Here is a 115,343-nt window from a genome sequence, read left to right as displayed (position 1 = left end):
TCGCTGATCATGGGGTACTGGCTTGGCTTGCGCTTCTTGCCCAGGGTCAGTCCCTTGATGCCGCAGAGCGCGTCCGACTTTTCCGTGCGGGTGTAGCGGGCGGCCTTCGGCAGGCGTTCGACCGGATCGGCGATCGTGCCGGTGCAGCCCAGGTCCGCGCTGACCTTGTTGACGAGTTTCACGACCATGCGGGCCATCCCGTCCCGCTCCTCGGTATGCGGCTCCATGTCGCTGATCCAGCTGCCCTGTGCGATGTCCACGACGGTCGGCCCGTCGAAGTCGCCAGGGCGGCCCAAGCAGCCGTCCGGGATGGCGAGCCAGGCGCGGTTGTCCGAGGCCATGCCCAGGAGCCCGCCGCCGAGCGGGGTGAGACGGGCGGAGAGGAACTCATCAGCCCACTTGCCGGCGTCGCCGGCCCGGTAGTCCAGCCGGTGCACCCGGGCGGTGAGCGCCCATCCGTCGCCGTCGCTGTTCGTCAACTGGCAACTGCCGGAGGGGCCGTCCAAGGAGCGCTCGCCGTGCAGCACGGGCGCCTCGACCGCCTTGACGCCCTCCGGCTTGCGGAACATCGAGGCGAGGTCATCGCGGGACAGCGCGCCCCAGCACACCTCGTCCGGCGCGAACGGCCCGGCCTGCGTCTGCCAGGCCATGCCGCCGACGCCGAGCAGCACCCCGGCGAGACCTGCAGCCAGCAGCGGCCGGACCCGGCCGCGCAGCAATGTGCGCCAGTGCCAGCGGCGCAGGCGCCGCTCGCTGAGCAAATCCCGCTCGGCGGGCAGGGGCTGCTCGGATCGGTTCGGCTCGTCCGCAGTGCTGCTCACCGGGCGGCTCCCTTGGGGGCGATGGGGGCGCAGCCCAGGCGGGCGGCGGCCGCGTTGGCGAAGGCGGCGAGGTGGCCGGGGTCGGCGGAGGCGCTCATCAGGAAGGTGGCGGGCCGGCCGGCGCAGTCTGCGCGTACGATCGCGTACTTCGCGCCGATGGTGCCCGTGCCACGCCAGCCGAGGGCCGCGGGGCGTTCGCCCGCAATGCCGTCGAACACCGCGGCGAGTCGGGGCTGCGCGACCATCGCCAGTCGCAGGTACGGCACGCCGTCGCGATCGCCACGGACGCTGCATGTCTGCAGGTCGCGGGTGACCGCGCCGATCTGGTCCTTGATGTCCTCCTTGTCGAGGTGCAGGCCACGGATGCCGCAGACGTCGTCAGAGGTGTTGAGGATGCGCTCCTGCTTGCCCGGCAGGTCGTAGACCGGCGAGCTGACCCTCAGCGGCTCGTCCGGCGCGCAACCGGCCGCCTCCATCCCACGGTTGGCCACTGCGATGAGCAGCACCGCGGCCTGATGGGCGCCGCCCAGATCGGGCGGATCGTTCTGGGTGTACGAGGGGCCGCTGGTGTACGTGCCGGACGCGTGCATGGTGACGACGGTTGGCCGGCCGTCTGGCGTATCGCAGGACTTCGGGAGCACCAGCAGGCCACCGCGTCCGTTCACTGTGCCCGGCAGGCCGTCCGGGAGCGGGACCGTGTCGCCGCCCAGGAAACCGTCATGGATCATCGCGAGTCGAGCCTCCGCGGCCTCGGGGACCGGGCCGTACTCGATGGTCACCTGTTGGTCGGTGGAGACCTTGTCGCCGTCGTAACTGCTGTTGTAGTCACTGGCGATGGTGACCTCGCACCTGCCAGTCGGGCGTTTGTGGGTGGGTGCGGTCTCGTTGCTGGTGCGTGACCCGTTGTCATCGTCGCCGAAGGCCTCGTTGCCGAGGAAGTCCGGGCCGCTGTCCCTTGCCCATGCGCCCCAGCAATAACGGTCCTTCGGCCACGGCCAGGTGTCCGTCGCCCACGTGCTGAGCCCGGTGCCACCGACAGCGAGCACCAGCGCAGATATCAGCGTCAACCGGCCGCGTCTGCTGTGCGGCAGAGCTCGGCGCAGCCAGCTGGTTGCTTCAGGCGCCTCGTCTGTCTCACTCACCCCGTGTTCCCTTTCCGGCGCAGGCAGCGACGCGAACAGGTCCCGCGTGCGCCCTTGCCGTAATCACACAGGCACATCGAACAGGCCTGCGGAGCTTGCAGCAGTGTAGTCATTCGTTGACAGCAGCGAAGAGGGGTGCAGGCGCACGCCCCAGAAGAAGCGGCTGTGGCTGGCGCAGTAGCCGTACTGGGCCCATCCGGCCAGGTCGGAGCGTTTCACGGTCTCCCGTGAGCGTCCGCATTCCAGGGGCGTGGAGTCCCGATCCACACGCTGTCGCTCCCAACCGAGGTGCTGGTGGCCAGGATCCGGGTGACCCGGCGCAGCAGATCGGCGGCCTTGCGGAGCCGCTTGTTGTAGCCAGGTTGCTGCGGCAGGTACGGGAAGAGGTGCCGCAGGTGGGCTCGGGCATGCCGCAGCCACCTGGCCTCGGATGTGAAATCGAGCATGGCCTGCATCATCGCGAGGGTGACCAGCTCGGCGTCCGTGATCTGCGGCGCGATGATCCCCACAGCGGCCACCACGGTGCCAAGTCCGGCCGCTCCTTCAGCAGATCGTCGGTCGTCGCATAGAGTGTTGTCGCGAGGGTGTCCAGGTTGTTCGTCACACAACGATCTTGGGCGTCCTCGTTCTCGTTTCCACCGACACCCCTTGAAATTGGTCACCCAGTGGTGAGGAAGTCTGTGAACGACAGCGAGAGGGCGCCGCACAGCGCCGGAGCCTGGGCCGTTGGTTTGATTACCTTCCTGGGATCCGGCTATGCGGCCTCCGTGCTGCTGAGCAACGCCTGGCATGACTGCGACATCGGTATCAATGCCTTAGCCAATCTCGGGGACCTCGTCATGGCATCGACGTCTATGGCCATGGCTTCCACGTTGCTGTGGGGGCTCATGCGCAAGGTCACCGGCCGTCGCCAGTTGCTGCTCCCCCTACTCATGACCGTTGCCGCAGCTGCCACCCTACTGTGGCCCCTAATGGCGTTCTGGCACGCGCCTGACGGTTATCCGGTCAGCTTCTGTGCGCCCGACAACGTGCCACCGTGGTGGCCGGATTGGCTTCCAGTGTGAGGCAGGAGGCACATTTAGAGATCGTCCCAGTTGGTCAATCTCCGATAGCAGATGAGGGTGGCCGCGATGCCGGCGAAGGCGAGGAAGTGTTCGGCCTTGCGTTCGTAGCGACGGTGCAGACGGCGGCACCCGGATAGCCAGGCCACCGTCCGCTCCACGGTCCAACGGTGACGGCCCAGGCGCTGAGAGGACTCGATACCCTTTCGGGCGATGCGGGGTGTGATGTTCCGAGATCGAAGCCATTTCCGCAAGTGGTCGTAGTCGTGGCCCTTGTCTCCGTGCAGCTTGGCGGGGCGGCGTCGACGTGGTCCACGGCGAGATCGGATGGGCGGTATGCCGCGGACGAGGGGTTCGAGACCCTGGCTGTCGTGGGTGTTGGCGGCGGAGATGCCGATGGAGAGGGGCAGACCGGTCTGTTCCGTAATCAAGTGGATCTTCGAGCCCTTCTTGTCGCGATCGACAGGATTCGGGCCTGTCAGCTCCCCCCTTTGAGGGCTCGCATGTTCACGGAGTCGATCGCGCACCGCGACCAGTCCAGATCTCCCCGGGCGCCGAGCTCGTCCAGCACCAGGCGGTGGAGCTTCGCCCATACCCGCGCTGCGGACCACTCGGAGAACCGTCTGTGGACGGTCTGCCACGACGCGCCGAAGACCGGCGGCAACTGCCGCCAGGTGCATCCCGAGGTGGCGACAAAGATGATCGCGGCAAGCACAGCGCGATCACCAACTCGCCGACGGCCACCGCCCTGCGGCCTTGTGGGGATCGGCGGTCTCACAGCCCGGAACAACTCCCACAACCCCTCCGGCACCAGCCCTTCAACGAAGGCCATCGAGTACGGCCCCCTCCGTCGGTGCCGGACTCACCGAATCGTCAGCGACCTTCCCAGGCGCCCCGAAGCGCGCGAGGTAGTGCCACACTTTCTTGATCGCCTGGGGGTCATGGTGGCCGGCACGCGCTGCATCCCCGAGGATGCGCGGATTGAGTACGCCGTCGACGGCGATCTGTGCGCTCAAGTCGAGGTACTCCTGACCGCGGTAGCCGGGATGACGGAGGAGTTCCTCGACCTTGAGTCGGAAGCCGGGGTGCCACTCCACGGGGCAGCCCAGGCGCAGGGCCGCAATCTCGACAGCCGTAGCTCGATAGCAGGGGTCCAGGACCAGCGCCTCCACGTGGCAGTTCGGTCGCACAGGCCCGTGGACCTGCGCCTCGATGTAGTCGTCAAGGTCGTCCTGACGATCGGCGAGGGCGAGCTCGATGAGCCCCATGCGAGCCGCGACACCGAAATCCGAGGGTTCAAGGAAACTGTCCGGATAGCAAAACGTGGTGCGTGCCAGCGTCTCGGCTGTCAGCCGGAAGTGGGCGGAGCCGAACCGCGGCGCCCCGCCGACGGGCTTGCGACGGAAGTTCAACGCCCCGTAGACGGGCCGCTCATGAGCGGGCGCTTCGTCGTACGCCCCGTCGAAGATCCGGCTCTCCCAGCGCCACCGGTCGCCGCCGGGATATGCGGTCAGTCCGCCGTTGCTGGTCCCCGTGACGAACTGTGAGCGGTAGGCACCGTCCTCGGCCATGGCATCCAGGATCGGCTTGCCGTGCAGCAGCCGGTCTGGGTGGAAGTTGAGGGTCACCCGCAGCGTCGGGTCCATGGGAGGGCCCGACGCCAGTTCCGCGACATGCCCAAGGGCTCGTTCCTGTGAGGTCTGGGAGGCTGCGGAGCTCATCCGCACAGTGTTCCTCAAGCTGATCAACTGCTGCACGCGGATTGTCTACCGACAGTCCCGCCGCGCGGGAGACGGAGCTTTGAACACCAATCGAGACGACCTCTTACTGGCCCGCCGCGGCGTCTGCGTCGGCGATGGTGCACGACGACCGCACCGGACAAGCCAACCTCTGCTTGCTCACGCCATACGATCACTGCCCCCTTGGAATTGATGATCTAGGCCTTGATCACGCGAAGTGCTAACAGCTCACTCGAGAGCCGCTGCCGCTGCCGTTGGACGGAAGATGGCCGTCGTAGATCCAGCCGTAGTTGTTCAGGGTGCCGGTCTGCACGCGTACGTAAGTCCACGTGTTTCCGTAGGAGTTGGTGACGTAGCAGTGGTAGTCGATGTTCGGAGCGCTTTCGCTGTAGACACTTGTGATCGTGCCGCAATCGCCGTATGGCCCCGACCGCAGGGGAGCCGAAAACAGCCCGCTCCTGATGTTCACGTACGAGGATGCATCCTTGTCGGCGGGCCTGGACCAGGAACAGTCGGCGGCAGGTGATGCCGAAGCGGCGGTCGCGCCCGGAGCGACCATGATTGCGGTGGCGGACAGGAGCGCGGCCGATCCGAGTGCCACGCCCACTCTGGTGCAGTCCATGGGACTCCTTAGGTACACAGCAGCAGACTTCTCCGCCGCATGGGAAACAACAAATGTTTCTACATGAACTGGTGCCAGCAACCAATCAAATGGCGGAAATATGACTCCGCTTCACCCCACGCGGGAGCACCGGAAGCGCACCGGTCTTGTCCGTTGGCCCTCGTGCGAGTCGGTGCGTGCACCGGCTGGGTGTAATCAACTGGGGCCCATTCGCCAGGCGGTTGCCGCTGTTCCGCTGCTGCAGAGCTTGCTCCGAATTGACCTGACGGAGGTTGGTTTTCTCTAGTTTGCAGAGGCGTCGTGCGCTGTCGCGTCACCCACAAGAGGACTGCTGTCTACGGCGGTTCGCGTCGGAGTTGTCGTTGGGTACACCGAGATTGAACTCCTCACGGCCGTCTTGAGCGGGCTTGTCCAGAACGATATGTGGGCCATGACTGGCACGTTGCCGACAGAGACTGACAGTAATGCCTGTACAGCACATTGACATCCACGACAGCGAAGGGCGGAACGCTTGTCAGCACGTACCCCGTCCGGGCGCGTCTGCGAGCCCTTATGACCGAGCCCGGAGGAACCGGCTGCTCTGCAGGACCGACTCGTACTGCGGCCGAGTAGCCCCGCTGCTGGCCGTGATCACGATGAATCCGAGGTTGTCCCCTGTGGGACCGCAACTCGCTTTGCGTGACTGCGGTTTCCGAATCCACTGCCTGGACCGACACACCGAGAAACGGACTCCGCCCGGGCCGGCCTCTGGCTTCAGGGGGTTTCCGCACTGCTGGCAGATCCTCGCCCCGGCTGGCCGCCGTTCTCGAACACCACGCCAGCGTGGAGCATTGAGCTGCAGGTCATGGCGCGATCGTGAGCAATTACGCATGGCCCTACCGCGCACTGGCGACCATCTCTCATCATGACGTGTTTACGCCAGTCGGATCGATTGCCCATGATCATGGCGACTTATACGTTCCACGCGTGTTCACACGACTCCTTCACACCATTCTCCTAACCGGAGCGCTGGCCATCGTGCCGGTCACGTCTCCGGTCAGCGCGAAGGCCGCGACTACAGCCGCACCCGACCAGGCAGGCTCTGTCACCAAGTCCGATGTGGTCACGCTCGTGACCGGTGACGTCATACGCCTCGACACACTTGGCAACGGCACACAACAGGCCAGTGTGGTGACGACGGCCCCCGGCAGTTCCAACGCCGGCACGCACACGTATCTGCACGACGGTGACGTGTACGTCGAGCCGGCCTCGGCGTTGCCGCTTCTGGCGGTCGGCAAGCTCGACCAGCGTCTGTTCAATGTCAGCGCGCTCGTGCGTCAGGGGTACGGCGACGACGACCGGAGCACGCTGCCTCTCATCGTCGCCTACCGCGACGGAACGAGCCTCAACTCCAAGGCGGCACCGGCCGGGGTCAAGGTCCGCGCTACGTTCAAGGACGTCAGGGCGCTGGCCGTCACGCAGCTGAAGCGCGCCCAAGCGTCGTTCCTGGCCGACGTGCTGAAGCGGTCCGACGTCGAGAAGGTCTGGCTGGACGCACGCACCCGCGCCGTCACACCGGACCTGACTCGCAAACCCGGGAAGCATGCCGCGGACAGGATCAAGGGTCCGAACGACGGAACGGGGTCGACGATCGCCGTCCTCGACACCGGGATCGACGCCTCCCATCCGGACTTCGCCGGGCGGATCGACGCGATGCGGGACTTCACCGGTGCGGGCGACCCCACTGACCGGCTGGGCTGGGGCACCCACTCCGCCTCGGTCGCAGCAGGCAGCGGCGCCGCCTCCGGTGGGCAGTACGCCGGCGTCGCGCCGGGTGCTCACCTCGCGGTGGGGAAGGTGTACGACGACAACGGACTCGGCTACGAGTCGTGGGCCATCGCCGGTATGGAGTGGGCGGCAGCATCGGGCGCCGACGTCATCGAGGTCAATGTGACCGGTGCCGTCACCCGCGGCAACGACCCACTGACCCAGGCGGTCGACACCCTGAGCCAGGGGTCGGACGCGCTGTTCGTCGTACCGACTGGAGAGAATGGTTACGAGGAGCCGGGGACGAGTGACGTCAACGCACCGGGCGCAGCTGCCGCCGCCCTCACCGTCGGCGGCGTCAATGCGCGCACCGGGTTCTGGTGGGATCAGTCGCGGCACGGCGTGATGGCAGACCGCGGCGCGATCAAACCCGAGCTCATCGCCCCGGCTGTCGGCGTCATCGGTGCGGTTCCCGGTGGCGGATATGCGAGTGTTTACAGCACCATCCCTGCCGGAGCATACGCCGCCGGCGCGGCGGCCGTTCTGCACGCGGCGCATCCTGACTGGTCGCCGAGCTTGCTCAAAGCAACGCTGACCTCCACGGCCACGCCCGTCGAGGAGAGCGACACCTTCACCGTGGGCGGAGGAGCCGTCGACCTCGACCGCGCCACTGCTCAACCGGTCACCGTCGACCAGGGCGTGACGAGCTTCGGGCACATGACTCGGCCGTACCGGGCGGATCAGCTGCGGCAGCAGCGCAAACTGACGTACGAGAACCACGGCAAGAAGGCGCTGACGCTCAACCTGTCAACCGACCTGGTCGGCGCCACGGTCCAGCCGTCGACGATCAACCTCGCGCCCGGCGCATCGGCTGAGGCCACGGTCACCCTGAACGCGACGACGCTTGCCGCCGGCGAGTACAGCGGCCGCGTCAAGGCGACAACCCCGAGCGGTGAGTTGGCCACTGCAGTCGGCTTCGTCAAGCAGGGCAACACGGTCGACGTGACGATCCGGATGCTCGACCGAGACGGCCAGCCGGGCAGCGGGCGGGCCCGCGTCACGTCGTATCATGATGACGACGGAACGTACTACCCCGAAGACCTTCTTTTTACCCCTGATCAGCAGGAGTGGACTCTTCGGCTGCCCGAAGGCGACTACAACGTCTTCGGCATGGTCGGTACCCCGGATGCCTCAGGTGACCAGTTCACCGACATGAGCATCGTAGGACTGCCCAAGCTGGCCGTTCATGCCCCCAACTTCACTGTCACCCTCGACGCGCGGACCGCGCGGCCGATGACTCTGTCGACGCCGAAGCCGTCGGCGACGCACAACCTTGCGATCCGCTGGGACCGGGGCGACCCGGGCGATCCAACCGCGATCTTCGAGGAGTGGCAGAGTGACATGACCGCTGGTACGCCGCCGCGGATCTCGATGTCGCCGACCGAGAAGGTCACCGACGCGGGATTCGCTGTCACCTCGATGTGGGATGCTGGCGTGCCACTCCTGCAGGCGAGGTCGAGTCATGGACGGCTCGAGACCTGGTACGCCGGCGGACCGCTCAGCGACGGCAGACACCGGCACCGGCTGGTCGACGCCGACGCCCAACCGAAGCAGGTGGCCGGCGCGGTCGCCCTGGTCCAGCAGCGCAGCGACATCCCGCTCGATGCCCTGGTCCATAACCTCGCGCAAGCCGGCGCGGTCGCGGTAGCCGTGTACCCGGCACGGAACGGAGAGCTGCTCCCGGTGCTCGACGACGCGGGAGTCGTGACGATGTCGATGCCGCGGTCCGAAGGCCTGGCGCTGCGCTCCGCCACCCGGCGGCCGGGGGCCTGGATCGAGCTCACCGGGACGCCGCGTTCGCCGTACGCCTATGACGTCAGCTTCGTCGAGAACCGGCAGGTCGGCCGCGACCTCGGCTACCGGGTGCGCCCCTCGGACGTGGCCACCGTGCCGGCACGCATCTACTCGTCCGGAACGGGCGCGGGCGAGAGCGGCTGGATCGTCAGCCAGCACAGGAACCGGGCCTGCGACTGTACGTCGGCGCCGGTCGCCGACAGGGTCCCGACCCTGGGCTACACCCGGACCCAGTACGTGACCGCCGATCGCGACGTGCAGGCGGCGACGGCGTGGCAGTTCAAGGCCGAACGCGCCTTGGTTCGGCCTCGTGAGTTCCCAACATACCGGCGGGGAGACAACGAGACGCTGGAGTTCCTCAAGGCTCCCTACTCGCCGGGTGTTTCCGGTGGCCACCAGCCGAACAGCCAGAGCGGCACCACGCGGCATGGCGACGTGATCGCCTTCGACTACGCGGCGTTCACCGATGCCGCCGGGAACTGGTCGAGGTGGGCGCCGGGCGCTTCGGTCAGCACCACTCTGTACGCCGGCGACACCGAGCTCTACAGCACCCCGCTCACGTACGGCGACGTGCGCGTCCCGGCAAGCTCCAACCGCTATCGGCTCGTCTCCGACGTGACCAACACCGGTAGCGTTGTCGGACTGATGGCCAGCGCCCACACAGAGTGGACCTTCCGCTCGGCGAACGCCGGAGAGGGCCCCAAGGTCCTTCCATTGCTCGACATCGACTACACCGACATCACCGACGCACGGTCCGGCCGCAGCGCCCTCGACTACACCAACACCGCGAGCCGGGGAGACCGCGTCTCCCTCGACCTCAGTGTCGTCCACCAGCCAGGCTCTTCCGCCGGACCGGTCCGCACAGTGTCGGTGCAGGTCTCCTACGACGACGGCGCGACCTGGCAGAAGGTGTCTGTCGAAAGGCACCACGACGGCCGCTACACGGCGACGTACTCCCACCCCCATAAGGGCGAGTTCGTCTCTTTGAAGGTCCACACCGCCGACACCGACGGCAACACCACCGATCAGACGCTCATTGATGCCTACCGCCTGCACTGACCTCATCTCAGGAGCCGGTGAACAGCTCCTCCAGCAACCTCGCTGACTGAGGTCATTGGATCAGTGCATTTGTCTGCTGTTGTCGCCGCCCATCGGGGATGGTCGGCGACGACTGCCACGGCGGAGGTGTCGTTGTCCTGGGTCAGATCTGTGCCCAGCCTGTAGTGCAATCGATTGACCCCTTTGTGTCGCCTCGGCCGCTGGCACGACGTCTTCCTCAGCACGCGCCGCAGCTCCCTCTCGAAGCAGTACTCCGCAGGCGTCCTGCAAAACGGCTGCGGAGCACTGTCTCGAGGGCGCGGGGCCGGCGTGGCAGCCCTCCCGGTTGGCTACAGCGTGAAGGTCTCGGCGTGCTCCGATCTCAGGGAAGCCGAGAAGGGCCCGTAGCAGTCAGCGTTGGGAGCCGCCTGACGCGGCTGCGGAATTTCTCCGATTACCACGTCGGTGGTGGGGTAGAACGGACGCCGGGTGTCTGCGCAGCGCTGGCGCCCGATGACCAGCCGGATTCATCCGGCGAGAACGAAGGACGGCGGTATGGCCAGAGGCACCGTGAAGTGGTTCAACGCAGAGAAGGGCTTCGGGTTCATCGCCCAGGACGGGGGACCGGACGTCTTCGCGCATTACTCCAACATCACGGGCACGGGGTACCGCGAGCTGGTCGAGGGAGAGCCAGTCACCTTCGAAGTTACCCAGGGCCAGAAGGGGCCTCAGGCGGAGAACATCGTTAGGGGCGGCTGATGTCCTGATCTCTGCCCCTTTCGGACGGCGTGGGTGCTACTGCCGCCGACGCGGGGTGGAGCAGTTCGGCAGCTCGCTGGCCTCATCAGCCAGAGGTCGCAGGTTCAATTCCTGTCCCCCTGTGAGACGGGAAGGGGTCCGGCGCATTAGCCGGGCCCCTTGTCCACAGGAAGCCCGAGGACTCGAACCGCCTGCTTGGCCTTGGCATAACTGAGGAGACCCTCATCTCTTGGGTGGCAGGGCATCGTCCGCTTCTGGGACGCCTGCTGATGGCCCAACTGCGCTTCTCGGGCGTGCCCGCGCTGCGGCTAGCCGCGGTGGTGGCCGCATGAGCCAATCGAACGTGTGCCGCCCTACCAGGCTGACCTGATGAGTGCTGCGCCTGCACCGTGGCGCGCTCGTCATTAGCCTGACGTTCTTCGCCACTTCCGCACTGGGGCTGCTGTGGCTGTCCCACGCGGTTCGCCTCAACGTCGCCGCCACAGCAGTGGCTTGGCTACTGCTCGCCGTCACTGCCTAACCGGGAGCATCCTCATCGGCGGGAACTGGAACGCGCATCTCTCCCAGGCAGCAAGCATGCTGAACTCCCGCCTCGTACACGGCGGTTGGGGCGGTCCGGTTGCCAGCCTACCCCGTGTACCTGGCGGACACCGGCAGACGGGGGCGGACCCTGCCCGCTGGCGGGAAGCCGGGCGATGACGGCACACAGAAGCATCCCGGGGGACTGCGTCACCCCCGGAATCCGTAGCGGAGACCCGCCTACGGCTCCGCCGACCCCGACGCAGCGCACCCGCCAGCCTCACCAGGTGTTACGCGACCTCAGCTACGCCCCTGGTGTACGACTGGGTACGCCAGCTCGCCAACGCAGGATGCCTGGGTCCTACCCGGCGGGCATCGACGTGAACGTGGCCTTCGCCCCGCCTGACCGTTGCCATGCGTGCGGCCGCCGGCTCACCGCTGCCCGCCGGGGCCGGATGAAAGATTGGATAGACCAGCGCGGCCTTGGCGCGGCTGACGGCGACACCCGCCACGGACACCACTCATTGGTCAGGGGACGACCAGCACCACGAGCAAAAGGACCCACCAACCTGACAGACCATCACCGACACCACCCCATTCACAAGCCTGTCTCGCGCCCAGGCGTATAACCGCCACTTCGCGCTTCGATATTTGGGTAGTCACAGCATCATGATCTAATACGACCCGCGGAATAGGCCGCAAAATTTAAAAGGAGCTGCAATCGTGCTGAAGAAGCAACTTTCGCGCGCCGGTATAGCCATAGCAGCCGCCGTCCTCCTAGTAGGAGGCGCTACGGGAACCGCTAATGCGCAAATCGCCGGAGACACGTGGCTCTACCTGTCCGACATCGACGGACATCAGCTTGGCCACATGGTTCACCTAGACCAGGATCCGGATAGGTTTAAGGTGTGCGACGATCAAAGTGATGGTTACGGTGTTACCGGGAAACTGTATGGCATAAGCGGCGAGGACGGAGATTGGGAAGTACTGGACATGGAAGGTGATGGCGGAGATGATCTTTGCGATTACTTCACGCGTGAAATCTATGAGGATCTTGAGTACAAAATGCGACTGTGCTGGAATGGTCAAGGTGAACTTATTTGTGCGGAACGGAAGTTCGAAGAGTAGAGGCTGACGACCGCGTGCACGGTTGGCCGTGGCTCGTCGCTCAGGTAGCTCGTTGAGCTGTGCATGGTGGGGCTGGGGCCCGTGAGTTGATCGTGGTGGAGTACCGGGTCGCTGCGCTGTCGCCAAGTGTGATCGCAGAACTCATCGCTGAGGTAGGGCCGTTGTGGCACGAGCAGCCGCAGGCCCGGCTCACGGCTCGGCCACGACGGCGGGCTGTCGGAGCAAGGGCGAAGCACAGGTTCGTCTTCGTCGACCGGCTGTCGGCCCCACTGGTGAGTCTGCGCCATGGCACCACTCATGACGTGCTGGCCCGATGGTTCGGTGGACCGCTCCACCATCACGCGTGCCATCGGCGGGGTGTGGCCCCTGCTCGCGCAGCGGGCTGCACCGCCGCGCCGGGCATCCGCCTACGTACTCTCGCCGAGGTTATCGAGCACCCGGGTGCCGACGGCCGGACCGGGATCATCGATGGCACGGAGATCCGCGTGCGACGCCCGGCCGCAGGCCGCAAGGACCGGCACAAATTCGTCCCTGGCAAGGCCAAGCAGAACGCTGTGAAGTCCATGATCCTCACGAACGCCGAAGGGCGGCTATTGTGCTGCAGCCCTGTCCGGCCGGGCGGTTGCGCCGACATCACCCAGGCCCGCAGTTCGGATTGGTGAAGCTTCTAGCCGACAGCCCGTTCATGGAGATCCTCGCGGACGGCGGTACCAGGGCACGGGCGCGCAGACCGGCGGACGTGTGGTCACACCACCACACCGCAAGTTCAAGAAGAACGCTGCCGCCTGCTACGAGGAGAGGGGCACGAACTCCAACGCAAAGCGCTTCGAGCACGGCATCGCGTCACGCGTCTTGAAGAGCTGGCGGGCTCTTGCCCGCCATTAGGGCTCGGAACACGATCATGCGCCCAAGTCCCAGTAGTGGTCTCATGGTGGAGCGTGGTCCTGGATCGTGGGCGATGGCCTGTGCGGGAAAGAGGGTCCGGATGAGCGTGGCGTGGGCGGCGTCGTCGCCGGAATCGGGGCCTGTTGCATCCGGTTGAGATGCTTTCAGGGACGAAGGATCGGTCGGGCCGCTTCAACGACCTGCGTTCCCATGGTCAGGGCTACGTCGAGGTTCGGTCGCCAAACAAAGAGTTCCCGGTGCTGACTCTGGCCTTCCGAGATGATCACGCAGTTGTCCATCTGATGAGCGACACCGAGCGGATGTCTCTGCTCGTTGGAGACGCACGGCTCCCTCGGGTGCCGAGGTCGAAGTCCCGATCATGGACGGCCTCGCCGCGTTCTCGGGCGACTTTGTCCTGGATATCGATCGAGCGTGGAACCTGGTGCTCGAGTTTACCGAGACGCAGGCGACCGGCCCTCTGGTTGAGTGGTGTGAGGTGTGGCCAGCAGCCCGTCGCATGATCATGATCGGTGCTCTTTCAGCCGTCTCCAGCAGATGAGGCCGCAGGCCAATGAGACGAAGGCGTCGTGGAGTTCGGTTCGGCGTTCCCAGCGGATGGCGAGGCGTTTGAAGTGGTGGAGCAGGGCGAAGGTCTGCTCGACGACGTAACGGAGTCTGCCCAGGCCCTTGATGTTCGAGGCGCCCTTGCGGGAGATGACCGGCAGGATCCTGCGCTTGCGCAGTTCCTCGCGGTTGGGGTTGGAGTCGTATCCCTTGTCACCGAGCAGCGAGTCGGGGCGGCGGTGTGGCCGGCCGGGCCGTCCGGCCACCGGCGGGATGCCGTCGACCAGGGCGAGGGTTCTGGGTGACGTCGTTGACGTTGACTTCGATGGTGATGAACTTTAGCGGGGTGCTGCGTCCGTCGCAGATCAAGTGATGCTTGCTGCCCGTCTTCCGCCCGTCGATCGGCGACGGACCGGTGTCGGCTCCCCCTTCTCGCACGGATGCGGGAGTCGTCCACACACGCGCGGGACCAGTCAAGTTCGCCCGCCGCATTCAGTTCTGCGAGCAGGATGCGGTGCAACCGGTCGAAGACACCGGCCCGCTGCCACCGCGCTAGACGCCGCCGACAGGTCTGCCCGGAGCTGAACCCCAACTCCAGCAGCCGGAGTTGTCAGGCTACGTTATTGTGGAGCACGTACAGAATGTGTTGCAGACACAGCCGGTCCGCCACCGGCCGCGGACCTGACGACTTCTCCGGCCACGGCGGCAGCAACGGCTCGATGAGCACCCACAAGTCGTTGTGCACGATCCACGGCTGAGTACTCACACATGACGAACGGCCGCATCATCACGCCGGTCACGGCCCACCACGACACCTCAGCAAGATCGTGTTACGAGCTCATAGCCCGCGCTGCGATCAGTCGCAGCAGATCGTGTGCCGAGACTGGCGCGTTCCCGCCAACCGGGTGGAGCATGTTGGACCGAATGGGCTGATGCCGATCGCATACGGTGCAGATCATGACCCGTCACATGCAACACGACTCTTCTCATAGCCTCGAGAACAGGCTGACATGTGTCACGTCATCAGTCGCTCCCGTGACCGCTCGCCACCTCATCGAAACTCTGGAAAAGCTACTCCCCGTGGGCAGGGTCAGTGAAAGGCAGGCCCGCGGCGCCGAAGACTCCATCCCGCAGCTATTCGTGCACGTCGTACACGATGACGGAAACGGCCCGGCAGCGATCAGTGTCAGCCTGGACCGGGTCGAGCCAGGCAGCTACTCCCACTGGATGACTGACTGCCCGGACAAGGCTTTCTGCCCACACGACAGTTGCGTCTCCACCAGGTTGCCCGACGGCGGCCTGCTCAAGCTCTTCCAGGGCTACGTGTATTCCGACCGGCGGGAGGACACCAAGCTTTGGACTGCCGAACTGGTCACCCCATCCGGGCAGCACATCGTGGCCAGCGAGTGTAATGCCGTCGCCGAGAAGGGCACGCCAATCAGTAGAAGTGAACCACCCCTATCCATGGCCCAGTTGGAGAGGCTGGTGACGGCCGGGGTGTGGCGTGGGTTCATCGACTGCATTCCCGATGCCCATCAGAATCCGGCCTATTCCATTGAGCACGAGCGCGCCGAGCCGACCGTCGAAGCCGTCTTGGACACCGTCGCATCGCTTGTTCCCGGGACCGTTGAACTCGTCAGAAAAGGCAGAGACCACTCCTACCTTGTCGTGGACGACGGTGAGGGCATGAGCTTTGTCCAGATCAGCATCCAGCACGGTATGGACAGCATCGCCGACGAGTTGCTCTACGCCCGCGCCGAGTCCCTCGCGGACGGTACCAAGGTCAGTGGCCGGCAGGACGAAGGTGACAAGGATGTTGCGGGAGGTGCCAGGTGGACCGTAGACACGCTGCGTGGTGACGGCTTTCGCGTCGTCGTCAGTGCACTCAACGCCGGGGGGCCGCACGACACCCCGACCCGCCGGACCCCTGCCCTGACCATGGAGCAGCTTCGGGAGATCGCCCTCAACCCCCGGTGGGATCGCTTCCGTTAACGGAACTGCAACGAGGCTGGGCCATGGGTGGTATCGCAGCCGGTCCCCTACCTGGCCAGCAATCGGGCTACGTGCCTGCCCCCACGCATCCTATTACCTGGTCAGCACGGGAGGCTTGGATCGGTACCGCGCCGTACTGGAAGAGGTCACCCGGGAGCTGGGACGAGCAGGCTCCTCCGCACCCTGGGGCGAGGACCTGACCTCATGGAGCTGATCTTCGAAAAGCCGCACAGTGTCCACAGGAAGGACACCGACTGGCGGACCTGGACCTGTATCGCGCCCACAAGAGGCTGAGGGCTCCCACGGTGGACGAGTCGTATCACCGGGCGCTTCGCATGGTGCTCGACAGCGACGACGAGGCGGCCGTGGGCATCGCCCTCGACCACTGGTGGAGTCTCGACAGCGCCCTGAAGCGGGCGGGCAGGAAGCGCGTGCCTCCGAGAGGGCACGCGTCCGATTGCATCCGGGAGGCGCTTCGGCAAGCTCCATCGCCAGTCGAGCTCAGCCGCATGTATGGGTGCAACGCCAAGCACGCAGCGGCACTGTCGGCGCTGACGTGGTGGCAGCGCAAGAGCCGCCGTTACTGGCCGAGGTCGTGGACGCCGCGCGAGCGATCACGCTCGACAGAGGGCTCCCGAGACGGTAGAAGCGGTATTCGGGGACACGGAGAAAGCAGACCAACGGCTGGTCGAATCGCTTGGGAATGTCGCCTGTGACGACAACGTGCTGTGGAACGACCGCGTCAGGACAGTGGAACTGTCGGACGAGTCTCCTGGAGCCAACTTTGTGGTCGCGTTCGGGCGACGCGCTGTCCCGAGTTGGAGATTCACGCCGCTGCGGCGTGGGGTCGACGTGGGAACGGGTCATGGAGGACCATCGCGCCAGGCTTGAGGAGTTGAGTGCGAACTGGCCCGTGGAGGACCCCGTGGGAGGTCACACGAGTGCGGGAAATTCTCAACGCTGCTGAAGAATGAGGCGGGCTGCGACGAGCTGAAAAGGTCCTGGTGTGCTCAGCCACCGCTCGGTGTTGACGAGGTCATCATTGGGCCCGCCGAGTACATGACTGTGGGAGGGGGACGGCGGCCGGAAGTTGTGCGTTCGCGGGCACCACACTGCTGGGGAGGTGCCCGCGGCGCAGGGGTCCAGTGACCAATGGGGCCTTAAGCGCCGAGTGTCAGGGACTCGCCGAGCCATTGCTAGGCAGCCATACCCGTATCTGGGTCCAGGGAGAGCTCGAACGGGGGTCCCGGTTCGAGCAAGTCGTGCGGTAAGTGGAGCCTCCGCAACGAGGGAGCGCAACAGGAGCTTGCCCGCCTCATGCGGGTGGGTACGGGGGGACGGAGTCGGACCGGTGATTGGTTGGGCAGGGGTAGCACCATTCGGCCGCCGGTAAATCGCCAGTCGACATCGCCGTAGGTGAGATGGGCGAGCACGAAGTCAGTGACCGTGCCCGCGAAGCGGAGTTGCACTTTGATCTGCCTGCGGCACTACTTTCGGCTGTCCAGCGTTCTCTTCACCTTTGTTGAAGCTGGTGGACGGGGAGTGCAGGCCCTTCCTCAATGCTCGGCACCCGATGCGATTTCAGGCGGCCAGGCGGTGAGGTCTGTTGTACGGGATCGGCCTTGATCGGCACCGGGGTTAGGGGCGCCGACTCCACACCGTGTCACCCAGTAGCAGGACGGCGCAAACACGACAACAGTGGCCCGAGGATCGTGCGTCTATCGGCGATAGAGTGACTCGTTTGTTCGAATCGACGCACGATTGAGGGAGAGCGGGATGATTGCGCAACTGAGGGAGACCGCCACGGAACTTGCGGCGATCCTGTGGCGCGAGCACACCGTCTATCGCGACCGTGCGGGAGCATTCGTTATCCGGGCAGGCCACGTCCAGCGTTGGATCAGTTTGATGCCCAGCGGTGGCCGCGACGAAATCCTCATCCGCGCCGGCCGCATCCTGGAGGGCGGCACGACCGCACCCGCCCGCATGGAAGCGGTCGCGCATCTCTCCGCCGGTACCAGTGAACTTGCCGCGCTCTGCCGAAGGCTGCTTGCCGAGACGGCCGCCGACGCCACACTGCGTGCATCGAGAGCTATCTCCGGTTCCGCACGGGAGAGGCCCGCGGCGTCCGAGGAACTCAGCGAAGCCACAATGCCCAAGCGGACCAAGAAGCCCATGGGCAAGGGGCGTCACACGAACCTCGCCTCCTGGCTGGTCCTTGCGTCCGTAGCTGCGGTCGTGGTTCTTTGGGCCTACAGCGCGGCAGCGGCGCACCGCTAGTGCCCTGACAGCGCGCTGATCGCGTCCTCAGCACTGGAATTGGACGACTGGGACCCACAACGAATCGACCCCATCCGAAGAGGAGATCAAGTGCATCCGCACCCTGATCCTCCGCGTCGGGTCCGACCTTGAAGGACTCACCGACGACGAACGAGAGCAGATCAAGGAAGCCACCCGGACCTTGGCGTGACACCAGCACGGTCTCCTTCGGTATGCCCGACATCCGCGCCCGAAGCCGAACCTGCTGGGGCGCGACGCATGACCACATTGCCGGACCACCTGGCCAAGGCGGTGGGCAGTTCCTCGGCGGATAGGTGAAGACCGTCGCCTCGAAGTGCCGACACGCGAGTCGCCCGCCCTCGTCCGGTCGACCAAGGCCTTTTGCCAGTTGGCGGGCTGCAGACGGTGACCCGACGCTTCCGACGTGCACTCAGGCAGCTTTAGGCCGCTGTGGATCAGCCAGAGAGGGATGGCGAGGTCGTGCCGGTCACGTGACGCTGCGGTCCGTGCCGATGCTTGCAATGTGGGCGGAGTTGGTGCCGGCCGACCGCGCCCGGCTGCTTGGCTCGTTCATACCGCCTGAGCAATTGAGCGGTCCAGTCGCCATGCTTTTCCTGGCAGGGCGGTGCCGGAGGCCTGAGGACCTTCTTCCGGAGGAGGTACGAGGTAACTACCGTGACGTAGCCGTAGCGAGTTGGTTCAGCTGTGCGGATACGGCAGCCTCCGGCACCGCTCCCTTAGCAGGGTCCTTTATGTTCATCGCCAGGAACTGAGCGATTGTAGAACCGACGGCAACGACCTGGATGTCCATTGGTATCCGCATTTCCCCGCTTTCGAGGGCCATCCGAACCATGATCGACTGAGCGTTGTCGGCCAGGGAGTTGCGCTGAACCACGTTCGAGTAACTGAGCGTCTGACCCTGAGCGTTGCCGGACGTCTTGAAGGCATCACCGCATGCCGAGAGCGCTGAGCGGATCCGTTCGATCGTGTCCCTGGCGCCCTCCTTCTCGAACGATAGAAGCGCAACTGTCAACACATCCCCCTCGCTAGCAGGCGGCTTTGAGCCCGCGAACCCGCGGGCGGCGAAAGCCTTTGCCCGTGGAGAGCGATCAGTGCCGACGGCAGTGAGATCCGCGAGGGGCTGGCATTCACTCCGGTCCGCCCTTGGTCTCAACGGCTCCTGGTGTGAGTCGGAACCAGTGAAGCCGTCGACTGCGTCAGTGGCAAGCAGGAGCCTGTTCAGTTGGTTCTGTGTCAATGCAGGTTTCGTTGTACTAGACCCCGTTTCCTCACTCCCGGTCGCCGATACCCCAGGCGAGGGGGAGTTGCGCTTACTGGTCTCACCGCCACTTGGCGTGCCACACGCCGCAGTTAGCGCCAGCAGGGGAAGGAAGGTCACCGCTACCAGTCTGCAAATGTGAGGGCGCACGTGGTCTCTTTTCGTGTTTGTTGCTGCGGAAATCCGACCCCGATACAAGGGCGAGGGACGGCCGGGCGGTGCTCTGTAGTCAGCACCGTGCGGCGGGAAACCCAGAGGACTTGCCAGGACGACGAGCGTCGTCTTTTGGTGGCCCGCATGACACTACGTGCGCTGGGTAGCCTTATGCGCGTTTGTGGCGTGAATACGTCACATTGGTAGCTTGTTGCCTGGGCTTGCTTGGCCCCAGCACCTTCCAGCTGTGGCTGTTGGGCGGAGGAACCGACACGATGCCACAGACCTGATTCCCGCCAATGGACGTCGGCGCCGCGCAGTCGCATGACGGCTCGCCCGGCCGTCGACGCTGCGCTGGCGTCGACATCACCGCCGTGGTGCAGGGGGTGCGCGGCGTTTTCCGTCATCGGCGCCTGCTCGCTCAAGCCTGATACCACCTCACCCTCGTCATGGGCGGGAGACCCCACGGACCGAGCCTGAACGCAAAGGAGGGTCGTCGACGGCTACAAGCCGTGCTGCGTGCCGAGCCTGGTCGGTGCCCCGCGATAGAGCCGGGCCGCTACGCGGTCGGGCCCTCACTGACTGCGTCCAGGTGGTGCGCCCCAAACGCTGTCTCGCTGCTGACTTCCGCCGCACTTCGTGCCGCGCCTGCTGCCCGCACCGCCGCCGCCCTCACGGCGCAACCGGACCCAGACACCCTCACAAGCGGGTCATTGCCTGAGGAGCTCAGTCCGGAAGGGGAAACAGTCTGCCACTCCACCGCTCGTCGTCAACCTCGGCGGGTTGCGTCAGGTGGATGTCAAAGCGTTCTCCACCAGTGCCAGGACGCTGTGAAAAGGCGCAACCTGGCCAGGGACAAGCCCAAGGGGCTTCATGACGTCATCAAGTCTTGCAGGGTCGTGCCCGGTCGGTTCGATCGTCTGGAGAGTGTGGAAGTCGACGACGATGTCGCCTCCGACCGCGTACTTGAACCAGTGCATCGGTTTATCGTTGTAGTGAAGCACGACGGCCTCAGTCTCCCCGGAGACGATACTCAAGATCCTCACATCGAGTCCGTGCACGCCGCCCTTTTCCCATGCCCAGGACCACGGCCCGTCGATGCCGCTGGTGACGACGGGTTCTTCATCGTCGAAAAGGTCGTCGCCCAAGTCGTCCGACAGGTCTTTGGCGTCGCGAAGCGCCAAGGTCTCCGGATCTACCCTCATGCGGGTGAGTAGCTCTGCAGGGGACAAGTCCCGCGCGAAGGTCAGCGTGTAGATGGGGAAATCCCCTTCTCGAAACAAGTTCAATCCGCGGCCTATCTCTTTACTCGTCATGCCGTGGATCGTGCCACACACCACTGACACCCTCCCAGGCCTTCCCCCCGCACGGATCCTCTGCATCAGAGACGCAGACTGTTTGTTGGCGAGGCTGAGGGCAACAGGCCAGCCCAAGACTCGCCACCTGCAGGCCGCACTAACAATCATTCGACCCCGGTCGAGTCGTGACTTATACGCGAGCACCAGGTCGTCGGGTATGGGCGATATGATGAGGCGTCTGTTCTCTCCTGCATGAACAGCCCTTCCGCATGCGAACTCGCCAGTTTCTGCGAGCTTGCTGTCGCTCGCGGGGCGAGGACCTGGCCGAATACGTCGTGCAGAAGGATTGATGGGGAGGGATATCGTCACCCTCCAGCGTGTCGAGGATATCCGAGCATCCAACTGGCGCAACCCTGGTTGCCCAGCCCAGCTACATGTCGAAGCGCCTGTTGATGACCTGGCTCTGACACCGGTGAAGGAGCTGGCGTTGGGGGTGCCCATTCTCTCTTGTCACACGTGCAGTTCGAATCACTGGCGGATAGCAACTCCGACGCCGCTGTCACCAGGAACCAGTGTTCCATCAGGTGGTTTGCCTGTAAGAATACGGACAGATGCTGCAGGTGCATTACCTATTGGCGTCAATGCGCCATCGGCTTGTGCCTGTGCCGTTCCAAGGAGCAAGGTTCGGCAGAGAGCAACCGACCGATCAGCGTTTGCGAATTCGACAAACGCCGGAGTAATTTCACTCCGATCGGCGTCGGGCGCGACAGGTATCGCCCCACACCACTGTGGGGCGTAGTAGTGCGATGCGGCCATGAACCGGTCGCTTTGATCATCTTGTGACTCCCGGGTGGGGCTTGTGGAGTCGGGGGAGGCATGGGATGAGCGTGTCCATGTGGCGTTGCAGCGTCGGCAGAACGTTCCTGACAACGGTCACGCTGGCGGTCGCGGGCGGCCTGTTGCCGTCCGGCGCCGCGGTAGCCGGTGCCGCCGCACCTACAGCCAATGGCGAGCGGGTGTCAAAAGTCGCTCCCGCGGAAGCCACATCCGCATCCAGCCGCGCTGTCCGGACTAGTGAGCCGGTGGAGGTGCTGTTCGAGCGAACTGAGTACTCCCAAGTGTTCGCCCAGCCTGACGGCAGCTTCGAGCTGACACAGTCCACCACCCCGCAGCGGGTGCGAGCTCCCGACGGGACGTGGAAGCCGGTCGACGTCACATTGGCGAAGCGAGCCGACGGCCGCATCGCGCCGAAGAGCGCTGTTGTGGACCTTTCCTTTTCCGGCAAGGGCACAGGTTCAGACATGATCCGGATCGGGGACGGCGACGGCCACGCGCTCAGCCTTGGATGGGACCGTCTGCTGCCCGAACCGGTGCTGGAAGGCGATACGGCCACCTATCGCGAGGTTGTTCCGGGCGTTGATCTGCGCCTGACCGCCACCGCAGAGTCCTATCGCGAAGTCCTCGTCGTGAAAACGCCGCAGGCAGCAGCCAGCCCCGCATTGGACAGGGTTCTCTTCCACGTTGAGAGCCAGGGCAGCCTGGAGGTCAGGTCCTCAACGAACGGCGGCCTGGTAGCAGCGAACGACGACGGGGTGGAGGTTTTCACCGGACCCCCGGGACGGATGTGGGACTCCGCAGGTGAGGCTCAAGTCCCGGGTGAGCAGCCGATGAGAGGCGCGCCTACGGCTCACGGCGGTGACCAGACCGGCGCTACGGCCGTGCGCGGGGCAGAGGAGCCCGACCCGGCCGCGGGCCCAGGCGACGGAGACGCCTCCGCGGTTATGCCAGTTGAGGTCGCTGAGGACACCATTGCGGTTGTGCCAGACACCGAGGTGCTGGAGGGTGACGAGACGGTCTATCCGGTTTACATCGATCCCGCAGTCGGGCTCGGGCACACCTACCGCACGGTGCTGTCCTCCGACGGCGACGACTACTGGATGTTCGACGGCGCAGGACACGGCATCGGCCGGTGCGGCTACAATTCGCAGGGCGCCTGCACCACCGGTCCCTGGTACACGAATCGGATGTACTTCCAGTTCAACTCCGCCAGCGCCCTGCGCGGCAAGTACGTGCTCGACGCGACCTTCCGGGCGTACGAGACATGGTCGTTCGACTGCAACCCGGCCTGGGTGGACCTGGAGCGCACGGACGGGATCTCGTCCGGCAGCAAGTGGCCGGGTCCGGGCGGGCCCAGGTCGGACAACAGCTGGGACCAGCTGGGCGACCGCTACGTCTCGGCCGGCCGGGGCACCGCATGCTCGCCGGAACAGCCCAACGCGTGGATCGAGTTCAACGACAACCCCGACGAGCCGGACGAGAACCTCAAGTCCACGGTCCGGAACTTTGCGGACGGCAAGATCGACAACCTGACGCTGATGCTGAAGGCGAAGGACGAGTCGGACGTCTCCGCCTGGAAGCGCTTCGACGACAACGCCGAGTTGCAGGTGAACTTTGCGTACCAGCCCGGAGTGCCGACCCGGTACGGCCTGTGGCCGGGAAACCCCGGCGGCGACCCGGATGATGTGCAGTGCGCCACCTCGTCGTCGAATCCTGTCATCGTGACCCGGGCCGAGCCGTTCATGCAGGCGGCCGTACAGACCAAGGTCGAGCACCACGCGGGCGACTCCGAGGGCTTGCTTCAGGCCGAGTGGGTGATGGAGGAGCGACGGTCCGACGGCACCTGGGGGAGCAGTTGGAGCGGTTACCAGCCGCCGAAGGGCAGCTGGGGTCACGACGGCGATGTGGAGACGATGAAGGTCTCCTCACGAACCGACAAGACGCTGTACCGGGTCAAGGTACGCACCCAATCGCACTGGACTTATGGATCCAAGTCCGGGGACCTGTACTCCTCGTACACACCCTGGTGCTACTTCAAGGTCGACGCCGACCGACCGCAACCCCCCGTGGTCACCGCCGTGCCGGACGGGATCTACGACCTGTGCGTCACCGAGGACTGCCCCGGCCAGGGCGGTCCGGGCATTGAGGGCACATTGCACTTCGCGCCGAACGCCGCCGACACCGACGTCGTAAAGTACGAGTGGCGCCTGCCCGGGATGGCCAAGACCAAGTTCGCGGTTGGCGCCGACCTCGATGAACAGATCACCCCCTTGGTGGCCGGCCGTCAAACTCTCCATGTCCGCGCCTGGGACGTCGGCGGCTCAGGCGAATGGGCCTACGTCAAACTGAAGGTGACGTCCGGACAAGGCGCGCTCGGTCGCTGGCGATTCGACGATCAACCCGCCGGCTCACAGGAAAAGGTCGCCCGGGACACCGCGGTCGAAGGCAGCTTGCGGCACAACGCGACGATGTACACCGACGGCACCGGCTTCTCCGCGCTGGCACGCCGCGGCGATGCTGACCAGTCACTGTGGCTCGACAGCACCGACCCGACCGAGCAGCAGGGCTACGCCGCCACGTCCACCGCCCCGATCAACACCAGCGACTCCTTCACCGTCTCGACGTGGGCGTATCTGAGCGACGCCTCCGCCAACAGGATGCTTCTGGCCCAGCCAGGCAGCAGCGCAAACGCGTTCTCCCTGTACTACTCGACCACTTACAACGCCTGGGTGTTCAACCGCACCGACCAGGACAAGAGCAGCCCCGTCTACATCCGCTCCATCGCCGAGCAGAAGCCTCAGCTGAAGGTCTGGACACATCTGACGGGCGTCTTCAAGACCGAAGGCGACGACGGTCTGCCGGACACCGATACGACCAACGACACCATTCAGCTGTTTGTCAACGGCCGGCCCCAGGGCGAGCCGGTCAACCTGGCGAGCGTGGCACCCACCTACCAGCCCTGGTCCGCGATCGGCGGCCTGCAGTGGGGCCGCTCGGTCAAGGCCGGTACCGGCGGGGAGTTCTTCCGCGGACGGCTCGACGAGACGGCCGTGTGGCAGCGGCCGTTGACCGAGCCCGAGATCCGCTCCGAAGGCGAACTGATGGAGAACGAGCTCGCCGCCACCGAGCTGATGGCTGATTGGGACGCCGCCACCTCGACGGGCAGCACGCTGGCGCAGACCTCAGGGTATCCCGCCGCCGGCATGGGCCTGGCCGGAGGCGCGACGCTTGCCGAGGCCCCACAGGTGCTTACGTTGAACGGCACCACAGGCTATGCGTCGAGCAGCGGTCCGGCAGTCGACGAGACCGGCTCGTTCACCGTCAGCGCCCTGGCTCGCGTGGACTCGGCTCAACTGGTCGGCAAGGCGGATGGATACACCGTCACCGTCGCCAAGCACAAGAATGGCGACGAGTCGTCGTGGGCCTTGCAGCTGGTCAAGCTGGCCGACGACGCTGACGGCGACGGCAAGCCCGAGTGCCTGTGGCGCTTCGAACGCACCAGGGTCGACGCAGCAGGCAAGAAGGTATCGACGACACACGTGTCGGCGACGTCAGCAGCAGTGCTGGACGAGATGGTGCACATCACAGGTGTGTATGACGCCTCGGAGCCGATCACCGATGGAGACGCCACCCTGTTCGGCAAGCTCCACCTCTTCGTCGGCGCGGACGAGCAAGCGGACGAGTCCACCAAGCCCGAGTTCGCCGACCCACAGCAGGGCACCGGCGAGCTCGCCATCGGCCGCGGTCACACCAACGGCACACCCGGCCAGTACCTGCCCGGCGCCGTACAGCAACTGCGGGTCTGGACCGGGGCGATGGAAAGCCGCCAGATCAGCGAGCGGGTGCTCGGTGAATCGATGACTTGACCGGACTCCCACGGGCGGCCGCCGAAACCGGCTCGCCGCCCTCTCAGCAGAAGCACAGTGCCGTGGATTCAGATGTGCACCCCGGTGCGGGTCGGACGATGACGATGGGTGGAAGTAGGCCATGAAGGCTGCACAACGAGCCTGGCGGCGACGCTTGATGGGCCGGGCGGCTGCGATCCTGGCGCTCGCCATGGTCCCGAGCCTGCTCGGGACCACCGAGCTCCAGGCCGAGGCCAAGGACAAGGGACTTGGCCGGATGGAGCTGCCCGCGCCCCGGGAGGCCGATCTTCGCCCGCTGACAGCCCAGCCGGACAAGAAGAGCGCAGCGGCGTTGAAGAAGGCGGAAGCTGCCGACAAGGCCGCCACACGACGCGCCCGCGACGAGCAAGCAGCCAAGCCTGTCTGGCCCAACCCTGGATCCATCACTGTGCACGTGCCAGACACTGGCACCGCCCGCGGCAAAGCAGGGTCGCTGCCGGTGACCGTGGCGGCCCCCAAGGCCAAGCGCACCAAGGCGGCCGACGCGGTAACCGTCACAGTCCTGGACCGTAAGAAGGCCAGGGCGGCAGGCGTAGACGGTGTGCTGATAGCCGCTACTGGCGAGGACAAGGGCACCGCCCGACTGGCCGTGGACTACAGCAAGTTCGGTGTCGGCGGTGGGGACTACGCCGGTCGCCTCCGCCTGGTCCAACTGCCGGCCTGTGCCCTAACCACCCCCCGCAAGCGTGAGTGCCGTGTCCAGAAGGAACTGGCCTCCACCAACAATCGCCGTGCGGCCAGAGTGGCCGGGGACATCGCGGTACCCGGGCCTGGGTCCACCACCTCCGCGAGGACTGACCGCCCTGCTGCGGAGGGGGCAGCGAAGGCGCGCGGGACGACCGTCCTGGCCCTCGCCCCGGGCACCAGCTCCGGACTGGGCAATTACAAGGCCACCCCGCTCTCGGCCTCGTCCACCTGGCAGGCCGGCGGCTCCTCCGGCTCGTTCTCCTGGAGCTACCCGCTCACCGCGCCCGCCCCGGCGGCCGGCCCGGAGCCGGATCTGTCCATCTCCTACGACTCGGGCAGCGTCGACGGTCGCACCGCCAACACCAACAACCAGACCTCCATGGTCGGTGAAGGCTTCGACCTCACCTCTTCCTACATCGAGCGCAAGTACCACTCCTGTGACGACGATGGCCAGAGCGGCAAGTACGACCTGTGCTGGAAGTACACCAACGCCTCCCTCGTGCTCAACGGCAAGGCCACCGAGCTGGTCAAGGACGACACCACCGGCGAGTGGCGGCTGAAGAACGACGACGCCTCCAAGGTCGAGCACCTCACCGACACCAGCCTCGGTAACGGCGACAGCAGCGGCGAGTACTGGCGCGTCACGACCGGTGACGGCACCGCGTACACCTTCGGCCTGCACAAACTGGCCGGCGCCCCGACCGGCGAACGCACCAACTCTGTATGGACCGTGCCCGTCTTCGGCGACGACGAGGGAGAGCCCGGCTACGCCGGTGGCACCAGCTTCTCCGGCCGATGGGACATCCAGGCGTGGCGGTGGAACCTCGACATGGTCAAGGACACCCACGGCAACGCCATGACCTACTGGTACGCCCGGGAGATGAACCACTACGCCAAGAACGGCGTCGACACCCCGGGCACCGAATACGTCCGCGGCGGATATCTGAAGGAGGTCCGCTACGGACAGCGCGCCGACAAGCTGTTCACCGCCACCCCAGCCGCCTCGCACAAGGCCGAACTCAAAGTCGCCGAGCGCTGCCTGGCCGGTGAATCCGCCTGCGCCACGCTGAACGAGGAGCACCGCACCAATTGGCCTGACGTGCCCTACGACGCCATCTGCAGGGATGGCGACGCCTGCACCGGCCAGTCCAGTCCCACGTTCTTCACCCGCAAGCGGCTCGAACAGGTCAACACCTACTTCTGGAACACCCAGCTCACCACTGCCGCCTTCGAGCAGGTCGACTCCTACCGGCTCAAGCACCGCTATCTCGACCCCGGTGAGGTCGGTGACTCCTCGGACCAGTCGCTTTGGCTGGACGAGCTCCAGCGCGTCGGCACCCGTGGTACCGACATCGCGCTTCCGGCCGTGAAGTTCAGCCATCAGATGTTCACCAACCGGGTCGACGGCCCGGCAGACAACATCCTGCCGCTGGGCAAGCCTCGCCTTGCCACCATCGTCTCCGAGACCGGCCAGCAGACCACCGTCGACTACGAACCCGCCGAGTGCACCGCCGGCATGACCAAGCCGGCCGAGGACAACAACACCAAGAGCTGCTACCCGGTCTACTGGTCTCCCAACGGCGGTTCTGTTCCCCAGCTCGACTGGTTCCAGAAGTACCCCGTCTCCGCTGTGCGCACCACCTCCGCCTATGGCGGCGCCCTGGCCGTCAACCACCACTACGGCTACTCCGGCGGCGGCGCCTGGCACTACAACGACGACCCCATGACGCCGCAGAAGGAGCGCACCTGGTCCGTCTGGCGCGGCTACGGCAAGGTCACCCACACCGTCGGCGACGACACCGGACCGAAGTCCAAGGACGTCACCATCTACCTGCGCGGCATGCACGGCGACAGGCAGAAGGACGGCTCCAAGCGCACCGTCGAGGTCTCCGGGATCAAGGCCGCCCCGATCACCGACCTCGACCAGTACGCTGGCTTCACCCGGGAGCAGGTCACCTACGACGGCGCCGACGAAGTCTCCGGGAAGATCGACGACCCCTGGTCGAAGAAGACCGCCACCCAGCACAAGTCGTACGCCGACATCGAGGCCTACTACGTCCGCACCGGAGCCAGCCACGCCCGCACCCGGGTGACTTCCGGCTCCGAGTCCACCGACAAGACACGCACCACCAGGACGACGTACGACGACTACGGCATGCCGGTGACGGTGGAGGACTCCGCCACCGAGGCCAGTGGCGACGAGGTCTGCACCCGCACCTGGTACGCCCGCAACACCACGGCCGGACTGACCGCACTCGTCTCCCGGCAGCAGGTCGCCGCCAAGGCGTGCAGCGTCGCGACGGCCCAACTGGACCTGCCGACCGACAACTCCCGTCCCGGCGATGTGATAGCCGACACCGCCACCGCGTACGACTCCACGACGTGGTCGGCGGACCAGATACCGACCAAGGGCGAAGTCCGCTGGATCGGCCGCGCCGAGGGCTACGACACCTCTGACAGCCCGAGCTGGCAGAAGGTCACCCAGACCACGTACGACGACCTCGGGCGCGCGACCGCCGTCTCCAACAGCACGGGTCACACGACCAAGACCGTTTACACGCCGGCTGCCGCCGGACCGCTGACGAGGATGGCAGTCACCAACGCCAAGGGCCACGAGGCCACAACGGGCATGGACGCAGGCCGCGGACTTCCCGTGAAGACCACCGACGCCAACAACAGGATCACCGAACAGAGCTATGACAGCCTCGGCCGGCTGACCGAGGTGTGGCTGGCAAACCGCTCCAGGGCCCTGAACCAGGGCGGCAACTACAAGTTCGGCTACAGCATCTCCAGCACCGCCCCCTCGTGGATCTCCACTTCGGTCCTCGGAAAGACGCAGTACAACACCAGCTACGAGATCTACGACGCGCTCCAGCGGCCGCGCCAGACGCAGGCCCCCACGTCTCGCGGCGGCCGGATCGTCAACGAGACCATCTACGACGACCGCGGCCTGGCCGCGGAAACCAACACCGACCTGTGGGACAGCACTGCCCCCTCAGGCACGCTGGTCGCCACCGCGGGCGGCTCCGCCCCGCTGCACACCGACACCAGCTACGACGGCACCGGACGCCCGACGAAGGTGGTCACCAAGACCGGGACCACCACTCGCTGGACCACCACGACCGGCTACACCGGAGACTCCGTCACCACCACCGCGCCCGCGGGCGGCAGCGCCGTCACCGTGGTGAGCAACCTGCTCGGACAGGTCACCGAACGCCGCGAATACCCCAACCCCACGGCGACCGGCACCCCGGCCACCACCAGCCTCACCTACACCCCGGCTGGCCAGAGCAAGACCATCACCGGCCCGGACGACAAGAAGTGGTCCTATGGCTACGACCTCATGGGCCGCCGCACCACCGTCACCGACCCCGACAGCGGAACCACCAAGCACACCTACAACAGCCTGGACCTGCGGGACACGACCACCGACGCCGAGAACAGAAAGCTGCTCCACGGCTACGACGAACTCGGCCGCAAGACAGGCCTGTGGCAGACCGACAGAACCGACGCCAACAAGCTCGCCGCCTGGACCTTCGACTCGGTTTCCAACGGCAAGGGCTACCTGGACGCCGCCACCCGCTACATAGGCGGCACCACCGGCAAGGCCTACACCCAGAAAATCACCGCGTACAACAGCCTCTACCAGCCCCTGTCCACGCAGCTCCAGCTGCCTGCGGCCGCCGATGAGGCGCTCGTCGCCGCAGGCGTGCCGCAGACCCTGAACTTCACCACGGCCTACAACGTCGACGGGACGGTCCAGTACACCCGAGAGCCCGCCGTCGCGGGCCTGCCCACCACCGGCTCTCAGCCCTACGAACAGATCGACTACACCTACAACACCCTCGGCATGCTCAACACCGCCAAGGGAGCCATCGGTTACCTGCTGGGCACCACCTACACGACCACCGGCCTGCTGGAGGTGCAGACCCTCGGCAGCGACTCCGCCGGCAAGAAGACGTACGTCGCCAACCAGTACGAGGAGGGAACTCGCCGCCTGAAGGAGTCGGACGTCACGACCGAGACGCACGCGTACCGGCTGCAGGACCTCAGGTACACGTACGACGACGCCGGCAACGTCACCGCCATCTCCGACGCCGCCACTTGGCAAGGAACCTCCCAGGCCGACCACCAGTGTTTCGCCTACGACGGACAGCGCCGCCTCACCGAAGCCTGGACCCCGAAGACGGCCGACTGCTCCACCTCCGGCCGCACGACCTCGAACCTGGGCGGCGCCGCCCCGTACTGGTCCAGCTACACGTACAACAGCGCCGGCCAGCGCAAGACCGAGACCCAGCACGGCGCTTCCGGAAACACCGCCGTCACCTACACCTACGGCACCGAATCCGGACAGCCCCATCCGCTGACCAAGACCGAGACGACCGTCCCGGGCAGCCCGAAGCCGACCACCAGCACCTACGCATACGACAAGAGCGGCAACACCACCAGCCGCCCCGGCACGCAGGCCACCCAGACGCTGAACTGGAACAGCGAGGGCAAACTCGCGCAATCCAGCGAGCCCGCCGCTGATTCCAAGCCCGCCACCAAGACGCAGTACGTCTACGACGCGGACGGAGAACTCCTGATCCGCCGCGCCGCCACCACCGACGGCGAGACGGTCCTGTACCTCGGCAGCACGGAGGTCAGGCTCACCGTCTCCGACAACGGCGCGGACAAGTCCCTCTCGGGCACCCGTTACTACGCGGGCGGTGCCGTGCGCACCACCGAGGGAGGGAAGAACACCCTCTCCTTCCAGGCGGGCGACCAGCACGGCACGATGAGCCTGAGCGTCAAGGATGACGCCGCTCAGGCCCCCACCCGCCGTTACCTCAGCCCCTTCGGCGCACCCCGCGGCAGCGAACCGTCTGCTTGGCCCGACGACAAGGCATTCCTCGGCAAGACAGCTGACGACACCACGGGCCTGACCCACATAGGGGCCCGCGAATATGACCCCTCCCTCGGCCAGTTCATCAGCATCGACCCCGTCCTCGACCCCAACAACGCGCTGTCGCTCAACGGCTACGCCTACGCGAACAACAGCCCCGTAACCCACTCCGACCCGACGGGCCTCTTCTGCGACGGCTGCAGCGTGGACAACCCCGACAGCGTCTGGAAGCCGGAGAACGGGCCTGGCTGCACGCATTACAACTGCTACGACAGCGACGGCAACGTCTCTTACCAGATCGACCACCCCTGGAACAGCTCCGGCAGCGGCAAGGGCGCCGGCTCGAAGCGGCTCGAGATCGTCCCCGGCGTGGAGATCCCCAGCGAGGAAAACCTTCGCAACATCGGGTACGACCCATTCGGCAACCAGACGTACAGCCAGCTCCTGGTTCGGTGGGGCAAGAGCGATTGCATGTCGAATCCGACAGGCGATGTCTGCGACGCCGTCCACCAGCTCGGCTGGATCAGCCCCGGACCCGACTTCCTCGAGCTGATCGGCGTACGCGATGCCATCCGCTGCGCCAAGGGAAGCGTCAGTGGCTGCGTATGGACTGCCGTCGGACTGCTGCCCGTAGGCAAGCTCGGCAAGGCGGCCAAGCTCATCAAGAAGGGCGACAACGAGGCCGCCCGAGCGCTCGCCTGCGTCAAGAACAGCTTCCTGCCGGGCACCGAAGTGCTCATGGCCGACGGCACGACGAAGGACATCGAGGACCTGAGGGTCGGCGACGAGATCCTGGCGACCGACCCGGAAACAGGCAGAACCTCACCACAGAAGGTGACCGCCGAAATCCTCGGAGAGGGCTCCAAGAACCTGGTCAAGCTCAGCATCACGGACCAGCAGGGCACCGACCAGACGGTCACCGCAACGGACGAGCATCCCTTCTGGGTCGTCGACCTAAGCCAGTGGGTGCACGCCACCGACCTCAAGCCCGGCCAGTGGCTTCGCACGTCGGCCGGTACCCACGTCCAGATCGAAGCCCTCCTGCGCTGGACACAGACGGCACGAGTCCACAATCTGAGCGTTGCGGGGCCGCATACGTACTATGTACTCGCTGGGCAGACGCCGGTTCTGGTTCATAACAGTGGAGGATGCCTTCCCGCTCTCCGGGACTGGAGTAGTCAGCGGTTCCAGTTCGGGAATCAGTCCTTCTTGCTGGACAAGAAGGGAATGGAGCACATCCTCACTCGTCATCACCCGAAGTATTGGGATGGCTCGGTGAAGAAAACGCAGTCCTTCTTCGATTCGAGCATGAGTGTCGATGACGTCCAAGGCGCTATTGGGCAGGTCATGCGACAGAACCGCGATACGCTCGTTCAGCGAGGCAGTCAGGGAATGTATCAGATTCGCGGCAACGTCAACGGCGTCGATTGCGTGCTCGGCATGAACAGAGGTCGAGTGGGCCAGTTCTATCCGGAATCTCCATAATCGAAGGGCCTGTGGCGTGGTTGAGATTGAGACGTTCCTGAAGGGTGTGGATGGTGGGTTTGTGCAGGTGGAAGCCTGTCGAACTCCACCGCCCGACCTTGACTACATTGAAGGTGCCATTCGGCTGTCCGTTGATGGATTGGAAATCATCGGCACTGAAGAGTGGGACTACGTCGACCAACTCTGGTGTTATATCGCCGAGATGGTGACGAAAGTGCAGTCGTCGGGTTACGCGGAGACGTATTTCCCGGATCAGCCGATCAAGCTCTCTTTTCAGGTCACCGGGTCTCGCGTCTTGGTGACCGCCAAGATTGGCGAAGAAGTTAAGAGGGCAAATGCTTCGTCGGCGGATCTTCTGGAAGCCGTCAAAGCGGCTGGAATGAGCTTCTTCAGGAAGATGTCCGAGCTCGCCCCGGACAATTCGTATTCCGAGGCGCAGCAGGAGCTGTCAGTTTGACCGAACCAGAGGCCCCGCCGGGAATGCTTGAATCCGGCGGGGCCTCTGGGGCTCTTGACGGCAGTAGTTGACGGCAACGTCAGCGGACGGGAGCCGCGCAGAGCGGTGGTTCGTCGCCGTCGTCGGGCTTGCCGGTGATCTCGGCGGGGTTGCGGAGGGCGTGGCCGAGGAGGTCGATGGCGTCGCGTTGGAGTCGGAGCCGGACGTGGGCGTAGACGGTGGCGGTGACGCCGATGTGGGCGTGCCCCAACAGCTCCTTGATCACGATGAGTTCCACTCCTTGCTCCAGTAGGAGGGTGGCCGCTGAGTGGCGGAGGTCGTGGAACCGGATGCGGCGGAGTCTGGCCTGGCGGAGCAGGGTGTTGAAGTGCCGGGTGAGAGTGGACCCTTCGATCGGGGCTCCGTCGGGGCGGGTGAAGACCTAGCCGCTGTCCTCCCAGCCCGCCCCCGCCGCCTCACATTCCTGGAATTGTCGGTCGCGGTGCTGTTCGAGGGAGCGTAGACACGGCGTCGGCAGGGCGATGCGTCGTTCGGAGCTCTTGGTTTTGGTCGGGAGGGGGGTCAGGCCGCCGGAGTTGGTGCGCTGGAGGGTGCGTCGGATGTTTGCGGTTCCGCCGGCGAGGTCGAGGTCTTCCCAGCGCAGGCCGAGGAGTTCGCCCTTGCGGAGCCCGGTGTGCAGGGCGAGTTCGAACAGTGACTGCAACCGGTGGCCGTTGGCGGTGGCCAGGAACTTGCGGGCTTCGTCGGCGGTGAGGGGTGCCCGTGAAATTTGTAATTGCGTCGACTTCCAAGGCAACTGTCGGCGTGTGCCGGGCAGCATTGGCAGGAGTCGCTGGCGTGGATTTCCGTGTTGGTTCTGTGCCCGAAACCCGTCCTGGTTGTGATGCTGCGGTGGTGTGGTGGCCCTTGGCTCACGAGCAATATGGTGGCATACCAGAGCCGGGGGCAGCTCAGGTCTTGCTCAATTCCCTAGATGATGACGTGCCAGAAATCATCTTGGCGACGCCCTCCGGGCCGGGTGGAACGTCTGGAGTTGGCCCGACAGACCGTCAAATTGAGGAATATACTTTCGACTCGTTGGATGCGTGCACTCAGGAATATTTGCGTCTGTTTCCTGAATGCCGTGAGACGGCTGTGATCCTAATTCATCTGGAGGCGGCGGGGATAAATAGGAGAGACATGCAGGCGCCTCTCCGAGGGCTAGAAAGGTTTCTTCGCATAGGCAGGTGAGGTCAGATCTATTAGAGTCCGTCTTCAAACGAATCTTGCCCAGAGCAGGAATGACGCGAGTGTGACCGCCGCTTCGTAGGAGGTGGCGGTCTTTTCGTATCGAGTTGCGATGCCGCGAAAGCCCGCGAGCCGGTTGAAGCAGCGCTCGACGAAGTTGCGTTGGCGGTACATCTGCCGGTCGAGCGCTCGTGGCCGCCCACCGCGGTTGTGCCTGTGCCGCTGCTGGTGTGCGGAGGGTGGAGCCTCTAATCCATCCGGACAGCGATGGACATCGGCCAGGTCGGTCCGCTTTGGGACGCGGTAGGGAAGTGCCGGGAGCGCTGCTGGAAGCGGGACCGGGGGTGGAGTTCGGCATCAGTTCTTCAACAGCGTGCCCTGGGACCTGCCATCGTCCTCGGAGCTGTCGATGCAGCTTTCCTTGACTGCGATGAATCCATGGATACCTCATGACGCCGAGCATGGCAGGCATGCCAGGTCACTGACCAGCAGATATCGCTACTGATGGCAAAGCCTACCTATCGAAATGTGTCCCCGAGGGGCCGCTTCCACCACCTAAAGGCTTCGAAACGGCGTAATTGCGCCTAGGTATTGAAGAGTACATCTGAGGGTTGTATAACCAACTAGCAGTTTGCACTCGCGCCTATTCGGGGCGATTGCACCCCATCCCAAACTGGGCCCACTCGCGGTGACTCCGCTAAGGTGCCATCGCAACGTAAGGAGATCAATGAGGCTACGCGCAATCATCACAGGTATATGTGCCACTGTAGCCGCGGCAGGATCAGTAGTCGCCACTTCAACCCCTGCCGCAGCCGCCTATGCATGCACTTCTGGCATGTATTGCTCGTACTACAACAGCTATTTTGAAGGTGGCGAGTGGGAGTCCGCTTGGGGAGTAAGACAGTACACCCCGAGTATTACTTTCACTAAGGGCGTAGGAGGTCCGGTCAATAACAATATCGCGTCCGTGAAGAATCGGAATCCTGACGCTCACGCGTACCCATGCCAGTACTACGATTACGCCGGCTGGTGCTTCCATGTATGGAACTACGGGGCCCAGGGCGAGGGTGGAGCTGAAGGGTACAGCGACTGGTCGACGTTGCCAGACTCAAGGAAGAACGCTTTTAGCTCGCACCGAATGGGCGATTTTTAGGCAAGAATTCCGACTGATCGCTCGGCAAGTTCAGTAACCAGTCGGCCAGTAGCAAGGCAGCGCAGCCCTGTATCGCACGTCAGAAAACGTAGAGTGCAGGGCTGCGCATCCATGCTGATCATCAAACATTTGAGGGCGTTAGCGAATGCAGCTCCCTCGCGCCTCCATCATCTTGAGAATGAAGCCTGATATGCATAAACGACTCATCGCTGCAGGATCTTTGGTGGCCTGCTCGTTGATCACCGCATGCGGAGGCACGTCTGCTTCTGCTGATTCGGAAGAGCCTCCGGCAAAGATCAGGGAACGATTCGATGCCGATAACGTGTCCTTTCCGTTGGAAGAGTACATGTCATCTCAAGATGACATTCGAGTTCTAAATCGAGCGATCGAAACTCTGACGGCTGAATGCATGAGAGAATTCGGATTCTCGTATGTTCCTCTCAATACAGGAAGCAGTCCAGGTGAAAGGCAGAATCGTCGACTGTACGGCGTCACCTCGGAATACGAGGCGCGACAATACGGCTACCGCGATCCGCTGACACTGAAGGAAGGTGAAGGGGGCCAATCAGCAAGGCGGGAACTTTCACCTGCCGAAGAGTCTGTCCTTCTTGGAAGGGCTGACGGAAGTGGCGAGACATCAGTGCCCAAAGGGGGTTGCCGAGGACAGGCAAGTCGAAAAATCCTAGCCCAAGGTGATCAGGTCAAAGACGTACGTCTGGCCGAAAAACTCATTCTAGAAGCAAACAGTCGAGCACAAGTCGACAGTCGAGTTGAGAAGGCATTCAGTCAGTGGAGCAAATGCCTGAAGAGCTTCGGGTTTAATTACGAAACGCCCTTGGAAATCATTGACGGTGGCGAATCATTCCTTAATGAGGGCAGTCCGAGCGAGAAGGAGAAACGTTTGGCAGTTGCAGATACTCGATGCAAGAGAATGCACAATCTCATTGGTGTCTGGTCTTCTGTCGAAGTAGCTTATCAGAACCGTGCGATCGAGAAGCATTCACTTGAGTTGCGAGAACTGAAAGAAATGATCGGAAGGCAGATGCGCGCTGCGGATAGTGTAATCGGAGTAAGGGGTTGAAGATCGCGCCAATAAGCCATCACTACTTTCCGAGGATTATTAATCCCGCGAGTTGAATCGAATCTTAATTCCTCTAACTTTGACTGCCGTGACTGCCGTGACTGCGGGCCGCGGGGCTGCCGACTTGCACGGGGCACTATCGCTGGACTTTGGAGAGATCATGTCGCAGACGCAGGTGGAATCTGGGCTGTCCCGGCGAAAGCGGACCGTCGTCGCCCTTGCTGTGGGCTCCATCGTGCTCGTCTGCGCCACGCTGTGGAGTTCGGCCTTCGTCAAGTCCCCTGCCCAGGCAGCAGCCGATGCGAGGCCGCCGTCCCCGAACGTTCTCACCGCCTCCGTCGAACGGCGAGTTCTATCAGACACCGTCGTCACGCGGGGCACGGTCACCGCATCGCAGACCGTGGATGTCGCTCCCTCCGGAGCGGCCGTGGAGGGCTCCACTGCACCCGTCGTCACCAAGGTGATGGTACGTTCCGGGCAGACGTTTCCGGCCGGGCGAGTGCTGATGGAAGTGTCCGGGCGGCCCGTCTTTGCGCTGCCGGGCGGGACTCCCGTCTACCGGGACCTGAAACCTGGCACTCACGGTGACGACGTTGAACAATTGCAGGAAGCTCTGAAGAGTCTGGGACATCGCCTAGGGGTCGACGCACCGGGCACCTACGGTGCCGGTACCAAGCGAGCCGTCGCCGCCCTGTACGCGGCCGTCGGCTATGAACCCATCGTTGCCGGAGGCGGAGACGGGCCAGACGGCAATCCGGTCAGCGCCGCCCAACGGCAGGTCAAGGATGCCCAGCGTTACCTCAACAAGTTGCTGGCGGCCGACTCAGACAAGAGCAGCGCGAACGACATCCGTTACGCGCGCGAGGACCTGGCTGACGCTAAGAGGCAGCTCAGCGAGGCCGAGGCTGTCTCGGGCCCGACAGTGCCTGCCTCCGAGGTGGTCTTCCTCGCTGGCTTCCCGGCCCGCGTTGACTCTATGACCGCCAAGGTTGGTGGCGAAGTCAGTGGGAAGCTTGCGACCATCTCCGCGGGTCGGCTCGTGATAAAGGGCCTACTCGGCCCTCACGAGAAGGATCTGGTGCGGCCGGGCCAGAAGGTCACGGTGCTGTCGGAGATCTCCGGAGATCAGGTGGACGGCACGGTCGCCTCTGTGGCCGATGCGCCGTCCGCCCCCGAGAGCGAGGAACAGGAGGCCACATCTAGCGGCCAGGGATATCCCATAGTAGTCAAACCGGATACCCCGCTTTCTGCCCGGCTCGCCGGCCAAGATGTACGCCTGACTGTCGAGGCAGCGACGACGGGCGAGAATGTGCTCGTCGTCCCGGTGTCTGCCCTTTCCGCCAGTGCCGACTCCCGCACCACCGTCACCGTCATGGAGCGGCTCGGCGAGAGACGCCGCGTGGAGGTCCGTCCCGGCACCTCCGGTGACGGCTACACCGAGGTCACCCCAGTCGACGATGGGCGCCTCACCGAGGATGACAAAGTCATTATCGGGGTCTCTCGATGACCGTCGGCACAACCGCACCTCCGGTCATCGAGTTCCGAGGGGTCGGTCTCACCTATGCCGGCCCGCCGCCCGTGGTGGCCCTCAAGGCATGCGAACTCACCGTGCAACGGGGTGAGTACGTTACGGTGGTTGGCCCCTCAGGATCGGGTAAGTCCACCTTCCTCAACATCGCGGGCCTGCTCGACGCCCCCACCGAGGGCGACTACCTGCTCGACGGCGTCGACGCCGCGAGGCTCTCAGACACGCAACGTACCGGGATGCGTGGTCGGCGTATCGGCTTCGTCTTTCAGAGCTTCCATCTGCTGCCGCACCGCTCGGCGTTGGAGAATGTCATCTTGGCCATGGTCTACGACGGTAGTGCGCGCCGTGACCGGGCTCAGCGGGCCCGCGAAGCGCTGGAGCGGGTCGGCCTCGGCCACCGTATCGACGCGTTGCCCACCAGACTGTCGGGTGGTGAACGGCAGCGAGTCGCCATCGCCCGTGCACTAGTCACCCGCCCGTCGCTGCTGCTGTGCGATGAGCCGACCGGCAACCTTGACACCGCGACGACTGAGTCGATTCTTCTTCTGTTGGACGAACTCCACCGTGACGGCATGACACTCGTGGTGATCACACACGACCCGGGCGTCGCGGCCCGTGGCCAGCGCACCGTGACCATAAGGGACGGTGTGCTCAGCGAGCAGGTGACGACCGCATGAAGATTCCAATGTCCGGACTTCGCACTCTTCGCACCGACCGCCCGAGGAGAATTGACCGGTCGCGGCTGAATGCCAGGGATCTGCTCTCCGAGTCCACAGCCGGGATCCTCCAGCGCCCGGCCCGCTCCGCGCTTACCGCGCTGGGCACTGTCCTCGGGGTCGGGACCTTCGTCACGGTCCTGGGGCTCACGGCTACCACGTCTTCCCAGATCGACTCCCGCTTCAACGCGCTGACCGCCACCGAGGTGACCGTAGAGGACACAGGCGGTGATCAGCCCGAATTCCTCGAGAACGCCTTCCCGCCCCAGGCGGACAGCCGTATCCGGAAGCTCAACGGGGTACGGGAAGCCGGCGTGTACTGGACGGTGCGGCTGGGCCCGCAGGAGGTGGTCTCGGCCGCACCCCCTGGCACCGGGAAGGCGGGTGAACCGGCACAGGTCATAGCGGCGTCTTCCGGCGTTCTTGCCGCGGCGGGCCCCGTCTTGACACAGGGTAGAACTTTCGACGCATACCACGATCGCCAGGGTGAGAGCGTGGCTGTGATCGGGGCGGGCCTGGCCGCCCGGCTCGGCATCACAACGCTGGAGACCGCCCCGGCGGTCTTTGTGGGTGACAACGCCTTCACCGTCATTGGCATCGTCGAGGACGTCGAACGCAAGGCGGACCTGCTGCTGTCCATCGTGGTGCCACGGACAGCCGCCGAACGCATCTGGGGCGGACCGGACAGCGGTGAGCGGGCGAAGATGCTCATCTCGACACATTTGGGGGCGGCCCGGCAGATCGCCTCTGACGCCCCGTTGGCGCTCGATCCGGCACACCCGGAGTATTTCAAGGCCATTTCACCTCCAGAACCTAAGAGCCTGCGCGGGAATGTCACCTCTGACCTCAATGACCTCTTTATGGTGCTGGCTGGCATCTGTCTGGCCATTGGAGCCGTTGGCATCGCCAACACCACCCTGGTGGCCGTGCTGGAACGCACCGGGGAGATCGGGCTGCGAAGGGCGCTGGGTGCCCGCGGCCGGCACATCACCCTGCAGTTCCTTGCTGAGTCGGGCGCACTCGGCGCACTCGGCGGTTTGGTCGGGACAAGCCTCGGCACGGTGACGGTGGTCCTTGTGGCCATCCTGCGCGACTGGACGGCTGTCATCCACCCGGCGACGGTCGTCGCCGCCCCGGTGATCGGCCTGGCCGCCGGGCTCCTCGCCGGGCTTTACCCCGCATGGCGCGCCAGCCGCATCCAGCCCGCGGAAGCACTGCGCCACTGACGCCCGCTTACTCCTCCCGCTCGACTCCAGAGTTGGCTTCACAACCTGCCTCAAGCCGTTGTCTTATCGATCATGACGAGGGTTCTGGATCGAACGGGGAAGGGGCTGGGAGTGCAGGGAGGCCCTGTTGTCCCGCTGTTGCGTGTCGGTCCCGGTCCCGTCCAACCCGCGTGTGTCGGCTCGCGATTGTCTCGCACCGGTTCCGGACCGCGGTTGACTGCCGCGACGGGGTGTGGCGGTATCGCCGACATGACGACACGGAGTGGCAGGTGGTGTCCGACGTAAGTGCGTGTTTTCCAACTCTGGTCGTGATGCCGTTCGGCTGTCTGAGGTATGTGACCGTGGGCACCTGGACTGTCAGTGCTGGCAGTTAGGGTGCCCCACATGACTGATGATCGAATGATGCGTCGCTTCTCAGGCCACTCCCACGCCTGCGCACACGAGACCACGCCTGTGCTTGAGCTGGACGGTGCTCTCGTTACGGTCAGCGTTGACGATGACGGAACGCTGTGGACTTGCGACCTGCTCGGTGGTGAATGCGCCAAGCGTGACCTGGAGCTCGACGCGGCCGGCCCGGAGGACGACTGGTACTTCGAGAACGGCTTGTGGGACGAGGACGACCCTGACGAGGACGAGAGGCCAAGGCTCGAAGCGGACGCCTATGAGATCGCCTCTGCCTTGAGGGTGGCGCATCTGGACGGTCGTCCAGTAGTGGTGACCGGCGGTGGCCGGTTCGACCTTTCCCATCCCGACCTTGAAATGATGTCCGGGGCTGTGCGTGTGTGGGATCTGCGTACTGGTCGCAAGGTGGGGACGACGCTGACCGGTCACGCGCTGGGCGTCGCCTCGCTGACCACCGTGGCGTCCGACCAGGGGTTGATCGCTGTCAGCAGCTGCGAAGCAGGTACGCTGCTGGCCTGGGATTTGACCCATGGTGGCGAACGCATCGCGGAGATCGAAGGCGATTACAACGGAGGGATGGGGGCTGCTCTCGTCGACGGCCGGCCGGTCGCTGTCACGGGGGGCGCCAACGATTTCCTTCAGGCCTGGGATCTCCTCACCGGGGAGCAGATCGGCAAGAACCTCACCGGTGGTCCCGAGTCCATGTGGGCTATCACGATCACCGAAGTGAACGGCCGGACGATGGTGGTGGCCGTCGGCGACGACAACGCGCTGCGCAGGTGGGACCTCACCACGCAGGAGCCGATCGGAGCGCCCATGACCGGTCACACCGACGGGATTCAGACTCTGGGAACCGCTACGGTCGCCGGTCGCGCGATCGTCGTGACCGGAAGCGATGACGGCACGACCCGTGTGTGGGACTTGGCCAGTGGCCAGCAGATCGGAGAACCGATCACCGGCCACCGTCTCCAGATGGTCACCGAGACAGCAGGAACTCCCGTCGCCGTCACCGCCTCTGAGGACGGCATCCGCGTGTGGGACCTCACTCTGGCCATCCGTTAGCCCTGGCACTCCGTTCCCGGCGTCTCGGACACCACGACTTGCCGGGCAGTGGTGGAGTGTTCAGGCCGGAATTCAACCTCGTCCGGCGGCCTTCTGGGCTGCCGGGCTTCGGGCGAGGCGCCGAGTAGAAGAAGCGCCGTCAGACGTCGGCTGATGCCGGTTTCCTCGGCCAGCTGGGGTTGGCGCCTTTCCGGGCCAGACGCCTGGTCATGAGGGTGATGGCGGCCCAGGTGATCAGGGTTTCGGAGTGCTGGATGAGCCGTTCGTAGTCCCTTGCGTGGCGGCGTGCGTGCATCATCCACGCAAGGCTGCGTTCAACGACCCACCTGCGGGGAAGGACGACGAAGCCGGAGGCGTCCTTGGGGCGGCTGACCGGCTTGATGGTGAGGTTGAGGTGCTGTTTTGCCCAGTCGACGAGTTTTCCGGCGTAGGCGGAGTCGGCCCAGACGATGGTGATCTCGGGGTGCATCAGGCGGAGCCGGAAGAGGACTTCCTTCGCGGCGGCGGCGTCGTGGAGGTCGGCGGGGGTGACCATGACCATGAGGGGAAGGCCGCGGGTGTCGACGACCAGGTGGCGTTTGCGGCCGTTGATCTTTTTGCCCGCGTCGTAGCCGCGGGTGGCCCTGGAGACGGTCTCGGCGGCTTTCACGCTCTGGGAGTCGATCACGGTGGCGACCGCTCGGGGTCCTTTGCCCATGTCGCGGCGGATCCGGCCGGCGAGATGGTCGCGGATCTGGCCGATGATCCCGGCCGCCGCCCAGCGGGCCATGAACCCCCAGACCGTGCGCCAAGGCGGGTAATCGGCGGGGAGGGCCCGCCACTTGCAGCCGGTATCGACGACGTAGCGGATGGCGTCGACGATCTCGCGGCGGGGGTGCCTGTCCGGCCGGCCGCCGTGGCTGGTCTCGCAGGCCGGGGTCGGCAACAGCGGTTCGAGCAGAGCCCATTCCGCGTTCGTGGTGTCGGAGGGATAGCGACGCTGGCGCATGACGGCTTCGCTTCCCTCCAAGCCGGGTGGGGAGAGGGCGGCCAGCCGGAAGCAGGGCGCCCTCTCGTTGGTGGTCAGGAAGAGACGACGAGGTCGAGGGTGGATTCAATGAAGTTGAGCTGGGCGATGATGTGGCGGATCCACTTGTCTCCCGGGTGGGCGGCGGCGTGCGGGGCGACCGTGCCGGTGATGAACCGGCGGAACTCGGTCAGTTTCTCGGTGAGTACGGCCCGTTCGTATGCCTGAAGCGCGGCACGTTCGGCGCCGAGCTGGTAGCCGTCGGCCCGGGTCCAGATCAGCGGTGGCCAGCCGTTTGCGGCGATGATGTCGCGCAGGGCGGCCAGCCCCGACCTGACCTGGCTGGGAGAAAGTTCGCTGGCGCGGGTCAATTGGGGGAACAGCAGTCCCGCGGGCCGCGCTTCGAACAATACGAACCGCAGGGTGTCCGCATGCCGCTGGGCGGCCTCGCCCCGCCGCCGTGAGGCGCGGGGCACGACTACTCGCCCCGCAGCATGCGGGCGAGCTCGTCGTCCATGTCGACCTTGCCGGTGTCGACCGCGGTCTCGATCCAGTCCAGCGTCGCCCGTACTCTGGCGACGTTCTGGTGCACGATCGTGGCCTCGTCCTCGCTCAGGGTGCGGTCGCGCAGGCCCGGGACGGTCCGGCCGGCCGCGGCGACAAAGGAGTGGCAGGCGGTAACCAGGTCCAGGAACTCCACCGTCCGGTCGATGTTGCGGACCGCTGGGGTGACCGGGCTGGTGTCCTCGAGGTGGTCGCGGGCTTGCCGGGACCGCTCGACCTGGGCATGGTTGACCTGGAAGCGGGCGGTGTCGTCGCTCATCGCCTTGAACGCGACGTCCGGCCTGCGCAGCAGGTTCGTGGCCGCCGTGGTGGCCACCTGCTCGTCGCGGGTGAACTCCTCCACCACCCGGGCCTTGTCCACCGTGGTCACCTTGGCCGTCACCTCCGGCCGTTTCAGGAAGTCGCTGGTCACCGTCGCGGCGACCTGGTCGTCCTGAGCGAGCGTGTGGATCGCGGTGATCTTCTCCTGCGGCGTCACCGGTGTCTCGACCTGGTTGCCGACCCGGCGGCTGGCGTCGTCCGGTGTCCACCGGGCCTTCCCCGAGGGCGGTGTGAGGATCGCGTCGAACCGCTCCTGATCGTTCTCGATGTAGGCCAGGATCCGGTGAACGGTGTAGGAGACGCCCTTCTGCCGTCGACTGACCGGCCAGCGCGAGGACGTCCACCTTGCCGACTTCACTGTGCTGAATTTCAGGCCGATGTCCTCGGCCAGCCGTGTGAAGGTCGTGGTCACCGACCACTCCGGGTCCACCGCGTTGTGACCGCCCGGCTCCCTCATCGGCTCGATCTCCAGGGCGCGGTCCCCGATCGTGAACTGCCCGCGCGTCTGCTGTTCCACCACGTCCCGCAGCTCGGCCACGATCTGCTCGTAACGGGACTGGCTGACGCTTCCGACCTTGTCGATCTCCTCCGGCATGGGTTTCACCACCCATGCGGGCCGCAGCACGGAGCTGACGTCTGTGACGTGGACACGGCCCACTCTCCACCCGAGAGTCAGACCGTAAATCCACAGATCACAACGAACGACCGCAAGTGACTGGTTGCTGAACGAAGTTGGACTCTGAATGCGTTCGCGATGCGGTCACTGTGCCCGTTCGCCGAACGTTTCCTTCCGGTGCCTCCAAGCCCTCACCACACACCGCCGCGAGCAGAAGACGGCGTTCGATCTCCGGTCAACGCCGGCCACCCACCGGGCCCCGCACTCGGGACACTCCACCTCGCCCGCACCGCCCAGCGCGGCAGCCGTGAGCTTGCGCAACCGCCGGTCCGTACGCCACTGCCTGGCACGACACGCCGCAGAACAGAACAAAGCGTCAGGCCGCGAACCCGCCCTCAGCCGATCACCACAAGCCCGACAGTCCCTCTCTCCGGCCCGCCCGATGCCCCTGGACACCACGCCAGCGTAGAACCCAAGGCTACTCAGAACCGGGGATCAGAAACACGCACTAATGCTGGTCCCGGTCTGGCTGGCGGCCTGGGGCTGAGGGCCGAATGGCTTCCGCCACCGGCAAATGTTGGACGCTGTGCGGTACGTCATCGACAACGGAGGGACATGGCGGGAGCTTCCCGCGGGCTCTTCTTGCCTGGGGCCGGCTCTGCGCATTCTTCCGTCGATGACGCACGACGAAGGGCCTGGCTCAGGAGTTCCACGGTCAACTACGGGAGGAAGGCCCGCCAGGCCGCCCACACGACGCCGCCCTGCCTGCACGAGCAAGTTGGCCACGATCATGCTGGTGCGGCCAGCTGGGGGGCGTGATGTCGCCACTTTCCATCGTGACCTACTGTTGTGCAACCACGCTGCCTATCGCCAGACCGGACCAGCGGGTTCCCGCTCCGCACCGCCGATGGCCGTGTAACTGTTGCCGCAACCTGGGTGACCATGCTGCGGCGTTACCGGCGTCGAGTGCCGCGAGGGCCCGCCCACGCCTCGCCCTGCCCATCTCCACCGCACAGACCTGGCACGCCCGACGGCTCGGGCACATGGTGGGGTGATGAGCGAAGGATCACGGTTGCGTCGCTGCGAACATGTCGCGCAATCGTCCCAACCCGTTGGTAAGGGTTTCCCGGTCGGTTGCGAACGACAGCCGGATGTATCCCTCGCCGCCGAACTCGCTTCCCGGGCGAACTGCTACGCCCCACTCGCGGGCGTTCGTAGCCACTTGCACCGACGTCAGCCGTGGCGTGTGGGCGATGAACGTGTAGAACGTGCCGTCGGGACTCCGTAGTCGGGTGCCGGGCACGTCACCGAGTACCTGCGTCACGAGTTCGCGTCGCGCGCGGTATTCGTCCAGCATTCGCTGAACGGGCTCCTGGGGTCCGTTGAGGGCCGCCAACGCGGCGCGTTGCACGGCGGTGTTGAGGGGACCGGCCATGCGGGTGTGGACCACTGCGGCCGCGGTGACCACGTCGGGCGGTGCGATGAGGTACCCGATGCGCCAGCCTGTCATCGCGTAGGTCTTGGAAAACGTCTGGACGTACAGGACCCGCTCGGCGAGGCGGGGGATGTCCAGGACGGAGGTGAACTGAGCGGGGTTGTAGACGATGTGGTCGTAGGCCTCGTCGGCCAGGACCAGCAGACCGTGCTGCTCGGCGATGTCCCTCAGCTGTGTGAGCTCCTGTGCGGAGTAGACGATGCCGGTCGGGTTGCAGGGGTTGCAGATCGCGACCATGCGGGCGCCCGGTGCTGCCTCGGCAACGGCGTCCAGGTCAAGGTGCAGGTTGTCCTGCTGGGGCACGAGGACGGGCTGGCCTCCCGCCATGCGCACCAGGTCGGCGTAGAGGGAGTAGGTCGGGACGGGGATGATGACCCGGTCGCCGGGGTTGACGCAGGCGAGGATCGTCGCGGCGAGGGCGCCGCTGCCGCCGTGGGTGACGAGGACGTGGTCCGCGGTCCGCACGGGCCGAGAGGGCCCGCCGGCGTGTTGGGCGAGGGTTTCCCGGAGTTCGGGGGCACCGTTCCAGGCGGCGTAGTGGGTGGCGCCGGCCTTGAGTGCCTCGGTGTGTGCCGTGCGGATGTGTTCCGGGGTGTCGAAGTCCGGCTCGCCCGACGCGAGGGAGATCATGCCCGCCGGGGGGCGGGTGGAGGGGCGCAGGGAGTGCTGAAGTATGTGCTGTACGCGGTCCGACGGGGCGAAGAGGGTCATCAGTGTGCCTCAGGTTTCGGGCTGCTCGGTCTCGTCTCGGCGAGTGCGGGAGGTGTGAGGTTGCCGTAGACGTCGGGACGGCGCTCGCGGGCGACGTTCACGACGAGGCGGCTGTCGGCCAGGGGCTGGTGGTGCAGGCGGGCGCGGACGACGGGGTCCCGCTCGCCGTGGGTGGCGGTGAGGATTTGTCCGGTGGGTCCTGCGATCACGCTGCGGCCGACGAAGGTGGCGCCGTACTCGCTGCCCAGGCGGTTGGCGAGGACGTAGTACGAGCTGTTCTCCCAGGCTCGTGTCACCGTGCGGTGGGTGAGGATGTCCGGGGGGACTCCCGGGTCGCTGGCGTAGGCGAACACACAGATGAGGATCTCGGCGCCGGCCACGACCTGCTGGCGGGTGGCTTCAGGGAAGCGCGAGTCGTGACAGACGGACAGACCGATGCGTCCCAAGCCACTGTCCAGGACGTCGAACCGGTCCCCGGTGTGGAAGTAGTTGGACTCCTGATCCCACAAGTGGACCTTGCGGTGCGCGCCGATGATCTCGCCTTCCGGGCCGATGAGCAGGAGCGTGTTGAACAACTCGTCGTGGGGGCCGCGTTCGGCGAGGCCGACGGCGATGTGGGTGCCCGTCTCGCGTGCGACGTGGCCAAGGGCCACGGTGGTGCGGCCGGGGATTGTGTCGGCTGCGATCGTCAGTCGGCGTCGGAAGTCGTCGTTGTAGGCCGGCGGCACGTATCCGGTGGTGGCGAGCTCGGGGAAGACGGCGAGGTCCGTGGGGTGCCGGGCTGCCTCCGCCCGCACGGCGCTGGCCATGGCGTGCAGGTTCCCATCCAGGTCGAGGGGGCGGGGTTTGAATTGCATGATCGCGACATCGACGAAGTCCTTCATGCAAGGCCTCCTTTCACAGGATGGTGGAGAGGAACTCGCGCGTTCTCTCATGCTTGGGGTGGGCGATCACGTCGCGGGCGGGGCCGTATTCGAGGACGCGGCCCTGGTCCATGAAGACGAGGCTGTCGCCGGCTTCGCGGGCGAATCCGGTCTCGTGGGTGACGACGATCATCGTCATGCCGGTGTGCGCCAGGTCGCGGATCACCGCGAGGACCTCGCCGACGAGTTCGGGGTCGAGCGCGGAGGTGGGCTCGTCGAACAGCATCACCTTGGGGCCCATGGCGAGAGCGCGCGCGATAGCGACCCGCTGCTGCTGCCCGCCCGAGAGCTGGCGGGGATAACTGTCTGCCTTCGCAGCGAGCCCCACGCTCTTGAGCAGCTTCCTAGCGGTCTGCTCCGCGTCAGTCGGCTTGATCCCTTTCACTCGGATCGGTGCGGCTGTGATGTTGTCCAGCACGGACATGTGGGGGAAGAGGTTGAAGTGCTGGAAGACCATGCCGATCTGGGAGCGCTGACGGCAGATGTCCTTGCCGCTCAACTGCTGGAGGCGCCCGCCCGTTTCGCGGTAGCCGACGAGGTCCCCGTCGAGGCGGATGCGTCCGGCGTCGATCGTCTCCAGATTGTGGATACAGCGTAGGAAGGTGCTCTTTCCGGAGCCGGACGGCCCCATCAAACAGACTGTCTCGCCGCGCTCGACTGTCAGTGTGACTCCGTTGAGGATCGGTGTGTCGCCGTAGGCCTTGTGCACCTGATCGGCGTGCACCATGGGTGGTGGCTGCATGCGGCCCTCCTAGAGTTTCCGCAGAATGGGCATGCGCCGTTTCAGGGCGGCGAAGCGGTCTTGGCCGTCGTCGAGGTGGCCTCGTGAGAAGTAGCGCTCGACGTAGCGCTGGCCGATCGACAGGACGGTCACGAGGACGAGGTACCAGATGGAGGCGACGATGAGCAGGGGGATCGTGCCGAACGTGCGGTTGTAGATCGACTGCGCGGAGTGCAGCAGTTCCGGCACCGCGATGACGCTCGCCAGGGCCGAGTACTTGAGCATGGCGATGATCTGGTTGCCGGTCGGCGGGACGATGGCCCGCATGGCCTGGGGAAGGACGATGCGGCGGATCACCTGGACCGGGGTGAAGCCGAGCGCTCTGGCGGCGACGGTCTGTCCCCGGTCGACGGAGAGAATGCCCGCACGGACGATTTCGGCGTAGTAGGCGGCCTCGTTGAGACTCAGCCCGATCACCGCGGCGGTGAAGGACGTCATCACCCGGTTGCTTTCGACGGATACGAAATCAGGTCCGCCGAAAGGGATTCCCAGTGTGAACTGCGGATACAACGTGGCGATGTTGTACCAGAAGATCAGCTGGACCAGGACTGGCGTCCCGCGGAAGAACCAGACGTAGGCGCTGGAGGCGAGATAGGCGGCCGAATTGTGGGACAGCCGCATCACACCGAGCACGATGCCCAGCACGATGGCGATGAACATCGACAGGGCAACGAGCTGTGCTGTGACAGCAGTTCCGGTGAGGATCTCGGGGGCGAACAGATACTCGCCGACGACATCCCATTCGAAGCCCGGATTGGTGATCAGCGCGTGGGCGATCCAGACCGTAACGAAGACCAGGAGGATCCACGCGATCCACTTGCCCGGCTCGCGGGCGTGGCCGGCCTCGATCGGCTCCGGCCGACGAGAGTCGGTTTCCAGCACGACCTCGTGCGCGCGCGTACGGACCGGCCGGCTTGCCGCGGACCCGGAGTCAGGACCCTGTTTCATTGCGCATCTCGCTTGCCTTGAGGGCCTGGTCGGTCACGTTCCACTTTTCAAGGATCTTCTGGTAGGTGCCGTCGCTCACCAGGGAGAGCAGCGCAGCGCGAACAGCCTTACCGACCTCGGGGTGCTTCTTGGAGTACGCGATGCCCGACACGGTGCGGGAGCCGGGGATCGTTTCCTTTCCCATCACCAGGCCGTCGTCGGAAGTGGATGCCACGTATTCGCCCACAGCGCGGTTGGTGAGAAAGACGCCACGCTTGTTCGCCACGGCGAGGATCGTGGCCGCGCTCTTGTCGAAGACGTGGATGGTCATCTTGGGCTTGTTCTTGGCCGTGCATTCCTTCTCGGAGTACTGACGGGCGAAGTCAAGCGGTCCGGTTCCCTGCGTGCCGACGAACGTATTCCCGCACATGTCCGCCGGAGTGACCTTCGGGGAATAGTCCTTGTGCTGGATAATGCCCAGCGTGTTCTGCACATAGGTGACGAAGTTGACGGCCCGCAGCCGCTCCGGGGTCGTGACGAGCTGGCTGACCGCGATGTCATACCGGCCGTTCTGCACGCTGGGGATGATGGTGTCGGCGCCCAGGCCGGCGATGTTCACCTTCAGACCCAGCTTCCTGCCAAGCGCCTGGACCAGGAGGACGTCGATGCCCGTGGTCTTCCCGCCGGCGTCCTGGTAAGAGAACGGCGGCCAGTCGAGTTCGCTTGCTACGTCCAGGGTCCCGGACTCTCTCATCTCGTCGGGGAGGGCGGCTCGCGCCTTAGCGTCGACTGGTATGGCGCCGATGTTGACGGCGGACCCGCTGCCGGGTCCGGCCTTGTCCTCGGTGGAGGTGACCCCGCAGGCAGCCAGGGCTACCGCGGCTGATACGACCAGGAGCAGCGCGCGGCCGCTTCGCCGGTGGTGCAGAACGGTCATGGCGTTCCTCGTTTCATCTGCTGCAGGGACCGCACCGTCCCCAATACGGAGGTTTCCGTCGTGTCCTTTCGAGCCGCGGGTGTTGCGGCCGTGGGTGCTACGCGGTGTGTGCCTCGCCGGTAGCTTGGGTGTTGTTGCGCTCGCGGCGGCCGTGGTAGGTGGAGACCTCGGGGATCGTCCAGCCATCCAGCAGTTCGGGGTCGAGGTCGAAGACCTCGACGTGCAGGGGGCGGCAGTGTGCGCTGGTGTCTTTGGCGTCGGGTCCCCATCGGGGCTGGGAGAGGTCTCCGCCGCGGCAGTTCGACAGCGCGCACAGCAGGGGGATCTCGGCCATGAACTCGATGTAGTCGCCAGGCTTCGCGGGGGATGCGGCGGTGTAGTACTTGCCGCCGTCGACCAGTCCGGTCAGCTGGAAGACGTTGAGCACGTCGTGGACGTCCGACTCCTGCAGTCCGAACGGTTCGACGGCGTTGACGAGGTTCGAGTGGCAGTGGTCGTCGACCTCTTCGCCCGTCAGCAGCTTCTTCATGTGGGGATCGCAGCGTGAGCCGAGCAGGTCGTGGCAGCCGCCGCCGTACTCATCGACCCCGTAGGCGACGCTGTCGCCGGTGATCGTCAGCATCGGCCGCAGGTACGGCAGACAGGACCACAGGCGATCGCCGGTCGTGACGTGAGTCCCCTGGATCTGGCGTGTGCGGGCCGCCCAGAACCGCTCGCGCGGGTTGTCGGCGTTCCAGAAGTTGAAGTCGCCGACCTGGGGGCCGTCGGGAGTGGAGATCCGGCAGATCTGGCCCGCCTTGAGCTGCCACGCCTTCCCGGTGCGGATGGGGAGGGTGAACTCCCCGACACGGGTGCGGCGGTCGGTCGCGGAGCCGATCGCTTCGTACATCGTTGTGTCGGTGTAAACCTTGGGCAGGATGCCGGTCGGGTAGATCGGCTCCGGCTTCGGGGTGGTGGTCATCGGCCCTCTCCGTCCGGGTTGATGGTCATCACGAGATTGCCCATGTCGTCGACAGACACGGATCCGGCGGGGCCGACGACGACCGTGGACTCCGTTTCTTCGATGAGCGCCGGGCCCTGGATCTTGCCCCGGCCGAGGTGTGCGCGGCTGTAGACCGGCGTGTCCACGTAGTCGCCGATCTCGGCGAAGTAGGCGGGGCGGGTGCCGGTTCGGGCCGGTGACGCCGCGTTGTCACTGCCGACGAGTTCCACCGTGTCCACGACCGGCGACGACAGGGCCCGCAGCCGCCAGGAGATGACCTGGGCGGGCATGCCGTGCAGGACCCGGTCGAAGCGGGTGCGGTACTCGGCCTCGAATGCCTTCACGAGTCCCGAGGTGTCGTGCGCGCGGACGAGGTCGAGCGGCAGCGGCACCGTCAGCTCGTATCCCTGGCCCACGTACCGCATGTCGGCCGCGGCCTCCAGCCGCATGTCCGCAGGGTCGACGTCCGCCTCTTCCAGCTGTGCGCGGGCCTGGCTCTCCAGGTCCTCGATCACCGCGTCCACGGCATCCCAGTCCGGGTCGTCGAGCGGGACCACCAGCGACGTGGTGCATTCGATGGCACGGGGCGCCACCAGCATGCCGATCGCGGACGCGACGCCCGCCCCGCGCGGGAAGACGACCTCGCCGATGTGCAGGAGGCGGGCGACGTCGTAGGCGTGCACCGGGCCTGCTCCACCGAAGGCCACCATGCGGTACCCGCGGGGGTCGCGGCCCTGCTCGGAGATGTAGAGGCGTGCCGCGGTCGCCATGGCGTTGTTGACGACGCCGGCGATGCCGGCCGCGGCGGTTCTACGGTCGGTGTGCAGGTCAGCGGCCAGCGCATCGAGGGCCTGGCGCGCAGCCTCGGTGTCCAGAGTCATGGCGCCGCCGAGGAAGCTTGCGGGCGCCAGGTAGCCGAGTTCGAGGTCGGCGTCGGTGACCGTGGGATCGGTGCCGCCCTTGCCGTAGCAAGCCGGGCCGGGGACGGCGCCGGAGCTGCGGGGGCCGACCTTCAGCAGTCCCAGTTCGTCGACCCAGGCGATGCTGCCGCCGCCGGCACCGATCTCGATCAGGTCGACAGTGGGCACGCGGACGGGGAATCCGCTGCCCCGCTTGAAACGGTGGGCCCGGGCCACTTCCATGGTGTGGGTACGCGCCGGTGACCCGTCATGGACCAGGGAGACCTTCGCGGTCGTGCCGCCCATGTCGAAGGCGACGACATCGCTGAATCCGCACGTCTGCGCCATGTGTGCCGCGGCCATGGCGCCGGCGGCGGGCCCGGACTCGACCAGAGCGATCGGGCGGTCGGAAGCGGCGCGGGCCGTGGTGATGCCGCCGTCTGACAGCATGATCATCGGCGGGGTGCCGAGCCGATCGGCGAGTCGACGCAGGTAGCGGGTGGTCAGAGGCTGCACGGAGGCGTTGGCGGCCGCGGTGGAGAACCGCTCGTACTCGCGGATCTCGGGCGCCACCTCGGCGGAAGCGCAGACCGTGAGCCCGGGGAACGCCTCCCGCAGGATGTCCACTGCGCGCAGCTCGTGTGTCGGGTTGCGGTATGAGTTGATGAACCCGACTGCGACCGCCTCGACGCCTTGATCGACGAGCCGGCGGCCGGCCTCGCGCACCGCGTCCTCGTCGAGCGGCTCGACCACGGAGCCGTCGGCCCCGATCCGCTCTGCCACCGTCAGCCTCAGGTGCCGGGGCACCAGTGGTTCGGCGCGGCGCAGGAAGAGGTCGAAGGTGTCGTAGCGCAGTTCGTTGGCGATCTCCAAGACGTCACGCCACCCGGCGGTGGTGATCAGCCCGGTGGGTGCGCCGCGGCGTTCGATCAGCGCGTTGGTGACGAGGGTGGTGCCGTGCACGACGTGCGGGGATCCGCCGAGGGCGTTCAGCCCGTCGATGATGGCCCGGGTCGGGTCGTCCGGAGTGGTGGGCAGTTTGTGTACCTCCACCACGCCGCGGAGGGGGTTGTAGAGGGCGACGTCGGTGAAGGTGCCGCCGACATCGACACCGGCGATTCTGGGAGCTTGAGCAGCGTTCACAGGCCGTACACCTCTCGGGCCGCGGACTCCGAGACGAGCCCGGCATGGACATCGGCCCGGACGGCGTCGCGAGCGCGTTCGAACGGGTCGCCGTAGCCGCCCCCGCCGGGATAGTCGATGGTGATCACGTCGCCGGGTCGGATCCTGCTGCGTCCCTTGAGTGGGAAGCCATCGCTTCGGCCGTTCACCAGGACCCGGGACGCCGCACCCACGTGGCCGCCAAGGATGCCCTGGGGGGCGTTGACTACGTGTTCGACGAAAAGGGACAGTGTGCACTCGCCGGGGGCCAGCAGTTCGATCTCGACGTTCTGTCCGAGCCCGCCGCGGTACTTCCCCGCTCCGCCGGAGTCGGGCAGGAGCTCTTTGCGTCGAATCCGCAGTGGAGCGGTGACCTCGAGGACTTCCATGGAGCCGGCCTCGATATTCGAGGGGAAGCACGTCGCTGACAGGCCGTCAGCGACCGGGCGGGCACCCATGCCACCGTTGAGGAAGGGGATGGCGGTGAACTGGCTGCCTTGCTCGTCACGAGGGCCGGAGATGACGGCTCGCAGCGAAGGTGCGCTGCCTGATTCGGCGATGACCCGGTCGGGGATGACCGGCGCGAGGGCTTTGTAGAGAGTGATGGCCAGGCAGTGGCCGACGAGTTGGCGGGCGTTGACGGGCGCGGGATAGCGGGGATTGAGGATCGAGCCCTCGGGGGCTGCCACGGTGATACATCGGTATGAGCCCTCGGCGCGCGGGGTGGCGGGGTCCAGCACGCATTTGAGTGGGTAGCAGGTGTAAGCGTCGGTGTAGGGCTTGACCACGTTGAGTGCCCGGGTGACCTCGGGAGACGTGCCGGCGTAGTCCACCGTCATGGCGTCTCCATGGACGGTGATGGCGACTTCCAGGTGAACCGGTTCCCCGTCCATCGTGCCGTCGAGGTCGTGGCTGGCGCGGTAGGTCCCGTCGGGGATTGCGGAGACAGCTCGGCGCATCGAACGCTCGGAAAGACGGCAGATCTCGGCGGAGATCGCGTCGAGGGAGTCGATGCCCGTCTCGTTGGCGAACTCGACCAGGCGTTGGGCCGCCGTGCGGCCGGCGGTGACCTGCGCCATGAGGTCACCCACCACCTCCACGGGCATGCGGAGGTTGGCCTTCAGTAGGCGCAGCAACGTTTCGTTCATCTCGCCACGCTCAATGAGCAGCATGGGCGGGATGAACATGCCTTCCTCGAAGACGGAGCGGGTGTCGGCGGACCAGAGGGCGCCGCTGATGTCCGCCATGTGGGCGATGCTGCCTGTCCAGCCGAGGAGGCGGCCCTCCCGGAACACCGGGGCAATGACCGTTACGTCCGGGAGGTGGCCGGACGTGATCCACGGGTTGTTCGTACAGGCGACGTCGCCGGGCTGCCATTCGTGGGCGGGGCGCCATCGGAGCATCTCCGCGAGGGTGACGCCCATCGTCATGTTGAAGCTCGGAATACCGATGGTGTTCTCGGCGATCGCATTGCCACGGGCATCGAAGACGACGCAGGCGAAGTCGTTGGATTCCGTGACGATGGGCGAGAAAGCGGTGCGCTTCAGGGTTGTGGCGGCCTCGTTGGCGATTGCGATCAGCCGGCTCCACAGGATCTCGAGAGTGATCGGGTCGATTGGTACAGAGGGCGCCAGGTCCTCATCGGCGACGCCGCTGTCGACTGTTGCCATTAGCCCTCCTCCCTCCGTTGAACTGGGGTACAGGTGCTCTGGTCGCCATGGTTGACGTGCCCGCACGACGCTGTCAACCCGATCCTCACCATTAATTCGACCGAAATTGTTGACAAAGTGGGGGAGGGGTTCCACATTTTGAGGACCGTCACCGCGGCAGCACCGCCTCCTTCTTGAGAGGCCACCACCGCATCACTTGCATCGTCCTCCCGGGCCGGTGACGGGGCGAACAACCACGCCAGAAATGAGGGAGACCATGTCCACACAGTCACCGAAAAGCTCGGCATCACTGCTGGTCGTCAGCGCCCACGCGGGCGACTTCGTCTGGCGCGCGGGCGGCGCCATCGCGCTGGCCGCGGAAAGAGGCGAGAAGGCCACCGTGGTCTGCCTGAGCTACGGCGAACGCGGGGAATCCGCCCGGGCCTGGCGCGATGGCAAGAGCCTGACCGAGATCAAGGAAATGCGCCGCACCGAGGCCGAGAACGCCGCGAAGGCACTCGGCGCGGAGATCACCTTCCTCGACGCCGGCGACTATCCCCTGCAGGAGACGCCGGAACTCGTCGACCGCCTCGTCCGCGTCTACCGCGATGTGGATCCGACCGTCGTGCTGACCCACACGCAGGCGGACCCCTACAACGGCGATCACCCAGCCGCAGCCCGCATGGCCCTGCAGGCACGCGTGCTGGCACAGGCGATCGGGTACGACGCCCCGGGCGAACCTCTCGGCGCGCCACCGGTGTTCTCGTTCGAACCGCACCAGCCAGAGATGTGCGAGTTCCATCCCGATGTCCTGCTCGACATCACACCAGTGTTCGCGCGCAAGCGCGCCGCGATGGAATGCCTGCCCGCGCAGCAACACATGTGGGACTACTACACCGATCTGGCCACGCGGCGCGGCGTACAGCTGAAACGGAACGCGGGACCGAATCTCGGACTGCCGCACACCACCATGGGCGAGGCCTATATGCGGCTCTACCCGCAGGTCACGGGAGCGCTGGCATGACAGACGGACAGACCAGGAGGGAACCTCGATGGACAAGGTAATCGTCACCGACCCGCCTCGCGCACCGCTGTACCAGGTCGACGTGCTGGCCGAGTACGGCGTGGCCACCGTGCATGAAGCACTGGGCCGCACCGGATTCCTCGGCCCCACAATCCGGCCCGCGTCTCTCAATTCGCGGATCGGGGGCACGGCCGTCACTGCGCTTTGCTGGCCGGGCGACAACCTGATGATCCACGCAGCGGTCGAGCAGTGCCGTCCAGGCGACATTCTGGTTGTCACGACGACCTCACCCTGCACGGACGGTCTTTTCGGTGAACTGTTCGCCACCGCGCTGATGGAGCGCGGGGTCCGCGGACTTGTCACAACAACCGGTGTTCGAGACATCGCTGATCTGCACCAGCTCGGCTTCCCCGTGTGGTCCACCGCAGTCAGCGCCCAGGGGAGTGTCAAAGCCACCGCTGGATCCGTCAATACCCCCATCGTGGTCGGCGGCCAGCCGATCCACCCGGGGGACGCAATCGTTGCGGACACCGATGGCGTGGTGTGTGTCCCCCGAGCACAGGTCAACCAGGCCCTGGTCGCCTCCCGCGCCCGCACGGCGAAAGAGAAGGCCACGCGCGCTGCCTTCCGGGCAGGCGAACTCGGCCTGGACCGGTACGGACTGCGGGCCACGCTCGACCAGCTCGGCGTGCGCTATGTCACCGCTCAGGAGTACGCCGAGGAACGTGTGACCGCCGAGGGCGGAACAGGGACGGCACCGTGACGGCGACCGGTGTGCCGTGCGTGCTGATGCGGGGCGGGACGTCGAAGGGCCTTTACCTGCTCGCCGAGGACCTGCCGGACGCTGCCCCCGCCCGTGATGACTTGTTGATGCGGTTGCTGGGCACACCTGATGCCCGGCAGATCGACGGGCTGGGCGGGGCGGCCCCCTTGACGAGCAAGGTCGCGGTCGTCTCGCGCTCCGCCCACCCCGGCGCCGACATCGACTACCTCTTCCTCCAGGTGGGTGTCGACGAGGCCGTGGTCAGCGACCGCCAGAACTGCGGCAACCTCCTTGCGGGAGTGGGCCAGTTCGCTGTGGAACGAGGGCTCGTCCCCGCCGGCGACCCGGAGACCGAGGTCCGCATCCGCATGGTCAACTCCGGCAGCGTGGCCCTCACGCGGTTCCCCACCCCGGCAGGTGTTGTTCAGTACGCCGGCGACACCGCGATCGCCGGCGTCCCCGGGACGGCGGCGCCGGTCGTGCTGGAGTTTGCCGACACCGTCGGGTCGGCGACCGGCCGGCTTCTCCCCACCGGCAGTGTGCAGGACGTGATCGACGGGGCACCCGTCACGTGCGTCGACAACGGCATGCCCGTCGTCGTCGCCTCCGCCGAGTCCTTCGGCCTCAGCGGCCACGAGTCCCACAGCGAACTGGCCGCCAACCAGCAGCTGCTGGCGCGCATCGACCGGCTGCGCATCCAAGCCGGTGCCCTGATGGGCCTCGGCGACGTCACCACACAGTCCGTACCGAAAACTACGCTCGTGGCCGCGCCTCGAGACGGCGGCATGCTCGCCACCCGGACCTTCATCCCCGTCCGCCCGCACACCGCAATCGGCGTGCTGGGCGCCATCTCCGCCGCGACCGCGGTACGCCTTCCCGGCGCCGTCGGACACGACCTCACCACGTCCTGGCCGGCCGACGGCATCCGCGTGGACATCGAACACCCCACCGGACACCTGGTCATCGAGGTGGACGTCGACCCAGCCGCCGAGCCACCGACGGTACGGCGCAGCGGCGTCGTACGCACGGCGCGCAAGCTGTTCGACGGGATGGCTTTCCCACGCGGCTGAGGCCGGCCACCGGCAGCGCGTGACCAACAGATACGTGTCGCTCAGCCGCCGACCTGTCCCAGCTCTGGCTCCTCGGTCTCACCGAGGAGCCTGATCACGTCGAGGACGTGCTCACGCATGGCCGCCTCCGCGGCGTCAGGGTCCCCCTTGGTAACAGCCCTGATGATCGCCAGATGCTGGGGCAGGGACTCTGCGGGTCGCCCGGGGCGCAGGGCCAGGCGGAAGCGGTGCCGGACCAGTTGCGCGTGCAGGCCTTCGAGCATGGCCTTCGCGACCGGCTGGGCCGCGAACTCCCTGACCCGGGTGTGCAGTTGCTCGTTCAACTGCGAGTACTGCAGCGGGTCCCCGTTCCGGACAGCTGCCTCCATGCTCCTGCCGATCGCGCCCAACTGCTCGGCCTCGGACTTGGTGATGTTCTCCGCAGCCTTGCGCGCACACAGGCCCTCCAGCACCATGCGGCACTCGTACACCGCGATCGCTTCAGCGACGGTGACCACGCGGACCCGTGCGCCGCGGTTCCTGATCCGCTCGACGAGCCGTTCAGAGGTGAGCTGCACCAGCGCCGTGCGCACCGCAGAACGTTTCACCTGGAGGAGTTCGGCGAGATCGGCCTCCACGAGTCGCTGACCCGGGGCCATCTCTCCCTTGAGGATCAGCGTGCGCAGGCGGTCTGCCGGGTCCTGTTTGTCGGCGGTTTGGCCGCTTGCTTGAGACACCACCGGGGACTCTCCCTCCAGATGCCGCCGGATTTCGACGGGCGCCTATATCTGCAACAATATTAGCGACAGATGTCCTCGGCAGGCACATGCAGGGGCTGATGCGGCTGAGCGCGATCCCCGGGAGATGCCCATTCCGGCGCCGTGGCTCCAGGCCAGCCGGCCTCTGGCCGTCCCGGGCCCTTGGAGAAGGCACGGCGCCAGCCTCCGCCCTAGCAGAATGCGGTGGACGGTTGCCACGGCCCTAGAGTCGTCTCTCGATCCCGCTTCAGCGCGCTGCGCCGGGCCGCGGCTGCCTTGGTGAGCAATTGAGGTTTCCTGGAACCAGGCGATTTGGGCCGAGCCCGTGACTTCGCCCGGCGCCTGTAGTTCACGTGGGGCCGGCACGCCGAGCGCGGTCACCTGCAGCCGTCGTCCCGCCCCCAAGTACGCGCCTACCATGGCCAAACACAGCGAGCGCGTGCAGCGGCACTTCTCCGACTTCCCTTGGAGCCTTCCGGTAGCTGGCCCCGTCCAGGTGGGCGGCTCCCATGTCTTGGAGACGCCCCGAACGCCTCGCTGACCCAATTCCGTTTGCGGCGCGGAGGGTCAGCGTGGGATCAGCGTGCCCTGGTGACCGTCAGGCTCACCTGGGAGCCGTCCGGCGAGCAGTGGCGGCCGTTGGAATAGGTGGGCTGCGGGGTGGTGGTACTGATCTGTCGGTCGAGCACGGTAGAGCCCCGCTGGGTTCTGAATACCAGCGTGATCTGTATCGGCTTACTTGATGGGAGGTCACGTATGACCACGAAGACGGGGCAGGGGAGAGAAGGCTCTGGGTTGCGGAACGTGGCTGGACAAGGGGAAGTGATTGCCCTGTGTGGCGGGTTGCATGAACACGGGTGGCCACAGCGCGGCCGCCTGGCTCCCGGCGTGAGCAGGGTGCGTCAACATGCGGGCGGATGTTGCATGCGGAGGCTGAGTACGTAGCCCGTGTACCTGCCTGAGTGCCTGTGCCAGATCCGCTGATCTGTAACGCTGCGTATCCGCTGTGTTGGCCGGTAGTTGGATGAGTGGTGCCCTTCCACTCCGGGTGCCTGCCAGGCTCGCGCGTGGGCGCCTATCGACTGTCCGGGGTCTGGCAGGCTGGGCGGCTAAACGATGATTCTCCGGCCCGGGAGCCGGATGCGCCCTTCTCGACTCTCCTGGTCGCAGCGGCCTGGTTCAAGCGATGAGCATCACCCCGCTCATCGCTCGCAGTGGATGATCCCTACAGGTTCGGCGTGGGGACCGACCATTTTTGAGCGTTCTTATCCGGCCGTTTCCCTGACGGCCTCCTGCAGTGCTTTGGTGTCCGGTGACGTGGTCCGGAGGTGGGCGACCGCGGTTGCCGCGTCCGGCCAGATGTCGAACCGGCCCCAGTGGAGTGGCCAGGCGAAGCGTCGGTCGACAATCCAGGCCAGCTGCGTTTCGATGTCGGCGCGGCGCTCGGGTGGCGCGATGGCCGTGTCCGGTTCGATGGGCAAACACCAGGTGTGCTCGTCGAGCGCGAGGATTCTGCCGTCGAATTCGTCGTAGACGTAGTCTGGGTGGATCGGCAGCTCAGCGTCCGCTTTCCGTAGAAACGTATAGTCGCCCACGATTTCGTCGCTGTCGGCCCGCAGGAACCGCAGGACCTTCTCGCCCGCCGCGACGATCATGTTGTCAGCGCCCCACAGCACGCCTTGCGTACCGGCCGGGGCGGCCAAAGTGCGCAGGCGCCTGGGCTCGCCGTCGCCCAGTGACCAGATCTCGATGTCTCCCGCTGCTGTGAGGACGGCTCCCTGGTCTCCGGACGGTGCCCAGGCCCATACCGCGAAGTCCTTGTTCTCACGGGCCAGGGCTGCTTCTGCAGGGGTGACGGCCAGTCGGTGGCTGAGCCGTCCGTCGTCGTAGACCTGCACGCCGGGCTCGGCCGCCTTCTCGTTCAGCACGGCGGCGAGCCGGGCGGTGTCACCGCGCATGCCCCAGTGCAGCGACAGATTCCAGCGTGACCCGGCGGTCGGTGCGGGGTCGGCGGCCGGGCGGCCGGTGGCCGCGTCACGGAAGTGCAGCAGCCCCTTATGGATATGAGCGAGAAAGCGGCCGTCCGGACTCCACTCGGCAAGCCAGTCGACCTTGTGGGTGAGCCAGAGCGGGGCGCCCGTAGGAACATCGACGACGAAAGCTTCGGAGCGGTTGGCGACGTACAGCCGGTTCCCGTCGGGGGACCAGATGGGCGAACGGTCGACATCCAGCCCCTCCCCGCAGGGTTCACAGATGTCCGCCGGCACGGGTCCCTTGGCCAGAATGTGCTCATGCGGCATCTCGGCGTCCTCGGCCAGCCAGAACAGCTTGCCGTGCTCCAGCGGGGCCAGGCAGCCCTGCACACCGACCTGGTCCTTGTTCCACGTCGCGACGTAGGCGCTGCGGCCGTCGGGGTGCAGCGCCCAGGCCGGCGGACGGGAAGCGCCGTTGGTCACCTGGGCCTCCGCGCGTGACTCGGAAGACTCGCCGAACGGGTCCCACACGCCTATCGCGTTGGTGCGGAAGGCCATGCCCAGATGCAGGCCGTCGGCCGACCACTGCATGGTGCGCGCATGGCCATCCCAGCCGATGCCGCCGTCGATCCGCTTCAGGACGTTGACGCACCGCCCGGTCGCGACCTCCCAGACCTGCGCGGTGCCACTCTCGCCCTCGCCCCAGTCGCCCGTGGCCAGATGGGTGCCGGACGGGCTGAGCGCCAACGCGGTGAAATTCGACCGGTGTCCATACGGGCGGCTCACCATTGTGCCCCGCAGACGGATCATGTTCGTGGCCAACCGGTGCGCGGCAGTGACACCGTGCTCGCCTTCGAGCTCCATGAGCCGGGCCCGCAGCAGCGGAAAGTCGCGGGCCGGCACAAAAGTTGCCCAATCGGCCCCCCTCAGCATCTCTTCCAGTTCCGCCGGGCCGGCCGCAGCAAGCGCTGCGAAGTCGACGAAAGAGCCCGGCGGCTCAGCGGTCCTGCTCACCGGCTCCTCAAGTTCGGCGAGCGCCGCGAGGAGGGCCGCCTCGTCGTAGCTCGGTATGCCCTGGACGTACGCCCTGTTGCCCCTGTCCCTCGATGCCTCCCGCCCTACGAAGATCGCAGCTGTCGAGGGCGTGAGCTCATCCGTCACGTGCACGCCCGCAGCTTCCAGACGTCGCTCGGCCTCACCCGGTCCGAGGGCGTCGAACCTACCGGAGAGCGCGATTGCACGGCCTTTTAGATTCATGCGGCGAGACTACTGACCGGTACTGACATCACCGCGACCCCCATCCGGGAACGGGCTGGCTCTGAATGGTCAGCGTGGGGTGGTGGGTGCGAGTCGGATGGTGTCCGGCTGCTGTGTCCGGATGCGGATGGGCTTGGGCTTGTCGGTTGTTGTGGCTGGTTCGACGGGGTGGGGCTGGCTGCGTGGTGGTCTGGGTGGCCGGGTGAGGCGGCGGGTCATGAGGGTGATGAAGGTCCAGGTGAGGTGGGCTTCGCTGTGGGAGATCAGTCGCTCGTAGTCCCGGACGTTGCGGCGGGCTCTCATGATCCATGAGATGGTCCGCTCTACCCTCCAGCGTTTCGCCAGGACGGCGAAGCCGTCCTGGTCTTTGCGGCGGGGCACTGTTTTGAGGGTGAGGCCGAGGACGGTGTCGGCCCAGGTGGTGAGGGTTCCGCCGTATGCGGAGTCGGCCCAGGCGACGGTGATTTCGGGGTGGGTCAGGGACAGGCGGAAGAGCTGGTCGCGGGCGGGGATGCTGTCGTGCGGGGAAGCGGGAGTGACCATCACGCTCAGTGGCATGCCCCGCATGTCGACGATCAGGTGCCGCTTGCGGCCGTTGATCAGTTTCCCGCCGTCGAAGCCCCGGGTGTCGGCTCCCACCGTCTCGGCTCCCTTGACCGACTGCGAGTCCAAAATCACCGCCACGGTCCGCGGGTTGAGACCGTCGTGGAGACGGACCTGCTCGTGCAGCTCAGCATGCATGCGGGCCAGAGCTCCGCTCGCCCGCCAGCGCTGGAAGAACCCGTAGACCGTGCGCCAGGGAATTCCGAAGTCGACCGGAACGGCCCGCCACTTCACCCCGTTGTCGTTGACATAGCGGATCGCATCGACGACGTTGCGCCGCGGATGCTTCTCCGGACGCCCTCCCCACGGCAGCCGGCAGGCCGGCACCGGCAGCAGCGGCTCGAGGACGGCCCACTCCGCATCGCTCGTGTCGCTGGGATAGTTCCGCTTCCTTGCGGTTGGCGCTTCGTCGCCTTCTTTGGTGGTGCGGGTCATGGGCGTTCCATGCGGGTGAGGACTTCCAGGGTGGCTCTGATGCCGCCGAGCTGTTCGAGGACCAGGCGGGCCCATTCGTCCTCGGGTGTGCGTTTGGCGTGCGGGGCGACGATCCCGGCGATGAAGTTGGTCATCCGGTGCAGCTCGGCCGCGAAAATCGCCCGTTCGTAAGCGATCCACACCTCGGGCTCCTCAGACAGCTGGAAACCGTCCCGGCGGTTGAACGTCACCGGCGGCAGTCCTTGACTGACGGCGACCTTCCGCAGGAACCGGATCCCTGTCCAGACCTGGGAGGGAGACCGCTTCGTTGCCTTGACCAGCTGTTTCGCATGCAAACCTGCCGGGCGGGCTTCCTGCAGAGCCTTGCGTACCGCTTCACCATGAACGTGAGCGGGCAGTCCCGCCCGCCGTTTCATCGCTACTGGCCCCGCAGCAGCTCGGCCAGGGCCTCATCCAGATCAACCTTCCCGGTGGCCACCGCGGTCTCGATCCAGTCCGCCGTCGCCCTGATCTTCTCCAACTGCCGTGTCACGGTGGCCAGCTGCGATTCGGAGAAGTCCCTGCCGCGCAGCTTGGGCACCAGCCGGCTCGCCCCGGCAACAAATCCCTGACACACCCCGATCAAATCGGTGAACTCCATCGCGCGATGGAAACCCCGCGCGATCCGCACCGGATCAACGATTCCGCCGCCCTCCTCGCCCTCGGCAGCATCCGGGTCCCACCAGCTGCCCTCCTCGTCGTCCACGGCGGATTCGGCCTGTTCGAACTGGGCCTCATTGACGAGCTCACGGGCCTGGCGGTCCCGCATCGCTTTGAAGGCCACCTCGGGACGGTGCAGCAACTCACACGCCGCAAGCGCCGCCACCTGCTCGTCCTGCGCGAGGCCGCGGATGGCCTCGACCTTCTCCGTCACCGTCACCGGCGTGGCACTCGACCAGCCCGCCGCCCGTTTCGCCGCGTCCCCGCTCCACCGCACCTCGCCCGTCCGGTCGTCCGCCGGCGGGTGCCGGATCAACTCGTACGCGTCCGGCGCGGATGCAAGGATCCGGTGCACCTCGAAGGACACACCCTCCTGCCGCTGGTCCTTCGGCCAGCGCGCGGCCACCCACCGATACGTCCGCACCGTATGGAAGGACAGTCCTATCGCCTCGGCGAAAACCCGTAAGGAGCCCTCTACTCCGAGTTCGTCGTCCTGGCCGAGTGCCATGTTCCCGCCGTGCGTCCGCAGCGGGGCTATCTCCAAGGCAATGTCACCCAGCATGAACTGGCACCCCGTCATCACCCGGACCAGCTCGACCGACTGGTCCACCAGATCATCGAAACGCTCACACGGCACACTGCCGATCGCCTCGTCCACGGCAATCCACTCCCGAGGCGGACCTGGAGGGCCGGCCCTCACCGGCCGCGATAATTCCGGCCCGCATATGCCCGACAGGCTCCGCCGCCCGCCTCAAGGTCACCAGATACGACCGGAAATACACCGCTTCTCGCACGAACCGTCCCGCTCGTGCCCGAACAAAGCCCCACCCCGACACCCCGCTGAACGACCCTGCCACCCATCACCCAGCGTTACAGATCGCCGGTTCTGACACAGCTTCTGAGTGCGCGTGGGTTTACGCCGGCAGGCGGCTCCACCGCGCAGATCCGCGTTCAGCGGGCTCCGGTTTGTTGGGAAGGGCCATGGTTGTGCTGTTGCCGCCCGGCTTCAGGAAGGCTGGAAGACTGGCTCTTCTGGAGAGTCTCCCTGGTCAGGAAGTGGCGGGCGGGTCAGTTCGCCCATGTCGTCCCGCAGGCCGGCGATCGCTCCGAGAGAGTGTTCCACCCAGCCGATCATGAATTTCGCGATAGCGATTTCTCCCCGGATTGCCAGGGACTTCGCGAGTCTGTCGACCCGGGCTGTCAGCGCCTCAGGATCGCGGTTCTGATGCGGGAGCAGGAGGGGCGAGCGTCCCGTCGCGATGTCGTCAAGCACCTGCTCCTCTCCGGCGAGGACATCAAGCCACGCAGCGCGGTGGTTCAGCAGCACTCGTTCGACGGAAGCCCAGCCACGGGCGTATTCGAAGTAGGCGCATGCGACAAAGATGGGAAAGCGAACCGCTGGCTCGGGCCGGGCATGTGACACAGTCTCACTCAGAGCCTTGATGCCTGCACCGGTGATACAGAACCGTGCAGGATGGCGGTCCCCCCTGTCGTGGAGATATGCATGTTCGGAGAGACGGGCGGCGACAGGGTACAGGCCGTGATCTTCGGAGGGCCAAAGCCTGGCGCTCGTGGCCCGGTAATGCCGTTTCAGGTCTGAGCCGCTCATCCCCATCGGCTGGGCGCCGATCAGGCCGAGAACGGCAATCTGGATGGGAGAGAGTCGCACCGCAGGTTTTGCCATTTGCGCTTCGAGAGTTTCATCCGGACCAGGCGGGCGTGACGGCAGTTCACCGTGCACGCGGAGCTCGGCGATGCGATGAAGAGACTCTGCAGCCCAGTCGATCATGTTGCTGGCGATGCCGACCTGCCCTTGAAGCGCAAGCTTCTTCACCAGCTGGCTCGCCCGGCCGGATTGCGGACTCCGGTCGATCCGTGCTCGTACGAGCGGCGAGCGCGCCGTCACGATGTTGTCGAGTACCTCGTGCTCCGTGGCCAGGACGTTCTCCCAGGCCGCCTTGTGCGCTCTCAACACCTCCTCGACGGTATCCCAGTCACGCGCATATTCGAGATAAGCGCAGATGACAAAGATCGGGAAACGGACGGCTGGCTTGGGATTCGCGGTGGAGACTGCGTAGCTGAGGGCGTCGACGCCCAGTTCGGTGATGCTCCATCGCTGAGGGTGGCGATCGCCACGGTCGATCAGGTAGTTCAGATCCGCCAACCGGGCAGCAACCTCCCAAAGGCCGCTGCGCCGTGAAGGCCAGACAACGTGGTTGGTCACCTGGTAGATGGCCTGAAGCTCCGACCCTCCCATCGTCTTACCACTGATCAGTCCGAGTACGGCGATCTCGATGGACGACAACGGCTTGACCATGGAAAATCTCCTGACCCTGAATCGCTTTTCACGTTACTCCAAGCTTGACTCAAGGTCGACCTAGGCTGCTCAGCGATTCACCGCCGCCCGGCCCTGCGCCCGAAAAGCAGGCGCTCAGGTCTGCGAATCGACAAGATCGCTCCCTGAAAGTGAGACGAGAAGCGAGTCTCGGTGATGCTTCGCATCCGCGGCAGCATCTCAATGCGACTTTCGTTACTTTCCGTGGATCGTCATTGCGGAAAGTTGCCGCCCGTATGGCCTTGACACGGCTTAGATCGAGTCAATGATGGTTCTTAGTCGGGCTTGACTCAAGGCCGACCTGGACCAGCAGGACGTGACGGCCCTCCCGCGAGGCCGCGGGCCACTCGATCGATCACGATCGCTCCCTCAACGCCCGCATCGAAAGCCCGAGACCATGACCACCGCCCACCCTCCCCCGCCACCGCACACTGACTTCTGCACACAGCTCCCCGAAGTCCAGGTACTGGAGTACCCCTCGGGAGCAGCGCACGTTCAGGAGGCACGTCACGCGACCGTGGCGATGATTACCGGCTCCCCGAGCGTTCCCGATGAGATCGCCGACACCGCTGCCTTGGTCGTCTCCGAGCTCGCCACCAACGCCGTGCAGCATGGCAGCGGTGCGCTGCGCGTCCACTTGATCATCGACCCCGGCTCTCACAGCAGGGCGGCCACGCTCCGCATCGAAGTACCCGACGAGAACGCGGCCCCGCCCGTCCTACAGCGCACGACATCGACCCCGGACCCGGACGATCTGCTGGAGTCGGGTCGTGGCTGGGGGCTCGTCCTGGCGATGGCCGACTCCTGCGGAATCGAACCGCGCGCCCGTGGCGGCAAAATCGTGTGGGCCCAGTGGCAATGGGCGGCATAGGTCACTGACGGATCAAGGCCTGGCCGCTGACGAACAGAGCCTGGCGAGGAAGAGACTCCAGAACCTCGAGAGCGCATCCCGCAAGCTCTCGCGCCACAACGCGGCCAGTGTTTCTTCTTTCGACGCTCATAGCCACAGCAGGGCTGGCGTGGGTTGGGTTGTTGGCCCCTGTCATCTCCGTGCTCCAGGGCGGCGTACTCATCCCTGCCAGGGCCGAGTTGTCAAACTGATGCGGGACCAAACGGCGTGGACTAGAGCGTGTCTCTTTGATGGGTTGATCAGTTGGTCGGATGTGTCCGTCCGATTTGTGATCACCGATGCGATGTGGGACCGGATCGGGCCGTTGATGCCGGCGGATCCGGTCCGCGGGTGGCGATGGGCCGACCGCCGCCGCACCCTCGAGGCCATCGCGTGGTAGTACCGCACCAACTCCCCCTGGCGGGACCTCCCCGACGAGCTCGGCTCATTCCAGACCGCTCACAAGCGGCTGGTCAGGTGGGCCGTGGACGGCACCTGGGAGATGATCCTCACTGCCCTGCTGATGGCAGCGGACGCCGACGACGACATCGACTGGACAGTGTCGGTGGACTCCACGGTCGTCCGGGCCCGCCAGCTCGCTGCGGGAGCATTCAAAGGGGACGGCCCACCCCAGGTGAGCCCGCCGATCACGCGCTCGGCCGCTCCCGCGGCGGACTGAGCACCAAAGTCCACCTGGCCGCAGACGGTCGCGCACGGCCCCTCGTCTTCACCGTCACCACAGGCCAGGCAGGTGACGCACCCGCCTTCGAGACGGTGATGTCCCGCATCCGCGTGCCCCGCACTGGCCCCGGCAGGCCCCGGACCCGGCCCCTGGCCGTTCTGGCCGACCGCGCGTATGCCTCACGCGCCATCCGCAGCCACCTGCGGCGCCGGGGCATCCGTGCGGTCATCCCCCAGCCGTCCCACCAAGTCGGCACCGCCTGCGGCGAGGCCCGCTCGGCGGTCGTCCGCCCGGCTTCGACAGCGAGGTCTACAAGCAGCGGAACGGCCAGGAGTGCAAGTGCCGCACTTGTGACGACGTTGGAGTAGCCGGCATCGGCCCCCTGCCCGGCTCGGGAGGCGCTCAGCGCACCAGCAGCCCGGCGCTGCCGAAGAGGCCGATCTGGGCCGTGCTCAGGTGCCATGGCTCGGCTGTGAGCGGCAGAGCAAGGCCGCTCCACAGCACGGCGAAGGAAGCGAACAGGAAGAAGGCAATCAGTCCGCGCGAGACGAATTGGTGCTCACGGAGCAGGCGGCCGGGCGAGATCAGCACCGCGCCATAAGTGGCCCGGACTTCGCGCGGGTCGGAGGGCAGGAGCTGCAGAACGAAGCAGGTGAGCGCGATGAGGAGCACGGCGAGTACTCCATCCCCAGAGTGCGGCGAGACTGCCTGCGAGCACGCGCGCTCCGAGAATGCCGATGATGACACCAGAGGTACCGGTGCCGAGTGTGCGGCCGCGTTCCGCCGCTGTGGACAAGTCGGCGGCGAAGGCGACGGTGGTCTGAACGACGGCCAGCGAACAAGCTTGCGAGAGCCAGCCCGGCAAGCAGGAGCCATAGCTGTGCAGCAACTGCGGCCAAGGCCATGCCGACAGCGGCGAGGAGAAGGTGCCCGGCAATGAGCTTGCGCCTGTCGAAGATGTCCCCAAGCGGGGCAAGAGAGGCCAAGCCGATCAGGTAGCCGAGCTGCCCGGTGGCGACGATCCATCCCAGCTTCTGGCAGGCCCAGGCAGGCCCAGGCCCCGCACCGACCGTCTACGACGCTTGGTCGAACGAGGAGTCCTCGATCAGCAGACCGCCCCGACCGGGCGGCGACAGAACTACGTCCTCACTGAGGTGGGCCGAGACCTGTTCGCCGTCATCGTGGCAGTGCGTCAGTGGGGCGAATGGCACGCCTTCGTGCCAGATGAAACCCACTCAGTTCTCGTTGATGAAAGCGTTCTCCCGCTCCCAGAGTTGCGCCCTACCACAGGCGGCAGGCACGTGGATGTCGATACGACCTCCGTGCTGCACACGAGCGCTGACCACGAGGGAAGCCACCGGACACTCCCTGCGGCCGACAACAAGAGGACGTTGACCAGCAAGTCCCGTAGTGGTGTGCCGTCCCGACTGTCATGGCGGCACACCACTACGGGCGAAAGTTACCCGGCCTGTTCCTGCAGGTCCGTTGCGGGAGCGGGCGCGGCCATGCGCCAGGCCACGACCGCGCCGGTCACGAGCCCCATGGCGGCCAACAGGGTGGCGACCAGGAACGGATCGAGGGAGTGCAGGGACGGGGCGAACCCGATCCCGACGCAGAGTGCCACCCCGGTCGCACCGCCCAGTTGGTCAGCTGCGCGCTGGACGCCCGAGGCAGTCCCGGCGTCATCCTCGGTCACGCCGCTGACCGCGAGGTACTGGAGTCCCACAAGGCCGAACACCATCCCGGCCGCGATCAGGAGCATGGCCGGGATCATCGCCACGCCGTCTGCCCGCAGTGCCGCCATGAACCCGATCGCGGCCATCGCGGCCCCGGTGAACCCGATGCCAGCGAGCACACAAGCGCGTGCTCCCCAGCGGCCCAGCAGGCGGGGCACGAGCATGGAGAACACGATCAGTGAGAGGGCCAGAGGCAGCATCGTCAGGCCCGCGCCGAGCGGGCCGATGCCCAGCCGGTCCTGCAGATAGAAGGTGAACAGCAGGAACGAGGTCGACAGGGCCCCGCTCAGCAGCATCGTGGCCAGATTGGCCGCCACACGCGTGCGGTTGGCGAAGAAGCGCAGCGGCAGCAGCGGGTTGCGCGAGCGTGCCTCGATCCGCACGAACCCGGCTCCGGTGGCCACAGCCACGGCCAATGCTCCCAGGACCACCCATGCGGGCGTTCCGGGTTCACCGGCCTCGACCACGCCGAAGATGAACAGCAGCGGGCAGGCGGTCAGCAGCAGCGCGCCGGGAACATCCAGCGGAGTAGCGTCCTTGGCCACAGGGCGTTCCCCCTCGACCAGGAAGGCGGCCGCCAGCAGCACGATCAGGATGAACGGGACCGAGACCAGGAAGATCCACCGCCACCCCAGGTGGGCGGTGATGACTCCGGACAGGACGAATCCGACCACGAGACCGCAGCTGGCTACTGCCGCCCACATGCTCAGGGCCCGCGACCGGCGCGGACCTTCGGGGAACATCAGGACGATGGTGGCCATCGCGGCAGGCAGCGCGATGGCCTCACCGGCGCCCTGCAGCAGGCGCGCGACCACCAGCAGCGCGAAGGTGGGAGCCAGGCCCGCCAGCAGGGACGCGGCGCCGAACAGGCCGGTGCCGAGCAGCAGGACACGCCGCCGCCCGAGCAGGTCGCCCAGCCGGCCACCGAGCATCAGCAGCCCGCCACCGGTGACCGTGTACCCGACCACGACCCAGGTCAGTGTGTGCCCGTCGACGTCGAAGTCGGCGCCGATCGAGGGTAGGGCGATGTTGACCACGGTCACGTCGACCGCGATGAAGAACTGCAGCATGGACATCGCGCACAGCACCAGCCATGCGCGCGCCGGGGACGGGCTGTGCCCGCGTGAAGAATGGATGCCTGGAAGCATCAGGTGCTCCGTCGCTCAGAAGAAGTTCTGAGCAGCACAAACGTGCCGCTCCGGTCTGATCACGAAGCGGCTGGACGACGTCCCGGAAGAGTGTGTGGTCGAACGTCCCGCCGCTAGCGGGACGACCTGGTCACTGCGGCGCAAGCGGCCGCACACGAAGCAGCAGACATGCCGTCAACGCTACCAGGACGGAGACACCTGGCCCAGGGCCCTCCCGACGTCCCGTCTCTTCACTCGTAGCCCGTTCGCCAGAGCTTCCTGGGCACCGGGAAGCTCGTCGCCGCGGAGCACCTATCCGCCCGACTTCTAACTAATTGGTGGCGAGAGTCAGATCCCACACGCGGATATCGTCGGAGCTCTGGGTGACGGCGACCGGCGTGCCTGCAATCTTGGTGACCATCTGGAGATGGTGGCCGGTGAACGGGGTGCCGATCTGTTGGCCACTGGCCATGTCCATAGGCGGGTGGTGCCGTCATTACTGCCGGTCACAGCGATCGTGCGGCCTGTAACAGTCGCGGTGCCCAATGTCACGATGGCCTCGGCGTGGCCGGTCATGGGCGATCCGATCGGCTCCTGACTTGCGAGGTCCCACCTGTGCAGCGCTTGTCGTCGCCTCCTGCCACCACCGTCCGGCCGTTCACTTCGGTGATCGCGATGCTCCTCACAGCGGGCTCGGTACCGGTGAGGTTCTTCCCTATTTGTTCACCACTGACGAGGTTCCAGGTCTGAAGGAAGTCGTCGTGGAACAGGGTCTTGCCGACCTTGCGGCCGGTACGCAGATCCCAGACGCGCACGCCCCCTCCCATCGTTTCCAGGTCGGGATGGGAAAGGTCGAACCGGCCGCCGCCAGTGACGACCACGGGACGCCCGTCGAGATGTGCCACCGTCAACTCGGACAATTTCATCGGCTTCCGCTTCGATCTCCGGCCTTTCCGCCTCGTCCTCGTCGGTGTCGCCCTCGTCCCACGCACCGTTCTCGTAGTACCAGTCGTCTTCCGGGCCAGCCGCGTCGAGCTCCAGATCACACTTGCCACATCTGCCACCAACGAGGTCGCAGGTCCATAAGGTCCCATCATCGTCAACGCTGACCGCAACGAGGACACCGTCCAGCTGCATCACAGGCCTGGTCTCGTGGGCGTAGGCGTGGGAGTGGCCGGAGAAGCGACTTATCATTCGATCATCAGTCATGGGGGAGACCTTAACCACCAGCACTGACAGTTCAGTTGTCCGCGATCACATGTACCTCAGACAGTTGAACAGGCCTCACGCGCAGAGTTCGAAAAAGGCTTCTCAGGTACAGAGCTGGCCAACATTCCGTACGGCTCTGAAGAGCCGATGCCGACACTGCCTGCGGACCTCAGGCCCTTGGCCTCGGAGCTCTCGACCGAGTCCTCGCAGACGAATCCGAGCTCCCGAGTTTTGGGAGGAGTCGGAGGACGGCAGAGCTTGGCAAGCAAGTATTGGCCGACTGCGTCATTCAGGGACCGCCCGGGAGTTCGGCCCAGCTCTCACGGTGGCGTGAATGCGGCGCGAAGTAGTGCCCTTGGCCTGGTTGCTGTAGTTTTTGCATCAGGCCGAAACGTCGGAGTGATTGAGCTAGCCACGTGGTGAGGCAGCCCGACGAGAGCAGTTGCAGATGGCGGAGCGTCGCTGAGGGACCATCTCGTGGTTCGACGGCTCAACACATCCTCGTGAGAGGAGACGGCATTCTGGAACTGGACGCCGTCGTGCTCTCCGCGTCGGCGCCTCAAAGGCCGCCGCGTCCCACCCGACACGGGTGGCGCTGAATACGGTCCGAGTGCCATCACGCTGAGGGGAACATGACCGTCACCAAGCTTCTGAGACCCGCCCTCGCCGCCACGCTCCTGGCCTCGATCACCGCCTGCGGCGCGTCGTCCGTGCCCGACGTCTCGGCGGACACCACGATCGGCTCGGGGCCCGCCGAGATACACCGCTCGGCAAACCCCAAGCCGGTCACTGCGAGCATGCCCGACGTCATCGGCGGCAACGCCGGGGGTGCACACGAGCAGATGAGCTCCAAACTCGACATGATCTTCGAAGACGCGAGCGGACAGGGCCGTCCGGTGGACGACCCGGCTGCATGGAAGATCTGCAACTCCCAGCCGGGCCCGAACCAGCAGATCACCGATTATCCGGTGGTCTTCGGCGTGGTGAGAGTTTCGGAGAGCTGTGAGGACACAACGTCAGAGTGACGTGCGCGAGGAATCCGGCGTCCACCGCGCCTCGGGCGAGGCCGGCGAGGTCCATGACGACCAGGGTGATCATGCGGCGGTGTAGGCTCCTTAGACCGTGTCCTACGTGGTGAGGCGGACGAGGCGCTTGTAGCAGCACAGGGCGGCGGCCAGGCCGAGAAATGCGAGGTAGTTGCGGGGATTTCGTTCGTAGCGGGGACTGAGGCGCCGGTAGCCGGACAGCCATGACATGGTGCGCTCGATGACCCAACGGCGGCGCCCTAATCGTTCACTGGACTCGACTCCTTTGCGGGCGATGCGCACGCCGATGTGCTTCCCTCACAGCCATTTCCGCAGGTGGGGGACGTCGTACGCCTTGTCCGCATGGAGCCGCTGAGGCTTGAAGTACCGGCCGCGGTGGGGGTCGTGTTGCGTTTGGTGCCCCTCGACCATGGGCTTCAGCCCTTCGCTGTCGTGGACGTTGCCAGCCGAGACGCCGACGAGAAGGGGCAGTCCGTTCGCGTCCGACAGGATGTGCATCTTGGAGCCGTTCGGCTGCCTCGACGGCGGTCCGCGCCAGCGTGGCGGCGCTGCGAACCCTTTCGGTTGCGTAGCCAGGTCTCCAGACGGCTGGCACCCATGCGGCGGATCGCGGCCGGGGTCTGGTAGCCGGTCAGCAACACCAAAGGGCCCGAATTGGTCAGATCCAGCACCCTTTCAAGAGCGGGAAAAATGCCGGTCAGGGCCCCGCGCAGACGGTTGATGACGCGGGTGCGGTCGCAGACCAGATCGGTGCGCCGGACGGTGAACAGCTTCAGCTCCACCGTTGCTTCGTCACCGGGACGCAGCGGGTTGAGGTCGCGGCGCATGCGGGCCTGGTCAGCTATGACGAGGGCGTCGCGGGCATCGGTGTTGCCCTCACCGCGGTAACCACCGGAGGCCCGGTTGACGACCCGACCGGGGATGTAGAGGAGGCGCTGGCTGTGGTTGACGAGCAAGGCGATCAGTAAGGCTGCACCACCGTCGGCCAGATCCACGGCCCAGGTCGCCTCGTCTCCCAAAGCCATTACATCGGGGAGGAGTTGGAGGAGTTCTGGCTCGTCGTTGGCCACCCGGCGGGAAAGCAGCTTGGTACCTTCGCCGTCCAGGACGACGCAGTGATGGTGGGTCTTGCCGGCGTCGACCCCGGCCCATATCCGGCTCATCGTTCTCCCGAGCGTCGTCGTGACAGCGCAGTCCTGCAGACGACCTCGCCGGCGTTGTCCTACTCAGCGATCTACTCGCACATCCCAATCAGCGGCCGAGTCGTCGCGGGGTGTCGAGCGGCCAAGTGTCCCAAGCCATCGGGGGCAACGGTCTTAAAGCCACACTCGGCACCCCTGGGTGAGCCAACCCTACGAATGGCTCGCTCTGCCCAGTCAAGAAGGTAGGACGGTCTTAGTGAGGCCAGCGACGAGGATGGTGCCGGCGATGGCGGTGCCGGGGGGGCAGGCCGAGTTCGACACTCTGCAGGAGCGGCCCCGGTTGTCGTTCAAGGTCTGTGCCCGGCTGTCCCCTGGCGCGGCATCCGGTCACCGCTCGCCACGACGGTGGTGCGCGCTGCACATCTTCGTGGTCTGGCACAATTTCCGCTTCGGCAGGCGTCCTGCACCAACGCCAGGGCGGTCTCTGCCACCGTCACGGCATGCCCCCCGTACAGCCTGCCGCCCTTCCGGACCGACCCCAGCCTCGGTTGTCGCCAGTCCCGCAACTGCGGCGACTGCGCAGCGACTTCCACCCCACTGGGGTGGCGAGCTACACCCAGGTACTGCCGCCCTGCGGCAGCTTTACACGATCGACCATCCCCCCGCCGCGCAGCTTCACCAACCGCCGCCTGGTTTGCTGGCCCCGCACATTCAACGCGATCATCAAACGGAGACACTGACAACGTGCCAGCACATCAACACCCGGAGTACCCAAGGAAGTAGTGGACGACTGGCCAGGCCAAAAAGGACGCGCGGCTTTGCCCTTTATCCCCAGGCGCGCGTAGGACACGCTGGTTCGTTCCCGAGAACGGAAAGGCACTACGCCGCGGGTCCGGGACACGAGCCCTTTCAGGTGAGAGGGTTGCGGTTGCCGAATCTTGCCAGACCAGGCACGGGGGACTGGTAGTCCCGAAAATTCTCTCAAACGTTGGCGAGGTCGTCCGGGGCGCTCTCGTCAAGCTCCTCTTCGTTGGTTGCGGCGGCGAGATTCACTTGGTGTCAGCCCCTTCGCCGGGTGCGACTTGGGAGTCGGGGGAAGCTTCGGAATCTGCGGCGTCGTCGGCGGCGTCGGGCGCGCCCGGCGCCTGCTCGTACAGGATCTGGGCGAGGTCGCCGAGTTCCTCGGGCACCTTGGTGGACTCGCTGCGGCCGAGGCCGGCCATCTCGACGACGGTGACTCCGTCGGGGCCGCGGGCTGCCCGCACCCAGACACGGCGGCGTTGGATGAAGAGGGACGCGGTGAGACCGAAGATCACGGCGACGGAACTAGCGAGCGCCCAGCCACTGCCCGGCTGCTGGGCGATCTGGAAGTTTGCCCATTCTTCGGTGCCCTCGTAGGTGATCGAGCCGGCGCCGTCCGGGAGCTTCATGGTCTGGCCGGGACGCAAGGTCTCCCGGACTTGTTTGCCCTTGGAGTCCTTGAACCCCTTCAGGTTCTTCTTGTTCAGCTGGTACACGCTCTGCGGGAGGCCCGCGTTGACACCGAGGTCGCCGTGGTAGGCCTCCAGGTTCAGCACCGGGTTCAACAGGGCCGGGAACTGCGAGGCGATCTCGTTGCCCCTGACGTAGGAGGGGAGGAAGAAGGCCTGGAAGCCGAGCTGGTCCCACTTGCCTTTGGCGTCGCGGTAGCCGTCCTTGATCTTGATCGCACCAGTGGAGGTGACATTGCCGTCGAGGGGGAGCAGAGGCACGGCGTCGCGGTAGACCACCTCGCCCCGGCCATCGCGCACGGCAATGACGGGGGCGTAGCCGTGGGCCGTGAGGTAGACCTTCGAGCTGCCGATCTCCAGCGGCTCGTTGACCTTGACCGTAGTCGTCTGTTCCTTGCCGCTGGCGCCCACGCTGTAGATGAGGTCTGCCTTGTAAGTGCGCGGGGTCCCACGGTTGGGTCCGGTTGTCTCGTACGTGCCCTTGAAGTTCTTCAGGGTGAAGGTGAACGGGTCCAGGTCGTCGGTGGAGTACAGGTTGCCGGACTTGAAGTCGTCGTATGAAAGCAGCGTGTTGGCAAATTCGTTTCCCTCGACGAGGAGTTCATTTCCCTCGGACTTGAACAACTGGCCCCAGGCGAAGGCGATCAACATGACGATCAGCGCGGTGTGGAAGGCGAGGTTGCCGATCTCGCGCAGATGGCCCTTCTCGGCGGCGACGGCGTCACCGGAGAGATGGGCGCGGAAGCAGCGCTTCTTCAGCAGCGCAAGCGCGGCTTCGCGGACCTGCTCGGGCTCGGCCTCGGTGCGCCAGGTGGTGTAGGCGGGCAGCCGGGTCAGGCGCCTCGGGGCGGCAGGCGGACGGCCGCGCAGCTGGCCGACGAACTGCCAGGTGCGCGGGACGATGCAGCCGATGAGGGAGACGAACAGCAGGATGTAGATCGCGGAGAACCACACCGAGCTGTAGACGTTGAAGAGGCCGAGCTTGTCGTAGATCAGCGCGAGGGTCTCGTGTGCCTTGCGGAACTCGGCGACCTTCGTCTCGTCGATGCCGGTCTGCGGGATGAGCGAGCCGGGGATCGCGCCGAGCGACAGCAGCAGAAGCAGCAGAAGCGCGACCCGCATCGAGGTGAGCTGCCGCCAGAACCAGCGGGCCCAGCCGATGACACCGAGGGAGGGAAGGTTGGAGATCTCCTCGGCGGGGGCGGTGGAGAGCTGGGCGCCCGCGGTGCCAAGGTCCTGGTCGTTGGCGGGCGGCGTCGTGTCGGTTGTCGTCTTGCTCATCGATCAGATCCCCACAGTGAAGCCGTTGGACCAGACCTGCATCTCCTGCACGATGCGGTCCCACGCGCCGGTCAGCAGCAGCACACCGGTCACGATCATCATGGTGCCGCCGATGCGCATCACCCAGACATAGTGGCGCTTGACCCAGGCGAAGGCGCCGAGGGCCTTGCGCAGGGCTACGGCAGCGAGCACGAAGGGGAGGCCGAGGCAGTAGGCGACGGTCAGTCCGGCACCGCGCCAGGCGCTGGCTTGCTCGAAGGAGAGCGCCTGTACGGAGGCCAGGGTCGGGCCGAGGCACGGCGTCCAGCCGACGCCGAACAGCGCGCCCAGCAGAGGTGCCCCAACCAGACCGGACGCCGGCCGTATGGAGAGGCGGAACTCCCGCTGAGTCAGCCATGGCATCTGGCCCATAAGGAGGACGCCCATCAGGATCATGAGGACGCCGAGGACCTTCGCCATGAAACCTTTGTTCTCCTGCAACGTCTGACCGAAGTAGCCGAACAGCGCTCCGCCGGAGACGAACACGACGGTGAAGCCGCGCACGAACAGGGAGGCCCCGGCGATCATGCGTCCGCGGCGGGCCTCCACCAGGTCGTTGCCACTGACTCCGGTGACGTACGACAGATAGCTGGGGACGAGAGGCAGGACGCACGGGGAGAAGAAGGAGACGAGCCCGCCGAGCATCGCGATCGGCAGCGCCAGCGGCAGGGCACCGTGCAGCACGGTGCCGTTGTACTCCGCGGCGAGGGTGAGCGCTCCAGCCACGTCACTTCTCCGCGAGGATCGGCTCGATCATGCCCCGCAGCGATTTTTCGCTGAGCGCGGCCAGGGAACGAGCTGCGATCTTCCCGTCCCGGTCTATGACGAGGGTGGAGGGGATCGCCTGCGGGTTGAGCGTGCCTTTCTCGAAGCGGAGCATCAGTTTCCCGCTCGGGTCGTACAGGCTCGGGTAGGTGATCCCGAACTCCTTCTCGAACGCATGGGCGTTGTCGACCCGCGCGTCGGAGACGTTGATACCGACGAACCGTACGCCCTGGTCCTTGACGTCCTCGTATACGGTCTGGAAGTTCTTCGCCTCGGCCCGGCACGGCGGGCACCACGATCCCCACACGTTGACCACCACGACCTCGCCCCGGAAGGAAGAGACGGAGAGTTTCTTGTCGTCGACGGTCTTGCCGGACAGGTCGGGGGCCTGATGGCGCTTGCCCCTCTCGACCCTGGAGACGCCGTCCTTGCCAATGATGGAATTGGTGTCACCGCCACCGCCGGAGACACCGCCGGAGCCACATGCGGACAGGAACATCGCGGCGATGGCCGTACCGGCGACCAGGAGGCCACGTCCGGCCCCTGCACCCGAGTGGAGGTCTCGCTGCCCAACGGGCGTGTCGTGGTAGCCCGGTATCCGGTCGGCACGCGACTCAGCAACATTGGTCATGCTGCCCATCATGCCGCTCGGTATTCCAACGATGGGGCCAGGGCCACTGTGCGAAGAAATCTCAGCTCGTGGCGGAGTGCCGGGTCACGGGAGTGTCGCCGGATGTGATCGCTGAACTCACCCCTACGGTGGGGCCGTTGTGGCATGAGCAGCATCAGACACGCTTCGCGCTTCGACCAGGATGGCGGGCTGTAGGGCCGGGGCGAAGCGCAAGTTCGTCTTCGTCGACCGGCTGCTGGACACACTGGTGAGATCGCGTCCTGGCGCCACACATGACGTGTTGGCCTGCTTGAAGGACTATCGGGCCACACCACTGTCCAGCCGGGCGATTTCACTCAGGCACGTGCCTTGGGTCACTCCTGAGGCTTCTTCTGTGATGGCCCTACCGTTCCTTGGGATGGGCGGGGTTCTGCCGGACGCCGCTGGTGTGGACTGTGCCGGTAACGGCGACTCGACCGATGCCTCCGGTGAGTTGGCGTGCTCGTCGGTCCCATTCTTGGGCCCGCTCGAAGTCCCTTCGCAGGCCAGCTGGGATCAGACGCAGCTGTTCGTTGGGGAGAGGTTTGCTGTTGGCTGCCGCCCACGTACAGATCACACGTCAAAGTCGGGATCCGGTGAGCTTATGATCGCGTACAGGGAAGAGGGGCTTCGGTAAGTACAGTGCGGGGCAGGGAAAGACCGAAGCGTTCCTCGAAGATGGCCAGGCCGCGGCGCTTGCGATCGTCATAGTCATCGATGCCGCGACGGCAGTGGGTCTTTCCGTCGGAGTGCAGGATGCCGGCGGCGACGAGGTCGGGGAGGAGCAGGTCTGGCTCCTGGCCATAGCGGCGGTGCTCCTCGCACAGCCCGAATCCGCAGACGGTACGGCCGGTACGTGCGTACTGGACGGTGGTGGGGGGGTGCTCCGAGTTGTAGTGGTAGTACACGGCTTCCACACCGTCGCGCGAGACCTCCGCCAGTCGGTCGAGGTAGGGGCCGTATGTGATGGCGAACGCCCAGCCGGCGTGCTCGCCGACGCGATTGCGGCATTGTTCGGCCCACGGTCGCGGTAAGCGTCTACATCAAGGTCGGCTATCTCGGCGTCGGTCATCGGATCCGCCTTGGCCACTCGCGGCGCTCCCATGCGACGCGCCAGTTCCACTGCCTCGATGCCGCGGGCGAAGTGCACATCCAACATCCACCCGGAACTCGTCGTCGCGCCGACCATCCACATCACTCACGATGCCCTGCCCCTCGATACAAACAAGCTCTCCGCCCGTCCGTGATGACCGTAGGGCACCTCACTGACATCCCTGCCACCTGCCGATGGAAGGCAGTTCGGCTTCAGTGGTCGGCTCAGGCGCCTCCTGAAAGGGTGCACCTCTGCTGTCCGTTCTCAGGCTCAGGTTCACTTCTTGTGATATCGGCACCGTTAGTGATCTATGGGTGGTGCGAGGGCTTCCATGATCTGTCGGGCGTGGCGCCATTGAGCGGCGTTGGTATGGTCCGATGTGCTCGAGCGGGCACTCCATCAAGCCACGGACTCTGGAGCACGCGTGTATGGCGGAGACGGCGTCGAAGCAGTAGCCGCTGCGGCTCTCGTCGCCAGAACTACAGGGCCTTGAGCTGGAGCCGGTCGTTTTCGTTCAGGGCGTTGGGACGGGAGGATCCAACGCGTGACCAGCGAGGCCTGAGAGCGGCCGGGTCCCACCGGTTGGGCTTGCCTCGCAGATTCCTGCGGACGTTGCCGTAGCTGTCCGGGTACTCCTGTTCCTTGATCTCTTCCCCCAGTCTCCAGGCGTTTGCAGCCTTGCTGCCAGGGCTGGCCGAGGTAGGGCTTGTAGGCGTCGAGTTTGGTCACACGGCTTTGCCACTGGCCGGTGAATAACTCCTGCGGGGTGGTGGCCCGGGAGAAGCGCAGAATGGTGTTGAGGGTCATGCCGAGTTGCCGGGTGACGGACCGCTTGCTGTGGTCAGCGTCAAGGAGCGCGTGGAGGTGGCGTGGGCCGCTCCGTGAGCCGGGCCGCGAGGTCCGTCTCCCGGTCCGGCGGGAGGTCGATAAGGGCGGCGTGTTTCGACGTCGACGAGCACAGTTCTGTAGATGCGGTCCGTGCGCTGGGTGTACTCGTGGACGCCGACCACGCGGGGCGTGGCGGTGGCCGATTCGGCAGCGAGGTGATCAGCCTCAGCAGGGTGTTCCGGCTGACCGGCGCCCCGAACGCGTCCGCTATCCGGGCGCCGGCCCGCGAGCGCGAGACCGAACCGAGGCAAGAGTTGATCACAGCCAGTCGGTCCGCCGACCGGACTGGCGGGGAGAGTTCGGACGCCTGGTCGGCAAGTCTGCGTGGCAGGAGCCCTACCCACGCAGACGAAACGCCGCTCCCGTAACAGCACCTCGACGAACTTGCCGATCGCTGGCAGATCACGGGGAAACCGCAGATGGTAGCCATGTATTCGAGCTGACCAGCACCCACACCTCGGGCAGGCGGCCCGCCCGGCCGTCGCCTGGCCTCGACCCTGACGACAGGGTCGGTCCCCTCACGGACTGCACGGACACACCGTCGATCGAGGAGAACATCAGCTCGTCCAGGTCGGTAGAAGTCGACCAGAGCTGCCTCTCACCCCAGAGCCACTGACGTCCCCATGGCGCATCAACATGCACCTAGCCAGGGGCTACAGCTCGCCTCGTTTCCACAGCTCGAACTCGGCGTCCAGTGCCTCTTCGTCGGTGGTGTGCTGCCGCACCGACTGGATCCAGGCCGCAACAAGCCCGCCAAAGACGTCCATGTTCACTGGGCCTATCCGGTCGTGGGTAGCGAACAGTGCGAGTAGTTCGGCCGCAGGCGGCTCCCTTTGATCGCAGCCTGGACACAGTACGTTTTCCCTGCGGCCTGAGACGTCCTCTCCACGGCCGTTCGCCCAGGTGTGCGGGAATTGAGCGAGCAGCAGAGTGGAGCCGGCACACTGCGGGCACAGCGGAGTGTCTTCGATCTTGACGAGGATTGTGGCTGCGTCGTTTCCGTCATCGCTCATGCCACGCCGTGCCATGCGTCCGGTCCGAAGGAACCCTTGATGTCGGACGCGATCGTGGCCGCGTTCACTGTCGAGTGAAGCTGATACACGGTGGTCTTCTGTACTCCTCGCACGGCGAGCCGGACTGGGTTGTCCCCTGGGTGAGCGCCCACGATCCGCTTGAGCTCCTTGATCGTGGGCTCGTTGATGCGGTGGTAGGGGAGGATGAGTTGAACGGGTGTGGCACCGTTTCGTTCTGCTGCGGTGATGTCGAGTACGTGGAGTTCCTGCCCGAAGATGGAGAGTGTGCCGTCGCGGTCGTTGAGGCGGCCGTGGACCGAGACCACGCTGTCTTCGACGAGCGCGCCCACGACGAGCTGGTACGTGGCTGGGAAGAACAGGACCTCGATGGTGCCGTCACGGTCGGCCAGGTTGACGATGGCCCACGCGTTGCCCTGCTTGGTCATCTTCTGCTGAACGCCGGTGATCAGTCCGGACAGCCGCACCATGCCTTCGGTGCGGCCAGAGGCCACCAGGTCGGGAATGGTGGTGTCCCGGTTCGCCGAAAGGATGTGCTCGGTGCCGTCCAGTGGGTGAGCCGAGACGTACATCCCGAGCATCTCCCGCTCGGTGGACAAGAGGTGTTTGCGCGGCCATTCAGCTTCGTCGATGGGCACTTCGAGTCCGAACCCGGCCTCCTCGCCGCCGCTGTCGGCGCTCATTCCAGCGAACAGGTCGTCCTGCCCGTATGCGGCGGCTTTCTTCAGGGGCACGACGGCATCGATGGCCGTTTCGTGGGCGGCGGTCAGGCCCTTGCGGGTGTGGCCGAGGGAGTCGAAGGCGCCGGCCTTGATGAGCGATTCGACTGCACGCTTGTTCAGGGCGGGCAGGTCGACCTTGTCCAGGAAGTCGGCGAACGAGGTGAACTTCCCCTTGGACTTGCGGGCTTCGATGATCGCTTCGATGACGTTGTCGCCGACGTTGCGCACCGACCGCAGACCGAAGCGCACATCGTCGCCGATGGCAGCGAACTCCGCGACGGACTCGTTGACGTCGGGCGGTAGAACGGTCACGCCGAGCTTGCGGGCGTCGGCCAGGTAGATGCCGGCCTTGTCCTTGTCGTCTCCGACGGATGTCAGCAGCGCGGCCATGTACTCGGCCGGGTAGTTGGCCTTGAGGTAGGCGGTCCAGTAGGAGACCAGGCCGTATCCGGCGGTGTGGGACTTGTTGAATGCGTATCCGGAGAACGGGAGCATGACGTCCCAGATGGCCTTGATGGCCTCTTCTGAGTAGTCATTGGCCTTCATGCCGTCGTGGAATTTCTCCCACTCCGCGGCCAGCACCTCGGGCTTTTTCTTGCCCATGGCGCGGCGCAGCATGTCGGCGCCGCCGAGGGTGTACCCGGCAAGGGTCCGGGCGATGGCCATGATCTGCTCTTGGAAGATGAGCAGGTGGTGAGTGGACCCGAGGATCGGGTCGAGGGCCTGCTTGAGTTCGGGGTGGATCGGGTCGGGGTTCTGTTTGCCGTTCTGCCGTAGCGCGTAGTTGGTGTGCGCGTTGGCGGCCATCGGGCCGGGCCGGTACAGGGCGAGGGCGGCTGCGATGTCCTCGAATCGGGTCGGCTCCATGAGCTTGAGCAGGGCGCGCATGCCGCCGCCGTCGAGCTGGAACACGCCGAAGGTGTCGCCCCGGCCGAGAAGGTCGAACGTCGTCTTGTCGTCGAGGGGGATGACGACCGTGTCCGGGTCGCCGTCCATCGGGTCGACGCAGGCGAGTCTTACACCGCGGTTCTCGCGGATGTTCTGGATGGCGTGGTCGATGACGCCCAGGTTCCGCAGGCCCAGGAAGTCCATCTTGACCAGCCCCATGTTTTCGCAACTGGGGTAGTCGAAGCCGGTGATCTTCACGCCGTCGGAAGCGCGCATGTGCAGCGGGATGCGGTCGGTCAGCCGGGTCTTGGACAGGATGACCGCGGCCGCGTGGACGCCGGTGCCTCGGGTCAGGCCCTCGACACCCTTGGCGGTGTCGATGACCTTCTTGACGTCCGGCTCGTTCTCGTACATCGTCCGGATCTCGGCGGCCTCGCCGTACCGGGGGTGCTCGGGGTCGAAGATGCCGTCCAGCGGGATGGACTTGCCCATGATGTCCGGCGGCAGTGCCTTGGTGATCCGCTCGCCGTGGCTGAAGGGGTAGCCGAGGATGCGCGAGCTGTCCTTGATCGCGTTCTTGGCCTTGATCTTGCCGAACGTGTTCACCATGGCCGTGTACGCGTCGCCGTATTTCTCGGTGACGTAGCGGACCATCTTGTCGCGCTGGCGGTCGTCGAAGTCGAGGTCGACGTCCGGGGGGTTGATGCGCTCGGGGTTCAAGAAGCGTTCGAACAGCAGGCCGTGCTCGAGCGGGCAGAGCTCGGTGATGCGGGTCGCGTAGGCGACGATCGAGCCGGTAGCCGAACCACGGCCGGGGCCGACCGGAACGCCGTTGTCGCGCGCGTACTTGCAGATGTCCGCGACCACGAGGAAGTACGAACTGAAGCCCATGGGGCCGATGACCGACATCTCGGTCTCGAACCGCTCCATCACCTCAGCAGGAATAGGCGCGCCATAGCGCATGGCGAGGCCCTTCAGGCACTCGTTGCGCAGCCAGGACTCCTGCGTCTCCCCCTCCGGCACATCGGGGAACTGCGGCATCTCATCGACGTTCTCGAAGACGGAGTCGTACGACTCGATTCGTTCCGCGATCAGCAGCGTGTTGTCGCACGCCTCCGGCAGTTCGGAGAACAGGCTGCGCATCTCCTGCGCGGTCTTGAGGTAGTAGCCGCTGCCCTGGAAGCGGAATCGCTTCTCGTCGGCCTTGTTCTTGCCCACGCCGATGCACAGAAGGTTGTCGTGCGCGTCCGCCTGGCCCTCGTGGATGTAGTGCGCGTCGTTGGTGGCCAAGAGCGGGATGTTCAGATCCTTGGCCAGGCGCAGCAGTCCGTCCCGGACGTCCCGCTCGATGGACAGGCCGTGGTCCATCAGTTCCAGGAAGTAGTTTTCCCGGTCGAAGATGTCCTGGTAGGCGGCGGCGACCTTGCGTGCCTCGTCGTACTGGTTCAGCCGCAGGCGAGTCTGGATCGCGCCGGAGGGGCAACCAGTTGTCGCGATGATGCCCTCGGCGTTCTCGCTGATCAGTTCCATGTCCATGCGCGGCTTGCCGGACGGGAACTGCCCGGTATAGCTGGCCTCGGTGGACATCGAGAAGAGGTTGCGCAAGCCCTGGACGCTCCGAGCCCACATGGTCATGTGGGTGAAACGGCCTCCGCCGGAGACGTCCTTCGAGCCCTCGCCGTCGTCCGACATGGCCCGCTGCCCGCCGGGCCCCCAGAACTCCTGCCGGCGGTTGCGGCGCGAGGACGGGGCGACGTACGCCTCGATCCCGATAATCGGCTTGACGTTGTCGAAGCCCTTGGACACCTGATGGAACTCGTACGCACCGAACATGTTGCCGTGGTCGGACATCGCCACCGCGGGCATGGTTTGACGGTCGACTTCGGCGAACATCGGCTTCAGCTTCTGCGCGCCGTCGAGCATCGAGTATTCAGTGTGATTGTGCAGGTGAACAAAGCTGTCAGCCACCGGGCAGGCACCTCCGAGGCGATCGCGGGAAGCCCACACCCTATCCTTCAGACGGAGACCAGACTCGGCACCTCGGCCCTTCTGCCAGCCTCGAAATGAGGAAACACCGATGGCCTTGCCGTAGGGCGCAATGAGGTCGCGTCACGACCCTGCGAGTACCAAACGATGTGCGTTGCCTGTTGGAACCACGCCCCGGCCATCAGGCTTTAGGGCGTACCCAGCGAGGATGAAGCCCGGCGGGCTGCATGTGACGGAAGCTGGGCTCCCGGTGTGGCGGGTTTACGCCCGCAGTACACCTACGGGTGGCCTGCGGATGAGCTCATGAGTCCAATCTATGGGCTAGAAACGGGAACTCGAACGGGGCATCGGCCAACAGCAGTCGACCATGCCCGCGACCCTGAGGAAAGCCGTGACCGCGAAAGGTGGTCATTGACCGCCGTACCGCGCATCGGAGCTCTCCCCGCCGTCAGCGCGTGGGACGACTCCGCTTCCGACGCCTCGGCCATCGAGTGGTCCTGGAACGAGCCCGACGCGTTCGGGGTCCTCTTCGACCGCTGTGCCGACGGCATCCACCGGTACGTGGCCCGACGGCTAGGCACCTGAGCTGTCGACGACCTGATGGCCGAGACCTTCGTGATCGCCTTTCAGCAGCGACGGCGTGATGACCTGTTCGCGACCGCAGGCGCGTCCCTGGCTGTACGGGATCGTCACAAACTTCGTCGGCGCGCACCGACGTGTCGAGGCTCGTCGTCTCAAACCTTTGCCGGGGTCGCCACCGCCGCCCCGGCGGAGGGCGCTCCGCTGGCGGATCGAGTGCCGGCCAGTTCGGCGCGGAGACTCCCGCGCCGAACTGGCCGGCGCCCTCCCTGCGTTGTCGCCCGGCATCGGGATGTGCTGCTGCTGATCGCGTGGGGCGACCTCGACTATATGGAGGTCGCCGAGGCACTGGGCGTCCCCGTCGGATCAGTGCGCTCACGCCTGCACCGGGCGCGGACGAAGGCGCGTGCGGCGCTGGACGGGTCGGACCCCACTGCCCTTCACGAGGAGACCGAGGAGACTGCTCGTGGATGACCTCACCATCATGCGTGAACTGCAGGCTGATGTGCCCCCGCTCACCGACGATGCCCGCTCCACCACCCGCGCCCGCCTGCAGAGCGCCATCGTCCGGGAGCGCCGTCCGCGTGGGCTGTCCCGGCGGCTCATGTTCAGGGTCGCCGTCGCCGGCGTCGGAACGGCCGCGGTTGGGGTGGCGGGAAGCGTCGTCGCCACCCAGCGCGACAGGGGAGCGGATGCCCCACGGATGACCACGCTGAGCGCCGCGCAGCTGCTGCACCGCGCCGCGGACAGGTCCCCGGCCGACGGCGCCCGGTTGCCGGTTCCGCGCAACGACCACTACGTGTACGCCCGGACCTTTGTGAAGGACGGCCGGGTCAAGACCTGACGAACGAAAGCTGGCTCTCCGTGGACGGGTTCCAAGCCGTCCAGACGCCAGGCGTACGGCAAGGTTCGCAACGATCCCCCGCTCGGCAAACACCAGGTGATGTCGCCGCCGACCGAGTACGCCGAGCTATCGAAGTGGCCGACGGACCCGGACAAGCTCCTTCAGTGGCTCGGAACGAGCTCACCCTTCGTAACCGCCTGTCAGGCCTTCGTGGTTCCTCGGTCATGCCGCCGGGGTTGGAGGCCGCCCTGTTCGAGGCCGTCGCGAGGATTCCGGGCATCAGATTCGACAGTCGGGCAGTCGATGGTCTCGGCCGCCGTGGCATCGCGGTGACCAACCCGGAGCTCACGTTCGCGTTCATCTTCGATCCGACGACCTACGCCTTTTTGGGAATGCGGTCCACGGGCGGCACCGCCGACTACGTCGACGGCAAGTTCGCGCCCCGCGACCGATATGACGAGATGCGCAGCCGGGAGCAGATGGGCGTCGTGGACCGCATCGGGCAACGGCCCTGACTCTCCGAGCCCTTCGGGCCGCCGGTCGCCGTAACGCCTCGCGCGCCACGGCGACCCGCGGCCGGGTCGGCCGATGTGGGAGCTGTAGCCGTACACGTTCCACAAAGGGCCTGCTGGGCCGCGTCGGCCAGCAGGTGCCGCTTCACCTGCGGCGGCTCGAAGGGCGATTCACGAGGAGTTGCAGGTTGTGGAGAGATGCGTCCCGTCTCTCGCGATGTTCTCGCTGTCTGACATGACCTTGTTGGATTCGCGGCTCGTCTCACGTGACACTGTCGCAGTTGGCCGGGGCGGAGACTGATTCTCACGCGATGTTGTCGCTCAGTCGGGTTCGCCCCAGCTCTGCGCTCGCGGAGGCTCCCTCTACTGGCCGTCGAGTTGAGCGAACGCTTCCGCGAACCCCTTCGCATCCGACTTGTTCGTCGTGTAGGCGCCGGTCCCCGGCGGAAGACCCGGCAGATCCACCTCCTGATCTTGTGAACCATCGCCGCATTTCAGAGGCACACCGCGGTGTTCTGCCAACGGCAGAACACCGGCCCGACCGGGCTCGACAATCGCTACAGTCCAGTCTCATGACGATTACGACGCGCACGGTCGAGTACCCGGCCGACGGCCTTACGATGATCGGACACCTCGCGCTCCCGGGCGGCGTTGACCGCCGGCCCGCGGTGCTACTCGGACCAGAGGGTATGGGGCTCAGCGACGTCGAGCGCCGCCGGGCCGATGCGCTTGCCGAGCTGGGTTATGTAGCGCTGGCCTTCGATCTTCACGGCGGGCGCTATTTGGGTGACCCCGAGGAGATGCTGGCCCGTTGCCTGCCGCTGCTCGCCGACCCCGATCGGATGCGGGACATCGGCCACGCGGCGCTCGACGTGTTGCGCGCCGAACCGCGGACCGACCCCGACCGGATCGCCGCCATCGGCTACGGCACGGGGGGCGCCATCGGGCTGGAACTCGGGCGCGACGGAGTCAACCTGCGCGCGATCGGGACAGTCAACGCGACCACCACGGGCCGACCGGGCGAGGCGGCACGCATCCACTGCCCGGTGTGGGCCGGGGTCGGGTCGGAAGACCCGATCATGCCGCCCGCGCAACGGAACGCGTTCACCTCCGAGATGCAGGACGCGGGCGTCGACTGGCGCCTCACGGTCTACGGCGGTGCCTTGCACGCCTTCCACCACCCGCCAGTCGACCACCCCACAGTCCCTGGCGTCGGCTATCACCCACGACACGCGCAGCGCGCCTGGCGCGACGTCATCGACCTGCTCACCGAGTGCATGCCCGTTACGGAGTGATCTGGTCAGCAACCGCGATTCTGGGCTGCGAACCAGGCCGGTCGACCGCCCCCGGCTCCGGTTTGAGGGACATCACCGCAGCTCAGAGGAATTGTGACGAGGTGCTCTGCGAGGGCGTTCCCACTCGGCGGCGGGAACGGCTCCGCCCGGCGCCCCCCAGCGCCCTGGCTCGTCCAAGGCCATCACGTTCCTGACCTGGGCAGACCCGGACCGCCGTCTCAGCTGGAGTTGCCGCTGACCATGCTCCGTCTCAGGCGCTGATCCCTCTCGCGGGTGGTTTGAGGCCGCATCGCTGGCGGAGGTGTCTGCTGGCGACTTCGCTTGGATCGATTCCGTGTGATCGATCCGAGGGCTGGGCGATGGATGTCGAAAGGCTGGGGCAGGGCCGCGTTCGAGGTGGAGTATGTCGATGAGGACTGCGTACGCCGCCGCGAGCCGTTGTCGGCCTGCTGGACACTGAGATTCGAGCGGCTGTCGCCGGTGCGTACGGTCAAGTCCTACCAGGGGCAGAAGTCCGCGACCCGTGACTACTGGGCGGCCATGACGGCCGGGCCGTTGTCCTGCGAGTCGCACCTGGAACGGCACCACGCGATGCTGCTGGACTTCGATCCGCAGGTCACGGCTCTGGCTGGCCAGTCGATGCGGTTGTTCTGGCCCGGCCGGCGGGGCCGTCGCGGGCACGTCCCGGCTTTCTTCGCCCGACTCGATGACGGCGGCGGCCTGGTGGTGGATGTCCGTCCGGACGATCGGATCGAGCCGGACGATGCGGAGGCGTTCGCAGCCACCGCACGGGCCTGCGAACTCGCCGGTTGAGCCTTTCGCCGGGTGGGAGCGATCGATCCGGTGCTGTTGGCGAACGTCAAAGTGGCTGGCTGGCTACCGGGCACCCGCGCAACCACCGGGAAGCTGTCGCCTTGCACTTGGCGGCGGCCTTCACTGAGCCGGAGGCCCGATTGGCCGGGGCCGACCAGGTCCGTGACCGTCTGGCTGTGCTGACGGTTCTCTATCGCTTGCTCTGGCGCCGAGTTCTGGAAGTTGACCTGGAATCCTATCCGTTGGGGCCGCGAATCATGGTCCAGCTGGGGGTGCCGGCCTGATGAGACCTCCGCTGGTGGTTAGGCCCGGTGACCGGGTGAGGTTCGACGGCAAGTGCACACCGTGGTCGGTCTCTCCGGCATCCTGGTGCGGCTGGCCGACGAACACGGGCAGCGGCTACTGGATCAACAACAACGAACGGGAGGACTCCCCCGTCCTATTCGCTTCCGCCGCCGACGTCCGCACGCACCTGGCCTGTTCTCGACCCTCACCCCGACAACTCCCACCCCGACTGCCTGACTGGTGAAGAGCGAGACGATGAGGGCGGAGTTGACCTTGCACAGTCACCGCCCCCACCGTCCCATTGACACGTATGACCTGGACGCCCGTCGCAATGAGAACACCGAGCCCACATCTGTCGACTGGACCGACGCACAGGTGGACGAGTCGCTGGAACCGCTTCTCCCACCGGGCCGCCGCCCGTCGCTTTTCACTCCAGAGTCTGATCCCCCACAGGCCGTATCCGAAGAAGCGCCGCTAGGTGCCAGCCGGCGCCGGTTGCCTGGATCCGCTGGGTGTGGCCCCTGCTGACTTCGTGCCTTGGCGACGGTCCTGCCCCATGGACCTAAAAGCACGCGGTGCTGAGTGCGGGGCCGCACAAAGCCCGGTACGGCCTCGGCTGTCTGTCTAGTAGCTCTGCAGGCGGTTTCATCCTGGGCCATCGGTCGCGCGCCGACGTCATGGCCTCATGGGCAATGAGCGCAGCTCGGCCACCGACTTGCCGTAGGTACAGGAGTTGCCCGGGGCGCCCTACTGAGCTGAGCCTCAGCCTCCGGCTGACCAGGACACGATGTGGTCTGGGACGATCGTGACGATGGTGCGTAGGTCCGACCAGCGGGCCACGTAGTCCTCAACTTCCTCGGAAGGAAGATAACGGCGGGAGATCGCCCGGGCCTGCTCGACCGTGGGGACATCATTTGCCGTAGCGACGGTTGCGCTTCCTCGCATCATGACTGCCGGGTAAGGCTCCTCGAAGGTCTGGACAGAGAAAGCGATCCTCGGATCGCGTAGCAGGTTGCGCACCCAGACGCGTGTTTCAGTCGTCCAGATTTTCACAGTGCCTGAGTCCCACAGAAACCATACAGGGATGACGTGTGGTGATCCGTCACGACGCAAGGTTGCAACGACTCCGAGTGGAGTGGGGAAGGTCTGGGTGAGGAATGCATCCATTTCCGACTCGCTCATGCTCATGCTCTCGTGCCTCTCTTTGCTTGTGGGAGCTTGTGGGAGAAGTCGGCTCGGCTGTCGCCGACCTGGTCGCACCCGCAAGCGTCCCATCCAGCGGGACGTAGTCCGGATCTGCCTCGCGCAGAGCGCGCAGCAGGCCGGGCGCGCGGTCGGCCGGCAGGTCGACGACAACTGCCACGTGAGCGTGCGCGGTGCCGACGGACATGCCGAACTCGGCAACGCCCTGGGCGACGTAGTCGCGCCGGCGCCAGCCCGACCAGGCCGACCAACGGACGCTGGTGCGGCGGGAGCTGGCAACGGCGGTCACCCTCGCAGGTGATGATGAGCATGGTGACCCACTCGACCAGGGCATGGCGCACATCGAACGGCAGAATACAGAACCAACGCGGCTCCTATGCCTGCAGCTTAGACTTCGAACACCTCCCCCAACGGCACGGGAGCCTCGTGCGTTGCGCACATCGCCAGTGTCACCCGATCAGTGGCCACGCTGAAACAGCTCAGTGACTCGCGCGCTTTTGTGACCTCAATCCCGTCTTTCGCCTGCCGGCCGAGCGTATCTACCTCACGGATTCAGCATTTCTTAATGGTCCGCCAGAAGGGATATTTCCTCCATAAATCCAGCCCATTTCAATGGACGGTGTGCCCGGAGGGATGAAGCCCGCATGCGTCCACACCTTCCCGGAGGAATTGATGACGAAGCAGTGGTAATCAATCTTCCATCCGTCCTCATGCTGCAGTCCTCCTTTCTCGCGGCACTTTTCGTACGGACCGTAGCGATAGACCGCCTGGCTGACGCTGATCTTCACATACGAAGAAGAATCCTTGTCGGCGTAGTTGACCCGATCGCGGTCATTCATAATTTTTGCCCTGTCCGCAGAGGCGACGGGAGCGAAATTTATGACCATGATTGATGTGAGGGCGGTCAGAGTCGCCGCGGCCTTTCCAAGGTGGTTTCCCGTCATCGAAGGGGTTGTGGGACGATCGGGAATTTACTCCACACCGCGATCAGAGGGGTCGGTATACGCCGCGACGGCGTATTTGCGCCCTTCTTCGCCTCGATTCATCAGATCGGGTTCGGTCGCTGTCGGATCGGTGCCTAGTCCCGCTTGCCCCGTCTGGCCAAGGGTGCGGCCGTTGCGCGGGCCCTGTCGCCTTGGCTGAGCGGGTGGCATAATCTTGCGTTTGATCGCGATGGCGCGGGATCGCTCGCGGCGATGCGTCACCCTCGTACAAGGAACACGTGTATCGGGCCCCAGGTGATCTCGCACTGCGGTGGGCTGTACCTCTGCTTCTCGCTCAGTTTCCGTGAGGTCGAGGAGCGGATGCTCGAGGGTGAGGCTCGGGTCGTGATGTCGCTGAGGTTTTCGCAAATGCAAGGCTCGACGGGATTGCGTGTACTCTGCCGCGGTGCGCTCGCGCAGGGAGGTTGCGCATGAGGTTTTGACGATGCAGGTGTTCACGCGGAGAATGGCGTCGTGAATGATCTCTATGAGTGCGGGTGCGTGGCGTCAACCCACCGCACCGCGCATACAATTGCGGGTAACCACCATCGACCTGGACGTATGGCGCTGGCCGCTGCCCGACAAGAGCTTCTTTTTTGAGTGGCCTAAAGATGATGAGAACATACTGGGCATTTTTCTTGACGCGGACGACGGGGTGGGTGACGACTTCTTCGAGAGCGTGGAGCGGCCTGCGACGCGTAATTACCCCTTCACGGCGGCGGCCGAAGAAGGGCCGTCTGCGAGTGGCAGCGGAGGCGCAGTCGGCCAGGGAGCCGAGTAGGCGGTCGCTTTCTCATTGAGCCTTGATCGGCTCGCTCACTCAAACGCCCAGCCGCTCCCTGACGACGATCACCGTCCCCGGAGGTTCACCGTGAACGGCAGGCATCCGGCACCCGGCCGCCTCGTCTTGATCGAGGCCCTGATCAACACAGTCGACCTGGCCACCGGCACAGACGCGTTGGACACCCCGCAGGGCCGCGCTCCCTTCGGTATCACCGAGTGCGACCTGGACACCACCCGTGAACTGCGCGAGTCCCTGCGTGTCGCGTGCCTCGCCCACGCCGGGCACCCCCCGCACCGCACTGTGCATCCACTGTCGAGCCTGCTCGCCCAAGCGCCACTGCTCATCACCGTCGACGGGGCCGGCGAGGCCGTCCTACGTGCCCTGGAACCGACGGCACTCCATTCCCGCGTCGCCGTCGCCATCGCTGCCGCGGCCGCAGACGGCACCTGGACCCGCTTGAAGGCCTGCCAGCGCACCAACTGCCACCGGGTATACTACGACCGCAGCCCTGCCGGTCGCGGTCGCTGGTGTTCCATGCAACTCTGCGGGAGCCGCGAGAAGATGCGGGCGTATCGCTCGCGAAAGCAGACCTAATACTCCAGCTGTAGATCGTGATCTTCATGTCTGGGATGCGGCTTGTCGCCGGTATTGGCTGGTGCGGGACCGGGCTTGGTGGCGGCGGCGTCAGGCGGACCAGCTGAGCCGGTGGGCCGGGCCGTGGTCGAGTCGAACAGCGACTGCGATGAACAGGCGCTGGATCTCGTTGCAGGTCAGCGGGATCAAGTCGTCTGGCGTGGGTCGGTGTGCGTGTTCGTCGGCGCGGACGACGGCGAGGAAGGCGTGGGCGAGCATGGCGAGGGTGACCCAGTGGGCCCAGGGGGGAGCGGCGGACCTGGTGCTCATCCAGTCCGGCCAGCCCTTTCTCGCTTTGGAAGGTCTCCTCCACCCGCCATCTGGAACCTGCGACCTTGACCAGGGTGGGCAAGGCTGCCGGCGTGGTGGAGTGACAGCGGTAGTAGGCGAGTTCGCCGGTGGTGCTGTTGCGGCGGATCAGCAGCTGATGGCCGCCCGGTGCCGGGTCGGTGAGGTCGATGACGGCCCAGTCGTAGAAGCGCTGTCCCTTCGCACCGCGTCCGGCCGAGAGCTTCTGCCAGGCCCGCTTGGGCACCTTCCTCGCCAGGGCATCCGCGCGGAACGTGCTTGCGCCGGTGGGGACTTCGGCCGAGCAGGCCACCGTGAGGACCTCACCAATGCCGCGTCTTCCAACGCCGCCCGCAGTTTCGGGTTGCCGCCGTAGACCTCGTCACCCGTGCCCCAGCCCACATGGTGTCCGGCGTCCAGGAACCGTTCGATCATCACCCGGGCCAGTTCCAGCTTGGTCGCGAAGACGGTGTCCTCGCCGAGCCCTGCCGCCCGACAGGGGTCCGGGTCGCACGTCCACGAGCGCGGGATGTACAACTCCCGGTCCACCGCCGCGTGCCCGCGTAGACGAGGTAGACCGCGACCTGGGAGTTCTCGATCCTGCCGGCCGTGCCCGTGTACTGGCGCTGGACACCGATGGTGCGGGTGCCCTTCTTCACGTCCCCGGTCTCGTCCACGACCAGCACCGCGGCCTCGTCGTGGAGGTGCTCGACGACGTATTCGCGCACGTCGTTACGGACGGCATTGACGTCCCAGACGCCCGGGACAGCAGATGCTGCATGCCGTGCGGGCTGGTCTCCCCGGCCCACTCCGCGATGGTCCAGCAATTCTTGCGCGGCAGGTCCGACAGCAGGCCCAGTACCAACCGTCCCGCCCGCAGGCGGGGTTCGTACCGCGCGAAGCGGCCCGTGATCCGTCCCATGGCCAGCTCGAACGCCTCCCACCAACGGACGGGATCTATGCTGTGACCTGCGGCCACCGTCTCTTCGTAAGTCCACACAACTCCCGATGATCAACGGTGGCCGCACCCCTGCGGTGTCTCCTGTCAGTGCCGGACGAGACAGAACGGGTGACCTGCTGGATCCGCGAAGATGCGCCAACTCCGCGTTCCGGCCCCCTCATCGAGCAGTGAGGCGCCCAGATTGAGGACGTCGTCCTGAGCTTGGTCCAGGTCCTTGACCCCCAGGTCGAGGTGGAACTGCTGAGGCCGTGCGGGATCCGGCCACCGTGGGGGCTGATGCTCTTCCACCCGCTGGAAGGCCAGCACGAGCCCGTCCGTGTGGAGCGTCGCCCAGCCGTCGCCGAGCGACCACCGCGGATCCGGCTGGTTCACCACGCCACCGAGAAGCGACTGATAGAACCGGGACAACTCAACGACATCGGCACAGTCCAACACCACACACTGCAGCTTGGCGATCATGCAGGGCAGCGTAGAGCGGCACCGTGCGCCGGGCTCTCACGAGCCTGATCACGATGTCTACAGCTGGAGTACTAACGGTGGTGCAGTCGCGGTACGAGTACCCCCGGCTGCGCGTTCTCATGCTCACCGCCCGGAACGCACTGGAATTCCGTGTCGCCAGCCCCTCCGCGGGAGCGAACGACTACGTGACGAAGCCGTTCGCGGGGAGGAGTTGGTGCTGCAATCGCGCGGGCTGTTGCGCAGGAACGGCATCGATGACGCGAACGCGGACGAGTCAGTCCTCGCTGTCGGGGAACTGGTGCTCGTCGAGAAGGCCCGAGCGGCGCGCTGCGACGGGACTCCCATCGAACTGACCGCCAATGCGTTCGACCTGCTGTGGCGGCTGATGAGTGACCCACGCCTGGTGTTGAGCAAGACCCATCGGACCGGCCGAGGAGACAGATGAGTCCCAGGACGCCTGGACGCTCGCCATCCGGGAATCAAGCAGCCTGCGGCCGTCCGGCTTACCGGCCCACCGATGTCCGAGCCCGAGGTCTGTCCCCGCCCCTCACGTTGGCTGCATCCATCGGCCTCGCCGGGCGCTGGAGCGTTCCTGTGCCGAGTACCCCGGCCGAGCCGCTCTTGCGGTTAGCTCTCCTGCTCCGGCCGCGCCGTGGGGCCCGCCCGGTTCGCCTCGCGGCTGATTGCCCATGCGTCTGCGACCGGGCCGATGTGCGCGAGTTTCTCGGGATTGGTCACTGAACGGATCGTCTGAATCTGCCCGTCGAGTACGTCGAGGACCATGGCGGTGAGGACCTTGCCGTCCCGGTCGCGGAAGATCGCGCCCGGCTGGCCGTTCAGTTCGTGCGGCTGCCACGTCACGTCGATGCGCACGAGCCGGGGGAAGTACGTGGCGAACAGCCGGGCCACGTTGTCGGCGCCCACGATGGCCCTGGCCAGCTGCGGGCTCTTGCCGCCGCTGTCGCCGACCAAGGACACATCCGCGGCAAGCAGATCACGCAGGCGGTCGACGTCGCCTTCGCGGAGCGCGTCGAAGAACCGCTGTGCGAGTTCATCGCGCTCGTGTCGGTCGGCGTCGAAACGCGGCCGCCCCGCGGCCATGTGGCGCCGAGCGCGTACGGCGAGCTGTCGGCACGCCGCCTCCGAGCGGCCCACCGTCACAGCGATCTCCTCGAAGTCGAACGCGAAGACGTCGCGCAGCACGAACACCGCCCGCTCCAGCGGACTGAGGCGTTCGAGGAGCAGCAGCGCCGCCATCGACAACGAGTCGGCCAACTCGGCCGAGCGCGCCGGGTCCTGGTACGGATCGTTCAGGAGCGGCTCGGGGAACCATGGCCCCTCGTATGCCTCCCGCCGCACCCGAGCCGACTGCAGGACGTCGATCGCGATCCGGATCACCACCGTGGACAGGTACGCCTTCGGCGCCTCGGGGGCGGGTCCCGGACGCCTCCCAGCGCAGCCAGGTCTCCTGGACGGCGTCCTCGGCCTCGGTCACCCTGCCGAGGATCCGGTAGGCGATCGAGAACAGCAGCGGCCGCAACTCCTCGAATTCCTCTGCTCGGGTCACGACCGTCCTTCCTTTCATCCAGCCTTCGTCCTGATGCCGACGCGGCCAACGACGTTGATGACGCCGGCACTGCGCCTGCATCCCGACGCAGCAGCGACGTCTCCTCCCGGTCTGTTTACGACGGCCGGCGCGAGCGTCGGCCCGCCGCTGTATCAATGGTTACCAGCCGACGGGGCCGAGACGATCGGTGAACGTCCCGGTCGGCGCGTCCGGGCCGAGTGTCGCCAGGCGAACGATCGCGTCGGTGCCCTCGGTGACCGTGAGCGCGCCGGTGTGGTTGTTCATGTCGGTCGCGGCGAACTTGCGGTTCGTGACTTCTGCTGCGCCGCGCCACCTGTGCTACGAAGCGCCGTCTGCACAACGGCAATGCGGCCCCTCGCCGGGCGCTGTGGTCGCGCAACGAACCCGTGAGCGTGCTGGGGGCGTGGCGCAACGCCTACGGCCAGCAGGAGCTCGACAGTCTCTTCACCGCCCTCGAGGCCAGCTTCTCCGACTGCACGTCCTACGTGTTCGAGGCCTTCGACGTCTCGGGAGACATGGCCTATACGGCCGGTCTTGAACACACCTCTGCCTCCGTCGACGGAGAACCACACACGTACACCTTGCGGGCCACCCAGGTGTACCGCCGAGAAGAGGTCGAATGGAGGGTGGCCCATCGTCACGGCGACGCAGTGACTGCATGACGCAGTCGCGCCTCCTCGCAATCCGCCCCGAGCCGCAAGGTGGCATACGGCTGGTGAGCTGACCCGCGACGGGGTGACGGCGGTCTGTGCAGGTGGCCGCGAGGTGGGAGTGGCCAGGTCACTTGGGGCCCTTGACGCGGCCAAGTGGGTGACGACACCGATGCGGCCCCCTCTCCGCGGCCGTTCTCCCAGGCGGGCTGGAACTGAGCCAGGAGCAGCCTGTAGCCAGCGCACTGAATAAGGATCGCGAGTTCACACCAGTCCCTGGACAACGTGTGAAGTGCTGCGGCGCGTGTATCCAACGCTCCTCCTGCGGCCCACGCCGGAGAGCGTCATCGAAGTCAGCCAGCAGCGTGACGAGCCCTGCGACAGCCCAGCGGTGCTCGTCTTTTGATGACGACTCGGCCCCCGGTTTGGTGCCCAGTTCGAGGTCTCGCCACGCATATGGTGCGTCGGTCATGTCCCAGCGTGTAATCCACGCACTCGAGCCACTGTTGTGAGCGTTCCAGAGGCGGGACGGGTGACGGCGTCTGCCAATTGAGTGGCCTCTACGGACTGGGTGCCCGTAGTTTGCACTGATCACTTAAGCCGCCCACACACCCGCCTGATCCTGGGGGACCCGTGCCACTCGCCGCCGTGAGACGAGCCACCCGGGAAACCGTCTCCGGTCTGCCCCGGGAGTTCTGGTGGCTGTGGACCAGCACCCTCGTGAACCGGCTCGGCGCCTTCGTCGCCACGTTCATGGCTCTCTACCTCACGGTCGATCGCGGGTATTCGGCCTCGTACGCCGGTCTGGTCGCCTCCCTGCACGGGCTCGGCGGGGTTGCGTCCGCATTGGGGAGCGGGGTGATGGCCGACCGGCTCGGCAGGCGGCCGACCCTGCTCATAGCGCAGTCCGTCACCGCCGGCTCCATCGGGCTGCTTGGCTTCATGCGCAGCCCCGTGGCCATCGCTGCCGTCGCCTTCTTGGTCGGGATGGCCTCCAATGCCTCCCGGCCCGCAACGCAGGCGATGGTGGCCGACATCGTCAGGCCCCAGGACCGGGTGCGGGCCTTCTCGCTGCACTATTGGGCCGTCAACCTCGGTTTCGCTGTCGCCTCCCTGGTCGCCGGGTTCATCGCCGAGTTCAGCTATCTCGCCGGGTTCCTCATCGAAGCGGGGATGACACTGGCGTGTGCGGTCGTTGTCTTCCTCAAGGTGCCTGAGTCCCGGCCCATGTCCAAGGCCGAACAGACAGAGGACGGAGTAAGCCTCGGGACCGTGCTGGGTGACCGGCGGTACATGGCCGTCGTCGGACTGTCCTGCCTCGTCGCCGTCCTCTTCCAGCAGGGCAACGTCGGACTCCCTGTCGCCATGGGCCTCGCCGGGTTCACGCCCGCCGACTACGGCCTGGCCATCGCCGCCAACGGCTTCCTGATCGTCGCCCTGCAGATCCCGATAACGCGCTTTCTCGAGCACCGCGATCCGCGCGCATTGATGATCGTCTGCTCGCTCCTCGCGGGGTACGGCTTCGGCCTCACTGCCTTCGCCGGGTCGGTCGGCTTCTTCGCGTTGACTGTGTGCGTGTGGACGCTCGCCGAGATCTGCTACACGCCGACGCAGACGGGGCTCGTAGTGCAACTCTCACCAGCTCGGGGGCGCGGACGCTACCAAGGCATGAACACGCTGGCGTGGTCGGCCGCTGCCCTGATCGCCCCGCTCATGTCCGGCACCGTCATCGACCACTTCGGCCCGGAGTGGCTGTGGGGGTTGTGCGCGGTCGTGGGGACCCTGGCGGGGATCGGGTTCGCTGTTCTCATGCGGCGACTGCCCGGGGAACGCACCCGGGCCGCGGCGGTTCCGGGCGAGGCCGAGCCAGAGGCCCGTACGGCCTGACAGCCGGACTCGACGCCCGTCTGAGACTCTCACAGATGCGCCCGATTCCGCGTCTACGTCGTTGAAGCAGAAGAGGTTGATGCCCTCGCCCGCCGCCAGGTGTGCCAGGCGCCGCCGCATGTCCGCAGCGCCCAGTTCCACGTGACGGGAGCGGTAGCCAGTTGAGGCGCCGCGCTCGGTCGCCGATTGGTGGTGAAGCGTGATCGCCCGAGTGTCGTCAGAGATGGAGCGGAACCGCGAGTAGGAGGCCTGCTCGAGCTCCTCGATCCCTTGACTCTCCATCTCCTGCATGGTCGACAGCAGTTGGGGATGCGGGTGTGCGGCGACTGTGGGTGATGTGCCTGATCTGCTGGACCGGACCATGACGGCGGACCGGAGGGTCCGGACGCTCTTTCTCGGGTCGATCGACCTGATCAGGAGGCTGGATGCGAAACTCAGCGGCGGCCGGTCGGGAGATGAAGGACCACCAGGCCTTGGTGATCGGCACCAGTCACGTGGATGCAGGGCCGCCTCGGTGTGGCTACCGCCGCTGCGCTTGCTCGCCGATGCCCCGACCTACGGCCCTGCCGTTCAGATCACGAAAGGCGCTTCCTAGCGCGACGCTGTCCTGCTGCACCGGTGAGGACGCGGCCGTCGTCATGACAACGAGAATCGTGGGGCAGGCGTATTACCGCCGTGATCGTTCCAGGGCGTGTCGGTAGTGATGACCTCATGTAAGACTGCAGCCGTCAGCAGGCTCGTGTTCTCCGTGGCGCAGGCCCGATCGCCAGAATGCATCATGTCTGATGGGTCTTTGGCGCGCGATTTCAATCTGACGTCTGAGTCGCGGACTTGTGCTCCGCGTTTGTACACCGCGGAGGCGAGACGCACGCACGTGTGCGCTGCGTCCCCTTTGGTGGCTCAATCGTCGGCTGGTGAACGAGAGCATCAACGAGATGAGGAACCCGTGTGCTAGGTGGTGACCCCCCGAAGCGCGAAGCCGACGAAACTTGGGTGCTCGCTCCGGATTCCGAGTCGTCAGTTGTGACGTATCAGCCGACTCTGCGTGGTGCAGTCCACGGAATGGACACGTGGGTCACGGGCTTGGAACCCCCGCGATGGGCGCTCCTTTCGCTTGTTGGCGTCTTGTTTGTGCCAATTCTTGTGGTGCTGTCGATTAGCGGCGAGGTAGAGCTTACCTGGTTGCCCATCGCGATGGCGCTGCCGATGGGGCAGATGGTGCCACGTCAAGGTGAGTATCGCGTCACGGTCGACGCGGCAGATGTCCACATGACGAATGAACTCGGGACCGTGTACTTCGTTCGGCGGCCGATGTCCCTATACCTAGGGACATCGCGCATCTTCGTGTTGTTGGCTAACTTGTTCGGCATCTTTAGCAGCGTGCTTCCGAAGTCGATTTCGCCACTGAGAAGCGATCTGGACCAGCGTCAGCGAGGAATTTAATGTCTGTTTGCTTGGTGGTCTGAATACTTCGCGACTGCCCCTCTCTTGGGATCCAGTCGGCAAGTCATCTGATTTCCGAACGCGAAATATCCAAAATTGGGGGCCCGGAGTGAAGACTGCCTTTTTTATCGAGAGCAACATGTCGGACTACGGCCCTGAAGGCATGCGGCTCACCAAGGAAAAGGGTTATCGAACTCATTTCGTCGCCCGGGACCCGTCGGAGTACGAAAAGTTCTTTCCGAACCCGATCAGACTCGCCGACAACCACAGCGTGGTCGACACCTATGACCTGGTGAAGCTCATGCATTTCTTCACCGACCACGCGCCGGATGCTGTGATCGCGTTCGATGACTACCGGCTGGTGCAGGCAGCTGTGATCGCGGAGCGGCTCGGCCTGCCGCATGCCCCGGTGGAGGGCTTGCTCAACTGCCACTTCAAGGACCGTACCCGCAGCTTGACGAAGGGCATCGGACACTCGGTGGCGGCCGCACGCGTGCCGCTGGACGCTCCGGGCGACACGTCTCCACTCGACTACCCATGTGTGGTGAAACCCGTGGACGACAGCGGCAGTGCCGGGGTCCGGGTCTGTTCGTCCGACGAAGAGTACCGCGCGGCAATGCGTACCATCGCCGCCCACCCGGTCAACCTCCGTGGCTACCGCGGCGCACGGTATGCCCTGGTGGAAGAGTTCATCGACGGACCGGAGTTCACGGCCGAGCTGATGTGGGACGACCGCACGGGCGGCTGGCGGTTCCTCGGATTCACCAAGAAGTTGATGGCCGAACTCCCCTTCCGGGTCGAGCTCGGGGCCATGTTTCCGTATCGTTTCGCGACGGCCGAGGAGGAGGCTCGCATAGCGCAGGTGGTCGTCGACTGGCTCGCTGCGGTGGGGCACCGCCGGGGAGCCGCCCATGTCGAGTTCAAGATCGTCGATGGTGTGCCGGCGCTGATCGAGATCAATCCGCGGCTCGGCGGCGATCAGATCCGTGAGCTGATGAGGCTCACCATCGGACATGATTCCGTCGATCTGTATACGCGTCTGTATTTGGGCCTTCCCCCTGGTGAACCGGCCGGCGACGCCGGCGGTTACGCGACGAGTCTCTACCTGACGCCCCGGCGCACCGGACTGATCACGTCCGTGACGGCCCCGTCCGAACTGCCTGCCGGAATCGTCCGCAGCACCTTTACCTCGAGGCCCATGCAAATCAACGGGGTGGTCGACAACGGTGACCGCCTCGGCCATGCCATCTCCTGGGCCGATGAATTCGATACGTCACTGATCGTCGCAGAGGCATACCTTTCTCGGGTAGGAATAAATTACGCCTGACTCGAGGTAAATGAGAAATTGCCCGAAAAATTTGTTCGGAAGCAAGCATCTGAGAGGCATTCTTGCTGCATGACTCTATTGTGGACTGTATCGGCGGCACCCCGATGGTCCGGTTGAGGCGTCTTTTCCCGACGGGGCCGCAGGTATTCGCCAAACTCGAAATGCTTAATCCGGCGGGAAGTGTCAAGGACCGTACCGCGCGGCACATCATCGAGACCGGCATGCGTGAGGGACTTTTTCGCCCGGGGACGCATATCGTCGAGAGCACTTCTGGAAATTTCGGTGTCGCACTGGCCATGATGTCCCGGATTCATGGTATGCGCCTCACCCTCGTGGTCGATCCGCACATCACATCCAGCAACCATGCGATTCTAAAAAGCTACGGTGCGCAGGTCGAGATGGTTGACGGCGCGGTAACCGAAGGCAGCTACCTACCCGCACGTATCGCGCGTGTGAAGGAAATAATGGCCGCCGATCCCACGGCAGTCTGGATCAACCAGTACGCCAACTCCCTGGGGCCTGAAGCGCATTACCGGAATACCGCGGAGGAAATAGCCAAGGACCTGCCCACTCACGCTGACTATCTAGTGGTTGCGGTAAGCACAACTGGCACTTTGAACGGCCTGGCACGCCGGCTGAAGGAGTACTCCGAAGGGCTCCAGGTGATCGCCGTGGACGCCGTTGGATCTGTTCTGTTCGGCAACCCTCCCGGACCGCGCCGACTTCCCGGGATCGGCTCGAGCCGGGTGCCGGAACTGCTCGACGAGAGCCTCGTTGACCATGTGGTCGAGGTGACGGACGAGGAATCGATAGAGGCCTGCCATGACTTGTTGTCCAAAGAGGCGATTTTCGCCGGCGGGTCCTCCGGATCGGTCATCGCGGCCATCCGGAAAATCATCCCTTCCATATGCCCCGCATCCTCCCTCGTCACCGTCTTCCCTGACCGCGGAGACCGGTACATCGATCTGGTCTACGGCGCGCCAGCCCCCGAGGGCCTGCTTGCTGGAGCGTCGGTCGAAGACAGTGAGGCCTTGATCGGCGCGAGGGCGGGTTCGTGACCGCTCCGACGCTGCCCGGGGCCGACGACTACTGTGCCGTCCATTCGGAGCGAGCCCCTTCGCAGCCGAGCCACCCCCCTTGGCATGTCGCACGTCCTGGTGTGGGCCCCGGCCAAGGACGCGACGCCTCCAGCCGAGCAGGTTCTGGCGCTCCACCGGGCGGCCTACCGCACCGACCCGCACGTCGCACAGGCGATCCCCAGGTTGGCTGGCGTCCGTGCTGTCGTCTTGTTCACGGAGCTCGGCCAGTTGCCAGCCGTGGAACGCAGCCGGAAGCGATTCTGATCTCCTCATGAACGAGGCGGCTGCGCCTGCTGCGAGGGGCTGCCGACTCGGCGGAGTGCATCGGCACAGGCTGGCTTCCGCCAGGACAGAGCGGTGGTCGACCGAAGTCCATTGAACAACGAAAGCACGACCGGCCGACCTTCCTGAGCGCGGTTCTCGAACAGCCGGACATCGTAGGCGCACCGCGGCTCTCGACGAACTACCTAGGAGAAGGGCTCAAGTGAAGCCAGACCGAATCAGGATTCTCGACCGCGCCACCGTGATGCGCTGCCTGGCCGAGATCGATCCCGTCAGTGTGGTCGAGTCCGCGGTGCGCGAGCACACCCTGGGCCGCTCCGACCTGCCCGCGGAGGGCTACATGGCCTGGGAGAACTCCGCTGGCGCGTACACCCGCTCGGTGGCGATGCTCGGATGTGTCCAGCAAGGCCGAAGCATGGCTTACGGCATTAAGTTGATCAACGCCTCAGTGACCAACCCCGCCTTTGGCATCGAGCGCGCCGGCGGCTTCACGGTGCTTTTCGATCCGGAGACCGCCCGCCCGGTCACCCTGATCGAAGCCGGACACGTCAGTGCTCTGCGCACTGCCGCCTATACGATGTCCAGCCTGCGCACACTCGGCCCCACGGCCTTCGACGCCGTGAGCATCGTAGGGTGCGGCACCCTTGCGGCCATGCACGCGAAGCTGCTCGTCCAGTATTTCCCGGCAGTTCGCGAGCTCCACCTGTACGACATCGACCCGGCCCGGACGGCCGCGCTTGCCCGGGATCTCGCAACACACTGCCCCGATGCGAAGATCACCGAGCACCCGGACGTCGAGTCGTGCGTGAAGGCGAGCCGCGTGGTTGTCACACTGACAGTGTCGTCCGAACCGTACCTTCCACCCGGCTGGTTCGCCCCGGGGACCTTCATCGCACACGTGTCGCTCGACGACGTGATGCAGTCCGTTTTCCTCGAGGCTGAGGCGATCTACGTCGACGACATCGACCTTGTACGGGACAACCCTCGTCGCGTCCTCGGCTCGATGATGCAGGCCGGCGACGTGGTGGCCGACACAAAGTCCTCGGCCCGGCGCGGGCACGCTCTGGCAAGACGGTACGGAGAGGTTCTGCTCGGCCGCGAAGAAGCGATTCGCCCGCAGGACGGCCTTGTCGTGAGCAACCCCTTCGGCATGGCGATTCTCGACGTGGCCGTCTGCCATGAGGTAGCCGCTAGGGCGGAGGCAGAAGGTCTGGGAACAGTCGTCGATCTCATAGGTGATGGAGAACGAGCAGAGGCATGAACCAGCCGGAGTCAGACATGAAAGAAATCGGAGGCGAAGCGATGACAGACCAGGCGGCCGTTCGGGCTCACGGACCGTGCCCTCCGCGCAGTCTCATCTCGCTGCACGACCTGACACCTGAGGAGTTGCAGACACTCGTCCGTCGCTCCTGCGCCTGGTACGAGAACGGGCGCCCCAAGGAGCGCCCCCTGAAAGATCTTGTGGTGGGCACACTTTTCACCCACACCTCGACGCGTACCCGGACAGCTTTCACCAGCGGTGCGATACGGCTGGGCGCGACCGTGATCGCCTACGGGCCGAACGACCTCCAACTCGCCACGGGAGAGTTGCTGTCAGACACCGGCCGCATCCTGGGGGGAGTGCTCGACGCCCTGGTCGTGAGGAGTTCTGTCGGTGAAAATGATCTGCGCGAACTCGCCGACACAGCCTCGATACCCGTCATCAACGCGATGGTGCGCGAAGAGCACCCGACCCAGGGCCTCACGGACATTGCCCTCCTCTCCCATCGCTTCGGTTCGCTGCGGGGGCTCCATCTCGCCTATCTCGGCGAGGGAAACAACACGGCCGCAGCCCTTGCTCATGGCCTTGCACTGGTCCCGGGAGCCGTCCTGACACTGGCGACGCCTGCCGGGTACGGGCTCGACCCCGCGGTCCTCTCTCGAGCCCAGCAGACGGCGAAGGAGTGGGGCAGCAAGGTCGTCGAGGTGCACCGGGTCGACGACATCGACAGCGACGTGGACGTCGTCTACACGACTCAATGGCAGACCACCGGGACCAGCAAGAGTGATCCGGACTGGCGGACGGCCTTCACGCCGTTCGCCGTCGACGAGCGTCTGATGGCGCGGTGGCCGGATGCCTTCTTCATGCACGACCTCCCGGCCCGCCGCGGCGAGGAGGTCACGAGTGGCGTACTCGACGGGCCCCGGTCGCTGGCCTGGGACCAGGCGCAGATGAAGCCGGCCAGCGCGATGGCCGCACTCGATTGGTGCCTGACCTAGATCACGCGGTTGCAACTCGCGCCCCGCCGGCGTCGCTTCACCCTGATGTTCCTCCTCTCAGAGCTGAGGTTGCAGGTCGAGGCGGCGTGCTGGGGCGGGGCGCGGGCCACCCACCATGCACGGATCGTGTGCGGGGGAGTGGGTCGTAGAGGTGCGTACGCAGTGGTATTTGATGTGAACCGGCCCGCAGAGGAGGTCGGTTACGAATGTTGTGCCGACGGCACCACCAGCGCCGGATGACGAATACAGCGGTGTTGTCACCGGGCCGTTGAGTTCAACACAAGTCCGTTTACGGGGCGGTGAGGGTCTGCTCCAACAGGGCGTACGGAGGGTTGTCGATGAGGTAGAAGTGGTTCCCGGATACGCCGGCCTCCTGGAAGGGGGCCGTGCTCACCGCGCTCCACGGGCGGAGGTCTGTGTCCTCGTCCTGGTCGCCAACAATGGTGGTGACTGGGCAGCTGAGCAGCGGGCCGGGAGCCATGGCGTAACTGTGGAACATTCGGCCGTCGGCGATCAGATACGGCATGACCATCTCCTGGAAGATCGGGTCAGCCGCCATCTCTGCGTCGGTGCCCCCCATCCTGACCAGGTCCACAAGCAGTTGCTCGGGATCTTCCTCGGGCCCGGGGAGGACGGGCAGCGGGGCGTCACGGGAGCCGGAGGCGAAGAGGTGCTCGATGCGGATGCCCCGGTGTTGCAGCGCCCGCGCCGTCTCCAGGGCCACGGCGGCGCCCAAACTGTGCCCGAAGAAGGCCAACGGGAGATCCGCCAGCGGTTCCAGTGCGCCGGCGATATCAGTGGCGAGCTGGACGAGGTCGGTCGAGGGCTCCTCGTCCAAGCGTTCGGCTCGCCCCGGGTACTGGACGGCGTGCACCTCCATTGTGGTGAGCGTCTGGCCCCAGGGCCGGTAGAAGGAAGCGGACCCCCCGGCGTGTGGGAAGCACACCAGACGGATACGCGCGCTGGGCCGGGCAGTGTCGCACACGAGCCAGCCCGAGGTGTACGTGGTCACTGTCCGGCTCCCTTGCGTGCGCGCTGCTGGCGAAGTCTGGCCGTGCGGGCTCTGCGGGCGGCGTCGACTGAGCCGGACGGCCCCGTGCTCTCCTTGCGCTCGCGCAGCTGGCGTATCAGTGTGACCTGCGCCGACACTGTGGTGTCCTGGAACAGCGAGACGATCGTCGGGCGCAGCCCGCAGTGCCGCTCCAGCGCGTCCTGCAACTTGAACATGGTCAACGAATGCCCTCCGAGGTCGAAGAAATTGACGTCCAACGGCACCGTGGCCACGCCGAGTACTTCCGACCAGGCGGCCGTCACCTGCCGGGTGAGCGGGTCGCCAGTGACGGGCGAGGCCGTCTCCACGGGCGGGGCGGCGGGGGGCTCCGCGGCGAGTTGCCGCAGCAGTGCGCGGTCGACTTTGCCGTTGAGGTTCCGCGGCAGCTTTGACAGCACCCGCAGTTCGCCCGGGACCATCGCCGGGGGCAGCTTTTCCAGAAGGGCGCGACGCAGCGCGACTGGGTCCGCACCTTCCGCCGAGGCTACGAAGCCGATGAGGCCGTTTCCCGTTTCGGCGGGCAGGACGACCGCTTCCTGGACGCCGGTGAGCACACGCAGCGTCGCTTCGACCGCACCGAGCTCAACACGGTGGCCGCGGACCTTTACCTGGTCGTCCTTCCGGCCGACGAAGTCCAGCCGGTCCTCCGTGTTCCAGCGCACGATGTCACCGGTCCGGTACATGCGCGCGCCGGGTTCGGGGGCGAAGGGGTCGTCGAGGAAGGCCGCCGCCGTGGCCTCGGGACGACCGAAGTAGCCGCGAGTCACGCCTGCCCCACCGATGAACAACTCGCCTTCCGCGCCCGGTGGTACGGCTTTCAGGTCGCCGTCGAGCACGTAGATCCGAGTACCTGGGACTGGACCGCCGATGCTGACCGGTCCGGCGCTGGTGAGGCGGTGGAAAGTGGCCCACACTGTCGCCTCGGTCGGGCCGTACTCGTTGACCAGGTCCACCCCGCAGGAGTGCACCGCGAAGTGCCGGTCGGCCAGGGTCTGCGGCAGGACTTCGCCCGCTACGATCACCTGCCGCAGGGAGGCCAACGGCGCTGTCCCGGCGCGTTCGGCGGCATCGAGCAGCAACCCGTACAGCGTAGGCACGCACAGGATGCGGTCCACGCGGTGGCGGCTGACGAGGGAGACCAACCGTTGGGTGTCGCGCAGTTCGTCCGCGGACGCCACGACCAGGCAGCCCCCTGCGAGGAGCGTCCCCCATATGCCTGCGACCGATGAATCGAAGGCCAGGGGGGACAGCAGGAGGAACGACGGGGTGCCCGGGTACACCATGAGGCGGGCCCGCGTCGACGAGGCGAGATTGCGATGCTCGACGATGACGCCCTTGGGCTCGCCCGTACTGCCCGAGGTGTAGGTGAGATACGCCGGATCTGTAGGGCTGACGGCGACGGCAAAGGCGTCGGACTGGTCGGGGGATGTGGCCTCGGGTGGGTTTGCGACCGTCACAACGGGCATCGGGAAGCCGGCCACCCGAGGCTGAGTGTGCGCCGTGACCACAATGGCCTTTACCTGCGCGTCGTGGATGATCGTGGCGAGGCGGTCAGGTGGCTGGGCCAGATCGATGGGCACATAGGCTGCACCCGCGCCGAGGATGCCCAGCACGGAGGCGATCATCGCGGTGGACGGCTCGGCCAGGAGGGCGACCCTGTCCTGGCTGCCGACCCCGGCCTCCGCGAGGCGGTGGGACAACTCCCGAGCCCACGACACCAGTGCGCCATAGGTGACGGCAACGTCGCCGCTGCGCAGGGCGATTGCCGCAGGGCGGTCGGCGGCCACCTGGGCCACCGCTTCGTGCACGGGAAGGAAAGGGTCTTCTGGTAGGGCCGCACCGATGGTCAAGGCGGTCGCCTTCGGTGTCTCTATGGCTACGCCGCTGTCCTTCGGCATGGACGGAGTGCAATCCATGCGTATTGAGGCCGACATAACTAACTCCCCATGCTTATCAGCGGTCTGCAGATTGTTCGCAGTTCTTAGGGGCCTGACCCAGGCGCGCCACCACAGCGCAAGTGAACTGCGTGGCGTAATTCCGCCAATTTGCCCATTGCTCGGTCAGTATTCGATGAGGGATGCGCGGACTCTGGAGTCGCGACTGATCTCGCCACAATGGAGTGATCCTAGGAGGACCGATTGTTCGATGCAACGGGCCTACATGAGCGTGGGTAACTGGCCGAAGCCAGTTGGATATTCCGTATCATGTGGCCTGGAACGTAGCAACCTCAAGAGCGGTCGGCGTTTGCCGTATCCACTTCATCACAGATCCGGCGGACCACTGCGACATGCCCGCTCACCGTCCGTTGGGACAGCATCTCGCGCACAGGGACGCGGATCCCGAACTCGGTATTCACTTGGCGGATGAGTCGGGTGAGCAGCAGGGAGTCGCCGCCCTGGGCAAAGAAGTCGGCGTCTGCCAGAACGTCGTCCCGGCCGAGTAGTTCCGACCATATCCGGGTCACTCTCTCAGCCGGGTCGATCGGGGCCACAGGCGCGGGCGCTGGCTGCTCGGGCGACTGGGGAGCTGGGGAGCGTTGTGGCTCCGGCGCGGGCGAGGCGACCGCTTCTGTGGCCATCAGAGCCTCCGGGGCCACGACGGAGGGTCCCGCGAAGGGGTAGCCGGGCAACCTGATCCTGCGGCCACTGCCAGTCAAGTCAGCCAGAGCGACCGGCTGTCCCAAGGCCCACAGGGCGCCGACGCCACTGAGGGCAGTTGATCCTGGCGCTTTCTTGACCTGGTCCAAGGCGATTGCGGGGATTCCGGCCGCCTCTGCCATCGGTGAGAGGGGACGCCCGGGACCGATCTCCACGGCCAGGGCGCCCGGCAGGTGGGCGGCGAGCGCGTTGAGCGCGTCTCCGAACAACACAGATTGCCGAACCTGCGTCACGAACATCTCACGCGGGAGTTCGGTACCGGCCGCGACGACCCGGCCGGAGACATTGAGTGCAATCGGGAGGGTCGAGGGCCGGAGGTCGATCCGGGCCATCGTCTCGGTGAGTTCGGGCAGCGCGGGCTCGATCAGTCGGGAGTGGCCCGCGTGGCTGTAGCGCAAGCGTCGCACGAACAACCTGTCGCCGATGCGCCTCTGGTACTCATCGATCTCATCGGCCGGACCGCCCAGCACGCAGGAGTCCGGGCCGTTGACCGCGGCCACGTCGAGCTTGAGACCCCACTCCTCAGAGAGCGACACGGCCGACCTCACGTCGGTACCGATGGCCAGCATCGCGCCCTCCGGGCAAGCCTGCATGGACCGACCACGCGCCGTGATGAACGCGGCTGCGTCCTCCAGGCCGAAGACACCGGCGAAAGCGGCCGCGGTGATCTCGCCGGAGCTGTGCCCGCAGACTGCGGCTGGCTGGACGCCCACATTCTGAAGGGCTGTTGCTGCCGCGTAGCCGACTGCGAAGAGAGCTGGTTGGGCCAGCGCGGGCTGGTTCAGCTGCGCGGCGGGGAAGCCCGGGTCGTACAGTGCCTGCCGGAGCCGATCCGCCTGTGGGGCGGCGAAGGCCGCGAGGCACCGGTCGAGCGCTGTGCCGAACCCGGGGAGAGCCGTGAAGGGCTCGGCCATGCCGGGGCGTTGGGTGCCCCCGCCGGGGAACAGAAAGATCACAGGGGCCTCGCCCGTCGCGGGCGCGGTGCCCCGGAACACCCCGGACTGCGCGGCAAGACGTTCCGCGACCTCTGCACTCGTCCGGCCGGTGACCGCGAGGCGTTCGCCCAGGGCCAGGCGGCCGTTGGCCAGAGTGGCGCAGACGTCACCGAGATCCGGGTCGTGTGCCTGAAGATGGGCCGCCAGATCGTCGATCATGCGTTCGAGTGCTTCAGAATCCGCCGCGGACAGCAACACCAGGCGCTCTCGCGGTGTCTGTGCCGCCTGGGCCGGCCTCAGGAGGACTCGGGTCCGCTGCGGCGCCTGCTCGATCAGAACGTGTGCGTTGGTCCCGCCGATACCGAAGGCGCTCACTCCGGCGCGCCGCGGAACCTGTTGGGTCCATGGGACGGCTTCGGTAGGTATGTACAGCGGGCAGTTCTCGGTCTCAAGCAGGGGATTGCGCTCGGTGTATCCCGCGACGGGTGGAATCATGCCGTTGCGCACCACGAGCAGTGCCCTGATCAGTGCGGCGACTCCCGCGGCGGCGTCGAGATGGCCGATGCTGGCCTTCAGGGCACCCACCGCCACGCTGCGCGTCCCGGCTCCGGACCGGCGCAGCGCGGCGGTGGCAGCCGCCCACTCGATCGGATCGCCGATGCGGGTGCCGGTGCCGTGGGCCTCCAGATAGCCGATGGACTCACCGTCGACCTCGGCCGCGTCCAGTGCGGCGCCGATGACACGTTCCTGTCCGGCGGCAGAGGGCGCGTAGTAACCAGCTTTCGCATTGCCGTCGTTGTTGATCGCGGAGCCCAGGATGACTCCGTACGGTTCGGGATCGTCTGCGGTGATGTCCGAGAGCCGGCGCAGCAGTACGGCACCGGCGCCGGAACCGGGCACAACGCCGTCCGCATCCCGGTCGAACGTCCGGCACATACCCGCGGCGGACAGCACCCCGCCCGGCGTGTGCAGATAACCCGCCTGGGGGTAGTCAAACCCAGCCGCCACCACCAGGGCCTGGTCGCAGTCGCCGCTGAGCAGAGCCTGAACTGCCAGATGGACGGCCACCAGCGAGGAGGAACACGCCGTCTGCACCGCGAAGGCAGGCCCTTTCAGCCCCAGTTTGTACGCAATGCGGCTCGCCATGAAGTCCGGCTCGCTGCCGTGGATCAGATCATCCAGCAGGCCAGGATCGGAGTTGGACCCGCGGAGCATCGCGCGCAGATAGCCGCTGCCCGTCATGGATGCGTAGACACTGGTGACCGTCGCGTCGTCGTGGGGCGCAATCCCAGCGTCCGCAAGCGCGTTCCAGGCCAGCTCCAGCATCCAGCGGTGCTGCGGGTCCATGAGCTCGGCCTCGCGCTTGCGGATCTGGAAGAAGTCGTGGTCGAAGCGATCCCAGTCCTCGAGATGGCCACGTACGGGTACATAGTCCGGGTCGGTGGCCAACTTGACGGGAACTCTGGCAGCGAGTAGTTCCTCCCGCGTGTACTGCTTGCTGTGCCGGCTCCCGTCGAGCTGGGAGTCCCACCAGGCGTGGAGGTCGCGGGGGCCGGGGAAGCGCGCTGCCATGCCAGTGACCGCGATGTCCAAGGAGCGATCCCGGCTCGTCATTACGTCTCCCACTCATTCCGTCGAAATCGGACATGTCATCTGATGGCGCGGTTCGATTTTGACGGTATGTCAGCCATAGATGTTTCTCGGTCCGCCCTGTGATCATTGCATAGTTGGGCGTCTCTAAGGAGATACCGCCCGCCGTATCATTCGTTAGGAAAAGTAGGTCCGCGAACGGGGCCGAAGGAATTCCATGAGGCCGGGAGATGTCTCGTTGTTGCAACTGGCGTATATGCGCCAACATGCAAGGACGGCCTAAAGGATCTTGTGCGCGAAGGGTCCCCTTGCGTATGGGGAGACTGGTGCTCAGCTGCTCGTGGGTGACGACGTCATAGACTCTTGATGTTGTCTTCACCCCTTCCTTATGTTCTCCGTATCCGAAGGGAGTCGACGTGCTGCCGTCCAATGACGCGTGGCCCACAAAAGCTGCTGAGGGCGCATCAGGGGAAGGACTGCATGACGTCTTTGCCGCGCATGCCCGTGCTCGGCCCTGGCATATGGCCTTGCTGGGCCCGGATGAACAGGTCTCTTACGGCGAATTGGATGCGCGTGCCGAGGAATTGGCATGTCGACTCGCCGCCGCAGGCGTCCAGCAGCGGCATGTGGTCCCGATTCTGCTGCCGCGCTCTGTAGACCTGGTAGTCACACTCCTGGCCGTTCTCAAGCTCGGTGCCGCCTACGCGCTGCTCGATGCAAGCTGGCCGGCCACCCGGCTCAGAGCGGTGATCGATCAGCTCCGGCCGCCGCTCGTAGTCGCCCGGCCGGGCCTGGCTGCCGGGCTGTCCGCGCCGCTGTGGAGGCCGGCCGAGTGCGCTACGGGGGAAGGCCGGGCCCGTCCGGAAGTGACGGTACGGGGCTCCGACGCGTGCTGTGTGTTCTTCACTTCGGGCACAACCGGCGAGCCCAAAGGGGTCATTTCTCCGCACCGGGCGACGGCACGGTTGTTCCGGGAGGGCACCTTCGCGCGGTTCGACCAGAATACGGTCATCCCTCTTGCGGCAGCGCTGCCTTGGGACGCGTTCTCCCTCGAACTCTGGTCCGCCCTGTACAACGGCGGCACCTGCGTCCTGATTCATGAGCCGTTCCTGACGGCAGAGACCTTGCGTGCGATGGTCTCCGGACACGGAGTGAACACGGCGTGGATGACCAGCACCCTCTTCAACCTCATCGTCGATGAGGACCTGACGGCGCTGAGCGGCCTGTCTCACGTCATGATCGGCGGTGAACGCCTGTCCGAGCGGCACGTGGACCGCTTCCTCGACCGGTTCCCCGCCACGGCCCTCATCAACGGCTACGGTCCGGTCGAGAGCACCGTGTTCGCCACCACACACAGTGTCACCCCCGCGGACTGCGCCAGGGACGGCGGCATTCCGCTAGGCCGGCCGGTGCCCGGCACCTCCGTCTTCGTCCTGCAGGGCAACCGTCCTTGCGTGGCCGGCGAGCCGGGGGAAATCTGTGTCGCGGGCGACGGCCTGGCCCTCGGCTACCTCGGAGAACCGGCCCTGACTGCGGAGAAGTTCACAGACATAGACGTCAACGGCGAGAAGGTCCGCGTCTACCGCACCGGAGACCTGGGCATGTGGGACGAGGACGACATCCTTGAGTACCGCGGACGGATCGACCGCCAGGTGAAGATCCGGGGCCACCGCGTTGAACCGGCTGAAGTGGAACGGCAGATCGAGCGTCTGATCCCGTACGTCGCCGAATGCCGCGTGGTCCCGCGCCGCGCGGAACTCGATGGCATGCTCGAACTGGTGGCCTTCTGCCTGGTGAGCCGGTCCGGCAGTGCACCTCCGGACGTACTGGCGATCCTCGCCGAGCACCTGCCCGCCTACCAACGCCCAATCGCCGTTGTCTTCATAGACTCCTTCCCGCTGACCGGCACCGGCAAGCTGGACGACCGCGCCCTGCTGGCACGCGTGCCCGAGGCACCCGACGAGCACGGTTACGGCCCCGTCGACGACTCCCTGGTCAGGCTGGTCATCGAGGAGTTCGCCGTAGTACTGGGCAGCCGCACCCTGCCACCGCATACGTCATTCTTCGATTTGGGAGGGTCGTCGCTGCACGCCGCCCGTGCCTGCACCCGCATCGGCAAGCGAGCGGGGCGGCCTGTACCCCTGTCGGTCCTCTATGAACGGTCCTCCGCCGAAGAGCTGGCTGCCTGGCTCCGGTCGGTGCCGAACACGGATGCCGAGCCGATGTTCACCGGCAGCATCCCCCTCACGGCCATGGAATTGGTCTTCCTCACCCACCATTTGACGGCGCCGCAGGATCGCTCCGGATACTGCTTGATGACGTGGCACCTGGACGGCCGACTCGACCAGGACGCCCTGGAGGCAGCCATAGCCAGTGTCCACGAGCGGCACGACGTGCTGCGTACGGCTTTCCAAATGGATCCTCGCCCCCACGCCGAGGTCACCGACGTCCCCGCCCCGCCTCTGGAGGTCCTGGTCGCCCAACCGAGCGTGGACGATGCGGTCGGCGCGTTGCGGCAGCTCTTCGACGAGTCCCTCGAACCTCAAGACGCCGATCTGTGGCGTACCGCGCTGGTGCCGGTTACCGAGACGGGAGGCTGGCTGTTCGGACTACTGGTCCACCACATCGCCTTCGACGGCCGGTCCGAATCGGTTGTGGCCCGCGACCTTTCCGATGCTTATGCCGGACGTGAGTCACACCCTGCCCCGCCCACCCTGGCCGAGCGAGCCCGGTTGGTGACGGCGGCTACGACCGGGAGGGACGCAGCGGAGCGGACGCAGCGGACGGAGCGAATACGGGCGGAGTTCCAGGACGTCCCCCCGATCCGCTGGCCGGGACAGCCCGGCCCAGGAGAGAGGGGAACCGAACACCACCTTGCCACCGTCCCCCCTGCGGTGACAGCCCGTCTCAACGCGCAGGGCGCGGAACTCGGCGGGAGCCTGTTCGTGGTGCTCCTCTCCGCATGGGCGGACACGATGGCCGATGTCTGCGGGCAGCGGGATTTCGCGGTGGGTGTGCCTGTCGCAGCGCGCACCGTTCCGGAGTTGGACTATGCCATCGCCTGTCTCATCGACATGGTGCCCGTGCGCCTACGCGGCGATGCGGTGGGCGGCGGCATCAACGGCATCCGGGAGACCGGCCGACTGGTTCACCAGGCCTTCAGCCGCAGCGATGTCCCCTTCGCCGACCTCGCACGGAGCCTGAGCCCGGCAACACCTGGCCGGCCACCGGTGTTTCAGTCCCTTTTTGCCCTACAGGACAACCCACCGCCCCAGCTCGATTTGCCCGGCGTCGCCGCCACTCATCTGCGGCAGCCGTACGTCGCCCTTCCCCTGGAGCTGCACCTCGAGGTGTGGCCGGGCGAGGACGGTGCGCTCGACGCGGTGCTCTCCTTCCGGCGCGAGGCCGTCGTCGAGGCCACCGCACAGGAACTGCTCAAGGGATTCCATGACCGCCTTGCCCTGATCGCCGCGGGAGCTGTGTCGTGACTGTGTCCGCCTACACCCCCGCCGACCTAACCGACCCGGAACTGCACGCTTCTGGGGAGGTGCACCAACTCTGGCGCTGGATGCGACAGCACTCCCCGGTGCACTGGCACGAGCCAGGCGACCTACCGGGCTTCTGGTCTCTCACCCGGTACGACCACATCCGGTACGCCTACCAGCATCCGGAGCTCTACAGCTCGGCGCATGGCGTTCTGCTGCGGCCGACCGCTCTGGGGGAGGACCCCGGCAGCGGTCTGACCATGGCCCTCACCGATCCACCTAGGCACCGTGCCCTGCGCGGGCAAGTAGCCGACCGGTTCACCGAACGGTGCGCCCGCTCTCAGGCGGACGAGATGCGCACCGAGATCCGCTCGGTCGTGACCCACGCCATCGAGAAGGGCACGTGCGACGTGGTTCAGGACGTCGGGGCCCGTCTCTCCAGCTACAGCATTGCCAGGCTGCTCGGCGTCGAGCCCGCGGACCGTGAGCAGCTACTGCAGTGGAGCACGGAGGCGTTTGAGTCCGGCAAACCCCTCACTAGCCACGTCCCGCTGATGCGCTATTTCATCGACATGATGTACGCGCGGATGGCGACCCCCGCGGACGACGCGATGGGCATGTTCGTCAACAACGACGTGCAGGGGGACCTGCTCGACGAGACCGAGATCCTCCTCGGCGTCGAGAACCTCGTCGGAGCGTCGGAAAACGCCGGCCTGGCGATGGCCGCCGGGGTCGTCGCTCTGGGCACGCATCCGCAACAGTGGCAGCGGCTGGTGCGAGAGCGTGACGACGAGCTCGTCAGGACCGCGGTGGAGGAGGTGTTGCGGTGGACGAGCAGCGCCACGCACAGCATGCGGACGGCCACGGTGGATACGGTCGTCCAAGGCCAGCCCATCGAAGCAGGGGACCGCGTCGTGCTGTGGATCCCCTCGGCCAACCGCGACGAGTCGGTGTTCGCGGAACCCGACCGCTTTGACCTTGGCCGACAGCCCAATCGTCATCTGGCTCTCGGCGCGGGCGAGCACGTCTGCATTGGGAGCACCATGGCCCGTCATCAGATGCGGATGCTCTTGGAGACACTCGCGGAGCTGGTCGCCAGCATCGAACCGGTCGGAAACATGGTGCCGCTGCGCTCGATCACAGTGAACGGACCGGCATCCGCCACTGTGCGCCTCGTCGCGCCATGACGCTGGTGGTCAGGGTGGCCGCTATTTCTCTCGACCGGTCCGGGGGTGCCGCCCGACCCAGCGGGCGGCGTAAGGGTGCCCCAAGGTCTGGCAGAGGGCCGGCGGGGATATCTCGGAAACGGTGCCACTTAGCTTGTTCTTTTTCTTCCGGCCTCGAACGGTGTCTCGTACTGAGTCGCTCACCTGAGGGTTTGCCGGACGTGGGGGCGGCCTTCGTCTGATCTT

79 protein-coding genes, 1 tRNA gene and 14 pseudogenes (1 of these 94 running past the window's edge) are annotated in these 115,343 nt (G+C 65.9%); 42 read left to right on the top strand and 52 right to left on the bottom strand.

Features of this window, described 5'->3' with window-relative positions:
* The 3 genes and pseudogenes from ACZ7L5_RS42095 to ACZ7L5_RS42085 all read right to left on the bottom strand — a co-directional run.
* Positions 1-821: the 5' portion of a hypothetical protein gene (locus ACZ7L5_RS42095; RefSeq protein ID WP_471524012.1), read on the bottom strand. 349 nt of this gene lie to the left of the window's left edge; only the first 821 of its 1,170 coding nucleotides appear in the window; it begins with the start codon at positions 819-821; the stop codon falls past the left edge of the window.
* A complete protein-coding gene (locus tag ACZ7L5_RS42090; protein WP_471524010.1) occupies positions 818-1,963 on the bottom strand; it encodes a hypothetical protein in 1,146 nt (381 codons plus the stop codon). Before ACZ7L5_RS42090 ends, ACZ7L5_RS42095 begins: the two co-directional genes overlap by 4 nt.
* A 135-nt stretch (positions 1,964-2,098) precedes the next feature.
* A pseudogene (locus tag ACZ7L5_RS42085) lies at positions 2,099-2,567 on the bottom strand (transposase family protein); the annotation flags it as partial.
* A gap of 76 nt (positions 2,568-2,643) precedes the next feature.
* Here ACZ7L5_RS42085 and ACZ7L5_RS42080 point away from each other — a divergent pair.
* A complete protein-coding gene (locus ACZ7L5_RS42080) occupies positions 2,644-3,027 on the top strand; it encodes a hypothetical protein (RefSeq protein WP_471524009.1) in 384 nt (127 codons plus the stop codon).
* Positions 3,028-3,041: 14 nt separating this feature from the next.
* Here ACZ7L5_RS42080 and ACZ7L5_RS42075 read toward each other — a convergent pair.
* The 3 genes from ACZ7L5_RS42075 to ACZ7L5_RS42065 all read right to left on the bottom strand — a co-directional run bounded on the left by ACZ7L5_RS42075 (position 3,042) and on the right by ACZ7L5_RS42065 (position 5,385).
* A protein-coding gene (locus tag ACZ7L5_RS42075; RefSeq protein WP_471524007.1) for an IS5 family transposase occupies positions 3,042-3,856 on the bottom strand; the annotation gives its coding sequence in 2 pieces (ribosomal slippage) (positions 3,042-3,512 and positions 3,515-3,856; 813 coding nt in all).
* Entirely contained in the window at positions 3,843-4,745 is a 903-nt protein-coding gene (locus ACZ7L5_RS42070; RefSeq protein WP_471524006.1) for a DUF3626 domain-containing protein, read from the bottom strand. Before ACZ7L5_RS42070 ends, ACZ7L5_RS42075 begins: the two co-directional genes overlap by 14 nt.
* Positions 4,746-4,983: 238 nt before the next feature.
* On the bottom strand, positions 4,984-5,385 hold the full coding sequence (locus ACZ7L5_RS42065) for an SH3 domain-containing protein (RefSeq protein WP_471524005.1): 402 nt from the start codon (positions 5,383-5,385) through the stop codon (positions 4,984-4,986).
* A 966-nt stretch (positions 5,386-6,351) separates the two neighbouring features.
* Here ACZ7L5_RS42065 and ACZ7L5_RS42060 point away from each other — a divergent pair.
* The 5 genes from ACZ7L5_RS42060 (at position 6,352) to ACZ7L5_RS42040 (ending at position 13,091) form a co-directional block, all read left to right on the top strand.
* Positions 6,352-10,044, top strand: a complete 3,693-nt coding sequence (locus ACZ7L5_RS42060; RefSeq protein WP_471524003.1) for a S8 family serine peptidase — start codon at positions 6,352-6,354, stop codon at positions 10,042-10,044.
* 534 nt (positions 10,045-10,578) lie between these two features.
* The gene (locus ACZ7L5_RS42055; RefSeq protein ID WP_471524001.1) at positions 10,579-10,782 is read left to right on the top strand and encodes a cold-shock protein; all 204 of its coding nucleotides are present in this window, start codon (positions 10,579-10,581) and stop codon (positions 10,780-10,782) included.
* A 48-nt stretch (positions 10,783-10,830) separates the two neighbouring features.
* Positions 10,831-10,906: transfer RNA gene (locus ACZ7L5_RS42050), tRNA-Met, on the top strand.
* 1,118 nt (positions 10,907-12,024) lie between these two features.
* Positions 12,025-12,429 (top strand): hypothetical protein, encoded by a 405-nt coding sequence (locus ACZ7L5_RS42045; protein WP_471523999.1) that lies wholly within the window; start codon positions 12,025-12,027, stop codon positions 12,427-12,429.
* Between the two features lie 92 nt (positions 12,430-12,521).
* On the top strand, positions 12,522-13,091 hold the full coding sequence (locus tag ACZ7L5_RS42040; RefSeq protein ID WP_471524030.1) for a transposase family protein: 570 nt from the start codon (positions 12,522-12,524) through the stop codon (positions 13,089-13,091).
* A 744-nt stretch (positions 13,092-13,835) separates the two neighbouring features.
* Here the strand turns inward: ACZ7L5_RS42040 and ACZ7L5_RS42035 are convergent.
* Positions 13,836-14,644: pseudogene (locus ACZ7L5_RS42035) on the bottom strand (IS5 family transposase).
* Between the two features lie 191 nt (positions 14,645-14,835).
* On the opposite strand from ACZ7L5_RS42035, the gene ACZ7L5_RS42030 reads away from it, so the two are divergent.
* Positions 14,836-15,870, top strand: coding sequence for a hypothetical protein (locus tag ACZ7L5_RS42030; RefSeq protein ID WP_471523997.1), 1,035 nt, complete (start codon positions 14,836-14,838; stop codon positions 15,868-15,870).
* A 1,776-nt stretch (positions 15,871-17,646) separates the two neighbouring features.
* Positions 17,647-18,147 carry a hypothetical protein gene (locus ACZ7L5_RS42025; protein ID WP_471523995.1) on the top strand — a complete coding sequence of 167 codons (501 nt, stop codon included), beginning with the start codon at positions 17,647-17,649 and terminating at the stop codon, positions 18,145-18,147.
* A 670-nt stretch (positions 18,148-18,817) separates the two neighbouring features.
* On the opposite strand, the gene ACZ7L5_RS42020 is transcribed toward ACZ7L5_RS42025, so the two are convergent.
* Positions 18,818-19,405: a hypothetical protein gene (locus ACZ7L5_RS42020; RefSeq protein ID WP_471523993.1), complete on the bottom strand. Its 588-nt coding sequence runs from the start codon at positions 19,403-19,405 to the stop codon at positions 18,818-18,820.
* Between the two features lie 962 nt (positions 19,406-20,367).
* Positions 20,368-20,895, bottom strand: a complete 528-nt coding sequence (locus ACZ7L5_RS42015) for a DUF6461 domain-containing protein (protein WP_471523992.1) — start codon at positions 20,893-20,895, stop codon at positions 20,368-20,370.
* A 941-nt stretch (positions 20,896-21,836) separates the two neighbouring features.
* On the opposite strand from ACZ7L5_RS42015, the gene ACZ7L5_RS42010 reads away from it, so the two are divergent.
* The 3 genes from ACZ7L5_RS42010 (at position 21,837) to ACZ7L5_RS42000 (ending at position 33,133) form a co-directional block, all read left to right on the top strand.
* The gene (locus tag ACZ7L5_RS42010; RefSeq protein WP_471523990.1) at positions 21,837-25,580 is read left to right on the top strand and encodes a LamG-like jellyroll fold domain-containing protein; all 3,744 of its coding nucleotides are present in this window, start codon (positions 21,837-21,839) and stop codon (positions 25,578-25,580) included.
* A gap of 121 nt (positions 25,581-25,701) precedes the next feature.
* Complete coding sequence (locus tag ACZ7L5_RS42005; RefSeq protein WP_471523988.1) at positions 25,702-32,676, top strand: polymorphic toxin-type HINT domain-containing protein; 6,975 nt, start codon at positions 25,702-25,704, stop codon at positions 32,674-32,676.
* Between the two features lie 16 nt (positions 32,677-32,692).
* A complete protein-coding gene (locus ACZ7L5_RS42000; protein ID WP_467919327.1) occupies positions 32,693-33,133 on the top strand; it encodes a hypothetical protein in 441 nt (146 codons plus the stop codon).
* Between the two features lie 79 nt (positions 33,134-33,212).
* On the opposite strand, the pseudogene ACZ7L5_RS41995 reads toward ACZ7L5_RS42000, so the two are convergent.
* Positions 33,213-33,890: pseudogene (locus ACZ7L5_RS41995) on the bottom strand (site-specific integrase); the annotation flags it as partial.
* A gap of 1,197 nt (positions 33,891-35,087) precedes the next feature.
* On the opposite strand from ACZ7L5_RS41995, the gene ACZ7L5_RS41990 reads away from it, so the two are divergent.
* The 6 genes from ACZ7L5_RS41990 (at position 35,088) to ACZ7L5_RS41965 (ending at position 41,528) form a co-directional block, all read left to right on the top strand.
* Positions 35,088-35,513 (top strand): peptidase inhibitor family I36 protein, encoded by a 426-nt coding sequence (locus ACZ7L5_RS41990; RefSeq protein WP_471523986.1) that lies wholly within the window; start codon positions 35,088-35,090, stop codon positions 35,511-35,513.
* A gap of 178 nt (positions 35,514-35,691) precedes the next feature.
* On the top strand, positions 35,692-36,594 hold the full coding sequence (locus ACZ7L5_RS41985; RefSeq protein ID WP_471523984.1) for a hypothetical protein: 903 nt from the start codon (positions 35,692-35,694) through the stop codon (positions 36,592-36,594).
* A gap of 160 nt (positions 36,595-36,754) precedes the next feature.
* A complete protein-coding gene (locus tag ACZ7L5_RS41980) occupies positions 36,755-38,101 on the top strand; it encodes an efflux RND transporter periplasmic adaptor subunit (RefSeq protein ID WP_471523982.1) in 1,347 nt (448 codons plus the stop codon).
* Positions 38,098-38,799 (top strand): ABC transporter ATP-binding protein, encoded by a 702-nt coding sequence (locus tag ACZ7L5_RS41975; RefSeq protein WP_471523981.1) that lies wholly within the window; start codon positions 38,098-38,100, stop codon positions 38,797-38,799. Before ACZ7L5_RS41980 ends, ACZ7L5_RS41975 begins: the two co-directional genes overlap by 4 nt.
* Positions 38,800-38,807: 8 nt before the next feature.
* The gene (locus ACZ7L5_RS41970) at positions 38,808-40,064 is read left to right on the top strand and encodes an ABC transporter permease (RefSeq protein ID WP_471524028.1); all 1,257 of its coding nucleotides are present in this window, start codon (positions 38,808-38,810) and stop codon (positions 40,062-40,064) included.
* A 384-nt stretch (positions 40,065-40,448) separates the two neighbouring features.
* A complete protein-coding gene (locus ACZ7L5_RS41965) occupies positions 40,449-41,528 on the top strand; it encodes a WD40 repeat domain-containing protein (protein WP_471523979.1) in 1,080 nt (359 codons plus the stop codon).
* 139 nt (positions 41,529-41,667) lie between these two features.
* On the opposite strand, the gene ACZ7L5_RS41960 is transcribed toward ACZ7L5_RS41965, so the two are convergent.
* From ACZ7L5_RS41960 to ACZ7L5_RS41910, 11 genes are all read right to left on the bottom strand, one after another.
* Entirely contained in the window at positions 41,668-42,516 is an 849-nt protein-coding gene (locus tag ACZ7L5_RS41960; protein WP_471523977.1) for an IS5 family transposase, read from the bottom strand.
* A 74-nt stretch (positions 42,517-42,590) separates the two neighbouring features.
* Entirely contained in the window at positions 42,591-43,010 is a 420-nt protein-coding gene (locus ACZ7L5_RS41955; RefSeq protein WP_471523975.1) for a RacP protein, read from the bottom strand.
* Between the two features lie 2 nt (positions 43,011-43,012).
* A complete protein-coding gene (locus ACZ7L5_RS41950) occupies positions 43,013-44,014 on the bottom strand; it encodes a DUF6192 family protein (RefSeq protein ID WP_471523973.1) in 1,002 nt (333 codons plus the stop codon).
* 1,087 nt (positions 44,015-45,101) lie between these two features.
* Entirely contained in the window at positions 45,102-46,241 is a 1,140-nt protein-coding gene (locus ACZ7L5_RS41945; protein ID WP_471523971.1) for a pyridoxal phosphate-dependent aminotransferase, read from the bottom strand.
* The gene (locus ACZ7L5_RS41940; protein ID WP_471523969.1) at positions 46,241-47,125 is read right to left on the bottom strand and encodes a carbon-nitrogen hydrolase family protein; all 885 of its coding nucleotides are present in this window, start codon (positions 47,123-47,125) and stop codon (positions 46,241-46,243) included. Before ACZ7L5_RS41940 ends, ACZ7L5_RS41945 begins: the two co-directional genes overlap by 1 nt.
* A 13-nt stretch (positions 47,126-47,138) precedes the next feature.
* Positions 47,139-47,906, bottom strand: a complete 768-nt coding sequence (locus tag ACZ7L5_RS41935) for an amino acid ABC transporter ATP-binding protein (RefSeq protein WP_471523967.1) — start codon at positions 47,904-47,906, stop codon at positions 47,139-47,141.
* Positions 47,907-47,915: 9 nt separating this feature from the next.
* Positions 47,916-48,893 (bottom strand): amino acid ABC transporter permease, encoded by a 978-nt coding sequence (locus ACZ7L5_RS41930; RefSeq protein WP_471523965.1) that lies wholly within the window; start codon positions 48,891-48,893, stop codon positions 47,916-47,918.
* Positions 48,877-49,809 carry a transporter substrate-binding domain-containing protein gene (locus tag ACZ7L5_RS41925; RefSeq protein ID WP_471523963.1) on the bottom strand — a complete coding sequence of 311 codons (933 nt, stop codon included), beginning with the start codon at positions 49,807-49,809 and terminating at the stop codon, positions 48,877-48,879. The genes ACZ7L5_RS41930 and ACZ7L5_RS41925 overlap by 17 nt, the downstream gene beginning before the upstream one ends.
* A 97-nt stretch (positions 49,810-49,906) precedes the next feature.
* On the bottom strand, positions 49,907-50,770 hold the full coding sequence (locus ACZ7L5_RS41920) for an urea carboxylase-associated family protein (protein ID WP_471523961.1): 864 nt from the start codon (positions 50,768-50,770) through the stop codon (positions 49,907-49,909).
* Complete coding sequence (locus ACZ7L5_RS41915; RefSeq protein ID WP_471523959.1) at positions 50,767-52,833, bottom strand: hydantoinase/oxoprolinase family protein; 2,067 nt, start codon at positions 52,831-52,833, stop codon at positions 50,767-50,769. The genes ACZ7L5_RS41920 and ACZ7L5_RS41915 overlap by 4 nt, the downstream gene beginning before the upstream one ends.
* Complete coding sequence (locus ACZ7L5_RS41910; RefSeq protein WP_471523957.1) at positions 52,830-54,521, bottom strand: hydantoinase B/oxoprolinase family protein; 1,692 nt, start codon at positions 54,519-54,521, stop codon at positions 52,830-52,832. Before ACZ7L5_RS41910 ends, ACZ7L5_RS41915 begins: the two co-directional genes overlap by 4 nt.
* A 256-nt stretch (positions 54,522-54,777) precedes the next feature.
* Here ACZ7L5_RS41910 and ACZ7L5_RS41905 point away from each other — a divergent pair, with 256 nt between their 5' ends.
* Genes ACZ7L5_RS41905 through ACZ7L5_RS41895 form a run of 3 tightly spaced genes read left to right on the top strand, consistent with a single transcriptional unit; the run spans position 54,778 to position 57,357 of the window.
* Entirely contained in the window at positions 54,778-55,524 is a 747-nt protein-coding gene (locus ACZ7L5_RS41905; protein WP_471523955.1) for a PIG-L deacetylase family protein, read from the top strand.
* Positions 55,525-55,552: 28 nt separating this feature from the next.
* Entirely contained in the window at positions 55,553-56,287 is a 735-nt protein-coding gene (locus ACZ7L5_RS41900; protein WP_471523953.1) for a 4-carboxy-4-hydroxy-2-oxoadipate aldolase/oxaloacetate decarboxylase, read from the top strand.
* Positions 56,284-57,357 (top strand): 4-oxalomesaconate tautomerase, encoded by a 1,074-nt coding sequence (locus tag ACZ7L5_RS41895; protein ID WP_471523951.1) that lies wholly within the window; start codon positions 56,284-56,286, stop codon positions 57,355-57,357. Before ACZ7L5_RS41900 ends, ACZ7L5_RS41895 begins: the two co-directional genes overlap by 4 nt.
* Before the next feature lie 41 nt (positions 57,358-57,398).
* Here the strand turns inward: ACZ7L5_RS41895 and ACZ7L5_RS41890 are convergent, their stop codons facing one another.
* From ACZ7L5_RS41890 to ACZ7L5_RS41865, 6 genes are all read right to left on the bottom strand, one after another.
* Positions 57,399-58,076 carry a GntR family transcriptional regulator gene (locus ACZ7L5_RS41890; RefSeq protein ID WP_471523949.1) on the bottom strand — a complete coding sequence of 226 codons (678 nt, stop codon included), beginning with the start codon at positions 58,074-58,076 and terminating at the stop codon, positions 57,399-57,401.
* 1,283 nt (positions 58,077-59,359) lie between these two features.
* Positions 59,360-61,234, bottom strand: coding sequence for a WD40 repeat domain-containing protein (locus ACZ7L5_RS41885; RefSeq protein ID WP_471523947.1), 1,875 nt, complete (start codon positions 61,232-61,234; stop codon positions 59,360-59,362).
* A 159-nt stretch (positions 61,235-61,393) separates the two neighbouring features.
* A complete protein-coding gene (locus tag ACZ7L5_RS41880; RefSeq protein ID WP_471523945.1) occupies positions 61,394-62,362 on the bottom strand; it encodes an IS5 family transposase in 969 nt (322 codons plus the stop codon).
* A complete protein-coding gene (locus tag ACZ7L5_RS41875) occupies positions 62,359-62,592 on the bottom strand; it encodes a hypothetical protein (RefSeq protein ID WP_450236678.1) in 234 nt (77 codons plus the stop codon). The genes ACZ7L5_RS41880 and ACZ7L5_RS41875 overlap by 4 nt, the downstream gene beginning before the upstream one ends.
* 188 nt (positions 62,593-62,780) lie before the next feature.
* On the bottom strand, positions 62,781-63,719 hold the full coding sequence (locus tag ACZ7L5_RS41870) for a DUF6192 family protein (RefSeq protein WP_471523943.1): 939 nt from the start codon (positions 63,717-63,719) through the stop codon (positions 62,781-62,783).
* Positions 63,720-64,067: 348 nt separating this feature from the next.
* Complete coding sequence (locus ACZ7L5_RS41865) at positions 64,068-65,378, bottom strand: hypothetical protein (RefSeq protein WP_471523941.1); 1,311 nt, start codon at positions 65,376-65,378, stop codon at positions 64,068-64,070.
* A 415-nt stretch (positions 65,379-65,793) separates the two neighbouring features.
* Between ACZ7L5_RS41865 and ACZ7L5_RS41860 the strand changes: the two genes are divergently transcribed.
* Both ACZ7L5_RS41860 and ACZ7L5_RS41855 read left to right on the top strand, forming a co-directional pair.
* Positions 65,794-66,267: an ATP-binding protein gene (locus ACZ7L5_RS41860; RefSeq protein WP_471523939.1), complete on the top strand. Its 474-nt coding sequence runs from the start codon at positions 65,794-65,796 to the stop codon at positions 66,265-66,267.
* A gap of 292 nt (positions 66,268-66,559) precedes the next feature.
* Positions 66,560-67,301: pseudogene (locus ACZ7L5_RS41855) on the top strand (IS5 family transposase); the annotation flags it as partial.
* 68 nt (positions 67,302-67,369) lie between these two features.
* Here the strand turns inward: ACZ7L5_RS41855 and ACZ7L5_RS41850 are convergent.
* Positions 67,370-67,639: a hypothetical protein gene (locus ACZ7L5_RS41850; protein WP_471524033.1), complete on the bottom strand. Its 270-nt coding sequence runs from the start codon at positions 67,637-67,639 to the stop codon at positions 67,370-67,372.
* A complete protein-coding gene (locus tag ACZ7L5_RS41845) occupies positions 67,552-67,953 on the bottom strand; it encodes a hypothetical protein (RefSeq protein ID WP_471523937.1) in 402 nt (133 codons plus the stop codon). The genes ACZ7L5_RS41850 and ACZ7L5_RS41845 overlap by 88 nt, the downstream gene beginning before the upstream one ends.
* On the opposite strand from ACZ7L5_RS41845, the pseudogene ACZ7L5_RS41840 reads away from it, so the two are divergent.
* A pseudogene (locus tag ACZ7L5_RS41840) lies at positions 67,894-68,163 on the top strand (winged helix-turn-helix transcriptional regulator); the annotation flags it as partial. The gene ACZ7L5_RS41845 and the pseudogene ACZ7L5_RS41840 sit on opposite strands and share 60 nt — an antisense overlap.
* A gap of 263 nt (positions 68,164-68,426) precedes the next feature.
* Here ACZ7L5_RS41840 and ACZ7L5_RS41835 read toward each other — a convergent pair.
* From ACZ7L5_RS41835 to ACZ7L5_RS41825, 3 genes are all read right to left on the bottom strand, one after another.
* Positions 68,427-69,779, bottom strand: a complete 1,353-nt coding sequence (locus ACZ7L5_RS41835) for an MFS transporter (protein WP_471524026.1) — start codon at positions 69,777-69,779, stop codon at positions 68,427-68,429.
* Between the two features lie 382 nt (positions 69,780-70,161).
* Complete coding sequence (locus ACZ7L5_RS41830; RefSeq protein WP_471523935.1) at positions 70,162-70,302, bottom strand: hypothetical protein; 141 nt, start codon at positions 70,300-70,302, stop codon at positions 70,162-70,164.
* A 100-nt stretch (positions 70,303-70,402) separates the two neighbouring features.
* Complete coding sequence (locus ACZ7L5_RS41825) at positions 70,403-70,756, bottom strand: hypothetical protein (protein ID WP_471523934.1); 354 nt, start codon at positions 70,754-70,756, stop codon at positions 70,403-70,405.
* Between the two features lie 915 nt (positions 70,757-71,671).
* Between ACZ7L5_RS41825 and ACZ7L5_RS41820 the strand changes: the two genes are divergently transcribed.
* Entirely contained in the window at positions 71,672-72,064 is a 393-nt protein-coding gene (locus ACZ7L5_RS41820; RefSeq protein ID WP_471523932.1) for a hypothetical protein, read from the top strand.
* Between the two features lie 102 nt (positions 72,065-72,166).
* Here the strand turns inward: ACZ7L5_RS41820 and ACZ7L5_RS41815 are convergent.
* The 9 genes and pseudogenes from ACZ7L5_RS41815 to dnaE all read right to left on the bottom strand — a co-directional run.
* Positions 72,167-72,598: pseudogene (locus tag ACZ7L5_RS41815) on the bottom strand (IS5 family transposase); the annotation flags it as partial.
* A pseudogene (locus ACZ7L5_RS41810) lies at positions 72,573-73,248 on the bottom strand (IS110 family transposase); the annotation flags it as partial. The pseudogenes ACZ7L5_RS41810 and ACZ7L5_RS41815, both read right to left, overlap by 26 nt.
* 1,028 nt (positions 73,249-74,276) lie before the next feature.
* Positions 74,277-75,998 carry a cytochrome c biogenesis protein ResB gene (resB, locus tag ACZ7L5_RS41805; protein WP_471523930.1) on the bottom strand — a complete coding sequence of 574 codons (1,722 nt, stop codon included), beginning with the start codon at positions 75,996-75,998 and terminating at the stop codon, positions 74,277-74,279.
* 3 nt (positions 75,999-76,001) lie between these two features.
* Complete coding sequence (locus ACZ7L5_RS41800) at positions 76,002-76,763, bottom strand: cytochrome c biogenesis CcdA family protein (RefSeq protein WP_471523928.1); 762 nt, start codon at positions 76,761-76,763, stop codon at positions 76,002-76,004.
* Position 76,764: 1 nt separating this feature from the next.
* A complete protein-coding gene (locus ACZ7L5_RS41795; RefSeq protein WP_471523926.1) occupies positions 76,765-77,433 on the bottom strand; it encodes a TlpA family protein disulfide reductase in 669 nt (222 codons plus the stop codon).
* A gap of 620 nt (positions 77,434-78,053) precedes the next feature.
* Positions 78,054-78,392 carry a DUF6461 domain-containing protein gene (locus ACZ7L5_RS41790; RefSeq protein WP_471524024.1) on the bottom strand — a complete coding sequence of 113 codons (339 nt, stop codon included), beginning with the start codon at positions 78,390-78,392 and terminating at the stop codon, positions 78,054-78,056.
* A 955-nt stretch (positions 78,393-79,347) separates the two neighbouring features.
* Positions 79,348-79,890: pseudogene (locus ACZ7L5_RS41785) on the bottom strand (hypothetical protein); the annotation flags it as partial.
* Positions 79,891-80,085: 195 nt separating this feature from the next.
* Positions 80,086-80,445 carry a DUF6300 family protein gene (locus ACZ7L5_RS41780; protein WP_471523924.1) on the bottom strand — a complete coding sequence of 120 codons (360 nt, stop codon included), beginning with the start codon at positions 80,443-80,445 and terminating at the stop codon, positions 80,086-80,088.
* Positions 80,442-84,041, bottom strand: coding sequence for a DNA polymerase III subunit alpha (gene dnaE, locus ACZ7L5_RS41775; protein WP_471523922.1), 3,600 nt, complete (start codon positions 84,039-84,041; stop codon positions 80,442-80,444). Before dnaE ends, ACZ7L5_RS41780 begins: the two co-directional genes overlap by 4 nt.
* 447 nt (positions 84,042-84,488) lie before the next feature.
* On the opposite strand from dnaE, the pseudogene ACZ7L5_RS41770 reads away from it, so the two are divergent.
* The 5 genes and pseudogenes from ACZ7L5_RS41770 to ACZ7L5_RS41750 all read left to right on the top strand — a co-directional run bounded on the left by ACZ7L5_RS41770 (position 84,489) and on the right by ACZ7L5_RS41750 (position 88,102).
* Positions 84,489-85,112, top strand: a pseudogene (locus ACZ7L5_RS41770) (RNA polymerase sigma factor).
* A complete protein-coding gene (locus ACZ7L5_RS41765; RefSeq protein WP_471523920.1) occupies positions 85,105-85,482 on the top strand; it encodes a hypothetical protein in 378 nt (125 codons plus the stop codon). Before ACZ7L5_RS41770 ends, ACZ7L5_RS41765 begins: the two are co-directional and overlap by 8 nt.
* 224 nt (positions 85,483-85,706) lie before the next feature.
* On the top strand, positions 85,707-85,997 hold the full coding sequence (locus ACZ7L5_RS41760) for a hypothetical protein (RefSeq protein WP_471523918.1): 291 nt from the start codon (positions 85,707-85,709) through the stop codon (positions 85,995-85,997).
* A gap of 569 nt (positions 85,998-86,566) precedes the next feature.
* Positions 86,567-87,289 carry a dienelactone hydrolase family protein gene (locus ACZ7L5_RS41755; protein ID WP_471523916.1) on the top strand — a complete coding sequence of 241 codons (723 nt, stop codon included), beginning with the start codon at positions 86,567-86,569 and terminating at the stop codon, positions 87,287-87,289.
* Between the two features lie 363 nt (positions 87,290-87,652).
* Complete coding sequence (locus tag ACZ7L5_RS41750; RefSeq protein WP_471523914.1) at positions 87,653-88,102, top strand: TnsA-like heteromeric transposase endonuclease subunit; 450 nt, start codon at positions 87,653-87,655, stop codon at positions 88,100-88,102.
* Positions 88,103-89,149: 1,047 nt separating this feature from the next.
* Here ACZ7L5_RS41750 and ACZ7L5_RS41745 read toward each other — a convergent pair.
* The 3 genes and pseudogenes from ACZ7L5_RS41745 to ACZ7L5_RS41735 form a co-directional block, all read right to left on the bottom strand.
* On the bottom strand, positions 89,150-89,575 hold the full coding sequence (locus ACZ7L5_RS41745) for a TIGR03618 family F420-dependent PPOX class oxidoreductase (protein ID WP_471523912.1): 426 nt from the start codon (positions 89,573-89,575) through the stop codon (positions 89,150-89,152).
* Positions 89,576-89,604: 29 nt separating this feature from the next.
* Positions 89,605-89,901: pseudogene (locus ACZ7L5_RS41740) on the bottom strand (helix-turn-helix domain-containing protein); the annotation flags it as partial.
* A gap of 228 nt (positions 89,902-90,129) precedes the next feature.
* The gene (locus tag ACZ7L5_RS41735; protein ID WP_471523910.1) at positions 90,130-90,534 is read right to left on the bottom strand and encodes a hypothetical protein; all 405 of its coding nucleotides are present in this window, start codon (positions 90,532-90,534) and stop codon (positions 90,130-90,132) included.
* 526 nt (positions 90,535-91,060) lie between these two features.
* On the opposite strand from ACZ7L5_RS41735, the gene ACZ7L5_RS41730 reads away from it, so the two are divergent.
* Positions 91,061-91,354: a hypothetical protein gene (locus tag ACZ7L5_RS41730; RefSeq protein WP_471523908.1), complete on the top strand. Its 294-nt coding sequence runs from the start codon at positions 91,061-91,063 to the stop codon at positions 91,352-91,354.
* 90 nt (positions 91,355-91,444) lie between these two features.
* Positions 91,445-91,951, top strand: coding sequence for a CGNR zinc finger domain-containing protein (locus tag ACZ7L5_RS41725; RefSeq protein ID WP_471523906.1), 507 nt, complete (start codon positions 91,445-91,447; stop codon positions 91,949-91,951).
* 90 nt (positions 91,952-92,041) lie between these two features.
* Here ACZ7L5_RS41725 and ACZ7L5_RS41720 read toward each other — a convergent pair whose 3' ends face one another.
* The 3 genes and pseudogenes from ACZ7L5_RS41720 to ACZ7L5_RS41710 form a co-directional block, all read right to left on the bottom strand.
* Positions 92,042-92,260, bottom strand: a complete 219-nt coding sequence (locus ACZ7L5_RS41720) for a hypothetical protein (protein ID WP_471523904.1) — start codon at positions 92,258-92,260, stop codon at positions 92,042-92,044.
* A gap of 147 nt (positions 92,261-92,407) precedes the next feature.
* Positions 92,408-93,006 (bottom strand): annotated as a pseudogene (locus ACZ7L5_RS41715) (transposase).
* A 317-nt stretch (positions 93,007-93,323) separates the two neighbouring features.
* Positions 93,324-93,698, bottom strand: coding sequence for a VOC family protein (locus tag ACZ7L5_RS41710; protein ID WP_471523902.1), 375 nt, complete (start codon positions 93,696-93,698; stop codon positions 93,324-93,326).
* A gap of 214 nt (positions 93,699-93,912) precedes the next feature.
* Here ACZ7L5_RS41710 and ACZ7L5_RS41705 point away from each other — a divergent pair, with 214 nt between their 5' ends.
* Positions 93,913-94,143, top strand: a complete 231-nt coding sequence (locus tag ACZ7L5_RS41705) for a hypothetical protein (protein WP_471523900.1) — start codon at positions 93,913-93,915, stop codon at positions 94,141-94,143.
* A 182-nt stretch (positions 94,144-94,325) separates the two neighbouring features.
* Here ACZ7L5_RS41705 and ACZ7L5_RS41700 read toward each other — a convergent pair.
* Positions 94,326-95,265, bottom strand: a pseudogene (locus tag ACZ7L5_RS41700) (RNA polymerase sigma-70 factor).
* A 159-nt stretch (positions 95,266-95,424) separates the two neighbouring features.
* A pseudogene (locus ACZ7L5_RS41695) lies at positions 95,425-95,583 on the bottom strand (short-chain dehydrogenase); the annotation flags it as partial.
* On the opposite strand from ACZ7L5_RS41695, the gene ACZ7L5_RS41690 reads away from it, so the two are divergent.
* The 8 genes and pseudogenes from ACZ7L5_RS41690 to ACZ7L5_RS41655 form a co-directional block, all read left to right on the top strand.
* Positions 95,583-95,948: a nuclear transport factor 2 family protein gene (locus ACZ7L5_RS41690; protein WP_471524022.1), complete on the top strand. Its 366-nt coding sequence runs from the start codon at positions 95,583-95,585 to the stop codon at positions 95,946-95,948. The pseudogene ACZ7L5_RS41695 and the gene ACZ7L5_RS41690 overlap by 1 nt on opposite strands.
* Positions 95,949-96,584: 636 nt before the next feature.
* Positions 96,585-97,823 (top strand): MDR family MFS transporter, encoded by a 1,239-nt coding sequence (locus ACZ7L5_RS41685; protein WP_471523898.1) that lies wholly within the window; start codon positions 96,585-96,587, stop codon positions 97,821-97,823.
* Positions 97,824-98,885: 1,062 nt separating this feature from the next.
* Positions 98,886-99,266 (top strand): hypothetical protein, encoded by a 381-nt coding sequence (locus tag ACZ7L5_RS41680; RefSeq protein WP_471523896.1) that lies wholly within the window; start codon positions 98,886-98,888, stop codon positions 99,264-99,266.
* Between the two features lie 139 nt (positions 99,267-99,405).
* Entirely contained in the window at positions 99,406-100,593 is a 1,188-nt protein-coding gene (locus ACZ7L5_RS41675) for an ATP-grasp domain-containing protein (RefSeq protein WP_471523894.1), read from the top strand.
* 62 nt (positions 100,594-100,655) lie between these two features.
* Positions 100,656-101,651, top strand: coding sequence for a 2,3-diaminopropionate biosynthesis protein SbnA (sbnA, locus tag ACZ7L5_RS41670; RefSeq protein ID WP_471523892.1), 996 nt, complete (start codon positions 100,656-100,658; stop codon positions 101,649-101,651).
* A 505-nt stretch (positions 101,652-102,156) separates the two neighbouring features.
* Positions 102,157-103,215, top strand: coding sequence for an ornithine cyclodeaminase family protein (locus tag ACZ7L5_RS41665; RefSeq protein ID WP_471523890.1), 1,059 nt, complete (start codon positions 102,157-102,159; stop codon positions 103,213-103,215).
* A gap of 41 nt (positions 103,216-103,256) precedes the next feature.
* Complete coding sequence (locus ACZ7L5_RS41660) at positions 103,257-104,213, top strand: ornithine carbamoyltransferase (RefSeq protein ID WP_471523888.1); 957 nt, start codon at positions 103,257-103,259, stop codon at positions 104,211-104,213.
* A gap of 69 nt (positions 104,214-104,282) precedes the next feature.
* A pseudogene (locus ACZ7L5_RS41655) lies at positions 104,283-104,485 on the top strand (thymidine kinase); the annotation flags it as partial.
* A 17-nt stretch (positions 104,486-104,502) separates the two neighbouring features.
* Here the strand turns inward: ACZ7L5_RS41655 and ACZ7L5_RS41650 are convergent.
* The 3 genes from ACZ7L5_RS41650 to ACZ7L5_RS41640 form a co-directional block, all read right to left on the bottom strand.
* Positions 104,503-105,225, bottom strand: a complete 723-nt coding sequence (locus tag ACZ7L5_RS41650; protein WP_471523886.1) for a thioesterase II family protein — start codon at positions 105,223-105,225, stop codon at positions 104,503-104,505.
* A complete protein-coding gene (locus ACZ7L5_RS41645; RefSeq protein WP_471523884.1) occupies positions 105,222-107,162 on the bottom strand; it encodes a non-ribosomal peptide synthetase in 1,941 nt (646 codons plus the stop codon). Before ACZ7L5_RS41645 ends, ACZ7L5_RS41650 begins: the two co-directional genes overlap by 4 nt.
* 329 nt (positions 107,163-107,491) lie before the next feature.
* Positions 107,492-110,470, bottom strand: coding sequence for a type I polyketide synthase (locus ACZ7L5_RS41640; RefSeq protein WP_471523882.1), 2,979 nt, complete (start codon positions 110,468-110,470; stop codon positions 107,492-107,494).
* A gap of 497 nt (positions 110,471-110,967) precedes the next feature.
* Between ACZ7L5_RS41640 and ACZ7L5_RS41635 the strand changes: the two genes are divergently transcribed.
* Both ACZ7L5_RS41635 and ACZ7L5_RS41630 read left to right on the top strand, forming a co-directional pair.
* Positions 110,968-113,934, top strand: coding sequence for an amino acid adenylation domain-containing protein (locus ACZ7L5_RS41635; protein ID WP_471523880.1), 2,967 nt, complete (start codon positions 110,968-110,970; stop codon positions 113,932-113,934).
* Between the two features lie 2 nt (positions 113,935-113,936).
* Positions 113,937-115,118 (top strand): cytochrome P450, encoded by a 1,182-nt coding sequence (locus tag ACZ7L5_RS41630; RefSeq protein WP_471523878.1) that lies wholly within the window; start codon positions 113,937-113,939, stop codon positions 115,116-115,118.
* The last annotated feature ends 225 nt before the right edge of the window (positions 115,119-115,343 follow it).

This window comes from Streptomyces sp. NPDC107528 (assembly GCF_055639295.1).
The sequence above is the reverse complement of the archived record's forward strand: the minus strand, read 5'-3'. Positions and strand labels throughout refer to the sequence as shown.

Coding starts and splice junctions, on each gene's coding strand:
- ACZ7L5_RS42070 (WP_471524006.1), bottom strand. CDS start 4,745: ATGAGCTCCGCAGCCTCCCAGACCTCACAGGAACGAGCCCTTGGGCAT.
- ACZ7L5_RS42065 (WP_471524005.1), bottom strand. CDS start 5,385: ATGGACTGCACCAGAGTGGGCGTGGCACTCGGATCGGCCGCGCTCCTG.
- ACZ7L5_RS42055 (WP_471524001.1), top strand. CDS start 10,579: ATGGCCAGAGGCACCGTGAAGTGGTTCAACGCAGAGAAGGGCTTCGGG.
- ACZ7L5_RS42030 (WP_471523997.1), top strand. CDS start 14,836: ATGACCCGTCACATGCAACACGACTCTTCTCATAGCCTCGAGAACAGG.
- ACZ7L5_RS42025 (WP_471523995.1), top strand. CDS start 17,647: ATGATTGCGCAACTGAGGGAGACCGCCACGGAACTTGCGGCGATCCTG.
- ACZ7L5_RS42015 (WP_471523992.1), bottom strand. CDS start 20,895: ATGACGAGTAAAGAGATAGGCCGCGGATTGAACTTGTTTCGAGAAGGG.
- ACZ7L5_RS42005 (WP_471523988.1), top strand. CDS start 25,702: ATGAAGGCTGCACAACGAGCCTGGCGGCGACGCTTGATGGGCCGGGCG.
- ACZ7L5_RS41990 (WP_471523986.1), top strand. CDS start 35,088: ATGAGGCTACGCGCAATCATCACAGGTATATGTGCCACTGTAGCCGCG.
- ACZ7L5_RS41985 (WP_471523984.1), top strand. CDS start 35,692: ATGAAGCCTGATATGCATAAACGACTCATCGCTGCAGGATCTTTGGTG.
- ACZ7L5_RS41980 (WP_471523982.1), top strand. CDS start 36,755: ATGTCGCAGACGCAGGTGGAATCTGGGCTGTCCCGGCGAAAGCGGACC.
- ACZ7L5_RS41975 (WP_471523981.1), top strand. CDS start 38,098: ATGACCGTCGGCACAACCGCACCTCCGGTCATCGAGTTCCGAGGGGTC.
- ACZ7L5_RS41970 (WP_471524028.1), top strand. CDS start 38,808: ATGTCCGGACTTCGCACTCTTCGCACCGACCGCCCGAGGAGAATTGAC.
- ACZ7L5_RS41965 (WP_471523979.1), top strand. CDS start 40,449: ATGACTGATGATCGAATGATGCGTCGCTTCTCAGGCCACTCCCACGCC.
- ACZ7L5_RS41960 (WP_471523977.1), bottom strand. CDS start 42,516: ATGCGCCAGCGTCGCTATCCCTCCGACACCACGAACGCGGAATGGGCT.
- ACZ7L5_RS41950 (WP_471523973.1), bottom strand. CDS start 44,014: ATGCCGGAGGAGATCGACAAGGTCGGAAGCGTCAGCCAGTCCCGTTAC.
- ACZ7L5_RS41945 (WP_471523971.1), bottom strand. CDS start 46,241: ATGACCCTCTTCGCCCCGTCGGACCGCGTACAGCACATACTTCAGCAC.
- ACZ7L5_RS41940 (WP_471523969.1), bottom strand. CDS start 47,125: ATGAAGGACTTCGTCGATGTCGCGATCATGCAATTCAAACCCCGCCCC.
- ACZ7L5_RS41935 (WP_471523967.1), bottom strand. CDS start 47,906: ATGCAGCCACCACCCATGGTGCACGCCGATCAGGTGCACAAGGCCTAC.
- ACZ7L5_RS41930 (WP_471523965.1), bottom strand. CDS start 48,893: ATGAAACAGGGTCCTGACTCCGGGTCCGCGGCAAGCCGGCCGGTCCGT.
- ACZ7L5_RS41925 (WP_471523963.1), bottom strand. CDS start 49,809: ATGACCGTTCTGCACCACCGGCGAAGCGGCCGCGCGCTGCTCCTGGTC.
- ACZ7L5_RS41920 (WP_471523961.1), bottom strand. CDS start 50,770: ATGACCACCACCCCGAAGCCGGAGCCGATCTACCCGACCGGCATCCTG.
- ACZ7L5_RS41910 (WP_471523957.1), bottom strand. CDS start 54,521: ATGGCAACAGTCGACAGCGGCGTCGCCGATGAGGACCTGGCGCCCTCT.
- ACZ7L5_RS41905 (WP_471523955.1), top strand. CDS start 54,778: ATGTCCACACAGTCACCGAAAAGCTCGGCATCACTGCTGGTCGTCAGC.
- ACZ7L5_RS41900 (WP_471523953.1), top strand. CDS start 55,553: ATGGACAAGGTAATCGTCACCGACCCGCCTCGCGCACCGCTGTACCAG.
- ACZ7L5_RS41880 (WP_471523945.1), bottom strand. CDS start 62,362: ATGACCCGCACCACCAAAGAAGGCGACGAAGCGCCAACCGCAAGGAAG.
- ACZ7L5_RS41865 (WP_471523941.1), bottom strand. CDS start 65,378: ATGGTCAAGCCGTTGTCGTCCATCGAGATCGCCGTACTCGGACTGATC.
- ACZ7L5_RS41860 (WP_471523939.1), top strand. CDS start 65,794: ATGACCACCGCCCACCCTCCCCCGCCACCGCACACTGACTTCTGCACA.
- ACZ7L5_RS41835 (WP_471524026.1), bottom strand. CDS start 69,779: ATGTCCATGCTGCAGTTCTTCATCGCGGTCGACGTGACCGTGGTCAAC.
- ACZ7L5_RS41830 (WP_471523935.1), bottom strand. CDS start 70,302: ATGGCCAGTGGCCAACAGATCGGCACCCCGTTCACCGGCCACCATCTC.
- ACZ7L5_RS41825 (WP_471523934.1), bottom strand. CDS start 70,756: ATGAAATTGTCCGAGTTGACGGTGGCACATCTCGACGGGCGTCCCGTG.
- ACZ7L5_RS41820 (WP_471523932.1), top strand. CDS start 71,672: ATGACCGTCACCAAGCTTCTGAGACCCGCCCTCGCCGCCACGCTCCTG.
- resB (WP_471523930.1), bottom strand. CDS start 75,998: ATGAGCAAGACGACAACCGACACGACGCCGCCCGCCAACGACCAGGAC.
- ACZ7L5_RS41795 (WP_471523926.1), bottom strand. CDS start 77,433: ATGACCAATGTTGCTGAGTCGCGTGCCGACCGGATACCGGGCTACCAC.
- ACZ7L5_RS41780 (WP_471523924.1), bottom strand. CDS start 80,445: ATGAGCGATGACGGAAACGACGCAGCCACAATCCTCGTCAAGATCGAA.
- ACZ7L5_RS41760 (WP_471523918.1), top strand. CDS start 85,707: ATGCCGCCGGGGTTGGAGGCCGCCCTGTTCGAGGCCGTCGCGAGGATT.
- ACZ7L5_RS41755 (WP_471523916.1), top strand. CDS start 86,567: ATGACGATTACGACGCGCACGGTCGAGTACCCGGCCGACGGCCTTACG.
- ACZ7L5_RS41750 (WP_471523914.1), top strand. CDS start 87,653: ATGTCGAAAGGCTGGGGCAGGGCCGCGTTCGAGGTGGAGTATGTCGAT.
- ACZ7L5_RS41745 (WP_471523912.1), bottom strand. CDS start 89,575: ATGAGCATGAGCGAGTCGGAAATGGATGCATTCCTCACCCAGACCTTC.
- ACZ7L5_RS41735 (WP_471523910.1), bottom strand. CDS start 90,534: ATGACGGGAAACCACCTTGGAAAGGCCGCGGCGACTCTGACCGCCCTC.
- ACZ7L5_RS41730 (WP_471523908.1), top strand. CDS start 91,061: ATGAGTGCGGGTGCGTGGCGTCAACCCACCGCACCGCGCATACAATTG.
- ACZ7L5_RS41720 (WP_471523904.1), bottom strand. CDS start 92,260: ATGAGCACCAGGTCCGCCGCTCCCCCCTGGGCCCACTGGGTCACCCTC.
- ACZ7L5_RS41710 (WP_471523902.1), bottom strand. CDS start 93,698: ATGATCGCCAAGCTGCAGTGTGTGGTGTTGGACTGTGCCGATGTCGTT.
- ACZ7L5_RS41680 (WP_471523896.1), top strand. CDS start 98,886: ATGGACACGTGGGTCACGGGCTTGGAACCCCCGCGATGGGCGCTCCTT.
- ACZ7L5_RS41675 (WP_471523894.1), top strand. CDS start 99,406: ATGTCGGACTACGGCCCTGAAGGCATGCGGCTCACCAAGGAAAAGGGT.
- ACZ7L5_RS41660 (WP_471523888.1), top strand. CDS start 103,257: ATGACAGACCAGGCGGCCGTTCGGGCTCACGGACCGTGCCCTCCGCGC.
- ACZ7L5_RS41645 (WP_471523884.1), bottom strand. CDS start 107,162: ATGCCGAAGGACAGCGGCGTAGCCATAGAGACACCGAAGGCGACCGCC.
- ACZ7L5_RS41640 (WP_471523882.1), bottom strand. CDS start 110,470: ATGACGAGCCGGGATCGCTCCTTGGACATCGCGGTCACTGGCATGGCA.
- ACZ7L5_RS41635 (WP_471523880.1), top strand. CDS start 110,968: ATGGCCTTGCTGGGCCCGGATGAACAGGTCTCTTACGGCGAATTGGAT.